Source organism: Streptomyces sp. MP131-18 (genome assembly GCF_001984575.1).
Lineage (GTDB): Bacteria > Actinomycetota > Actinomycetes > Streptomycetales > Streptomycetaceae > Streptomyces > Streptomyces johnsoniae.
Genome location: NZ_LZNS01000001.1, coordinates 1148608 through 1258580 on the forward strand (window position 1 = coordinate 1148608; position 109973 = coordinate 1258580).

A 109973-nucleotide genomic window follows, 5' to 3' on the forward strand; every position below is an offset into this window, starting at 1 on the left:
CTACGCCTCGATGGGCGCCTCGCGGGCGGCGGCCTCGCTCGGCATCGCCGTGGCCCTCGGCGAGTGCACCGAGGAGGCGGCGCTCGCCGCGCTGCGCGGCGAGGACGCGGCCGCCGTGTGGTCCTCCCGCGCCTCGGCGAGCGCGGGCGCGGAGCTGACGGGCTGCCACGTGCTGGTGCTCGGCACCAGCCGGTCGGCGGCCGGGCCGCTGCGCGCGGTGCACGGCACGATGCGCGACGCCATCGACCTGGAGAGCCTGTCGGGCCTCTTCGCGCAGGTCGACGCGGAGGGCGGGGAAGTCGTCCAGGTCTTCGCCAAGGCCGAGGCCGACCCCTCGGGCCTGGTGCGCGGCGCCCGGCACACCATGCTCACCGACTCCGACGTGCCGGCGACCCGGCATGCTCGGGCGGCCGTCGGCGGCCTGCTCGCGGGCCTGGCCGGGACCACGGCGCTGTACGTGTCGGGCGGCGCGGAGCACCAGGGGCCGCCGGGCGGCGGCAGCGTCACCGTCGTCTACCGCGTGCCGGCCGACCGCGCGCCGGCCGCCTCGTGAACGGCCCGCGGCTGGTGCTGATCCACGGCGCCGCGGCCACCCCCGCGATCCACCGCGCGCTGCTGCCGCACCTCGCCGGTCTTGACGCGGTCTCGGTGGCGCGGCCCTGCTCCGGCGACCTGGAGACGGAGCTGTCCGCGCTCGCCGGGGTGTGCGCCGGGGCGGTGGTGGCGGGGGTGAGCGGCGGGGCGACGCTCGGACTCGCGCTCGCCGCACGCGGGGTGCCGCTGCGGGCCGCCGTGCTGCACGAGCCGGCGGCGGGGTCGCTGGCGCCGGGGCTGCTGGCGCACGTCGCCGAGGGGCTGCGCACGGGCGGTGTGCCCGGGTTCGGCCGCGCGCTGTACGGACCGGCCTGGAGCCCTGCCGAGGCCCCGGACGAACCGGGCGTCGTGGAGCGGGAGTTCGCCATGTTCCGCGGCTTCGAGCCGGCCCCGCCCGCGTTCGGCTGCGGACCGGTGCTGCTGACGGTCGGCGAGCACTCGCCGGCCGCCCGGCACGCCTCGGTCGCCGCACTCGCCGCGCACTGCGGGCTGCCGTACACGACCGTGCCGGGCGGCCGGCACGCGGTGCATCTGGAACGGCCCGCGGAATTCGCCGCGCTGATCCGTCGCCGGGCCGCTGCTGCCGCCGCTGCTGCTGCTGCTGAAAACTTTTCATAGGGCGGAAGCACACCAGGCCCGCCCAGGTCACCGAACCACTGCCGCCCCCGCGCGGATCACGCCGGTGACGGAGTATTGACCCACGCCAGGCCCGTCATTACTTTCTTCCGGAACCATCCCGAAAATTATCGGCCATCCCTTCCTCCGGGCGGAGAATGACCTTGACGAGCCGTCGTTCCTTCCTCAGTCTGCTCCCCCTGACCGTCGCCGCCACCGCGGTGCCCACCGCCGCCCATGCCACACCCGCCGTCACCGCCGCACCGGCCACAGGTGGCCGGGGGGCACGCGGCACCTTCGTGTCCACGTCCTGGCGGCCCGGCAGCCTCGCGCTCGTCGCGAACGGCAAAGCCGCGCCCGTCCTGGTGAGTTCGCAGGACCACCCCGGCGTGCTCCGCGTCGCCGACGACCTCGCGGCCGACATTGCACGCGTCACCGGCGTCGCGCCCGACCTCATGCGCGACGAGGTCACCGGCCGCCACGACGAGGTCGTCATCGTCGGCACCATCGGCCGGAGTCCCCTCGTCGACGGCCTGATCGAGGCCGGCAAGCTCGACGTCGACGGCATAGCCGGCCGCTGGGAGACCACCAGGCAGCAGGTCGTCGCCCACCCGCTGCCCGGCGTGCGCCGCGCGTTCGTCATCGCGGGCAGCGACCAGCGCGGCACCATCTTCGGCGCGTACGAGGCGTCCCGTCAGATGGGTGTCTCCCCCTGGTACTGGTGGGACGACGTGCCCGCCCCCACCCACACGGAGCTCTACGCCCTGCCGGGCCGCCACACCCAGGGCACCCCGGCCGTGAAGTACCGCGGCTTCTTCATCAACGACGAGAACCCGGCACTCGGCACCTGGGCCCCCGCGTTCTTCGGCCCGGGGCACGCGCCCGGCTTCCCCAACGGCTTCAACAGCGCCTTCTTCGCAAAGGTCTTCGAGGTCATGCTGCGCCTGAAGGCCAACTACCTGTGGCCCGCCGTCTGGGGCCGCGCCTTCGCCGAGGACGACCCGGAGAACCACGCGACCGCCACCGCGTACGGCATCGTGATGGGCACCTCGCACGAGGCCCCGATGATGCGCGGCATCGAGGAGTGGAACCGGCACGCCGTCCCGGCCGTGCGCGACGAGGACGGGAACGTCGTCACCCCGGGCACCGACCCCTACGGCGGCACCGGCGAGTGGAGCTTCCGCCGCAACGGCGAGGCGATCAAGCAGTACTGGGCCGACGGCGTCCGCCGCATGGTCGAGCAGGACTTCGAGGGCGTGGTCACCCTCGGCATGCGCGGCAACGGCGACGTCAGCCTGCCCGACGGCGACGGCATCGATCTGATGCAGTCCATCCTGGAGAGCCAGCGCGCCATCCTCGCCGAGGTCACCGGCACGGACGACCTCACCGCCATCCCGCAGGTACAGACCCTCTACAAGGAGGTGCAGCGCTACTGGGACCAGGGTTTGCGGCCCCCGGACGACGTCACCGTCATCTTCTGCGACGACAACTGGGGAAACATGCGCAAGGTCCCCGAGCGGCGCCTCGCCGAACGCGCCGGCGGCTACGGCCTGTACTACCACTTCGACTACGTCGGCGGCGGGCGCAACTACAAGTGGGTCGACACCGTCAACCTGGCCTCCACCTGGGAGCAGCTGCACCTGTCCTACCGCTCGGGCATCGACCGCCTGTGGGTCGTCAACGTGGGCGACCTGAAGGCCGAGGAGATGCCGCTCCAGTTCTTCCTCGACTACGCCTGGGACCCCGAACGCTGGACCATCGACCGGCTCGCCGAGTGGGAACGGCAGTACGCGGAGCAGAGCTTCGGCCCGCGGCACGCCGAGGCCATCGCCGAGGTGCTGCACACCTACGGCGTGCTCCAGGCCCGCCGCAAGCCGGAACTGCTCAACCGCCGCATCACCCTCGACCCGGCCAAGGACCCGGCCACCGACTCCTCCGCCGTGGTGTACGACGACCGGGCCACGCCGTTCAGCATCGAGCACTACCGCGAACTCGACCGCGTCACCGAGGCGTGGGAGCGCCTCGACGCCGAGGCGCAGCGCATCGGGGACGAGCTGGACGCGGCCCACCAGGACGCCTACTACCAGCTGGTGCAGTACCAGGTGGAGGCCACCGCCAACCTTTACGCGCTGCGGCACGCGGAGTTCACCTCGCTGCACTACGCCGCGCAGGGCCGCGCCGCGGCCAACCAGCTGGCCGACGCCACCGACGCCAGGTTCGCCGACGACCAGGCGATGTCGGACTACTACAACAACACGCTGGCCGACGGGAAGTGGGCCGGCTTCCAGACGCAGCCCAAGATCGGCTACGGCGACGTCGAACGGTACGGGCCCGACGCGCCGTGGCAGCAGCCGCAGACGCCGGACCACGTGGCGCTGCCCGACGAGGTGTTCCCCCCGGTGCGCCGCGTCGAGCTGCCCGAGGGCCCGGAGATGGGAGTCGCGATCGACGGCTCCGCCCTGTGGTGGCCCGCGGCGGACACCCCCGCGCGGCTGCCGTCGTTCAGCCCGTTCCAGAGCCAGCCCGCGCAGTACATCGAGGTGTTCAACCGCGGGGCGGCACCGTTCGCGTACCGCATCGAACCGGCGGAGCCCTGGGTGACCGTCACCGAGAGCTCCGGCACCGTCGAAACGCAGGTGCGCGCCGAGGTCGCCGTGGACTTCGCCGCCGCCCCGCACGGCACCACCACGGTGCCGATCACGGTGACGGGACCGGACGGCGTACGCGTCGAGGTGCTCGCCGTGGTCGAGAACCCCGACGTGCCGCGGCGGCGCCTGGCCGGCTTCATCGAGGCGAACGGCTACGTGTCGATCGAGGCCGCGCACCACTCCCGGGCGGTGAACACCTCGGGCGTGCGCTGGCAGCGCATCCCGGACATCGGCCGCACGGGCGACGGCATGACACCGTTCCCCGTCACCGCGTCCCGCCGGACCCCGGGGGGCCGGGGGCCGCGCCTGGAGTACGAACTGACGCTGTTCACCACCGGCGAGGTGCGGGTGTACGCCTACCTCTCGCCGCGGAACAACGTGCTGCCCACCGACGGGCTCTCCTACGCCGTGTCGTTCGACGAGGCCGAGCCGCAGACCGTGAACGTCACCGAGGTGACCGGCGCGGACGACACCGCGATGAACAAGCAGTGGGAACGCAACACGTCCGACAACGTCAACCTGACGGTCACCACCCACACGGTCGCAGAACCTGGCCGCCACGTGCTGAAGTTCTGGATGGTCGACCCGACGGTCGTGCTCCAGAAAATCGTGGTGGACACCGGCGGCCTCAACCCCAGCTACCTCGGCCCCCCGGAAAGCACCCGCGCACGCGACTGACCCCGGCCCGGCCCCTGGCCCGCCACGGCGGGCCAGGGGCCTCATGGCTCTTACCGCTTCACGCGCTCCACGAACACCGACCAGGCACCGGCGGGCACCGCCACGACCGGGCCGGGATTCTTGCTGTCGCGGACGGGCACGACGCCGGGGAAGCCGTCCGCGACCTCGACGCACTCGCCCCCGTTGTTACCGCTGTAGCTGCTCCCGCGCCACACTCCGTGCGGCATTGGGTCCGCGCTGGTCATGAATACCGCTCGTTCGAACCAGATCGGTGCACTTGACCTTCCCGAGATTGCCCGGAACTGGTCGAAGACCCGGTGGGAGCGCTACCTCGGCGTGAAAAAGAGGCTGCTCTGGTCCGAGGAGACGCGTTGCTGTACACGGACGTCAACGAACACAACACGCCCCACTCGGGGCGCCGCGTTCATCGACCCGGGCTGCCTCGTCGTGCAGCTCGTTGCGGCCGGGCACACAGCCCCGAGGGCGCCGAGGCGTGGACCGCCCGCTGCCGCGGCCTGGCGGGACGCGGGCCCCGAAGGCCGTCGACGCCTTCGCCGCCGCCTACGTGCGGATGTACTGGACGTTCGCCTTCCGCCGGCCCGAGGAGCGGTGGCTCAAGGCCATGGCGGAAGCGGCCGAGTCGTGGGCCAACCACCGGGGGCTCGTGGTGGTCTGAACGGTCCGCGGTCGAGCCCCGGCCACTCGCGCGGGAGGGTAAGCGGTCGGTGTGCGGGTCAGCTCAGGTGTCGGCGGAAGAAGGCGGCCGCTTCGCCGGCCACCCGGGCGCGGACGGGCTCGCCGGCCGGTTCGGCCTCGAAGAAGTCCTCGTGGCGCACATCGGAGCCGACGGATCGGCCGACTGCGGTGGGGATGTGCGCCAGATACGGGCGGGTGTCGTCGTCGAACGGAGTGATCGTGTCCGCCCCGCCCCACCGGATTTCCACCGGGACCCGGACGGCTTTCAGGCTCTGCGGTGTCAGGAGAGAGCCCACGGCAGGGGCCACCTGGAAGACGGCCCTTATCCGGGAGTCGGACACGTCCGCTCCCGCACCGCCGATAGCGGCCCGCAGCTCGTCCGCCGGTACCTTCTCACCCAGCGCCCCGAGCAGATCGGGGAACTCCGGCAGCGCGGGCAAGGACGCCTGCCCCGCCAGCACTGCCGCCATGACCTGCGGCGCGACCCGCGCCCCGGCCAGCGCCGCGACGGTGTAGCCGCCGAGGGAGAAGCCCGCCGCCCCCACCGGCCCCAAGGGCCGCTCACCAGCCAGCACGTCGAGGACGAACGAGACGTCCCTGGCCCGCTCCCATACGAAGGCGAAGCCCTCCGGCTCGTAGCCGTCGACGAAATTGTTGCCGTGGTGGTCCAGGGCGACCACCCGCAGACCGGCTTCCGCCAGCGGGCGGGCCAGCCAGCCCATGGCGCTTCCGGAGCCGCCCGTGCCGTGGGAGACGACGACCAGCGGAGCGGGTGCGGCCGGCGGACGCTGTGGTTCCCACAGATACAGCCGAACGGGACGCGGACGGGCCGGATCACGGAATTCGTGGCGGGATGCGTCGTGCAGGAGACGTGTCCGCGGCTGTGTCCGCGGTGAGGGTGCCATGGCCGCATCCTACGAAGAAGGCCGCCGCCGTATAAGCGCCGGATATGGGCATGATGGCGTTATGGGACGGATGACCGAGCGCCGCCGCGTGGTGCGGATCAGGGACGGCGTGCTCAGCGAGCGGGCCGACACGCTGGTCGGCGAGGAGCCGCTGGAGATCCGCGTCGCCGGCCGGCAGGTCGCGGTCACGATGCGGACGCCGGGAGACGACTTCGCACTGGCCGCGGGCTTCCTGGTCAGCGAGGGCGTGTTCGCGTGCGCGCAGGAGCTGGCCCGCATCGCCTACTGCGCGGGCGCGACCGAGGACGGCACCAACACATACAACGTGGTCGACGTGCGGCCCGCCGAGGGCATCGAGCTGTCAGGTCTCGCACTCGACCGCCTGGCACGCAATGTCTACACCACCTCCTCCTGCGGGCTGTGCGGAAAGGCCAGCCTGGACGCCGTGCGCACCACGGCCCGCTGGCCGCTGCCGCTGACCGGCGGCCCGCGTCTGACACCGGAGGTGCTGAGCGCCCTGCCGGAGCGGCTGCGCGCCGCGCAGCGCGTGTTCCGCAGCACCGGCGGACTGCACGCGGCAGGGCTGTTCACGGCGGACGGCGGCCTGATCGACGTGCGGGAGGACGTGGGGCGGCACAACGCGGTGGACAAGGTCGTCGGCCGCGCCCTGACCCGCGGCGCGCTGCCGCTCACCGACACGGTGCTGATGGTGTCGGGGCGCGCGTCGTTCGAGCTGGTGCAGAAGGCGGTGATGGCGGGCATCCCCGTGCTGGCCGCGGTGTCGGCGCCCTCCTCGCTCGCGGTGGACCTCGCGGCGGAGTCCGGGGTGACGCTCGTCGGCTTCCTGCGCGGCACCTCGATGAACGTCTACGCCGGGGCGGAACGGCTGGCGCTGTCCGTCTCCTCCGGGCCCTCCGGGTCATCCGACCAGCGTTTGGCCAGGTAGGCGCAGACGATCAGCTGCATCTGGTGAAACATCATCAGGGGCAGCACCGCGAGCGCGGCCTGCCCCTGGAATATCACGCTCGCCATGGGCAGCCCCGCGGCCAGCGACTTCTGCGAGCCCGCCAGCACCACGACGATCCGGTCCTCGCGCGGCAGGCGCAGGCGCCGCGCCACCCACGCGGTCAGCAGCAGCAGCGCCGCGAGCAGCAGGACCTCGACGCCGAACAGCGCCAGCAGCCGCCGCCAGCTCGCCTCCTGCCACACACCGGCGTTCATGCCCTGGCTGAACGCCGCGTAGACCACCACCAGGATCGAGCCGCGGTCCACCAGCGACAGGACGCGGCGGTGCCGCCGGACGAAGCCGCCGATCCACCGGCGCAGCAGCTGGCCAAGGAGGAACGGCAGCAGCAGCTGCCCGCAGATCGCCAGCAGCGAGTCCGCGGAGAATCCGCCGCTGCTGCCGATCAGCACGGCGGCGAGCAGCGGCGTCAGGAGCACGCCGAGCACGCTGGAGAACGAACCGGCGGCGATGGCCGCGGGCACGTTCCCGCGGGCGAGTGAGGTCATCGCGATCGAGGACTGCACGGTGGAGGGCACCAGGCACAGGAACAGCAGCCCGTCGTACAGCTCGTCGGTGATCAGCCACGGCACGAGGCCGCGGGCGGCCAGGCCGAGCAGCGGAAAGACCGCGAACGTGGCGGCGAGCACCGCCAGGTGCAGCCGCCACCGGCGCAGCCCGTCCAGCGCCTCGCGCGTGGACAGCCGGGCGCCGTAGAGGAAGAACAGCAGGCCGATGAAGCCCGTGGCCGCGCCGTCCACGGCCCCCGCCGCCGGGCCCGAGGCCGGCAGCAGGGCGGCGAGCCCCACCGTGCCGAGCAGCAGCACGATGTAGGGGTCGAGGAAACGGGTCAGTCTGCGCACGACGGACATTGTCTCCCGGCTCCCCGTGCGTGCGGGGCGGGGGCCGATCATGGACGATGGGAAGCGGAAGATGTCGGATCGAATCGACCAAGGACTGATGTGCCCGTGAGCAGCGTCCCCCATGTGACCCTCAACAACGGCGTGAAGATGCCGCAGCTCGGCTTCGGCGTCTGGCAGGTGCCGGACGCCGACGCCGAGGTCGCGGTCGGCCAGGCCCTCGACGCCGGGTACCGCAGTATCGACACCGCCGCCGCGTACCAGAACGAGGAGGGCACGGGCCGCGCGCTCGCCGCCTCGGGGCTGCCCCGCGAGGAGTTGTTCGTCACCACCAAGCTGTGGAACAGCGCCAAGGAGACCTGGACCAGGGACGCGGTGCTGCGCGAGTTCGACGCCTCGCTCGCCCGGCTCGGCCTGGACTACCTGGACCTGTACCTCGTCCACTGGCCGCGGCCGATGCGCGACGACTACCTGACGATCCTGCGCACGTTCGACGAGATTCACCGCACCGGCCGGGCGCGCGCCATCGGCGTCTCCAACTTCAAGCCGCCGCACCTGCGCCGCGTCGTCGAGGAGACCGGGGTGGTGCCTTCCGTCAACCAGATCGAGCTGCACCCCTACCTTCAGCAGGCCGAGACCGCGACGCTCGACGCCGAGCTGGGCACCGTCACCGAGGCGTGGTCGCCGCTCGGCTCGGGCAAGGGTCTGCTCGACGACCCGGCGCTGACGGCGATCGCGGACAAGCACGGCCGCACTCCCGCCCAGGTGGTGCTGCGCTGGCACCTCACGACCGGCCACGTCGCCATTCCCAAGTCCGTGACACCCTCGCGGATCAGGGAGAATCTCGACGTGTTCGGCTTCGATCTCGACGCCGATGACATGGCGGCTGTCGACGCCCTGGACGCCGGGGTCAGGACCGGCCCCGATCCCGACACCTTCGACTGGAACTGACCCGGGCGGCTCCCGGGCGCCCCGACGTCAGCGTTTCGTTCTTTTTCCGCGCTTCCCACAGCCCCGTCCGCGGGCGTCGAATGGGAGCGTGACCAACGCAAGGACGCACCGCACGCTCGCCGCGCTCGCCGCGCTCGGCGGAATCCTGGCGGCGGTGGCCGGACTCGCCGCGGGCGAGCTGGCCGCCGCCGCGGTGCGGCCGGAGGCCGCGCCGGTCGCCGCCGTCGGGGAGGCCGCCATCGCCCTGGCCCCCGTGCCGGTCACCACCTGGGCGATCGACACCTTCGGCACGAACGACAAGCCGGTGCTCGAAGCCGGCATCGTCGTGGTGCTCGTGCTGTTCGCCGCGGGCCTCGGCCTGCTGGCGCGGTGGCACCGCGCCGCGGGGCCGGCCGGCGCGGCGGCGTTCGGCGCCGTGGGCGCCCTGGCCGCGGTGACGGGCCCTGGCGCCCGGCCGTCCGACGCCTGGCCCTCGGTCGTCGCCGCCGTGGCCGCGGCCGGGGTGCTCGCCCTGCTGGCCGGGCGGCTGCGGGCGGCGCCCGCGCCGCGGAACGACGGCGCGGCTGCCGCGGAGCCGGCGGCGCCCGCCGACCGGCGCCGCTTCCTGACGGCCGCCGCCGCGACCGCCGCCGCCTCGGCGGGCGCCGGGCTGCTCGGCCGCACGCTGCACTCCGCCGATTCGGCCGCCGCCGCTGCCTCCCGGAGCGCGCTGGCCCTGCCCGCGGCCGACGCAGCCGCGCCGCCCGTACCGCCCGGCGCGCGGCTGAACGTTCCCGGCCTGGCCCCGTTCATCACCCCGAACGACCGCTTCTACCGCATCGACACCGCGCTGCGCGTCCCGCGCGTGGACGCGGAGCGGTGGCGGCTGCGGATTCACGGGGCGGGCGTGCCGCGCCCGGTGACGTGGACGCTGGCCGACCTGTTCGCGCGGGAGATCGTCGAACGCGACATCACCCTCGCCTGCGTGTCCAACCCGGTGGGCGGCACCTTCGTCGGCAACGCCCGCTGGCTGGGCGTCCGGCTCGACGGGGTGCTGCGCGACGCGGGCGTCCGGCCGCCGTCCCGGGGCGGCCCGGCCGACCAGTTGGTGGCGCACTCCGTGGACGGGATGACGCTCGGCAGTCCGCTGGAGACGGTGATGGACGGCAGGGACGCGCTGCTCGCCTTCGGCATGAACGGCGAACCGCTGCCGTTCGCACACGGTTTCCCGGTGCGGATGGTGGTGCCGGGCCTCTACGGCTACGTGTCGGCCTGCAAGTGGCTGACGGAGCTGGAGCTGACCACGTTCGACGCGTTCCCCGCGTACTGGACGGACCGCGGCTGGGCCGAACGGGGGCCGGTGAAGACGCAGTCCCGCATCGACACCCCGCGCGGCTCGGCGCCGCCGCGCGCTGGCCTGGTGCCGGTGGCGGGCGTGGCCTGGGCGCAGCACACCGGCATCGACCGCGTGGAGGTCCGGGTGGACGAGGGGCCGTGGCAGGAGGCGGAGCTGGCCGAGGAGGACACGGCCGACACCTGGCGCCAGTGGCGCTTCGACTGGCGGGCCGAGCCGGGCGAGTACCGCCTCCAGGTCAGGGCCACGGACCGCGGCGGGCGGACGCAGCCGGCCGAGGAGTCGGGGACCGCGCCCGACGGCGCGACGGGCCGGCACACCGTGACCGTCCGGGTGGTCGACGCGTGAGGGCGCGCGGGATCAGCTGGCACCGTGTGCCGGGGCGAGATCCTCGATGCGGCGGGCGAGCCGCACGTCCAGCTCGGTGACCTTGCCGCCCACGCTGTGGGTGTGCACCGCGACGCCGAGCCGGTTGTAGGTGAGCGCCAGATCGGCGTGGTGGTCCAGCTCCTCCTGCACGGTCGCGATGTGCACGAGCAGCGCGACGGCGGGCAGGTGGCCGGCCAGGCCGTAGCTGCGCACCAGCCGGTCGTCCTCCAGGGTCCAGCCGGGCAGCCCGGCGAGCGCCTGCTCGATCTCCTGCCCGGTCAACGGCCGCGGTGCCATGGCGTGCTCCCTCCGTACGGCGAGGTACACCAGCCTAGGTCCCGCGCGCCGCCGCGGCACGTGGACCTTCGGACGCCGGCTCCGCGTATCTCGGTCCGTACCGTGATGTGCCGCCCCGCCGCCTTGGACACCATGGGTGCCGGAGGTGCTGGCATGACCTTTCGGATCACCAAGGAGTTTCACTTCTCGGCCAGTCACCGGCTCGACGGGCTGCCCGAGGGGCACCCGTGCGGCCGGCTGCACGGCCACAACTACGTGGTGGAGCTGGAGCTCGCCGCGGCGGCGGACGGGCTGGACGAGGTCGGCTTCGTGCGGGACTACGGCGAGCTGAAGGACTTCAGCCGGTGGCTGGACCACGAGGTGGACCACCGCCACCTCAACGACCTGCTGGCCGACCGCAATCCGTCGGCCGAGAACCTCTCGCGCTGGCTGTACGAACGCTGGCTGCCGCGCTATCCCGAGCTGAGCTCCGTCCGGGTCTCCGAGACGGCGAAGACGTGGGCGGAGTACCGCCCGTGACGGCCGCACCCACGGCAGGCCGCGAAGGGGGTGGTGCCGCAATGGGTCCGAAGCTCATCGTCAACGAGATCTTCGGCCCGACCTGACCGTGCAGGGAGAAGGCCCTTCGATGGGCCGGCGCTGCGCGTTCCTCCGGCTGGGCGGCTGCAACCTGGCCTGCCGCTGGTGCGACACCCCCTACACGTGGGACTGGACCGGCATCGGCGACTCCGGGGTGGCGTACGACCCGCGCACGGAGCTGCGTGCGATGGCCTGGGAGGAGGTCCTGCGGCGCCTGCGCGCGTACGCGGTGCCGATGATCGTGATCTCCGGCGGGGAGCCGCTCAGCCAGCAGAAGCGGCTGGTGCCGCTGCTGCGCGCGCTCGCCGGGAGCGGGCACCGCATCGAGATCGAGACCAACGGAACCGTCACGCCGCGGCCGGAGCTGGTTGAGCTGGTGCGGTTCAACGTCTCGCCCAAGCTGGCCCATTCGGGCGACCCGGAGTCGCGACGGCTCAAACCGGAAGCGCTCGCCGCGCTCGCCGCGGCGCCCGGCACCGCGTTCAAGTTCGTCTGCCGGACCCCCGGGGATCTGGACGAGGTGGCCGCCGTCGTCGAACGCTTCGGCACCACCCCGGTGTGGATCATGCCCGAGGGACGGAACCGCGAGGAGCTGGACCGCAATCTCGGCACGCTGGGCGACGAGGTGATCGCCCGCGGCTGGAACCTGACGACCCGACTGCACATCGCGGTATGGGGCAACCGGAGGGGCATCTGATGACCACGAGTGCCTACGAGAACCGGCCGGAAACCCACGACCCGCTGGAGGACGTGGCACGTCGGCTTCTCGTCGAGATCGGCGAGGACCCGGACCGGGACGGGCTGAAGGAGACCCCGGCGCGGTTCGCCCGCTGGTGGCGGGAGTTCAGTGGGTACGACGCGGGCGAGGCGGACACCCGTTTCCCGTTACGCACCAGCGGACAGATCGTGATGGTCTCCGACATTCACGTCTGGTCGCTGTGCGAGCACCACCTGCTGCCGTTCTCCTGCGTCCTGACCATCGCCTACAAGCCGCACGGCGACGTGCTCGGCCTGTCGAAGTTCGCGCGCATCGCCCACCGCCACGCGCACCGGCTCCAGGTGCAGGAGCGCCTGATCCAGGACGTCGCCGAGGACGTCTCCGCCGCGACCGGCTCCCCGGACGTCGCGGTGATCGGGCAGGGCGAGCACCTGTGCATGAGCATGCGGGGCATCCGCACCCCGGCCCTGATGACGACCTCGGTGTTCACCGGGATCTTCGAGGAGTACGGGCCGGCCCGCGACGAGCTGGTCGCCACCGCCTTCCCCCGCCGATGAGGCCCGGCCGAGAAAGGAGCATGCCGTGAACATCGCTCTCGTCCTGCTGACCTACAACCCCGACGAGCCCGCCGGCGTGGAACGTGCCGTCGCCTCGCTCGCCGACGGCCTGCGCGAGCTGGGTCACCGCGCGGTGATCATCGCCGCGGGTCCGGCCGGCGAGGACGACGACGAGAACCTGCTGCGGCTGCCCACGCTGAACCTGCCGCGGCCGGTCCAGTTCGACGAGGAGCAGCGGCTGCTGACCGAGCACGAGCCGCTCCGGCGGGAGATCCTGACCCTGCTCGATCAGCACCGGATCGACGTGGTCTGCTGGAGCGACGCCGTGGTGGGCCTGGGCTTCCTGAGCCCGGCACCGGCCGAGGTGCGGACGGCGCTGATGGTCCACTTCCTGCGCGTCGACGAGCCCATGCGGGAGAGCCTGGCCCACGGCCCCGACGCCGTACTCGCCGTCAGTCCGTTCATGATCGAGGAGGCAGCCAGGGCCGGGCTCGACTCCAGCGGCTGGCACGCGTTGCCCAACGCCCTGCTGGGCGTCGGCGAGCCGCCGCCGCCCGAGGAACGCGAACGGCTCCGGCGCACAGGACCGGTGCGGGTCGTGGCTCGTGCCGATCCGTCCAAGGGCGTCGCCGAACTGCTGCGGGCCCACCCGGACGGATGGGGGCGCCCCGTGCAGGTCGTGCTGGCGGCGGCCGGGTTCGAGCTGTGGCCGGGCATGCAGGACGACGTGTTCGAGGAATGCCGGGCCCTCGCCGGGAACCGGCCGGACATCGAGATCCTGCCCCCGCTCGCCTGGGACGAGGTGCAGCCGTTCCTCGCGGGCGCCGCCGTCACCCTGGTCCCGTCGACCAGCCCGGAGACGTTCGGCAATGTCCCCGCCGAGTCCCTGTCGGTGGGCACGCCCGTCGTCGGCTACGGCTTCGGGCACCTGCCCGCGCTCGCCGGCCCGGCCGGGCGGCTGGTCGGCCTGGACGTGGTGAGCGGCTTCGGCCACTTGCCCGCGCTCACCGGCCGGGCGCTCGACATGGTCGACTTCGCGGAGGGGCCCAAGCGGCTGTGGGAGGCCACCGCGGACCTGCTCGCGGACCGTGAGGCGTATCACGCCGCGGCGCGGCAGGCGCCCCACCAGGTCGCCGAGCACACGCCGGCCGCCGTGGCGGCGGCCTTCCTGCGCGCCACGCTGGGCACGGCGTGAACGGTGGGCCGCGGATCTGCGTCGTGATCCCCACCTACGAGCGTGCCGCGCTGCTGCGCGGCACGCTCGACGCGCTGGCCGGGCAGCGGCTGCCGACGGCCGAGTTCGAGGTCGTGGTCTCGGACGACGGCTCCCACGACGACACCCGGGAGGTGGTGGCGGGCTTCGCCGACCGGCTTTCGATCCGGTACCGCTTCCAGGAGGACCTGGGGTTCCGGGCCGCCGCCGCCCGCAACGCGGGCGCGCGGCTGGCGTCCGCGCCGGTCCTGGCCTTCGTCGATGCGGGCATCCTGCCGGGCCCGGACTTCCTCGCCGCCCACCTCGCCGCCCACCTCGCCGTGCCGGAGGGGGCTGCCCAGGACCCGCCGCGGGCGGTGATCGGTTACACCTTCGGGTACCGGCCCGGTAGCCCGACCCCGGGGCTCGGCGACGCCGTCCGGGTCATGACCCCGGAGGAGCTGGTCGGCCACTACGGCGACGCGCCGGACTTCCGGGACGCCCGGCATCTGGCGTTCGCCCGCTTCGGGTTCGACCTGGGGCGCAGTGCCGTGCCGTGGCAGTGGTTCTGGTCGATGAACTGCTCGGTGCGCGCCGACGACTTCCTGGCACTCGGCGGCTTCGACGAGAGCTTCCGCAGCTGGGGCGGTGAGGACCTGGAGCTGGGGTTCCGGCTGTTCCGGCACGGGGTGCGCCCGGTGGTCAGCAGGGACGCCTGGGCCGTGGACGTGCCGCATCCGAGGGCCGCCTCGGCGGACCTGGCGAGCAACCACGCCAACTTCCTGGCCTTCCTGCACAAGCACCCGGAGCCGGTGGTCGAGCTGCTGTGGGCGTGGTTCGCGCGCGAGCGGCCCGGCTTCGAGGTCCGGCACGACTGGAACACCGAGGACGAGTACCTGCTCCTGCTCGACGCGGCCGCCGCGGCCGGGTCTGTCGACGTCACGCGGGAGTTGGCCCCACTGCGGGACGTCGCCCCCGGCACGCGGATCGCCGTCCTCGGCTGCGGGGCGTCGATTCCCCCCTGGCTGCCGCGGGCGGAGCTGTTCGACTTCGACCGGCATGCGGTGAACGCCGCCGCGCGGTCCGGGCGTTCGGTCCGCCACGCGATCGGCCTGCGCACGACGCTGCCGGACGACTCGTTCGACATCGTCCTCGTCACCTCGCGGCTGAAGGACCTGTGGAGCCGCTGGCGGCCGCAGTTGCTCGCGGAGGCCCGCCGGATCGGCGGGGACCTCCGCGGGCCACTGTCCGGATGACGTCGGGGGTGTCAGCCGGGGCGGACGGCGTGGACGAGGAAGGTCCTGACGTCCTCCGGGATCAGCGGTGACGGCCGGGCGTCGACCACGAAGCCGTGTCCGCGCAGCAGGTCACCGATCGCGTCGAGCCGGCCGTCCAGGTCCTGCACCTCAAGGACCAGCCGGCCGATGAGCGGCCAGTGCTCGGTGTCGACTCCGCGCAGCACGTCCAGCTCCGCGCCTTCGACGTCGATCTTCAGCAGATCGACCCGCTCGCCGGGGACCAGGTAGGACGAGAGCCGCGCCACCTGGACGGGTACGGAGTAGCCCCGGTAGTGCGCCCTGATGTACTCCTCCGGGGCCTCCCGGGCGAGCACGGCGATCTGCAGCTCCTTCTCCTCCGGGTACCGCGTCGAATTGCCGGGCGCCTGCGGGTAGTAGACGAAGGGCACCTCGTCCTCGGTGCCCGAGCCGAGGGCGCACTCCTCGATCGTGATGCCGGTCAGCCCGTGCGCCTCGATGTTGCGCCGCAGCGACGCCAGCGCTTCCGGCATCGGCTCGAAGGCGCGGACGCGGGCGGTGGGGCAACCGCGTTTGAGGAAGTACGTGAAGAGGCCGATGTTCGCCCCCACGTCGATGACGTACGCCCCGGGGGGCAGCCGGATGCCGCTGTAGCAGCCGAGCTTGAATATCTCCTCGTACTGCCAGTGGGCTTCGGCCTCGTGGGGGGCCCAGAAGTCCAGACCCGTGTCGAGTGTGATGTTCCGTATACCAGTCACATGCGTACCTTTTGCTGATCGCACGCCTTCGGGCGTGCTCGGTCAGGGAACGGCGAACCGGGTCACGCCGTCCAGGTAGGTCGTCGGGTCCGGCAGTCCGGCTTCCTCGAACGCCTCCCGCCGCTCGTAGCAGGTCCCGCAGATGCCGCAGTGCTGGTCGCCGCCCTTGTAGCACGACCAGCTGCGCCCCAGCGGCGCTCCGAGCCCGGCCCCGTGGGCGGCTATCGCGGCCTTGGTCCAGGTCAGGAACGGCGCCTCGACCCTGGGCGTGGGGAAACCCTCGTTGGCCACGGCGACCAGCTCCTGAAGGGCCGTCAGGAAAGGCGGGCGGCAGTCCGGGTAGACGGCGCGGTCGCCGGCGTGCATGCCGAGCGCCACCACGCCGGCCCGGCAGGCGACACCGACCGACACGGCGATGTTGGCGAGTACCGCATTCCGGTTCGGCACGACCGTCGCCTTCATCGCCTCCTCCGCGTAGTGGCCTTCGGGGACCGCGACGCTCTCGTCGGTGAGCGCCGATCCGGCGAGCAGCGAACCGAAGCCGCTGAAGTCGACAAGCCGGTGGGCGGCGCCGTAGTGGGCCGCGATGTCACGGGCGGCGTCGATCTCCCGGCGGTGCCGCTGCCCGTAGTCCACGGTCACGGCCACGAGGCGGAACCGCAGCGCCGCGTAGTGCGCCATCAGGGCGGTGGAGTCCATGCCTCCGGAGAGGACCACGACGGCGGTGAACGGGTCCGGGCTGCTGGTGTCTTGCTCCATCAGGGAACCTCCCAGGATCGGTCCGGCCTGTCCGTTCAGTGTGGTGCCGGACCGGCGCGCGCACATCACGGCCCGAGGCCGAAGGATTGAGGGCTTCCGGCCGAAGCACGGCCCCGCGCCCCGGTGACCGCGGGCCTCGGTGCCGCCGGGTGCCGGCGGGCGGCCAGGGCCCCGTCGGTGAGGAGGGTCCACAGGCCGGGGTTGCAGAACACCAGGGGGAAGTCGCCGCGTCCGTCGATACGAAGCTTGCGGTAGGCGCTGGAAAGGTGCAGTTCGACGGTGCGCCGGGTGATCTGACGCATCGTCGCGATCCGCTTGTTCGTCAGACCGCGCATCGCGTCGACGAGGATCTGCCGTTCGCGCCGGGTCAGCGCCAGGATGCCGCGCAACGAGACGTGCTGAGGCGCGCGTTCGTCCGCCGCGAGCAGCTGCTGCCCGAGCTGGCCGCTCAGCGCGCGGGCCTCGCACCGGTCGGCCAGCCGCACCGCTCGGGTCAGGACGGCGAGCGCCTCGTCCGGCCGGTCGAGCCGGATCAGCAGGCAGCCAAGATCGCCGAGCGCGTGGGCCAGGTCATAGGTGTCCTGCGTGTTCTCCAGCAGCGACACCGCCTCGTTCAGCAGGTGTTCGCCCGCCGTGCCGCCCTCCACCCGGCCCAGCACGCGCAGGGCCCGGCCGCGTTCCCCGGCCGACCCGGTGCTGCCGGCGAACCGCACCTGCTGGCGGGCCAGTTGCCTGGCCTCCTCGGTCCGGCCCACCTGGTCGAGCAGCGCGACCCCGTGCATGCGCCACGAGACGGTCCCCGTCGCCCGCAGGCCGGCGTCCCTGCCGCGCTCCAGCAGCTCCGCCATGTCCCGTCCGGCGCCCACGAGATCGCTTCCGGCGGCCCGCAACCTGGCCCTGGCCAGCAGGAGATCCTGATAGTGCCAGCCGGGCGGCAGCTCTCCCAGATATCCGTGCCGCCGCAGCAGCGCCTCGGCCTCGGCGCCCTCGTCCAGGCTGAGGAGCACACCGGCCAGGAGACCCACCGTGCACACCAGCACGGGGTCGCTCGCGGCCGCCCCGTATCCGGCGGTTCGTTCCAGAGCGGCGGCGAGCCGCCCGCGGGCGGTCGGCACCTCCCCCGCGGCCAGCGCGATCCGTGCCTCGACCAGCAGCAGCATCGCGCGGGATGCGCTCGGCCAGCCCTGCGCGAAGCCGTCGAGCCGGCGCACGTGGGCGGCGGCCTCGTCGTGGTGGCCCGACTCCCCGAGCACGGTCAGGGCCGAGGGCAACGCCAGGGGATGCAGGCCCAGTTCGTCGAGGCTTCGGCCCAGCGCCCAGCGCGCCCGCCGCACGGCGGCGCGCGGATCGTCGTCGACGAGGAAGCGGCAGAACGCGCCGATGGCCGTCGCCGCCGCGTGCGTTCGCGGCACGCCGTCGCGGCCGGCCGACGGCGGCCGGCCCGGCAGATCCTCGATGATCTTCGCGGTGTCCGCGGGCGGCGACTCGTAGAAGTGCGTCAGACAGCGGTGGAGGTGGGGCCAGCCGTGCAGCGGGGTCCCGTCGACCAGCGCCGCCACCTGGTCAGGCACCCGCTGCGCGGCCTCGGGCAGGCCCGCGCCGTCCAGGGCCCGGCCGATATGGCCGAGCAGACGGGCCCGGGTGACGTGGTCGGTGGCGCGGGCCAGCATGTCCACCGCCGCGCCGAGACCGGCGGCCGGGTCGGCCCGGACCCGCGCCGCTGCCAGCTCCAGCATGGCGACGCGGTGCTCCTCACCGGCAGCGGTCCTGACGGCGAGTTCGAGATAGCGCAACGCGGTGGCGTCCTCGGCGGAACGGGCGGCCCGCAGCAGTGCGCCCACCGGCCAGGCGCCGCCGGGCGGCACCGTCGAGGCGATGAGGTGGTCGGCGATCCACTCCGCCGGGGCGCCCCGCTCGTGCAGGTAGGCGGCGATGGTGAGGTGTGCCGCGTTGCGCGCCATGAGCGTCATGGCGCCGAGCAGCGACTGCGCCAGCAGGGGGTGCCGCAGCCGCAGGGAGTCCTCGTCCGCCACGAGCCGCATCCGCACCAGGAGATCAAGGGCGTTGAGGGTCCTGCTCAGCCCGATTCCGCTCAGATGCGCGACGAGGGAGGTGTCCGCGCCGCCGCGGCCGGCGGCGACGGCGATGGCCTCCGCGACGCGCCCGGCGTCCGCGTCGATCCGGGCGACGCGCCCCCTCACCAGCTCCGCCACCTCGGGCAGCACCGCGCTCTCGGGCACTACCGGCCCCCGGGCGGCGCGAAGGCCGTCCCGGACCCAGCCGGCCAGTTCGCAGATCAGCAACGGGTTGCCTGCGGTCAGCCGATGGCAGGCGCCGACCAGTCCCGCCGTGGGGACGCGCGGCAGCAGTGCACGCATCAGCAGGGCCGTCTCCCGCTCGGAGAGCCCGTCCAGCGCCAGCTGCCGCGCGTCCAGTAATAACTCGGCCAGCTCCGGCGGGGCCTCGGCGGGCTCGCCCGGCCGCACCGACACGACCACGACCACGGGGAGGTGGGCACACGTCTCCAGCACCAGCTGAAGCGCTGCCAGCGCCCCGGGGCCGGCCCGGCAGACGTCGTCCACCGTCAGGACCAGCGGTGCCCGCGCCGCCAGCACGGTGACCGCGCTCAGCACAGTCGGCCACAGCGCCGGTCCCCGGCCCGGGCCGGGGACGGCCGAGCAGAAGTCCTCGGCCCCGAGCCGTTCCTGGACGCTGCGAAGCCGCGTCTGTGGCTCGCTGCCCGCCGGGAGGGCGTCGGCCAGCGCCAGGACCAGCTCCTCGACCAGCGCGCCTGGGACGTGCCGGTCCCGCCGCCGGCCGACGAGTCCTACCGTGGTGCTCCCCTCGGCGCGCGCGGCACGGGCGAACGCGCCGAGCAGCGCGGTGCGCCCCGCGCCCGGCTCCCCGGTGACCACGCACCGGACCAGCCCCTTTTCCGGACAGTCCCGCCGGGCGCGGCCCAGCGCGCGCAGCTGCGCCTCCCGGCCCACGAACGCGGGGGGCCGCGGGCGGGCCCGGCCCGTCACGAGGGTGCTCCCGGCCGGGCGACGAGGACGGTTCCCTGGTCGCCGATCGCGTGCGGGCGGCGTTCGAAGTGTCCGCGCACCGCCGGCCGCAGAGCGCTCCGCATATCCGCCGCTCGCGGATGCCCTTCGTACCAGAAGTCGACCAGCACCGTGCACGCCGCGTCGATCCGCTCCTCCAGGGAAATCTCCGGAAAATGCAGTGCGGACTCGGTCCGCTGGAGCGCGAAGCGGCGAAATCCTTCCTCCGCGAGAATCTCGGCGGCAGTGACGAGAAGGAAACCATGGTGATCGTACGGCTCGCCCGCGATGGGCGCGCAGACCTCGTTGAGGATATTGATCAGCTCATTGTCCGGGGCTCCGCCGATCAGCAGGATTCTGGCTCCGGGATCGGAAAGGTCACACACGCGCGCCATCTCGCGAACGGACCTTTGCAGATCGTCCACAAAGGGCAGGACCCAGGTGGAGAACACCACGTCGAAGGACGCGTCGGGGAACGGCAGTGATTCCGCGCGACCGGGGAACGCCTCGATGACACCGGCCCCTTCCGCCTCCGTGGCGAGGTGGAGCGTGGCGACCCGGTCGCGGTGCGGCTCGACGGTGGTGCAGCGGCCCGACTCGGCCGCGACGGCCCGGGTGAGCTCCCCCGTCCCGCCGCCGACGTCCAATATTCGCCGTCCACCGGCGGTGGCGGCACGGACCAGGTCGATCTCCTCGCCGCGCCCGAGCCGCTGCACGAAGTTCAGCCATCCGTCGCGGCCGAGGCGGCGCGGGCCCCGGTACTCGGCGGGCATACGGTCCAGCGGGCCGCACAACGGGTGCGTGCGGATGGCGTTTTCGTCGAGATGCGGCATCACTGCACTCCCGGAGTTTTGCGTGTTCACGGTATTCCCCTCGGATGGGCTGCGGACGTGGCCGCCCCGGCACGAAGTATGCGGCCAGGGGGCTTGTCGCCGTTTCGGCGAGGCTATGCGCGTCCGCGAACTGGCAGGGTTTCGGAAGGATGCCCGAGGCGCGGACCTCTTCGTCTCGCGCAGGCACAGGCCCTACGTGGATGGAATGACCGAACGGGTAAGCTCCCGTTAACCTTTGGCGACATCGTCCCCATCGGGATAACGTTTTACCTCCGGCCGCACCGTACCACCCAGTTGGCATATTCGGGAGGGGAGATACCCGCTGCCCTGGGGTTCGGCAAGGCTCCGATCCAGCCATTCAATCGCGCACGCCGACCGGCACAGAAAGAGACCGGAATCCGTCTGATCCAGACCGGAATCCGTCTGATCCACGAAGCTCCGAACGACACTGCCTAGCGGGGCCGGGAAGGCGCGTGGGCCGGTTGCGCGGGGGTGGGGCGGAGCATTGCCTCCCGCTGCCAGCGCAGCAGTTCGCGGTGCACCGCCTCCGCGCCCACGAGGCCGGGGGCCGGGGCGGACAGAGCCAGCGGGGACATCAGGAAGGCGCGGCTCTGCTCCCCGCCGAGGCCGCCGTGGCAGCCGATCTGGTCCTCGAAGGCGTGCACGTCGCCGGTGTCCTGATCCACCGAGGAGTTGACCATGATGTCGGCGGCGTGCGCGAAGCCCGCGGTGCGGCGCACGGCCGCGGCGGCCCGCGGTCCGAAGGGCGCCAGCGGGTCGTGGCCGACGATCTCGCCGGTGGTGAGCCGGTGTTCGGCGCCGCCCGCGCCGAGGACGACGGGCCCGTGCCGTTCGTCGTGGACGAGCAGGAAGCCGATGCCCGGGTGTTCGGCGAGCGTGCGCAGCAGCGCGGGGCAGCGGCGTTCGATGGTCCGGCGCCCGGCCCGTCCCGGCACGTCGGGCAGGGAGATCAGGCCGAGGTTGCCGGAGGCGAGGACGACGGGCGCGCGCCCGCGCTCCTGCCGGTCGTCCTCCGCGGGCCGCGGCCGGGCGGGCCGTTCCGGCCGGTGGAGCGCGACGCGGGCGGCGCCGCGGGCCTCGGCGCCGGTCTCCTGGCGGCGCGGCGGCCTGGGCACGGGCCGCCCGCAGCCGATCCTGACCAGCTCCTCCAGCGTGTGCCCGTAGGCGGCCTCGAAGGTCTCGCCGTGGCTCTGCCCGTGGTCGGACAGCAGCACCAGGTGGTAGGGGCGGGGCGCGTGCTCGACGGCGCGGAGGATCGTGGCGACGCAGCGGTCGAGGCGCGCGAGCACCGGCCGGGTGTCGCGGCTGTCGGGACCCGAGTGGTGGGCGACCTCGTCGTAGGCGACGAGGTCGGCGTAGACGGAGGTGCGGCCGTTGAGGACGTCGCCTATGACGGCGGCGGTGACCACGTCGCGCTGGACGACGGTGGCGAAGGCGCGGATGAACGGGTAGAGGCCGCCGCGGCTGACCCGCGGCCCGCTGCCGGTGAGCCGGGCGCGCAGGGCCTGCGCGATCTCGCGGACCAGCTCGGCGAGGAAGGAGGCGGCGGTGCGCGCGGCGTGGGCGGGGTCGGAGAAGTACGCGAAGTACCCGGCGCGCGAGCGCTGCCCGCGACCGCGCCGCGCGGCGACGGACAGCACCAGCGCGGCCTGGCCCGCGCCGCCGGTGAACAGGTTCCCGCGGCTCGCGCCGTCCTGCGCGAGCAGGCCGGCGCTGCCGGTGCGTTCGACGGCGCGGCGCTGGAGTTCCGCGGCGCTTGAGGGGCGGTTGCTGACGATGACCTCGCCGGTGTCCTTCTCGTACCAGCGGAACGCGGGCACATCCTCGTTGCTGCCGTGGAGGATGGCCAGCTGGGCGGCGCCGGTCTGGCTCGACCAGTCGGTGTGCCAGGGCGTCAGCCGGTGGGTGGTGCCGAGGAGGGCGGCGAGGGCCGGCATCTGGGGCCGTTCGCCCTCGAGCGCGTCGCACAGCCGCCGGTGGCCGATGCCGTCGAGCTGGAGGAACACGATGCCGGGGGTATCGGTGTGCCGGGCCGTGCCCGAGCGGGCGGCCCGGCGGCCGGCCATCCGGCGCAGGCGGCGGGCCTGCGCGTCCGGGTCGCGGACGGCGAGGAAGGTGCTGGTGGCGGAGGCGGCGACGGACATCACGGCCGCCACGACGACGGCAGTCGACGGCCCGGCGGTGCCGCGGCCGTCGGGGATGGCGCTGAGCGCGAGCCACAGCAGGGAGCCGTTGAGCAGGAAGACCAGCAGGCCGAGGGCCAGGGCGGGCACCAGCAGCATCGCGCGGACCAGCCAGGGCCAGACCAGCGCGTTGAGCAGGCCGAAGCAGCCGGCGCCGAGGGCGGCGGTGATGCCGATGCGGGTGAAGCTGTCGCCGTCGGCGGACTGGAGGTGGAAGCCGGGCAGCACCAGCGCGAGCAGCACCATGGTGAGGGTGCTCACCGCCCACACGGCGAGCACGCGCAGCAGGGCCGCACCCGCGTTCCGCCAGGTTGTCACCGGTACCGACCTGCCCTTCTTCCGGTCTGCCATTTTCCACGTCGGCCGCCTGGCATCCTGGGAGGACGGGGAACGGGCCGGGGGGCGGGAGCGGAAGGAGTTCCACGTGCCGGTGGACATCACCTGGTGGGGGCACGCCACCGCGACGGTACTCGACTCCGGGACCTCGGTGCTGACCGATCCGCTGTTCACCCGGAGGTGCGCCCACCTGCGCCGGCGGCGCGGGACGCTGCCCCCGGTGGCCGCCAGGCGCGCGGACGTGGTCCTCGTCTCGCACCTGCACGCCGACCACCTGCACCTGCGTTCCCTCGCGCGCCTCGCCGCGGGCACGCCGCTGCTGCTGCCGCGCGGCGCGCTGCGGGCGGTGCCGGGGCTGCGGCGGCTCGCGGCCCGCCTTGAGGTGTGCGAGGTCACGCCTGGCGACCGGGTGCCGGTGGGCGGTCTCACGGTGCGGGCGGTGCCGGCCGCGCACGACGGGCGGCGGCTGCCGTTCGGGCCGCGGCGGGTGTCGGCGCTCGGCTACGTGGTGGAGGGGGAGGCGCGGACGTACTACGCGGGGGACACGGATCTGTTCGAGGCGATGGCGCGGGAGGCGGGGCCCGTGGACATGGTGCTGCTGCCGGTCGGCGGCTGGGGGCCGCGGCTGGGGAACGGGCATCTGAACGCGGAGCGGGCGGCGGAGGCGCTGACCCGGCTGCGCCCGCGCGGCGCGGTGCCGGTGCACTACGGCACGTACTGGCCGTTCGGGATGGCGGGGGTGCGCCCGCACGAGTTCCACTCCCCCGGTGACGAGTTCGTGCGGCACGCGGCCCGGCTGGCCCCGGCGGTGCGGGTGCACCGGCTGCGGCACGGCGAGAGCGTGCGGCTGGCGGTGGCCGGATGACGACGGCGGGCGCGGAGTGCGCGCTCGCCGCCTCACGGGCGGTGTCCCCGGATACGACGCAGCAGGCGATCGGCTACCCGTCGCTGTTCCTGCTGGTGCTGCTGGGGGCGCTGGTGCCGGTGGTGCCGACGGGCGCGGTGGTCAGCTCGGCGGCGGCGGTCGCGTTCCACCACAGCAACGCGGCGGCGTTCTCGCTCGGGGTGTTCGCGGTGGCCGCCGCGGCGGCGTTCCTCGGCGACGCGATCCTGTACGCGCTGGGCGGGCGCGGGGTGCGGTCGCGGAACGGGTCGCGCTGGCTGGACCGGATACGCGAGCAGGTGGCGCCCGAGCCGCTGGCGCGGGCGCAGGAGCGGCTGGCGCGGCGGGGCGCGACGGTGCTGCTGGTGTCGCGGCTCGTCCCGGCCGGCCGCATACCCGTGATGCTGGCCTGCCTCCTGGCGCGCATGCCCCTGCACCGCTACCTGCGCGGCAATCTGCCCGCGGTGCTCGGCTGGGCGGCGACCTACCAGCTGCTGGGGATGCTGGGCGGCGCGCTGTTCCCGCATCCGTGGCAGGGCGTGGTCGCCGCGGTGACGCTCACGCTGCTGATCGCGGCGGCGCCGGTGGTCCTGCGCCGTCTGCGGCAGGCCCTCGGCCGGCCGGCGGCGGGCCGGCCGCGCCCGGCGCGTGGGCTTCGCGGGCGCGGATGATCTCGGGCAGCCGGGCCGCGATGACGTCGATCATGGTCCGCAGCGGCGCGGTGAGCTCCCGGCCGATGTCCGTGAGGGCGTAGCTGACCCGCACCGGCACGACGGGCTCGACCCGGCGGGTGATCAGCCCGTCCTCGGTCAGGACCCGCAGGTTCTGCGAGAGCATCTTCTCGCTGATGCCGCCGATGCGGTCGCGCAGCTGGTAGAAGCGCAGCGGCTCCTCCCGCAGCGCGACGAGAACGAGCACTCCCCAGCGGCTGGTCACGTGGTCGAGGACCGTGCGCGTCGGGCAGTCGCGCACGAACACGTCGTCGGCACCGTCGGCCTGCGGTCCTACGTTCATGACGTGACCTTACCAAAAGGTATGCCCTTACCAGGGGTTAGCCGCATGTCCTAGGGTGAGCCTATGAGCGAGATCACGGTGGAGGTCTGGTCGGACCTCGTCTGCCCCTGGTGCTATATCGGCAAGCGACGCCTGGAGCGGGCGCTCGCCGACTTCGACGGCCGGGACGAGGTGCGGGTGGTGTGGCGCAGCTACCAGCTGGACCCGGAGGCGCCCGCCACGGCGGACCTGACGCTGCCCGCCCACCTGACCGAGCGACAGGGCCTGCCCCCCGAGCAGGTCGCGGAGATGCTGGGGCGGGTCACCGGGATAGCCGAGGGCGACGGGCTCGCCTACCGGCTGGCGGAGGCCAGACCGGCGAACACCTTCGACGCGCACCGTCTCGTCCACCACGCCGCGGGCCTCGGCCTCGGTGCCGCGGTGCAGGAACGGCTGCTGGCCGCCTACGCGCAGGAGGGCATTGCGCTCGCCGGACACGAGACCCTGGCGCGGCTGGCCGCGGAGGCCGGCTGCGACGAGGCGGCGGCGCGGCGCGCGCTGGCGAACGGGGACCACGCCGACGCCGTGCGCGAGGACATCGCGACCGCCCGGCAGCTCGGCATCACCGGCGTCCCCGCCTTCGTCCTCGACCGCGCCTTCCTGGTCTCGGGCGCACAGCCGGCGGAGGCGTTCGGCCGGGTCCTGCGCGAGCTGCACACGCGCGGCGCGGCGTAGGCCGACAGGACTCCCGGGCTCAGGGCCCTTCCGGTGGACAGGGCGCGTCCAGCAGCCGCGAGCCGCCGACCGGGAGGTCCCACAGGTCGGCCGCCGGGCGGCCGGCGGCCTGCCAGGCGGCGCGCACCCGGGCCAGCGGCTCGGTCGGCGGCTCGGCGGAGAGCAGGAACGTCGCCCAGTGCATCGGCGCCATCCGCGCCGCCCCCAGGTCCCCGCAGGCGCGCACCGCCTCCTCCGGGTCGGTGTGCACGGGGCGCTGGAGCCACGGCGGGTCGTAGGCGCCGATGGGCAGCAGCGCCAGGTCGATGCCGGGACAGCGGGCGCCGATCTCGGTGAACCAGTGCCCGTAGCCGGTGTCCCCCGCGAAGTACAGCCGCCGCCCGGCGGCGTCGGTCAGCACCCAACCGCCCCACAGCGAACGGCAGGTGTCGGTCAGCGTGCGCTTGGACCAGTGGTGTGCGGGCACGAAGTCGAAGCGCACGGGACCGCCGGGGGCGGGCAGTTCGGCCGCCTCCCACCAGTCGAGTTCGGTGACGCGGCGGAACCCGCGGCGCCGGCACCAGGCGCCGAGCCCGGCGGGCACGAACAGCGGGGTGCGGCGCGGCAGGCGTTTCAGGGTGGGCGCGTCGAGGTGGTCGTAGTGGTTGTGCGAGATGACGACGGCGTCGACGGGCGGCAGGTCCTCCCAGGCGACGCCGACCGGGGTGATGCGGGCGGGGGTGGCCAGAATCCGGCGCGACCACACCGGGTCGGTGAGCACGGTCAGGCCGCCGACGCCGACGACCCAGCTCGCGTGGCCCGCCCAGGTCAGGGACAGCTCCCCCGGGCCGGGCCGCGGCAGCGGCGCCGGGGCGAACGGGAGGCCCGCAGTGTCGGCCGGCGCGGCGGCGCCCGGCCGCAGCGACCCGCTGCGCGAAGCGCGGATCAGCGTGACCAGGCCGGGCAGCGGCGTGGTGAGGCGGTCGGCGAAGCTCCGGGGCCACGACCTGCGTTCGAACAGCGGACGCGGCGCGGCGGGCGGCGCGGTCGCGGGGCGCCCGGCGCCGTCCGTGCGTTCCCTCCGCTCCGTCATCGCGGCTCCCTTCCACCGCCCCCGGCGCTCACCCCCGGGCTCCCCTCGCTTCCCTCGCTTCCCTCGCTCTCCCAGCCGAGCACGCGCCGCGCGGTCGCACCTCCGTGCGGTACGCACGATTGGGCCGATGCGGTGACACGCCCGCATACCGGAACGGTGTTGCCCGGAATACGAGACACAGGGCAGGGTGTGCGGCATGCCGGAGTCCGTGTACGTCCATGGTCACCACGAGTCGGTGCTGCGTTCCCACCGCTGGCGCACCGCGGAGAACTCCGCGGCCCACCTGCTGCCGCGGCTGCGCCCCGGCCTCTCCCTCCTCGACATCGGCTGCGGCCCCGGAACGCTGACGGCCGACCTGGCCGAGCGGGTCGCGCCCGGCCACGTCACCGCCGTCGACCACGAGCCGTCGATCCTGCCCGCGGCGCGGGCGGAGGCGGCGGGCCGCGGGCTGACGGGGATCACCTTCGCGACGGCGGACGCACACGCCCTGGACTTCGAGGACGACTCCTTCGACGTGGTGCACGCCCACCAGGTGCTCCAGCACCTGACCGATCCGGTGGGCGCGCTGCGGGAGATGCGCCGCGTGTGCCGCCCCGACGGGGTGGTGGCGGTGCGGGACGCCGACTACGCGGCGATGACCTGGTATCCGCAGGTACCGGGCCTCGCGGAGTGGCTGGCACTGTACCGGCGGCTCGCCCTGTCCGGGGGCGGGGAGCCGGACGCCGGCCGGCGCCTCGCATCCTGGGCCGGCCGGGCGGGCTTCTCCGAGGTCACCGCGACGGCCTCGGTGTGGTGTTTCGCCACCCCTTCGGACCGCACCTGGTGGTCGGACAGCTGGGCCGAGCGCACCACTTCCTCCACCTACGCACGGCAGGCACTGGCCGCCGGGCACGCCACCCCGGCCGACCTCGACCGGCTGGCAGCGGCATGGCGCGCGTGGGGGGAACGCCCCGACGCCTGGTTCGCCGTACTGCACGGCGAGGCACTGTGCCGCGGCTAGGCACCGACATCGCCGCTCGCCGGATGCCGAATGTCTCTCACGACGTGGCGCTGCCCCACAGGTACATGCCGAGCGCCGCCAGCAGCAGCGCCGCGCCGGCGAAGGCGGCGCGCAGCGTGTTCCAACGGGTCCACCGCGGCGCGTAGTCGGCCCAGGCACGGGCGGCGCGGTGCGTGTCCTCGGGCGAACCGACCGCGGCCAGGGCGTCGTTCATCGGCACGTTGACGGCCGCGGTGGGCAGGAACGCGCCGAGCACGTACACGACCGCGGCGGCGAGGAAGGCGAGACCGGCGGCGCGGTGGTCGAGCAGGAGCAGCAGCGCCCCGGTGAGCGCGGCGGCGATCGGCGCGCCCACGAACGCGCCCAGGAACGCGGGGTTGAGGATCTTGGCGTTGATGCTCTGCATCGCGCGGACCGCCTCCCCGGGGCCGACCGCGTTCAGACCGGGCATGACCGACACCGAGAAGGCGAAGAACACACCGGTGACGGCGGCCGCCGCGACGAGGGTCACGGCCGCGGCGAAAACTGCAAGGATCGTCATGCACCCCAGTCAAGCCGCGGCCGCGCCGCGCGGCCAATCGCCGCGCTCCGGGCGGCAGGCGCCTACGGGACGACGACGATCTTCCGGCCGAGCCCGGCCGCGAAGCGGTCGAGGGCCTGCGGGTAGTCGTCCAGCGGCAGCCGGTCGCTGATGAACACCTGCGGGTCGAGTACGCCCCCGGCGAACAGGTCGGCGGCGCGCTCGTAGCTGTGCAGCACGGCCATGGAGCCCGTGATGGTGATTTCCTGGTTGTAGATCTTGTAGGGCTCGATGGTGGCGCGCGCCGCGTAGTCGGCCACGCCGAACTGGAGGAACGTGCCGGCCTTCGCGACCCGGCCCAGGCCGTCCTGGATGGCCGCCGCGTTCCCCGTCGCGTCGATGACGAACTCCCAGCCCTCGGGCCGGTCGAACTCCTCCGGGCTACCGGCCGCCCGCGAGCAGCCGAGCGACTGCGCGGTGGCCAGCCGCTCGGGGTTGATGTCGACGATGTCCACGCCGCTGGCCCCGGTGCGCTTGGCCAGCTCCAGCATCATCAGGCCCATGGTGCCCGAGCCGTAGATGAGGACGCGGGCGCCCAGCGTCGAACGGATCACGTCGTAGCCGCGGATCGCGCAGGACAGCGGCTCGATGAGCGCCGCGTCCTGCGGGTCGACGTGCTCGGGCAGCTTCACGCAGTTCGCCTCGGGCGCCACCGCGAACTCGGCCGCGCCGCCCGCGACCGACACCCCGATCGCAGCCCACCGATCGCACATGTTGGCGTGGCCGGAGCGGCAGTAGCGGCATTCGTGGCAGTACAGGGAGGGGTCCACGGCCACGCGGTCGCCCGCGGCCAGCGTGGTGACGTCCCGCCCGGTGGCGACCACCTCGCCGGCGAACTCGTGTCCCGGTACCACCGGTAGCTGGGGGGCGAATTCCCCCTCTCTTATGTGCAGATCGGTCCCGCACAGACCGCAGGCCGCCACCTTGACGACTACCTCGCGCGGCCCGGGGGACGGGTCGGGAACGGTCGTGACGGTGACCGATCCGACGGATTCGATAAGGGCGGCTTTCACTTCACGGCTCCTAGCGACAGACCCTGGACCAGCTTGTCCTGGGCGGCGAACCCCGCGGCGAGCACCGGCAGGGAGATGGCGATCGAGGCGGCGGACAGCTGGGCGATGAACAGGCCCTGACTGGTGATGAAGCTGGTCAGGAACACCGGCGCGGTCTCGGCCCTGATCCCGGTCAGCACTCGCGCGAACAGAAGTTCGTTCCAGCTGAAGATGAAACAGATCAACGCGGTCGCGGCGATGCCGGGCAGCACAATGGGCGCCACGACGCGGCCCAGCACCACGGGCAGCCGCGCGCCGTCCAGTTGGGCGGCCTCGATGACGGAGGACGGCACCTCGGCGAGGAAGGACTGGAGCATCCACACCGCGATCGGCAGGTTCATCGAGGTGTAGAGCAGAACGAGCAGCCACACGTGATCGAGGAAGCCGATGTTCCGCGCGAAGAGGTAGACGGGCAGCAGTCCGGCCACGACCGGGAGCATCTTGGTGGACAGGAAGAAGAACAGCACGTCGCGCCAGCCCCGCACCGGCCGGATCGTCAGCGCGTAGGCGGCGGGCAGCGCGAGCAGCAGGACCAGCGCGGTGGAGGCCAGGGAGGCGGTCGCCGAGTTGATCAGCGGCGGCCAGGGGCCCTCCCAGATGGACGTACCGAAGAAGTCGCGGTAGTTGTCGAGCGTGAGCGGCGCGGTGAACGCGGGCGGGTTGCTCGCCGCGTCGGGCTCCGAGTGCAGCGACGTCAGCACCATCCAGGCCACGGGCAGGAAGAACGCCAGCCCGGCGACCCACGCGGTCAGCGTCAGCGCGGCCCCCTTCCACCGCCCCGCGCCGGGCACGGCGGCCCGCGGCCCCGCGGTCCGCCGTGCGGTGCCGGTCTTGGCGCTCCTCAGGTCGGCGGTCGTCATGACCGGCTCCCCTCCTCCCGGAACAGCGAGGACACCACGCGCAGCGCGAAGGTGGCGATGAGCAGCGAGCCGATGACGACCAGCACGCCGGCCGCGGAGGCCACCCCGTAGTCCTGTGCCTGGTAGAACTCCTGGTAGACGACATAGGGCAGGTTGGCGGTGTCGAGACCGCCCGCGGTGATGGTGTACACCGCGTCGAAGTGCTGGACGATGTAGATGGAGCCCAGCAGTCCGCCGAGTTCGAGATAGCGGCGCAGGTGCGGCAGCGTGAGGTGGGTGAAGATCTGCCAGTTGCCCGCCCCGTCGAGGCGGGCCGCCTCCATCAGTTCGGACGAACGGCTCTGGAGGCCCGCCAGGATGATCAGCATCATGAACGGCGTCCACTGCCAGATCAGCGCCATCTCGACGGCGACCAGCGGCATGTCGGATATCCAGTCCGGCTGTGGAGCGGTGAAGCCGAACAGGTCGCCGAAACGCGCCAGCAGTCCGTTGAACAGGCCGTACTCCGGGTTGAACAGGACGTGCTTCCACAGCAGCGCGGCGGCGACCGGCACCAGCAGGAACGGGGTGATGGTCATGGTGCGGACCAGGCCGCGCCCGCGGAAACGCCGGTCGAGGAGCAGCGCGAGTCCGAGCCCGAGCACCAGGCTGACCAGGACCACGGTGGCGGTCAGCACGGCGGTGGTGAGGACGGCCTGGCGCAGGTCGGCGTCGCGCAGCACGGCCTCGTAGTTGCCGAAGCCGGTGAAGGCGCGGTCGTCCGGGTAGAGGGCGTTCCAGTCCCACAGCGAGATCACCAGGGTGGCGGCGAACGGCAGCTGCGTGACGACGACGAGGAAGATCAGTGCGGGCAGCAGCGGGGCCCTGGTCGCCCAGGCCTTGGCCCGCCCCGGATTCTTCGGTGGCACGGCGGCGGCCCTGGGCGCGGCGGGTGGCGCGGGTGGGCGGGGGGTCGTGGTGTTCATCGGTTCCTGTGCTCCTCCGCGATCTCCTCGGCCATGTCCTGGGAGGCTTCCAGGGCGTCCTGGACGCTCTGCCGCCCGGCGATGGCCGCGCTGATCTCCTGGGACACGCGGGTGCCGAGATCGGCGAACTCGGGGATGGTGACGAACTGCACGCCCGGCGCGGGCCGTTCCTGCACGCCCGGGTCGAGCGGGTCGGCCTCGCTGATGGCGTCCCGCGTCACCTCCCAGAAGGCACCGGCCGCTTGCTGGTATTCGGGGTAGTCGTAGGTGGAGGCCCGCTTGCCGGCCGGGACGTTCTCCCAGCCCAGGGTCTCGCCGACCAGCTGCTCGTACTCGGTGCCCGACGCCCAGGAGATGAACTCCCAGGCGGCGTCCGGGCTGGCGGAGGCGCCCTGCACGCCCCACGCCCAGGTGTAGAGCCAGCCGGAGCTGTCGGTCTCCTCGACGGGCGCCGGCACGTAGCCGATGCTGCCGCGGACCGGCGAGTCGGCCGCCTCCAGGGAGCCCGCGCCCGCGGTGGCGTCGTACCACATGGCGGTGTTGCCCTGGACCATGTTGTTGAGGCACTCGGCGTAGCCGGACTGGGCGGCGCCCGCCTCGCCGTGCTCGCGCACGAGGTTCACGTAGAACTCGGTGGCCTCGACGAACTCCGGCTCGGTGAGGGCGGCTTCCCAGTCGGCGGTGAACCAGGTGCCGCCGAAGGTGTTGACGACCGTGGTCAGCGGGGCGATCACCTCGCCCCAACCGGGCAGGCCCCGCAGGCAGATGCCCTTCATGTCCTCCTCGGCCCCGTCGACCTCCGCGGCCAGCGCGGCGACTTCCTCCCACGTGGGACGGTCCGGCATGGTCAGCCCGTGCTCCTCGAAGACGTCCGTGCGGTACATCAGGAACGAGGACTCGCCGTAGAACGGCTGCGCGTAGACGTGCCCGTCCTCGCCGGTCAGGGAGCGCTGGATGGGCGGCAGGATGTCGGCCGCGTCGTAGTCCGGATCGGAGGAGAGGTATTCGTCCAGCGGCTGGAGCCAGCCGTTGGCGGAGTAGATCGGCGTCTCGTAATTGCTGATGGTGGCCACGTCGTACTGGCCCGACTGGTTGGCGAAGTCCTGGCCGATCTTGTCCCTGACCTCGTTCTCCGGAAGCACCGTGAAGTTGACCTCGATGCCGGTCTCCTCCGTGAAGTGCTCCGCGGTCAGCTCCTGGAGCTGGGTCATCTGCGGGTTGTTGACCATGAGGACGTTGATGCTGTCGTCGCCTGAGGAGCCGTGGCCTCCGGCTCCGGCACAGGCGGCGAGCAGGGTGCCGGCCGCCGCGCTGGCGACGAGGGCACGCATGGTGCGTCGGCTCTGGCTGCGCATGGTCGAGGCTCCTGGTTTCCGGGCGTGCGAGGCCGCACTGCCCGTGCGGGGGTGTCGGGGAACGGGGGGCGGGGGCCGGTCAGACGCGGATGACCTGCGGCCCCTGGAGGGAGTAGCGGTGTGCCTCCGCGGTGCTGAGACTGGTGCTGGCGACGATCACGTCGAGGTCGGGAACGTCCGCGAAGCGGCAGAAGCTCGACGCGCCGAACTTGGTGTGGATGCCGGTGAACACCCGGCGCCTGGACGCCTGCACCGCCTGACGCTTCACCTCGGCGACGGCCGGGTCGGGGGTGGTCAGGCCGTGCTCGCGCGAGATGCCGTTGGCGCCGATGAAGGCCAGGTCGATCACGAAGCCGGAGAGCATCTTCGCCGTCCAGTGATCCACCGTCGCCATCGTCGCGCCGCGGACCCGGCCGCCGAGCAGCAGCACCGTCCAGTTGTCGGTCGGCGCCAGCGTCGTGGCCACGGTCAGCGAGGCGGTCACCACGGTCAGGGGGCGGTCCCTGGGCAGCGATTCGGCGATGAGCTGCGGGGTGAAGCCCTCGTCGATGAAGATGGTCTCGGCCTCGCCGACCAGTTCGGCGGCGGCGGCCGCGATGCGCCGCTTCTCCGGAACGTTCCGGGTGGCGCGCAGTTCGAGGGTCGTCTCGAAGCCGGCGCTCTCCACGGGGTAGGCCCCGCCGTGGGTCCGCCGCAGTAAACCGTGTGCTTCCAGTACGCGCAGATCGCGGCGCACGGTCTCCTTGGCGACACCCAGGTCGCGGGCGAGCCGGGTGACCTCGACGGCGCCCGAGCGCCGGGCTGCTCCGACGATGGCGCGCTGGCGCTCCTCCGCCGTCATGGCGTGCCTCCTCACAACGGTTCCGGTTCTCTGCTCTTTCTGCCCGGTTGGGCCCGTGGGCAGAGTTCTATCGCGCCAAACCCTCGCTGCACAGGGATACTCCGGGAACGATCACGCCCGGTTATGACCGTTCGACAGGTCGCCGACCGGGCAGATGACCGTTGGAGCGGTCCGAACGGGCAAGATCGGTGCCCGTTCGCTGCCCGTTTACCGGTCGCGTGTCCGAGCGGTCGGCCGCGGACACGCAGCGGCCCGCAGCGGGCACCGGTCAGGCCGGGCGCATCCGGAACTCGTAGCGCTCCGGCAGCGGGTCACCGGTCAGCTCGGCCCACGTGTCGCTCAGGCACTCGTCGCCCTCCCGCAGATCGGCGACCTCGAACCCGGCGTCGAAGACCGCCCTGGCCGCGGCCGTCTCGCCCTGCGCGAGCAGGATGCGGGCGTGGAGCAGCCGGCAGCGGCCCGTCTCCCTGATCCCGGCCGGCAGCCGGTCGAAGACCCGCCGCGCGTCGGCCGTCCGGCCGCCCGCGAGCAGCAGCGGCACGGCCTCCCGGCCGAGCGCGGCCAGGGCGGGCAGCGGCACGCCCGCGGTGTCGAGCGCCAGCTCGGCCGCCGCCAGGGCGTGCCCCGCGGCCTGCTCGGCGTGGCCCGCGGCGGCGCGGGCCACGGCCAGGCAGCGCAGCACCCACGGAGTGGGGGCCGCGGCGAGCGCACGCTGCCAGCTGCGCTCCGCCTGCGCGCGGTCCCCGGCGTGCCACTGGGCCACGCCCAGGTGGTAGTCGGTCAGCGGGCCGCCCGGCGCGCACTCAAGGCGTTCCCGCCAGGCCGCGGAGACCGGCCCGGGCCCTGGCGGCTGCGCGGGGCCCGGCCGTTCCTCCGGCAGCCGCCCGGTGTCGAGCAGGTGCAGCCACGGCCGCTGCTCCTCCCCCAGCGCGGCCGGGTCGAACGGGGTGCCGGGCAGCTCGTACCCGCCGCGCGCGACTTCCAGGGCGCCCCAGCCGGTCGCCGTGTGCAGCATCTCCTTCGGGTCGAGGTCGGCGCAGGGCAGCCAGGCGGCGTAGGCCGCGTCCACCCGCGCCTGCGGCAGGGCGTCCGCCAGCCGCTCCGCGACGTGCGCGCGGGCCGCCGCCCAGTCCGTGCCGTGCACGAGCGCCGGGTCGCCGCTCAGCGGCCCGTACGCCTCCAGCCAGCTGACCTCGGCCCCGGCGGGCAGCGGCACGTGCTCCAGCTGGGTGCGGGCGAGGCCCGCCTGGATCTCGGCGTAGCCGGGCGTGCCCTCCTCGGTGAGCCAGCGCTGCCAGCGCCTGCCGCCAGGACCCGCGCCCCACACGAACAGCTTCCGCCCGCTCAGCCGCGCGGTCGAGGTCTGCACCAGGCCCGTGCCGTGCCCGTCCAGCGCGGCGATCCACTTCCTCGCCTCCCCCGGCACCTCGTAGAAGTAGTCCGCCGGGTAGTCGCCGTGCAGCGGGTAGCTGCGGTCCGCCCCGTCCCATTCGGGCACCGGTATGCGGCGCAGCGTCCTGGCGTAGCCGAAGTGCCACGCCTCGTCGGCCGGGGCCAGCACGCGGGTTCCGTGGTCCTCGGGGACGGCGATGTTGGACCACCAGTACACGGGAACGGGCGCCTCGTGCGGATTGCGGATGCGCACGCCGACGAAGAGGTGGTCCGAGCCGTCCGGCAGCCACAGATCGACCTGGAACGGCGTGTCCCGCAGCCGTTCCCACTCCCACAGCCGCAGCATCCGGCCGCCGCCGGGCGCGGGCACCACGGCGGCGTGCACCGGGGCACAGGACAGGGTGGTGTGGCCGGTGGCGCCGATGTTCCACTCGATGCCGCCGGAGAACCAGGCGCCGTTGAGCGCGAAGTCCGCGGGCTGGAGCACCGGGTTGGTGTACAGCAGGTCCCGGCCGGACGGCTTGTGGTACAGGGAGTGGACCCGGCCGCCGAAGCCGGGCAGCACGGTGGCGCACAGCCGGTCGTTCTCGATGACGACGGTGTCCAGCTCGGCGCGGGCCCTGCGGCGCCCGTAGCCGTCGAGGAGCCGGGTGGGCAGCACGGTGGTCAGCGGGGCGTACCCGACCTGTCGGGCCATGTCCTGCGGCAGCGTGGCGCGCTGCCGTTCGTCGATGCGGTGGGCCTCGTCCCTGGGCAGCAGGGGCGGCAGCGGATTCTCCGGGCCCACGGGCGCGACGGGCAGGGTCAGTGTGCTGCGTCGGATGGTCGTCGCGGTGCGTGCCATGGTCCCTCCCGTGGCCGGTGGCGTGATGACCATGGAACACGGCGTCGCCCCGGTGAACAACAGGGCAACGCCCGCACCGGCGCCGAGGGTTCAGCGGACGCGGGGCCTCACCTGCGGCGCGCGAAGTAGACGCCGCACAGGGCGCCGATGACTCCTGGGGCGAGCAGCGCGAGCCACAGCGGCATCGTCACCTCGGGAATCAGCAGCCTGACCCTGGTCTGGCGGGTGTTCTCGAAGATGAAGATCAAGGTGAGCAGGGCGACCGCGGCGACGGTGATCCGTCCTGGCGTCCAGAATTCGCTGCCGCGCCTGCTTCTGGTGCTTGAGGTCATGCTTCCAGGATGCGAGCGGCCGCCGCTTTCCGCCCGGCGAGCCGCTCACCGCGGCCGGGCACCGCGGCCGGGCACCGCGGCCGGGCACCGCGGCCGGGCACGGAGAACCCCCCGGTGGCCCGGGGGGTCCGCGCCGTGCGTCCGTCCGGGACGGGACGGTGCTCAGGCGTAGACCTGGGAGACGAAGTCGGCGAGCTGGTCGTCGGTGAGGACCTGCGCGAGGTCGGCCTCGCTGATCATGCCGACCAGGCGCTTGTCGCCGTCGATCACCGGCAGGCGGCGGATCTGGTGGGAGCCCATCTCCGACAGCACCTCGCCGACGTCCGCCTCGCTGCCGATCCAGCGGGGGGTGCCCTGGCACAGCTCGCTCGCCGTGACCTGGGCCGGATCGTGGCCCGCGGCGACGCACTTCACCACGATGTCGCGGTCGGTGATGATGCCGCACAGCCGCTCGTTGGTGTCGCTGACGGGCAGCGCGCCCACGTCCAGCTCGCGCATCAGCTGCGCGGCGCGGTCCAGCGTCTCCGTCTCCGGAATCCACTGGGCACCCGGGTTCATGATGTCCGCGGCGGTGGTCATGACGTTCCTCCTCGGGTCGGTCGGTCTGAACGTCCTCACGCCATCGTCTCCCGGGACGCCGAGGTCCGCCATCCGAGTGAGCGACCGGCGGCCCCGGCCCTCAGCCGGCGGCGGGAAAGCGTTCCAGATACAGCGCCAGCTCGGCTTCGAGCGCCGTGCGGATGGTCTCCGCGCGGCGGAAGCCGTGGCCTTCCCCCGCGAACGTCAGGTAGGTGTGCGGCACGTCGCGGCCCTCGACGGCGGCGAGCAGCGCCTCCGCCTGGGCCGGCGGGCAGATCGGGTCGTCCAGGCCCTGGAGCAGCAGGAACGGCGTGGTGATGCGGTGCGCGTGGTGCACGGGCGAACGCTCCCGGTAGCGTTCGGCCGACTCGTCGGGCGGGCCGATCAGCGAGTCCAGGTAGCGGGACTCGAAGTCGTGGGTCAGCCCTGGGCCCCAGGCGGCGACGTCGAGCACCGGGTAGCTGATGGCCGCGCACGCGTACAGGCCGGCGGTCGCGGGCAGCGCGATGGAGGCGGCGGCGGTCCAGCCCCCGGCACTGCCGCCGCGGATCGCGAGCCCGGCCGGGTCCGCGGCGCCCTCGGCGACCAGGCTCCGCGCCACGGCGGCGCAGTCCTCGACGTCCACGACGCCCCACTGCCCGCGCAGCCGGTTGCGGTAGGCGCGGCCGTAGCCGGTGGAGCCGCCGTAGTCGACCACGGCGACGCCGATGCCGCGGGAGGTGAAGTAGGAGATCTCCAGGTCGAGGATGCCGGCGGAACGGGACGTCGGGCCGCCGTGCACCCAGATGACGAACGGCGGCCGGGTGCCGTCAGGACCGGCGGCGTCGGGACTGTGCGGCGGGTGGACCCGGGCGTGGACCTCGCGGCCGCCGGGACCGGTGAAGACCCGCTCCCGCGGCTGCGCGTGGTGGGCGGGGCCGACGGGGTCGCCGTGCCCCGCGGCGACGGTGCGGCAGTGCCCGGTGGCGGTGTCGAGGCAGACCAGCTCGTATCCGCGGTCGGGCCCCGCGGCGATGCCGGTGACCCGGGTGCCCCGGACGGCGAGCGACGCCTGCCACTCGGTCCAGGGACCCTGCGCGTCGGCGATGCCGCCGGTGGCCGGGTCGAGCACGGCGAGCACGGCGGTGCCGCGGCCGTGGACGACGGCGATCGTGCCGTCGCCGAGCGGGGCGAACCAGCGGCTGCCGACGCGCCACAGGGCGTCGGCGAACTCCTCCTCGCGGGGGCACAGGTTTTCCGCGCGGCCGGTGTCCGGGTCGACTCGGTGCACGTTCCACCAGCCGGTGCGGTCGGTGGCCGCGAGCAGCGTGCCGTCCCGGTCCCACTCGGCCTGCGCGACCGACTCCTCGGGACCCCCGATCAGGGTCCGCACCCCGCTGAAGGCGGGCCGCGGTCCTGGACCGACATCGGCGATCTTCAGCTCGGTGCCGTCCCAGGGCATGCGCGGGTGGTCCCAGGCCAGCCACACCGCCCGGGTGCCGTCGGGGGACAGGCGCGGCCCGGTCACGAAGCGGTGCCGCGGGCCGTCCAGCTCGCGCAGCGCGGCGGGCTCGGCCGCGGCCGAGCCGTCCAGCGGCACCGCGACCGGCAGCCGCCGCACGGCGTCCGGGTCGTCGGCGTCCAGCTCCTCGAGCACGCACCAGACCTCTCCGAACGCGGCGTGGATCACCGGATCGCACCAGCGCAGGCCGCCGGTGCCGTCCCCGGGCGGCGTCAGCGGGCGCGGGGGCGTCCCGGCGTCCGGCTCGACGGCGTACAGGCGCTGATCGGCGAAGTGCGCGAAGACGACCAGCGGCCCCTCCGCGCCGCGGTCCAGGCCCGCCCAGGGCTGGCCGCCGTACTCCATGACGCGGCTGCGGACGTTCCACGGCTGCGGCAGCACCGACTCCGCCGCGGCGGCGCCCGGCCGCAGGCGCATCAGCGCCCGGCGGCCGCCCTCGGCCGGGCGGGGCTCGGTCCACCACAGCTCCTCGCCGACCGAGCCGGCGTACTCCGGCCGGCCGTCGTGCGCGGCCACCAGGTCCGCGCCGATCGGGGAGGGCCACCTGCCGTACGGAACCTGGTCGGTCACCTGTCCTCCTGAAGGGTCAGAGCGCGCGCAGCGCCCGGTCGAGCACGCGGGTACCGAAGTGCAGGGCGTCCACCGGCACCCGTTCGTCGACGCCGTGGAACATGGCCTGGTAGTCGAAGCCCTGCGGCAGCCGCAGGGGCATGAAGCCGTAGCCGGTGACGCCGAGCCGCGAGAACTGCTTGGCGTCGGTGCCGCCCGACATGCAGTAGGGGATGACGTGCGCGCCGGGGTCGAAGTGACGGAGCGCCTCACGCATGACGGCGAACGCCGGGCCGTCCACGGGGGCCTGGAGCGGGATCTCGTGGTGCAGGTACTCCCAGTCGACGTCCGCGCCGGTCAGCCGGTCCAGGGTCGCGGTGAACTCCTCCTCGCCGCCGGGCAGGACGCGCCCGTCGACGTGGGCCCCGGCGCGGCCCGGGATGACGTTCACCTTGTAACCGCCGTCCAGCATGGTCGGATTGGCGCTGTTGCGGACGGTCGGCGCGATCAGCGCCGCGGCGGGGCCGAGGCGCGCGAGCAGGTCGTCCACCCCGGCGGCGAGCGCGGCGGGGTCCTCGGTGTCCAGATCGGGCAGCGGCCGGCCGTAGAGGGCTGCCAGCTCGGTCAGGGCGGCCCTGACCACGGGCGTGAGGCGCACCGGCCAGGTGTGCTCGCCGATGCGGGTGACGGCGGCGGCCAGGCGGGTGACGGCGTTCTCGTGGTTGATCTTGGAGCCGTGACCTGCGCGGCCGCGCGCGGCGAGGGTCAGCCAGGCGGTGCCGCGTTCCCCGGCGGCCACCGGGTAGAGGCGGCGGCCGTCGCCGGGGTGGAAGGTGAACGCGCCGGACTCGCCGATGGCCTCCGTGCAGCCCTCGAACAGCTCGGGCCGGTGCGCGACGAGGAAACCGGATCCGTACTGCGCCGTGTCCTCCTCGTCGGCGGTGAACGCGAGCACGATGTCGCGCCGGGGCCGCACCCCGGCGCGCGCCCAGGCGCGGACGACCGCCAGGACCATCGCGTCGGAGTCCTTCATGTCGACTGCGCCGCGGCCCCACACGACACCGTCGCGGATCTCGCCGGAGAACGGGTGCACCTGCCACTCCGCCGGGTCGGCCGGAACGACGTCCAGGTGGCCGTGCACGAGCAGCGCGGGCGCGCCGGGGTCGCTGCCCGGCACGCGCGCCACCACGTTGGTGCGGCCCGGGGCCTTTTCCAGCAGCTGCGGGTCGAGGCCGGCCTCGGACAGGCGGGCCGCGACGTACTCGGCGGCCGCCCGTTCAGTGCCCTCGCCGCCGCCCCGGTTGGTGGTGTCCATGCGGATCAGGTCCGAGGTGAAGCGGACCGCCTCCTCGCACGCCACCGCGTCGATATGCGGCGGGGCTTGTGGGCCCGCCCCGCCGTGCTCCGCCGTCGTCTGCTCAGCCATACCATTCCTCCACCGCTGCCGATACCAGCGTCGTCACCGCCTTGAAGCAGCGGATTCCCTCATACATCGTCGGGGCGGTGTACGCCACCCGGCGCGGCCCGGTCTGCGTCACGCCGGGCACGATCGCGGCCGCGCCGGCCAGATGCTCCGCGTCGAACTCGATCTCGACGGTGCGCTCCCGCGGAGCGGCGGGCGGCCGGCGGACGGCGAGGGCCACGGCCTTCGCCGCGCCGGCCCTGATGTCGGCCGCGGTGCGCGCGGGGGTGCGGCAGACGGCGGCGTAGCGGGAGACGTAGTCCTTCACGGCGACGGCGGGCGCGTCCGGGGCGTAGCCGCGGGCGTCGGCGCAGGTGCGGTCGTCGCCGGTGACCAGGACCACGGGGGTGCCGTACTCCGCGGCGACCAGCGAGTTGAGCAGACCCTCGCCGGCCCGGACGCCGTCGACGAACACCCCGGTCAGGGAGTTGCCCAGGTAGGTATGGGCCAGCACACCCTCGTCGCCCGCGCCGGTGTGGTAGCCGACGAAGGCGATGCCGTCGACGTCGCCGCGCTGGACACCCTCCACCATGCTCAGGTCCTTGTGCCGCCCGGTCAGCAGCTGCGCACGGTCGTCGAGCTGTTCGAGCAGGAGGTTGCGCATCGTCATGTGCGCCTCGTTGACGAGGACTTCGGTCGCGCCGCCGTCGAAGAATCCGGCGATGGCCGCGTTCACGTCGGAGGTGAGCATGGGGCGGCAGCGCTGCCATTCGGGCGTGCCGGGCAGACAGTCGGCGGGCCAGGTGACGCCGGTGGCCCCTTCCATGTCGGCCGAAACGAGAATCCTGGTCATGGGCCGCCACGTTACCCGCGGCGGCCGATGACCAGCCAGATCGACGGCAGGGCAAGGGGCGCGCCGTCGGCGCCGCATTCCGTGGTGGCCAGCGGCAGCGCCCCGCTGGCCAGCACGGACAGGCCGGCCGCGGCGAAGAGGGCCGGCAGCTCGTCCGCCGCCAGGGCGCCGGGGCTGATGCCGTGCTCGAAGACCGCGGCGAGGGCGGGCGGCGGTCCTTCCGGCCGCCGCATCAGCCCGGCCAGCTCGGCCTTCGCGGCCTCGGAGGGCTCGACCACGAAGCCGCGGCCCCGCGCGCCGAGCAGCGTGGCCAGTCCCGCGGCCAGGGCGGCCTGCTCCGCGGGCGGCGCCTGGTGCAGAACGCCCCGCAGGTAGACGTGGCAGTCGCCCAGCTCCTCGTGCAGCACGGCCGCCGCGGCCGGATCGGCGGCGTCCACCTGCCGGAAGACGGGCCCGGCGGGCCCGGCCGCGCGGCGGGCCCGCGCGACGGCTTCCTCCGACAGGTCGACGCCGAGCACGGGGCCGGCGTGGTGGCGGGCGAGGTAGGCGGTCTGCGTGCCGTTGCCGCAGCCGACGTCGACCAGGGGCAGCGGCTCGGCGAAATGGGGTGCGAAGTGCGGCAGGTGGTCCGCGGCGACCCGGCCGGGCGCCGCATCCCAGAAGACGGTCTCCCTGCCTTCCGGCGCGGCGCGCCAGAAGCCGTCCCAGGCATCGACGGATCGCGCGGTTCCGCTCATCGCTTCCTCCTGTCGGCCGTGCTGCCGGCCGTGCTCGGATCGGTGCCGGGCGGGCCCAGGCTCTGCTCGAACCACACGGTCTTGCCCGGTCCGCTGCGGTGGCTGCCCCAGGCGCGGGCCAGCCGGCTCACGACGGCGAGGCCGCGGCCCGCGTCGTCCCCCGGCCCGGCCTCGCGCAGGGCGGGCAGCGCCGGTGAACCGTCGGTGACCTCGCACAGCAGCGCGTCGGCGCGCACCAGGCGCAGCCCGATGCCGCCGGGCCCCGCGTGCCTGACGGCGTTGGCGACGATTTCGCCGACGAGCAGCTCCGCGGTGTCGGCCACGGCGTCCAGCCGCCAGCGGCGCAGCTGTGCGCGGACCAGGCGGCGGGCGTGCGGCACCTGGGCGGGCAGCGCCGCCAGCCGCCAGGTGGCGACGTCCTCGGGCGGGATACCGGCGAGGCGGGCCATGAGCAGCGCCACGTCGTCCTTGCGGTCCTCGGGCGCGGTGGCGGCGGCCAGGGCCCGGATGATGGTGTCGCAGGCGTCGTCCATGGCGGCCGCGGGGTGGGCGGCGGACTCGCACAGGGCGGCGAGGCCGGTGCCGATGTCCTGGCCGCGGACCTCGACGAGGCCGTCGGTGCACATCACGAGCCGGTCGCCGGGGCTGACGGGCACCTCGACGGTGGTGAACGGGACCCGGCCGACGCCGATCGGCGCGCCGGTGGGCAGGTCGAGCAGGCGGCTGGACCCGTCGGCCGCGCGGACCAGCACGGGCGGGATGTGCCCGGCGTTGGCGACGCGCAGGACGGAGCGCACCGGGTCGTAGACGGCGTACAGGCAGGTGGCGAGGTAGTGGTCGCCGAGCCGCTGGGCCAGGTCGTCCAGGCCGCGCAGCAGTTGGGCGGGCTCGGTGCCGAGCGCGGCCATGGTCTGCACGGCGGTCCGCAGCTGCCCCATCATGGCGGCCGAGTTCAGTCCGTGGCCCATGACGTCGCCGACGACGAGGGCGGTGCGGCAGCCGGGCAGCCTGATGGTGTCGAACCAGTCGCCGCCGACGCGGCCGAGCCGGGTGCCCGGCAGGTAGCGGGTGGCGGTGTCGCAGCCGGCCATGCGCGGCTGGACGCGCGGCAGCATGCTGTCCTGGAGGGTCTCGGCGACGTTCTCCTGGAGGGTGTACATGCGGGCGTTGTCGAGCACGAGCCCGGCGCGCGCCGCAAGCTCCGCGCCGGTTACGCGGTCCATGTCGTTGAACTCGGGGCGTTCGGCGTGGCGCAGCAGGATCATGAAGCCGAGCACGACCTGACGGGCCTTCAGCGGCACGACCAGCATGGAACGGTGGGTGATCAGCGGGCTGATGTCCCGCTTCTCGAACTGGGCGGCGATCGCGTGGCCCATCTCCTCGGAGACGCGCGGCACGAGCACGGGCTCGCCCGTCGACATGCACCGGAAGAACGGGGTGTGCTCGGGGAACGGCATCGACTCGCCGACCGGGATCACGTCGTCCCACCGGCCAGGCTCGTCCGTGTGCTCGACGGCGACGCGGTGCCACATGGTCCTGGCGTCGGGCGGCCCGTCGGGGAAGCCTTCGCCCGCGACGACCTGCTCGCGCAGGTAGGTACCGGCGACGTCGGTGAACCGCGGCACCACGGCCGCGCTGACCTCGCGGATGGTGCGGGTGAGGTCGAGGGAGGAACCGATGCGGCCGCTGACCTCGTTCAGGAACTCCAGGCGTTCGCGGACCGCCGCGTACTCCAGGTCCTGGGCCGGGCCGTCCGCCGGGCCGTCCGCCCCCCGGGCTGTGCCCGGCAGCACCCGGCGGCGCGGCTCGCGCCGGGGCACGCCCCAGTCGGGGGTGACGGGCAGGCGGGTGTGACGGCTGATCTCCAGGACGGGGTAGCCGAGTTCGAGTATGCGGGCCGCGATGCGGCCGGCGTCCCGCGTGCCCATGCCGGGCAGGATGTGCGGCAGCTCCTTGGCCAGCCGGTCCGCCTCGGGGAAGTCCGTGTGCGGGGCGAAGGCGGGAATCAGCCGCTCGCCGCTGCCGAGGCGGGTCGCCTCGACGTGTCCCCCGTCGGCGGCGAGCACCAGGACCCGCGCGGCGCCCGGGCCGTGGAGCGGGTAGACCCACCACAGGACGTCGCGGGCGGCGGAGCTCTCGTCCGGCTCCCTGGTCCAGAAGCGGCCCGCGGTGGGCTGGACCAGCTCGGTGGTCTCCGTACCGAAGATGATCTCGACGCGCGACTCCGGGTCCACCGGGCCATTCGCGGCGTCCATGGCGCGCCACGGCCCGCCGGGCCCGCCGGGTCCGCGGCCCAGGTCCGGCGGGACGTCGCGGTCGACGATGCCCGACACGGGCATGATCTCCGCGGCCGGCCGGCCCACCGCCTCCTCCCGGTCGGCACCGAACAGCCGGCGGGCGCCGCGGCTCCAGTGCGAGACCCGGCCCGCCCCGTCGACGACGACCACCGCGAGCGGGATACGGCCGGGCACCGGGGCGGGCTGGCGGGGGCTCTCCTGCTGCGGGCGTTCCGGGTCGGCGGGCACCGTCTCTCCTTCCGGGCGGGGAGCGTTCCCACGGTACGCCGCGGGCGGGCCGCGGCGGGAGGAGATGGCCAAGGTGGTCGTGCGCCCGCGCGTTCAGCCGGTGGCCGGCACGGGCGCGCCTGCCGTGCGCGCCGCGAGCGCGCGGAGCGCGCCGGCCCCTTCGCTGCCCTCCGGCGCGCTGTATACGTACATCTGTGCAGTAGGGCCACCGTCGGTGAGGGGCAGGTGCAGCGTCTCGTAGTCCAGCGGGAACCCGCCGACGGCGGGGTGGTGGAACCGCTTGGTGCCGCGTCCGCAGACCAGCACGTCCCCGGTCTCCCACAGCCGGCGGAACGCGGAGCTGCCGGCGGACAGTTCGGCGATGAGCGCGGTCAGCTCCGCGTCGTCGGGGTGCCGCCCGGCGGCGTGCCTGAGCACGGCGACCATCTCCCGCGACCGTTCGTCCCAGTCGGGAAAGAAGTCGCGGGCGGCCGGGTCGAGGAACGTGTACCTGCCGTGGTTGCGCCAGCGCACGTCCCGCTCCGCGACGCGCCCGAACAGCTCGGAGCCCAGCGCGTTCCACGCGACGACGGTCATCCGGTGGTCCATGACGACGGCGGGCAGCCCCGCCATCCCGTCCAGCATCCGCTGGAGCGGGGCGCCGACCCCATCCCCCGGGCCGCCAGGCGGGGCGGTGCCGCGGGCGCGCGCGCCGGCGAGCGTGGCCAGGTGCTCGCGCTCGGTGGCGTCGAGGCCGAGGGCGCGCGCCAGCGCGCCGAGCACCTCGGCCGAGGGCGCGGTGGCGCGGCCCTGTTCGAGCCGCACGTAGTAGTCGACGCTGATCCCGGCGAGCTGCGCCAGCTCCTCCCGGCGCAGCCCGCGCACCCTGCGGCGGCGCCCGCCCGCGATGCCGATGCTCTCCGGCGCCACCCGGGCGCGGCGCGCCCGCAGGAAGGCGCCCAGCTGGTGGCCGTTGTCCTCCATGCGACCCAGTATGCGCCGCCCCCTGCCTGGTCCTGCCGGTACCAGGATCGCGCTTCCTTCGGAAGCGGCGGGTGCTGGCCCGCCCGCGGCGGGTGTGACACAACGGATCACATGAGCGACAACGAGCCGAAGAACGTGCTGATCGTCAGCGTGCACCCGGAGCCGCGTTCGCTGAACGCCTCGCTGACGGCGTTCGCCGCCGAGGAGCTGCATGCGGCCGGGCACCGGGTGAGGCAGTCGGATCTGTACGCGATGAAGTGGAAGGCGGGCGTGGACGCGGACGACTTCCCCGACCACTCCCCCGCGGACCGGCTGGAGGTGATGGCCGTATCCGGGCGTGCGACGGCGGAGGGGCGGCTGTCCCGGGACATCGCGGCGGAGCAGGAGAAGCTGCGGTGGGCCGACGCGGTGATCCTCCAGTTCCCGATGTGGTGGTTCTCGGTGCCGGCGGTCATGAAGGGGTGGATCGACCGGGTGTTCACGTACAACTTCGGCTACGGCGGCAAGGACATGCCCCGTTACGGCGACGGCACCCTGGCAGGGCGGCGGGCGATGCTGTCCATGACGATCGGCGCCAGGGAGCAGGCGTTCTCACGGCGCGGCATCCACGGGCCGTTGAACGACGTGCTGTTCCCGCTGCACCACGGGCTGCTGCACTACACGGGGATGGAGGTGCTCCAGCCCTTCGTGGTCTGGCACGCGATCGGCCTCGGCGAGGAGGCGTACGAGGCGGCACAGCGGGAGTACCGGGAGCGGCTGCGGACGCTGTTCACGGCGGAGCCTCTTCCGTTCCGCGCGCTGCGGGACGGCGACTACACCCGCTCCCTCGAACTGCGTCCCGGACTTGAGGCGCCGGGGACCGACGGCCTCGCGCTGCATCTGCGCCGGGACGGCTGAGCGGACCCTACTTCTCCATCTCGGCAGCGAGGTTGGCCAGGATCTGCGCGTAGATGCCGCTGAGGGCACGCGGCGCGAAGATCCGTTCGAACACGCCGCCGACGCCGCCGACGCCCTGCCAGGCCGTGTGGATGGTGACACGGGAGCCGCCGCTCTCCGCGCCCACCGTCCACGTGGTCACCAGGGTGGAGTTGCGGTCGGACTCCACCAGCTTGCGGTCCTCGGGCTCGGTGACTTCGAGCAGGCACTCGCGCACGCGCTTGGCGGTGGCGTGGAGCCTGAAGAAGACCACGGTGCCCTCGCCGTCGCCGCCCTCCCTGACCTCGAAGTCGGTGAACTGCTCGGGGAGCAGCTTGGGGTGTACCTCCTGATAGTCGGCGATGGCGTCGAACACATCGTCCGGTTCCGCCTTGATGTCCCGCCGCGCGACGACCTCGACCAGCGCCATGCGAACCCTCTCCTGCTGTCGTTGGGGCCTGGCGGCCCAGTGTGTCAGTGCCGCGGGGCGGCGCCGCGCGGCGGCTACCCCTTCGCGCCCAGCGAGAAGAGGAAGACCAGGAAGCCGGCGAAGAGGTGACCGACGAGGCCGTAGATCAGCATGCGGACCCACAGACCGCGCGGAATCCGGTCCCTGACCCTGCGCTGGGGAGTGCCGCTGCCCTCCGGCATGAGGTGGTGCTCCTTCACGTCTCGTTGTGTGGTGTGCGTATGGCCGATCGGGGCGCCGGCACTGCCTGCCTACGCGAGCACCGCCCCGCTCCGTACCGCCTTGCGATGGCGCGCGGTCAGGCGGGAGCCGGACTCGCGGCGGGCGGCGCGGCGCAGGAGGGGGATCGCGAGGAGGAACCCGATGACTGCCCAGGCGGTCAGCACCAGGGCGACCATGGGCAGCTCCCAGGAGCCGGCCGCCTCGGCGGCCCGTGCGGAGTCCGGCAGCAGCGCCGAACGCAGGCCCTGGGCCATCCACTTGAGCGGGAAAACGGCGGCCGCCTGCTGGACCAGCACGGGCAGCGAGGTGATCGGGAAGACCGCTCCCGAGGTGAACAGCAGCCCCATCGTGGGCAGCATGATCAACGCCAGCGCCTCACGCGGGTTGGGCAGCACGGCGCCCAGGGCCGCGCCCAGCGGCACGACGGCGAGCAGCCCGAGCGTGGTGACCCACAGCAGCGTCAGCCAGTCGCCAGGACCGCCCGGCAGCGGTCCGTCCACCAGCAGCGCCGTGGCCGCCACGAGCAGGCCCAGGCTGCCGACCGCCATGACGACCACCAGCAGGCATTTGGCGATGAGATAGGCCGGTATCCCGCCGGGCGTGGCGCGCAGCCGCAGCAGTGCGCCCTCCTCCCGTTCGGTCACGAGCATCTGCGGGAGGCTGATCAGCCCGATCTGGAACAGCAGATAGGCGGCGAAGCCCGCGAGCACCAGGTGGGCCATCGGGGTATCGGTGCCGGGCACCTCGCCGCTGACGTAGGCGGCGATCAGCAGCGCGACGACCACATTGGTGAGCTGGCCGGACATCTCCTTGGGGTTGCGGAGGAGGTGGCGTAGCTCGATGCCGCCGCGGAGCAGGCCGGCCCGCCAGTACGGGCGGGTGGGGCGGCGCGGCTCCGCCGTCCCACCCGGTGCGTCGTTCATGCCCGCCACGTCCGCCGTGTCCACCGCGTCCACCTTGTCCGTCATCTGTGCCCTCCTCCTTGTCCGTCATCTGTGCCCTCCTCCTTGTCCGTCATCTGTGCCCTCCTCGTACGGCCGGCGCCGCCTGGTCCGTGCCGTCGTCCGCCCGGTGCACCATGTGCAGGTAGGTGTCCTCCAGCGTCGGGCGGCGGACCTCCAGGTCGGCGATCGGTCCTTCCGCGTCCCGGTGGAGCTGCCAGACCAGCCGTGAGGGGTCCTTCGTGCGTTCGCGGTGGGCCGTACCGTCGCCGGCCGTCCAGCGGACCTCGGTCTGTGCGGCGGCCCGCCGAGCGAGGTCCGACGGGGTGCCGCAGACCCGTATCCGGCCGCCGACCAGCATGGCGATCCGGTCGGCGAGCCGCTCGGCCTCCACCAGGTCGTGCGTGGTGAGCAGGACGGTGACGCCTTCCTCGCGGGCCAGCCGTTCGACCAGGACGTGGAACTCGCGCCGGGCCTCCGGGTCGAAGCCTGTGGTCGGCTCGTCCAGGAAGAGGAGCTCGGGGCGGCCGACGATGCCGAGCGCGACGTCCAGCCGTCGGCGCTGGCCGCCGGACAGCCGGTCCACCTGCCGGCCCGCCTGGTCGGTGAGGCCGACCAGGGCCAGCAGCTCGGCCGGGTCGCGCGGGTCGGGGTAGTACGTCGCGAAATGCGTCAGCAGCTCGGCGACCCGCCAGCGGCGGTGGTCGCGCCAGGACTGGAGGACCAGCCCGATGCGCCCGCGCCAGGCGTCGCCGCCCCGCTCCGGGTCCGTGCCGAGGACGCGGACCTCCCCGGCGGAGCGCTGCCGGAAGCCCTCCAGGATCTCGACGGTGGTGGTCTTCCCCGCGCCGTTGGGCCCGAGCAGCGCGAAGACCTCGCCGCGGTGAACGTCCAGGTCGATGCCGCGGAGGACGACGAGGTCGCCGTACGCCATGGTCACGTTCCGCGCCCGGATGACGGGACGGGCGGTCGGGGTGGGCCCCGGCGCCCTCACGGTCCTGCCTCCGCATGGTCCTGCCGCCGTTCCGCCACCCCGGTCAGGACCGCCGTGGACCCGGCGCCCTCGACGATCGCCCGGAGCGCCGCCACATGCCCCTCGAAGGCGGTGCGGCCGCGGTCCGTGAGCCGTACCTTCGTACGCCGCTTGCGGCCGCCGCCCTCCTTGTGGATCTCCAGGTACCCGGCCTCTTCCAGGGTGTGCAGTTGCTTGGAGAGCGCGGAGTCGCTGAGCGAGAGGCTGTCGCGGATGAACGCGAAGTCCGCCCATTCGGTAGTGGCGAGCAGCGCGACCACGGACAGCCGGGTGGCGGGGTGGATCAGCTCGTCGAAGCCGGTGGGGGTGCTCATCGGGCCACCTGTTCGCCATGGCCGCGCAGCGATTGGGCCGCCCAACGGCTCGCCGGCCCGATGAACAGCAGGAACACGGCCGCCGAGACGGTGGCCTGGACGAGACCGGCGAGCACCGGCTCCAGCGACTCGGCCAGCCGGCCGGACAGCCACGCCGTCGCGCCGGTCATCACCACCCCGGCGACGAGCGTGACGGACATCCGCCGGTTGTAGCGGGAGTGGTGCAGTTGCATCGGGCTCCTGCTGGCGTAGCGCACCGTGAGCACGCTCAGCAGCGCGACGTACGCGGCGAGGGCCAGCAGGACGACCCACCGGGGCGGGCCCAGGCCAAGGCCGGCCAGGAAGACCCACATGAGCGCGGCTGCGGCGTATGCCACGCCGGGCGCGCCGGACGCGCGCCGCTCGACCTCGTCGTACACCCGCTCCTGCGGCACCCGGATGCGCTGGAGATCGTTCCATGCCTGTTCGGCATTCACCGGTGTGCTCACGGCCGTCGCCTTCCATGACGATTCAGGACAGTTCATGTGCGGTTCGGGAAAGTTCGGGGCGGTTCGGAGAGGTTCGAGAGGGGCCGGAACGGCGTACGGCCGTGCCGGACGAGCCCACTTGACTTTCCCACCAGGAAAGCTACCTCCGACTTTCCCGAACGGCAAGTCGAGGGAGGCGATCCGGGTTGACAGCCACGATTCGAACGTGTGTCCTATTTGGGTACGACGGCAGCGAGGAGGGTCCCGATGCGCTGGAACAACCTGAGTGACGACACCCCGGCCACAGCGCCCGCGCTGTTCGGCACCGACGTCGTGACGCGGACGTTCGACACCCCCGAGTTCCACGGCATCACCTTCCACGAGGTGCGCGCCCGCTCGATCGTCAACCGCGTGCCCGGCACCTCCCGCATGCCGTTCACCTGGACGGTGAACCCCTACCGCGGCTGCACCCACGCCTGCGTCTACTGCTTCGCCCGCAAGACCCACAGCTACCTCGACCTCGACACGGGCACCGGATTCGACTCGCAGATCGTCGTCAAGGTGAACGCCCCCGACCTGCTGCGCCGCGAGCTGGGCGCGCGGCGCTGGCGCGGCGAGCACATCGCCATGGGGACGAACGTCGATTGTTTTCAGAGAGCGGAGGGACGGTATCGGCTCATGCCCGGCATCATCGCGGCCCTGCGCGACTACGCGAACCCGTTCTCCATCCTCACCAAGGGCACGCTGATCCTGCGCGACCTCGACCTGCTGCGGCAGGCCGCGGACGTCACGGACGTCGGGATCTCCGTCTCCGTCGGCTTCGTCGACACCGCCCTGTGGCGCACGGTCGAGCCGGGCACCCCCGCGCCGGAGCGGCGCCTGGACGTCGTGCGCGCCTTCGCCGAGCACGGCATCTCCTGCGGCGTGCTGATGGCCCCGGTCATCCCCTACCTGTCCGACGCGCCCGCGCAGCTGCGCGAAACCGTCCGCGCCATCGCGGCGGCCGGTGCGACGTCCGTCACGCCGCTCGCCCTGCACCTGCGGCCCGGTGCGCGCGAGTGGTTCATGCGCTGGCTGGGCGAGCACCACCCGCACCTCGTCCGCCGCTACCAGGTGCTCTACGCCGACGGTGCCTATGCCCCCACCTGGTACCAGCGCCGCATCACCGGCCAGGTCCACGAGCTGGCGGCCGAGTACGGCATGGGCCCCGCCAGGCCCGGCGCGCACCGCAGCCCCCGGGACAGCGGGCGCCGGGATGCCCCCGCCGCGGAGACCGCGCCGGAGCCCGAGCCCACGCAGCTCACCCTGCTGTGACCGCGGCGCCGGGCAGCGGCGTTCAGGGCTTGCGGCCGACCGCGCCGAACTGGGCGACGGCCCGGTCCGGTTCGCCCGCCGGCCGCCAGTGCGTGCACGGCACGAGACCCGGCGGCAGCAGCTCGACGCGGTGGAGCAGCCGGGACACCTCCGAGCGGCTGCGCGCGGTGATCGGCGGGCTGGCGTGCGCGTTCCAGAAGCCCATGGCCGCCGCGTTGGCCTCGCCGCCCAGTTCGAGCGTCGGGTGGGTCAGCACCAGATAGCTGCCCGGTGGCACCGCTTCGAGCAGCCGGTCCACGACGCGCACCGCCTCGTTCGTGTCCAGCACGAAGTTGAGCACCCCCAGCAGCATGACGGCCACCGGCCGGCCGAGGTCGAGCGTCTTGGCGGCGCCGCTCAGCACGGCCTCCGGCTCGCGGACGTCGGCCTCGACATAGTCGGTGGCGCCTTCGGGCCCGCCGACGAGCAGAGCCCTGGCGTGGGCCAGCACCAGCGGATCGTTGTCGACATACACCACGCGCGCGTCCGGTGCGGCGCCCTGCGCGACCTCATGCGTGTTCTGCGCGGTCGGCAGGCCCGTTCCAATGTCGAGGAACTGCCGGACCCCGGCCCCCTCGGCCAGGAACCGCACGGCGCGCACCAGGAACTCCCGGTCCGCGCGGGCCACCTGGGGGATCTGCGGGTACATGCCGCGGACCTGGTCGCCCACCTGGCGGTCGACCAGGTAGTGCTCCCGCCCGCCGAGCCAGTAGTCCCAGACCCTGGCGGTATGTGCGACCTCCGCGTTCACGCTCATCCGCAGGATGATGGCACGCCACCGGACCCGGACGGCAGTCAGGCACGGCCGCCCCGCCCCGCCGGGGGAGCCGCGCAGTTCCAGTGCGGATACCCGACGAGTCGCCCACAGCACGGTGGTGCCGCGCATCGTGAACGTCTCCGACTGCGGTAGCGGGCCGCTGAGGTCCGGGCTCGGGCCGGTCCGAGATCTGGCACGATCCGATCGTGAGTCAATCTCTGGTGAATTTGCGCAAGCTCACGCTCAATGACTGGCAAGCGGTGCACTCCTGGGCCAGCCTTGAGGAGGCTTGTCGCTACCAGCCTCGGGGGCCGAACAGCGAAGACCAGACGCGCGCGTTCGTGCAAACTGCCGCAGAGGCCTGGTCCCGTGCTCGTCAGCAGAGATTCGTCTGCATTGCCCGCTCCGAGAACAACCCCGTCGGTATGGATGAGCTTCACATTCGCAGCCATCGCCATCGCCAGGGGGAGATCACCTGTATCGTGCACCCGAGGGCCTGGGGGCGTGGCGTGGGCACAGCGATCGGGCGAGAGCTTCTGTCGCGAGGGTTCAGGGAATTGGGACTCCACCGGATCTACGCGACCTGCGATCCTCGCAATCTCCCTTCGGCTCGGGTGCTGGGCAAACCTGGCATGACGTACGAGGGGCGGCATCGGCACACCGCCTTGATCCGAGACGGCTGGCGGGACTCCGAGATGTTCAGCGTTCTCGAAGCGGAGCGGCGCCCGAGCCCCGGCGCCAGAATGTGACCTTGCTGCTGGAGGCCGGTTCGTCAGGGGCGAACTCCACTGCCGGATGCGACGGTTCGTACTCGGGCTGCTTTCGGACCTGCCCCGCAGGAACTGCTGGACCACCGCCGATTGGGCCGGTGAGCCGACTCCGGACGGGACGCAATACCTGTTGAACCGGACCAGTTACCGCCCACCTGGAGAGCGACCTCGCCACCTGCTCCACGTTCGTGGCAGCGTGGTTCGCTGATCCCGCGGAGCTTTTCCCGCTGCTCGTCAGCGAAGCGCGTTCAGCTCGTCGAGGGCGCGATGGCCGCGCTTGACCACCCCTGGAACGACATCGTGGCGCCCGTGGCGGATGGGGATCTCGAGCATGTGGAGGATCTGTGCCGCTGCGAGCACCGCCGTCCCCTCCCAGCCGACCAGGTCGAGGATTCTCGTCCACAGCCGCCTTCGGACACCGTCCAGCAGCGGATCATCCTGGGAGGTGTACCACACGAGGGTGGTGAGATCAGTCGCCCGCGTGCCGCTACCTGCGTTCCCGATATCCACGACCGCCACCACCGCTCCGTCACGGACCAGGACGTTGCTGGGGGTTGAGAGGTCGGCATGGACCATGTCAGGTGCCTCTCGTGGTGGTGGGACGTCGGCACACACGAGACGCAGGCGCTCGACCAAGGCCGACACCACGGAGGAATGCCCCGAGAGCCTGGCCACGGACTGGCGGAGAAGCGACTGCTCGGGCGTCTCGTTGAAATCCAGCCCGGCGACGGCCGATTCCTGACCGGTGGCGACCCGCCAGGCGTATGACCAGTGGTCGTAGGGCTCGGAGGCTTGGCCAGCCTGGAGTTCGATGATGTCCATCAGCTGCTCAATGAGGGACGGGGTCAGCTCTGGCGCGGGGGCCGCGTCAACGAAGTCCATCAGATGCCATACATGAGTGGCTGTGGCCCCCACTCCGAGCCAGGCCGGGGTGGGATAGCCGCGCCTGCGCATGTGCTCGACCACTCTCTGGGCTCGCAGCGTCTCGTCCAGGTGGCCGGGGTGTGCCCGGGGCACTGCTTTGAGCACTGCGTTTGCCCCTCCGGCCAACTGGGCTCGCACGGCACCCCCGTTGACGCCTCCGGGTAGGCGACTGAGAAGAGTGACCTCTGCCCCGACCACGCTGGCCACGTCGTCCAGGACCTCGGCCGGCAGCTCTTCGGGATGGGTGCCGTGGTTCATGCTGTCCTCACAAATCCGGTGTGCCTCAACACACTGGCGCCGTTGGCGGGCCGCCCCGACCTGCTGTCCACCTGGCTGGGACAGCATCTCCCCGTCGCCGAAGTGCTCCCGTTCGGCGCCATAACCGACAGCCCGTGCTACGAGTCCGGTCATGTCGTCTGCGAATGGTAAGGCTCGATCGACCATCCCGGCCAAAGCGTGGCCCGCCGATGCCTCCGCTACGACTTGATTCCGGTGACTGCGACTGGCCGGTGCTCGGCGAACGATCGGTCCGCAGCTGCGGCGACCCGCGTCGCATCGAGAGCGCCGCGTCCTGGGCTCCGATTCGGCCCGCCCTTGCAAACGAGGCGGACGAACGCATCGACCTCGGCCATATATGCCGTTCCGAAGCAATCTGAAAACGCCGGCCAAGGTTCGGTCGGACGACCGCCGGCCCGGGACCGACCGAGCGCAGTGGCGCGCGCTGGGTCCACCCTGCACAAGTATCCGACCAGCCCAACGACCGGTGGATGGTCCCCTCGCCAGCAGTATCGCCTACTCGCGCTGGCCTGCGGTGATTGGGCGGGTCGGGTGCGGGGCCGTACGCCGGCCGGATGGCCGGCCCCCACAAGTCCGCGGAACGGGAACGGCCCGTAGCCTGCCCAGGCGCGGCGGAACCGGTGTTGCCAGCTAGGCCCTGTCCGGCCGATCTTGCCGGGCCCGCGACGCCAGCTACGGCACCTCGCTGCGTTACCGAATCGCGCGAATACGGACAGGTATGAGCTGCGATCCGGCGCCTTGCGATGCACCGCATCTGACGCCGCGGGCTTATCCGACAAGATCGACAGGACAGGACCTAGGCGATGCCAGGCCCGTTCAACGTCTTGACGCCCTGTGCCGCACCCGGCGCCGCTGGGCATCGAGCGGGCGGACGGGGGCAACCGTAGGGAAAAGCTGCCGCCTGCGGAGAACGGAGATCCCATGCCGGAGGGACTGCCCATCAGCTCGGCCACCGACGAGTTCGAGCGGCTGCTCGGGAAGGAGTCGCCGGGCGCGGCGCTGACCCTGGCGTCGGTCCTCGACGCGTTCGAACGGTTCGCCCGCCTGGATTTCGACGTCCCCCACGTGCCGGACGCCGACGGCTGCCTCGTGACACACGGGGTGTCGGAGGGACTTGAGGGGCCGACGTTCTCGGTGCGCGTGGCGCGGCGTTTCGAAGTGCCGCGGGCCGGCGGGCAGCACGACAGCCACGTGCGCGTGTACTGCGAGCTGGTCTACGAGGCGGCCGAGGAGTTCGACGAGCTGGGCGGCAGAACGGAGTGGTGGTTCCGCGGCGCGAGCCCGGACAGCTTCGCCGCCTGGTGGGCCGCCACGACGGCCCCCCTCCTCACGGCCGGCCTCGGCGACGCCTCCCCCAGCTCCGTCGAGATAGGCACCGACGACGGGTAGGGGTCACGTCAGCCGAGGTTCACCCGCTGGGCGACCAGCGTCCGCATCAGCGCCGCGGCGGAAACGGCCGCGTCGGCGCAGCAGTTGTTGAACAGCACGTGCACGGCGTCCGCCCGTTCGGCCAGCCGCCCGATGCGCGGCAGCCACGGCAGCAGTTCCTCGCGCACGTAGCGGTGCCGGAAGCGGTCCTCCTTGCTGCCGGTCCCCCACGCGGCGCTCCGCCCGTGGAACCGCACCACCGACAGCCGGGGGCACGTCACCTCCGCCACGGGCGGCAGCGAGGACGGCAGCCCCTGCGCGGTATCCACGGCCACCAGCGCCATGCCGTGCTCCCGCAGCAGCGCGAGCGTGTCCGCCCGTTGCCGCGCCCTCAGCCAGTCCGCGTGCCGGAACTCGGCGGTGAGCGGCACGTCGCCCGCCAGCTCGCGCGCCCGCGCGAGCCGCGCCCGCGCGCCGCGCCCCGGCGCGAACCACGGCGGGAACTGGAGCAGCACGCTGCCGAGACGCCCGGCGCGGCGCAGCGGCTCGATCCCGTCCAGGAACGCCGCCCACGTGTCGCGCACGGCCGCGGGCCCCAGGTCGTTGCCGCGCACCGGCCGCCCCGCGGGCCCCGGCGGGCGCAGCGCGAGCGGCAGGGTCCCGGCCCGGGTCGGGTGGCCGGTCAGCAGCGAGTACGCCTTGACGTCGAACACGAAGCCGTCGGGCGTCCGTTGGGCCCACTGCCGGCTGCGCTGCGCGGGCGGCGGAGCATAGTAGGTGGCATCGACCTCCACGACCGGGAAGCGCGCCGCGTAGTACCGCAGCCGCCCCTCGGGGCCGCGGTGGCCCGGCGGGTACCAGCCGCCCGCCACCAGCGCCCGGTCCGTCCACGAGCAGGTGCCGATGAGAATGTCGCCCATGGCCCACGGGTGCCCCGTCCGGAAGGGTCAAACGGCGCACCCGCGCCGGGAGTCAGCCGCGGCGCGGCCCCGTGCTCTCGCGGAGGATCAATCGCGGCGCGGCCACCGGGTGCGGCGCGACGGGCTCGCCCTGCTGGAGGAGGCCGTGCAGCAGGGCGAAGCAGGCCCGGCCCAGACCCGCGAAGTCGAGGCGGACGGTGGTCAGACTCGGGGTGAGGAACGCGGCGTGCGGGGCGTCGTCGAACCCGGCGACGCTCACCTCCCCCGGCACGTCCCGGCCCGCCTCGGCGAACGCCCGCAGCAGACCGAGGGCGAGGGCGTCGTTCCCGCACAGCACGGCCGTCACCGCCGGGTCGCGGGCCAGCTCCCGGCCCGCGGCGTAGCCCTCGGCCGGGCCCCACCCGCCCGCCACCGGCTCCGGTACCGGCGCCCCCGCCGCGGTGAGCGCGGCCCGCCACCCGGCGGCGCGCTGAGCCCCGCCGCCGGTGCGGGTGGTGGAGGGGATGGCGACGTAGTGCACGGTGCGGTGGCCGAGGCGGAGCAGGTGACGGGTCACCTCGCGGGCGGCCTCCCGGTCGTCCGTCCACACCCAGGGGCTGCCCGCCGGGGGCGGCTCCGCGGGCGTTTCGACGGCGGCCACGAGCGGCATCCCGGCGGGCGCCAGCTCCAACGCCCGCACGCCCGGCCGGTCGTAGGCGATGACGATGACGCCGCCCCCGGTCCCGGCCGCGCGCGCGAGCGCCTCGCGCACCACGGGCTCCCGGTCCGAGTCCAGCACGCTGATCCCGACCATGTAGGAGGCGGCGCGGGCCGCCTCCTCGATCCCCTGGAGCGCGGCGGCGTAGCCGTGGTGCACGGTGTTGGGAGTCAGGACGGTGACCGACTCCGACCGCCCGCGCGCCAGCGCGTGTGCCGTGGCACTGCGCCGGAACCCCAGGTCGGCGATGGCGGCTTCGACGCGGGCCCGCGTCGAAGCCCGGACGCTGGGATGCCCGTTGATGACCCGGGACACGGTCTGGTGCGAGACGCCGGCGGCGCTCGCGACATCACGAATGCTGGCGGCCCGCCGACCGCCGGCGCCCCCGGCGTGGCCGCTCATGGACATACCCAGATTGTGACCGGTCACATCAACTCCCGTCAAGCGACGCCCCCCCGGGGGGGGCGGACCGCCGGGCGGAACGCCGGGGGCGCCTCACCGGGCCAGGGATTCGAAGTATCCCTTCTGCGCGGGGTAGTAGTCCTCGAAGCCGGGCCGCGGCCCGCCGGTGCGCGCGGCGGAGAGCATGTCCAGGTAGTACTCCCAGCCCGGGCCGGTCGCGCCGAGGTGATCCGCGGAGGGGAGGTGGTGGACGAGCCGGAGCTCCGTGGTCCCGCCGGTCTCGTCCAGCAGCAGTTCCAGCGGCCAGGACCCGGCCTCGTCCTCCATCGAGACGGCGAGCCGGCGCGGCGGTTCGCAGGCTTCGATCCGGAGCCGGCACCAGGGCGCCGACTCCTCGAACGTCAACTGAACCTCCACGGTGCGGCCGGGGGCCGCGTCGCCGCGCCACGGGCCGAACCAGCGGGCGGTGCGTTCCGGCTCGGTGACGCTCGCCCAGACGTCCACGGCCGGGGCGCGGTAGGTGCGGGTGAGGATCAGGTCGAATCCCGTCGGCGTGGGTACGAGCAGTCCGGTGGGCTCTGGAGTCATCCCGTGTCCTTTCCGGGGTGGTGCGCGGTGCACGGGGCGCTGGCCGGCGCCTCCCGGCCCCGGTCCCGTCGCGCCCGGTGGACCTCGGTCTCCAGCGCGGCCAGGCGCTGTGACCACTGGGGCCGCCGCTCCTCGAACCGGGCGAGCCACGTGGCGAGGTGATCCAGCCGGGAGGGAACGAGCGAGTAGCGCCGGTGGCGTCCCGCCTGCTCGTCACGGACCAGGCCGCTCTCACGCAGCACGCGCAGGTGGCGGCTCACCGCGGGGCGGCTGATGCTGAAGCGGGCAGCGATCTCGCCCGCCGTCAGCGGGGTGTGGCGCAGCATGACCAAGATCTCCCGGCGCACCGGATCGGCGATGGCGCCGGCCACCTCGCTCAGTTCGTCCACGCACAAAAGCGTAACCTATAGGTTACGCGTTGAGCCACGCCCCCGTTGACGGCCTTCCGGACCCAGGGTGGTTGCCGATCGGCACTGCTCGGGCCAGGAGCGGCTCACCGTGCAGGGGACGATGCTGCGGGCGGGCGCCCCTCCTCGTCCTCACCTGAGCAACCGATCCCCTCGGCGAAATGCCGGAATTCCCCGGCCGGGAACTTGATCGGAGGCGAACGGCAACTGTCGGGTCGCGCCCGGGGTGCCCTCCGTAGCGTTGCCGGTGAACGAGGGAGGAACCGATGCTGGACCGGTTGAACGAGGCACTGGAGCGAATCGAGGACGACCCCGCCAACCCGGTGGATGTGGCGGAGATGGCGCGGATAGCGCTCACTTCCGAGCACCATCTGCGGCGGATGTTCTCCGCACTGGCCGGAATGCCGCTCTCGGAGTACGTGCGGCGCCGCAGGCTCACCCTGGCGGGGACGGAGGTGCTGGAGGGCAAGGACACCCTGCTCGACATCGCCGCCCGCTACGGCTACGGGTCGGCCGAGGCGTTCACCCGGGCGTTCTGTGCCGTGCACGGCATCAGCCCCGGGCAGGCACGCCGCACCAGGGCCGCGCTCACCTCCCAGTCCCGGCTGTCCTTCCACCTCACCATCGAAGGGAGAAGCACCGTGCGCTACCGCATCGTCGACAAGGACGCCTTCCGTCTGGTCGGACTCAGGAAACGCGTCCCAGTCGTCCACGAGGGTCTCAACCCCGCCCTGGTCGAGTTCTTCGAGAGCATCGACGACGCCACCCACGAACTGCTGGAGGAGCTGTCCGACCAGGAGCCCTACGGTGGACTGTCGGCCACCGTCGTCCTCGGACCCGGCGGGGGCGAGGGCAGCGACATGGATTACTACCTGGCCGCGGCCACCACCGCCGAGGCCCCCGAGGGGATGGAGACCTTGGAAGTGCCCGCCTCCACCTGGGCGGTCTTCCCCTATGAGCGGGTGCGCTTCCCCGAGGGTCTTCAGAGCCTTTGGCGCGAGGTCTATTCCGCCTGGTTCCCTTCCCACCCCGCCTATCACACCGCCGAGGCGCTTTCGCTGGTGCGGGCGGAATACGACGAGCAGGACGAGAACATCTCCTCGGGGGAACTGTGGCTGCCGGTGGCCAAAGCCGCTGAGTGACCGTTGCCCCCTGAGCGCACCCGTGAGGGGCGGCCCGCCCTCGACCCGAGCGCCCGACGACGGCCGGTCGGAACGCGGAGGTCAGGTGGGGATCGGGGCGGGGGCCGGGGTGGGCGGGCCGGTGGGGGTGAGGCCGTGGGAGAGGACGATTTCGTCGAGGGCGGCCAGGGCCTGGCGGATGAGCGGGTGGCTGCGGCTGCCGCCGCGCACGCAGGTGAGGACGCGGCGGCACAGCGGGATGTCCGCGGCGACGGGCACGCGGACGACGGAGTGGGCGAGGGGGATGCCGGTGAGCCGCGGATAGAGGGACAGGCCGAGACCGTGGCCGACGAGGGCGGAGATGGCGGACCACTCCGTCGCCCGGTGCGCGATGCGGGGGGTGAACCCGGTCTGCGCGCAGAAGATCATGCAGCGCCGGTAGTGGTCACAGCTGTCGGGCATCGGCAGCACCCAGTCCTCGGTGGCGGTCTCGGCGAGGTGCACCCGGTCGCGCGTCGCGAACGGGTGCGCGGCGGGCACGAGGAGGTCGAACGGCTCCTCCAGCAGGGACTCCTGGTCGAAACGGGAGTCCCCGGGGTGCGGGAAGCCCTCGGGCGGCGCGAGGACGGCGATGTCGGCGTCGGTGGACATCAGCATGTCGAAGCCGGCGGCCGCCTCGCACTCGGTGACCTCGACGGTGAGGGCGGGGCGGCGTTCGCGCAGGAGGGCGGTGGCCGGGACGATCAGGCCGATGAGCGCGCTGGGGTAGCCGCACATGCGAAGCAGCCCTGCTTCGCCCGCGCGGTGCGCCTCCAGCGCGGTCTCGGCCTCCTGCCAGCGGGCCAGGAGCGCATCGCCGTGCTCGATGACGAGGTGGGCGGCGGTGGTGAGGCGGATGCGGCGGCCCTGCGGCTCGACGAGCTGCACCTTCAGCTCCTTGGCCAGCTCGCGCAGTTGGTGCGAGACGGCGGAGGGGGTGAGGTGCAGGGCGGCGGCCGCTGCGGTCACCGTGCCGTGCTGGTGCACGGCACGCAGGACTTGGAGGCGGCGCAGATCAATCATGCAATCATTTTGCACATCACTACCCAGAAACATGAAATGGACGCGAACGGTCGCCCGGTTGGACACTCGACGCATGACCACCACGACACGGACGGAAACGCACCCGCGAACGCGAGCACGCACCGACAGGAAGGAACTGTCCCGCCACGCGACCGGCGACGGAACGGTCGTCTGGAGCCGCTGCTCCTGCGGGCGGCTGCGGATGGTCTTCACTCCCACGGACCCCCGCGGCACCGCGCTGACCGCGGGCGGCGCGACCCCGGGCTGCCCCGACTGCCCGTGACTGCCCGCATCCCCTACGCTGGGCCGGAGTCGGTCCCGGCGGCAGGGGTGGTGAGGGTGCTCGGCGACCCGGTGCTCGGGGCGTTCAGGAAGGCGTGTCACGAGGCCGCGAGGCGCACGCCGGGGGTGACGTTCTACGAACTGACGGAGGCCGCCGCACGCGTCGCCTTCCACTCCGCCGCGATGAGCGACCGCAGACTGCGGCACCGCATCCTGTGCCGTTCGCGCGGCGGCCTCGTCGCCTTTGCCGCGCCGCCGCCCTTCCCCGGCTCGGCAGCGCTGGACTTCCGCGAACCGCCGCTGTGGGCCGAGGTGTTCGCGTGGTACGGGCTGCGGGTGCTGCGGGCCGGGGTGCTGACGGCCCCGCCGTCGTCGGCCGGCGCGGAGGTGCTGGACGCCTCCGACCGCCAGGCGCTGCTCAGATGGCGGCCGAGGACGCTGGGCGAGCTGGTGTTCACCTCGTGGAACGTGCCAGGTCCGCCAGGAGGCCCGGCAGGTCGGCCAGCCCGCTGATGCGGCGCAGCGCCGCGACGGCCGCCGCGGCCGCGGCGGCGGACGCACCGGCCCGGTCGAGCCAGATGCCGTGCAGACCGGCCGCGTCGGCGGCGGCCGCGTCGATGTCGGGGCGGTCGCCGATGTAGGCCACGGCCCGCGGCGGCAGGTCCATGGCATCGCAGACGGCGAGGAACGCCTCCGGCGCGGGCTTGGCGTGGCCGACCTGGTCGGAGCAGAGCAGCACCTCGAACCGGTCGCGAATGCCCATCGCCCGCAGCTTCAGGTCCTGGTGAGCGGTGTCGGAGTTGGACAGCAGGCCGTGCCGGTAGCCGGGGGTGAGGGAGGCGAGCGCGGGCAGCACGTCGGGGAAGAGCCCGTCGGCGGGCCGCCAGTGGGCGCGGTAGCGCCGGAACCAGGCATCCGCCTCGGCGTCGGAGAGCCGCTCGCCGAGGAACGCGCGGGCCCGGTCGCGGCGCTGGCCCGCGAAGTCGGTCTCCCCCGCGAGGAAGCGGGCGTAGTGCACCTCCATGACCTCACGCCACCGGCGCACGGCGGCGTCCGGGCCGGGGAACCGGGACAGCAGCCCCTCGGCCTCGAAGTGCCGCAGGGCGGCGGCCCGGTCGGTGCCGGTGTAGTCGAAGAGGGTGTCGTCGATGTCCCAGACCACGGCGCGGATGCCCATGCGGGGACCGTAGCATCGGCGGCGTGCGCTTTCTGACCTGGAACGTGTGGTGGCGCTTCGGCTCGTGGGAGCGGCGCAAGGAGGCGATCCTCGCCGTGCTGCGGGCCGAGCGGCCGGACGTCTGCGGCCTCCAGGAGGTGTGGGACGCCGAGGGAACGAACCTGGCCGGCTGGCTGGCCGGGGAGTTGGGGATGCACTGGGCGTGGGGGCCGGGTGAGGTGTTCCCGCACTGGCCGGACCGGCCGGGCGGCGTGCGCGCGGGCGTGGGCAACGCGGTGCTCAGCCGCTGGCCGGTGATCCGCTCGGAGACACGGCGCCTGCCGGTCGCGGGCGGGCCCGACGAGGTGCGGGTGGCGCTGTTCGCGCTGGTCGACGCGCCGGGGGCGCGCGTGCCGTTCTTCACGACGCATCTGCACTCGGCGCCCGGGGGTTCCGCGGTGCGGTGCGCGCAGGCGCGGGCGCTGGCCGGGTTCGTCGCGGAACGGTCCGGGGAGGGCTCGTTCCCTCCGGTGGTGACGGGAGATTTCAACGCCGCGCCGGACTCGGCGGAGTTGCGGTGCTTCCACGATGCGTCGGCGGCGGGCGCGGAGCCGGGCGCGGAGTTGGCGGACGTCTGGCGGGCCGCGCCCGCAGGCGCGGCGTGGGCCACATGGGACCCGGCGAATCCGCTGGTCGCCGGCCCGGCGAAGGTCCGGGCCAGGATCGACTACATCCACACGGGGCCGCCGGACCGCGGGGGCGGCGGCGCGGTGCTGTCCGCACGGCGGGCCGGGGACGCGCCGGTGGCCGGGGTGTGGCCGTCCGATCATGCGGCGGTGATCGCCGAGTTGGCCGCGCCCGCCGCGCCCGCCGCGCCGGACTGACGGCGGGCGCGCGGGGGGCCAGGGACAGGAACCGGAGCAGGAACCGGTCAGAGCGCGGCGGTCCAGGGGCCGTCGGGGCGGTCGCGGCGCTGCTCGACAACGGCGCGCGCGGCCTCGGCGGTCTCCTCGTCCGGCAACCGGTGGTAGCCGTCCCGGGTGATGAGCGTGACGACCGGGTAGAGCCCGCGGGTCGGGTCGGGTCCGCCGGTGGCGGTGTCCTCCTCGGCCGCGTCGTACAGGGCCTGGACGACGGCGAGGGTCAGTTCGTGGGCGTCGAGCCCCGGCCGGTACAGCTTCTTGAGCGCGCCGCGTGCGAAGGGGGAGCCGGAGCCGGTGGCGGCGAAGTCCCGTTCCTCGCTGTGGGCGCCGGCGGGCTCGAACGAGAAGATGCGCCCGCGTCCGGCGGCGAGGTCGTAGCCGACGAAGAGGGGGATGACCGCGAGCCCCTGCATGGCCATGCCGAGGTTGCCGCGGACCATGGCCGTGAGCCGGTTGGCCTTGCCGACGAGGGAGAGCGGGACGCCCTCGACCTTCTCGTAGTGCTCCAGCTCCAGTTGGAAGAGGCGGACCATCTCCACCGCGAGGCCGACGGTGCCGGAGATGCCCACGGCGGAGTACTCGTCGGTGGGGAAAACCTTCTCGGCCTCGCGGTGGGCGATGAGATTGCCCTGGGTGATGCGGCGGTCCCCGGCGAGCAGCACGCCGTCGGCGTAGGTGGCCGCGACGATGGTCGTGCCGTGCGGTATTTCAGCCGCGGCACCCGCGGCGCCGGGCAGCGGGCCGGGCGCGGGCAGGGCGTCGGGCGCGTGGCGGGTGAGGAAGTCGAGGAACGACGGCGGTCCCGGCGTGAGGAATCCGGCGGGCAGGCCGCCCCAGTCGGAGACATCGGCAGACATGGCTCTCCCCTTCCTGCTGCTGACTCGGGCCCATCGTAGGGGCAACACCGGCCCTGCGACCGGCAGATGCGTCGGGTAGCGACCTTCCCACCGAGCCCCGCGGGCACACCCGCGGGCCGCGGCGGGGCCGCCGCCTCAGCGCGGCAGCCGGAAGTCGACGACGTGGAGCGGGGAGGGCGTGGTCCCGGTGGAGCGTTCCTGGTAGAGGAACGACAGGATGCCGTCCTGGGCCACGCGGGTGTGGTCGACGACGACCTCGCCGAACGCGTTCAGGCTGCCGGTGCCGTCGTACAGCAGCGTCCAGTCGCGCCAGCCGCTCGCCGCCGAGGCGGCGGCGATGCGGCCGTAGGGCATCACCGCGTAGGCGTTGTCGTGGGCGTCGAGGACCAGTTGGGAACGCTGGCTGGAGTTCATCGGCACCGGCACCTCCGTCTTGTGCCACGCGCCTGAGGCGTCGCGCCGCACGTGGAAGGGGCGCGCGTTCGCGATGCGGCCGCTCACGTAGTCCGCGACGCACTGCCCGAAGCGGCCGGGCACGTAGGAGATCAGCGCGTGCGGGAGTCCGCGGGAGTCGACGCCCTGGGACTCCTGGTTCATCAGCGCGTGGTCGGGTCCGAGCGGATCGGCGATCAGCCCGGGCGAGTTGACCCCGGCGGTGGCCGAGCCGGTGGTCGCCACGCGGGTGCCCGCCGCGTTGGTCCAGGTGCGTCCGTCGTCCGTGCTGCGGACGTAGACGGTGTCGTGGTTGGTGAGGTTGGCGCCACAGGTCACCGCGCCGCTCCGCTCGCGCCAGGTGCCGAAGACGTGGAGGGTGCCGTCTGGCCCGTAGTCCAGTCCGTGCAGGTAGAGGTTGCGGGACGGGCTTGAGCCGCGGGCGGTGGTGTAGGTGCCGGTGGCGCTGCTCCAGGTGCCCAGTTCGCGCCAGCGGCTGCCGTCGTACTCGGCCAGGGCGGCCTGGCCGTTGCCCGAGACGCCGGTGCGGTAGCTGAGCAGCAGGCGCCCGCCCGGGGTCGGCAGGAACTGCGGGTAGGTGAACGCCGAGGTCAGCGCGACGCCGTCGAGGCTGGATAGCACCGGGCCGAAGGCGGCGGGCGTCCAGTCGTGCGCCGTCGGCGCACTGATGAGGCCCGCGACGGACTTGACGTAGCGGTAGCCGCTGCTGTGCGCGTCCATGACCAGGTGCAGGCGGCCGTCCGTGGGCGAGACGCCGGCGGAGATGACGTTGTGCGAGTTGTCGGAGCTGAGCCTGTGGCCGACCCGCACGGTTTCCCAGTCGGCCGAGCCCACCGCCCGGCGGCCGACCACCGCGTTCCGGTCGGCGGTGTACCAGACCGCGTACTGGTGGCCGGCGTGGGTGAGCAGGCCGTTCTTCTGGAAGGCGTTGTTGTTGACGAGGCCGTCGTAGGAGACGAAGTAGATGGCGGCCGGGTCGAGCCGCGTGCCGCCCAGGGGCGTGACGGACGGCGCCGCGGCCGCTGCCGCGGACGGCGCGTGGCCGACCGCCGTCAGGGCACCGAGGGCGGCGGTGCCGAGGGCTCCGCGGACGAAGGTTCTGCGATCGGGTGCGGGAGGCATGGCGGCTCCTCGGTCGGCCGGCCGCCTGCGGCGGCGGCATGAAAGGTTTCATCCCAGTCCCGCCACGGAAAGTAGGAGCTTGTCGCGAGCCGGTCAAGAAGCCCGGCGGCGCCGTCTCAGTCCGGCCGGACGATGCGCAGGAACGGCGGCACGGCGACGGCACCGATGACGGCGAACGCGGCGAACGCCAGGCGCGCACCGCCGAGTTCGGCGAGCAGCCCGGCGAGCGCCGCGCCGAGCGGCAGCGCGCCCCAGCCGAAGAGCCGGCTGACCGCGTTGTACCGGCCCAGCATGCCGTCGGGAACGATGCGCTGCGCGATGGTGCGCGCGTTCACCGACCAGAGCGTTCCGCCCATGCCGCCCGCGAACGCGGCCGCCGCGACCACCCCGGGCCGCGCGGTGAGCGCCGGGGCCGCCATCATGGCGACGGTGCCGAGCAGATCGGCGAACATCACACGGCGGCGGCCCAGCCACCGGTTGAGCCGGGACACGGTGAGCGCGCCGGTCAGCCCGCCCACGCCAAGCGCGCCGAGCACCAGTCCGTACTGCCGCGCGTCCAGGCCCATGCCCTGCGTCGCGTACAGCGGCAGGAGCGCGAGCCAGGCACCCCAACTCGCGCAGAGCGCGGTGAGGATGAGCGCCATCGTGCGCAGCAGGCGGTGCCGCCACAGATAACGGAGTCCCTCCGCGATGTCGTGGCGCAGGGACGACCGGGCGGACGCGGCGCCCGGCCCCGGCCCCGGCCCCGGCCCCGGGCCTGCGTCGGCCACTCCGCCGCCCGCGGCGAAGCGGCCGGTGAGCAGCACGAGGGTGAGGGCGCCGACGAGGTAGGCCGCCCACGTGGCGCCGAGCGCCACGCCGGTGCCCAGGGCGAGGAGCAGCCCGCCGACGAACGGTCCGCAGAACTCCCCGCACACGGTTTCCGCGCCCGCCAGCCAGGCGTTGGCGCGTTCGCGTCCCGCGGGCGGCACCGCGGCCGGCACCAGGGAGGCGGCGGCGGTCATGGCGACGACCTCGGCGACGCCGAGCACCGCGCCCGCGCCGTAGAGCACCGGCAGGCCGGGCTCGCCCGCGGCGAAGGCGGCGAGCAGCCCGCCGAGCGCGAGCAGCCGCACGGCGCCCGCCGCCCACAGCAGCAGCCGCCGGTCGACGCGGTCCACGAGGGCACCGACCGGCAGCGCGGCGAGCAGCCACGGCAGCGTGAGGGTGAGCGAGACGGCGGTGATCTGTGCGGGCGAGGACGTGACGCGGGTCGCCAGCAGCGGCAGCGCCATCTTGGCCACGCCGTCGGCGAGATTGGTCAGCGCGGTGAACACGACGAGCACCGCGGTGTTGCGCCCGGCGCGCGGCGGCGCCCAGGGCCGTGCGGCGGCGGTTTCCACGGAGGCCACGGAGGCCACGGAGGCCACGGAGGTCGGCACGACTCCCCCTTAACCGTCTAAACGTTTTGCCGGTGCAGACCGGCTCAGCTTAACCAGTCATCGCGTTAGCCGGTAGGGTGCGGGCATGCTCGGCCCGCCGCCCTCCGCCGTTCTGCTCCAGGACTTCACGAACACCCTGGACATCCACCTCGGCACCGACGCCGTGCCGACACCGGCCGCGCTGGCCGCCTGGCTGGCCGGTCGCGGCCTGCTGCCGTCCGGGGCCCGCATCACGGCCGCGCAGCACGCCGCGTACCTGACGGCGCGGGCCGGGCTGCGGGAACTGCTGGGGCTGCGGACCGCGGGAGACGCGGACCCGGAGGTGACGGCGGCGGCGCAGCGGGTCCTCGACGGGCTGCCGCTGCTGGTCCGCCTGGCCGGACGGCCCGTGCTCACCCCCGCGCCCGGCCTGCGCCCGCTCGCCGTACTGGCCGCAGCCTGGGGCGAGTTGGTGACCACGGGGGACGCCGCCCGCCTGAAGCGCTGCGCGGAGACGACGTGCGGCGAGGTGTTCTGGGACGTGTCGAAGAACCGCAGCCGCCGCTGGTGCTCGATGAGCGTGTGCGGCAACCGGGCCAAGGCCCGCCGCCACGCGACGCGTCGCACCCCCGGCGGGCGGGAGCCCGCCTGAGGATCGCCTGCGGGCTCCCCCGCCCCGGGCGAACTACGCTGCGCAGCATGCGGATCGAAATACGTGAGATGACGCCCGGGGACACCGAAGGGGTGGCACGCGCCCGAATCCAGGGCTGGCGGCACGCCTACCGAGGGCTGGTCCCGCAGGACTATCTCGACGGCATGCGGCCGGAGTTGTTCGCCGCCATGCTCAGGGCCGCGGCGCCGGGCGAACCGGCGGACCGCGTGCACCTGGTGGCGGACGCCAGGGGCACGGGGGTGATCGGCTGGGCGCACCCCGGCGCGTACCGGCCCGACGAGCACGTCGACAAACGACCCGGCCGACCGCAGGAGGAGGCCGAGGAGGGGAGTTGCGGCGAGCTGTACGCGCTGTACTTAGTGCCCGAGTTCATCGGCACCGGCGTGGGCCGGGCGTTGCTGGACAGTTCGCTGCGGTGGCTCGCGGGGCGGGGACACCGTCGGCTGCGGCTGTGGGTGCTGCGGGACAACGTGATGGGGCGCCGCTTCTATGACCGCGTCGGGCTCGTCGCGGACGGCGCGGTGCGGACGGATGTGATCGCCGGGATGCCGGTGAACGAGGTGCGGTACGCCGCGGCGCTGGACGGCGAGGGCCGCGTCCTGGCCCGGCGCGGTGCGGCCCTGGGTGACCCGGCGTGACGGGGGAGGTGTGACGGGGCGCACACCACCGGGGGCCGCCGCGGGGGTGGCGACCCGGTTACCCACAAGTTAGCCTGCTCATCAGAGCGTTGATCCGCTCAGACGGTTTGGTGACGCAGCCGTCAAGGACGCCGTCGGTCCGGCGTCCGTCGCACGCCGCGCACGGCGGGCCCCGGGACGGGGACCGCCGCGCCCCCTGCCGACGCCGCCATTTCCCCTGAAGTCCGTGCCGGAACAGCGGCCACGGGACCGCTGACACGGGGCACGCGGTTATGCCCGCGCATCGGTGTGACGCATGCAGTACGTTCGCTCCATGGCCCAGCCAGTGAAGACCGCACGTCCGCATGCCTCGTCCCAGCGCCTCAAAGTGCGCCGCCAGCTCGCCACGGCGGCGATGGAGCTGTTCGCGACCAAGGGGTACGAGGCCACCACGGTGGACGAGATCGCCGCCACCGCGGGCGTCGCGCGGCGCACCTTCTTCCGGCACTTCAGGTCCAAGGAGGAGGCCATTTTCCCGGACCACGACGACACCCTGGAGCGCGCGGAGGCGGTGCTGGAGGCCGCGCCCGCCCGGGAGAACCCCATCGACACGGTGTGCCGCGGCATCAAGGAGGTCATGAAGATGTACGCCTCCTCCCCCGCCGTATCGGTGCAGCGCTACCGGCTGACCCGCGAGGTGCCCGCACTGCGCGAGCGGGAGATCGCCTCCGTCGCCCGTTACGAGCGGCTGTTCACGCGCTATCTGCTGGCCCAGTTCGACGAGAGTTCCCATCAGGGCGACGAGCCGCTGCTCGCGGAGGTCGCCGCCGCCGCGGTGGTCACCGCGCACAACCACGTACTGCGGCGCTGGCTGCGCCGGGACGGTGAGGGCGACGTGGAGGCGGAGCTGGACCACGCGTTCGCCATCGTGCGCCGCACGTTCGGCGCGTTGCCCGCCATCAACCGCGCGGCACCGGCGGGCATGGCGCCGGCCGCGGTCGTGTCCGCCCGCGACGAGGTGCTGGTGACCGTGGCCAGGACGGACGCGCCACTGAGCGAGGTCATGCGGACCATCGAGCAGGCCCTGCACGACCGGTCCTGAACGCCCCTGCCCCGCCGGCCCGCCACCCCCGCACGCTCGAACGAGCACGCGGGGGTTACTCATGAGCGAATTCACTGGCACCCAGTGTCTTGATACCTGGCACGGCGTGCCATAACGTGGAGGAGTCCGGGCGGCGTCCCCCCGCACCTTCGCGGGCGCCCGGAGCACCGCGTCACCGCACCACCGCGCCGAACGCGTGCCCGTGCGACCGCCGGACCGACGGCCCAGCAGCCCCCGTCCCCGCCTTGCGTTCGAAAGGCATGCCGTGAAGCACATCCTGGACGCCATCGCCGCACTGGAGGACTCCGACAGCACCCCGGAGGACTTCGCCGCCCTGCCGCTGCCCGACGCCTACCGCGCCGTGACCGTCCACGCGGACGAGACCGGCATGTTCGAAGGGCTGCCGAGCCACGAGAAGGACCCGCGCCGCTCCCTGCACCTGGACGAAGTCCCGGTGCCCGAACTCGGCCCGGGCGAGGCGCTGATCGCCGTCATGGCCAGCTCCGTCAACTACAACTCCGTGTGGACCGCGCTGTTCGAACCGGTCCCCACGTTCGCCTTCCTCGAACGCTACGGACGGCTCTCGCCGCTCGCCAGGCGGCACGATCTGCCGTACCACGTCATCGGCTCCGACCTGGCCGGGGTGGTCCTGCGCACCGGCCCCGGCGTCAACTCCTGGCGCCCCGGCGCCGAAGTCGTCGCCCACTGCCTGTCCGTCGAGCTGGAAGCACCCGACGGGCACGGCGACACGATGCTCGACCCCGAGCAGCGCATCTGGGGTTTCGAGACCAACTTCGGCGGCCTGGCCGAGCTTTCCCTGGTCAAGGCCAACCAGCTCATGCCCAAACCCGCCCACCTGTCGTGGGAGGAGGCCGCCGCCCCCGGCCTGGTCAACTCCACCGCCTACCGCCAGCTGGTCTCCCGTAACGGTGCCGGGCTCAAACAGGGCGACAACGTGCTGATCTGGGGCGCCGGCGGCGGCCTCGGCTCCTACGCCACCCAGCTCGCGCTGGCCGGCGGCGCCAGCCCCGTCTGCGTCGTCTCCAGCCCCGCCAAGGCCGAGATCTGCCGCCGCATGGGCGCCGAGGCCGTCATCGACCGCAACGCCGAGGACTACCGTTTCTGGCGGGACGAGCACACCCAGGACGCGGCGGAATGGCGCCGGTTCGGCGCCCGCATCCGCGAACTCACCGGCGGCGAGGATGTCGACATCGTCTTCGAGCACCCGGGCCGCGAGACGTTCGGCGCCAGCGTCTACGTCACCCGCCGCGGCGGGACGATCGTCACCTGCGCCTCCACCTCCGGCTACCAGCACGTCTACGACAACCGCTACCTCTGGATGAGCCTGAAGCGCATCGTCGGCTCCCACTTCGCCAACTACCGCGAGGCATGGGAGGCCAACCGCCTCGTCGCCAAGGGCCGCATCCACCCCACCCTGTCCAGGACCTACCCCCTCGCCCTGACCGGCCAGGCCGCCCACGACGTGCTCACCAACCGGCACCACGGCAAGGTCGGCATCCTCGCGCTCGCCCCGGCCGAGGGCCTGGGCGTGCGCAACCGCGAGCTGCGCGAACGGCACCTCGCCGCGATCAGCCTCTTCCGTGACCGCACCGACGGGGGTGCGTGACATGCCCGCGCGGCGCGACCGGCCCTGGCTGATGCGGACCTACGCGGGCCACTCCACCGCCGAGGCGTCCAACGCCCTGTACCGGCGCAACCTCGCCAAGGGCCAGACCGGCCTGTCCGTCGCCTTCGACCTGCCGACGCAGACCGGCTACGACCCCGACCACGGCCTCGCCCGCGGCGAGGTCGGCCGCGTCGGCGTTCCGGTGGCCCATCTCGGGGACGTGCGGCGGCTGTTCCACGGCATCCCGCTGGAGCGCACCAACACCTCCATGACCATCAACGCCACCGCGATGTGGCTGCTCGCGCTCTACCGCACCGCGGCCGGCGAACAGGGCGCGGACCCCGCGGTCCTGGCCGGCACCACGCAGAACGACATCGTCAAGGAGTACCTCTCCCGCGGCACCCACGTCTTCCCGCCCGGACCCTCGCTCCGGCTGACCACGGACACCATCGCGCACACCGTGCGCCACATGCCGAAGTGGAACCCGGTCAACATTTCCAGCTATCACCTCCAGGAGGCCGGGGCGACCCCGGTCCAGGAGATCGCCTTCGCGCTGTCCACCGCCATCACCGTCCTGGACGCGGTGCGCGACTCGGGACAGATCCCGCCCGACCGGTTCGGCACGGTCGTCGGCCGCATCTCCTTCTTCGTCAACGCGGGCGTCCGCTTCGTCGAAGAGATGTGCAAGATGCGGGCGTTCACCACCCTCTGGGACCGCATCGCCCGCGAGCGCTACGGCATCACCGATCCCCGCGCGCGCCGGTTCCGCTACGGCGTGCAGGTCAACTCCCTCGGCCTGACCGAGGCGCAGCCGGAGAACAACGTGCAGCGGATCGTGCTGGAGATGCTGGGCGTCACCCTCTCCAGGGACGCCCGGGCCCGCGCCGTTCAACTGCCCGCCTGGAACGAGGCGCTCGGCCTGCCGCGGCCCTGGGACCAGCAGTGGTCGCTGCGCATGCAGCAGGTGCTCGCCGAGGAGAGCGACCTGCTGGAGTACCCCGACCTCTTCGACGGCAGCCACGTCGTCACGCGGCGCACGGCCGAACTCGCCGAGGACGCCTGGCGGGAGATCGGCCGCATCCAGGACATGGGCGGCACGCTCGCCGCCGTCTCCTCCGGCTACCTGAAGTCCGAGCTGGTGGCCTCGCACGCCAGGCGGCGCGCCCGCATCGAGTCGGGCGAGGAACGCGTCGTCGGCGTCAACTGCTACCGCACCGGCGAACCGAGCCCGCTCACCGCCGACCTGGCGACCGCCGTCCTGGCCGTGGACCCGGCCCGGGAGGCCGGGGTCGTCGCGGGGCTCGGTGACTGGCGCGCCCGGCGCGACGGCGCCACGGCCAGGCGCGCGCTCGACGCGCTGCGGCGGACCGCGGAGGGCACGGGCAATCTCATGCCCGCCACGCTCGACTGCGCCCGCGCCGGCGTCACCACCGGCGAGTGGGCCGGGGCGCTGCGCGAGGTGTTCGGCGAGTACCGTGCCCCGACCGGCGTCGCGGGGGCGCCCGCCGCGCCGGACGCGGACGGCCGCCTGGCCCGGGTCCGCGGCGCCGCCGCCGCAACGGCCGGGGAGCTGTCCGCCGGGCGGCTGCGGCTGCTGGTCGGCAAGCCGGGCCTGGACGGCCACAGCAACGGCGCGGAGCAGATCGCCGTCCGGGCCAGGGACGCCGGATTCGAGGTGATCTACCAGGGCATCCGGCTCACCCCCGCCGAGATCGCCGCCACCGCGGCGGCCGAGGACGTGCACTGCGTGGGCCTGTCCCTGCTCTCCGGCGCGCACTCCGCCCTGGTGCCCGAGGTCCTGGCGCGGCTGCGGGCGGCGGGCGCGGACGGCGTCCCGGTCGTCGTCGGCGGCATCATCCCGGCCGCGGACGCGGCGGCGCTGCGTGCCGCGGGGGTGGCCGCCGTGTTCACGGCCAAGGACTTCGGCATCACGGAGATCATCGGCCGTATCGTCGACGAGATCCGCGCGGCCCACGGGCTGCTCCCCGTCCTGGAGGTCCCCTCATGACCACCGCAAGGTTCCGCCCCCGGCGCTCCTGCCTCGCCGTCCCCGGCAGCAACCCGCGCTTCCTCGAAAAGGCCCAGGGCCTGCCGGTCGACCAGGTGTTCCTCGACCTGGAGGACGCCTGCGCCCCGCTGGCGAAGGAGAGCGCCAGGCAGGCGGTCGTCGAGGCGCTGAACGAGGGCGACTGGGGCGGGAAGACGCGGGTCGTGCGCGTCAACGACTGGACGACGCACTGGACGTACCGCGACGTCATCACCGTTGTCGAGGGTGCGGGGGCCGGACTGGACTGCCTGATGCTGCCCAAGGTGCAGGACGCGCAGCAGGTGCTGGCCCTCGACCTGCTGCTCACGCAGATCGAGAAGACGATGGGGCTTGAGGTGGGCCGCATCGGCATCGAGGCGCAGATCGAGGACGCCCGCGGTCTGGTGAACGTCGACGCCATCGCGGCCGCGTCGCCGCGGCTGGAGACGATCGTCTTCGGACCGGCCGACTTCATGGCGTCGATCGCGATGAAGACGCTGGTCGTCGGCCGGCAGCCGCCCGGCTACCCGGCCGACGCCTACCACTACGTGCTCATGCGCATCCTGATGGCCGCCCGTGCCCACGGTCTCCAGGCCGTCGACGGCCCCTACCTCCAGATCCGCGACACCGACGGTTTCCGCGAGGTCGCCGGCCGTTCCGCCGCGCTCGGCTTCGACGGCAAGTGGGTGCTGCACCCCGGCCAGATCGAGGCCGCCAACGACATCTACTCGCCCGGCCAGGAGGACTACGACCGCGCGGAGCTGATCCTGGACGCCTACGCGCACGTCACCTCGCGGGAGGGCGGCGCAAGGGGCGCCGCCATGCTCGGCGACGAGATGATCGACGAGGCCAGCCGCAAGATGGCCCTGGTGATCGCGGGCAAGGGCCGCGCCGCCGGGATGCGGCGCACGACGTCGTACGAGCCGCCCACCGACTGACGGAGGAGCCATGCAGTTCGGCCGCACCTTTGAGGAGTTCACCGTCGGCGACGTCTACCGGCACTGGCCGGGGAAGACCGTCACCGAGTCCGACGACCACCTGTTCTGCCTGCTGACCATGAACCACCACCCGCTGCACCTGGACGCCCACTACGCGGAGCGGACGGCCGAGTTCGGGCGGAACGTCGTCGTCGGCACGTACGTGTACGCGCTGCTGCTCGGCATGTCCGTGCCGGACGTCTCGGGCAAGGCCGTCGCCAACCTGGAGACGGAGTCGCTGCGGCACCTCGCGCCGACGTTCCACGGCGACACCGTGTACGGCGAGACCGCCGTGCTCGCCACCACCCCCTCGCGCTCCCGGCCGGACCGCGGTGTGGTGACCGTGGAGACCAGGGGGCACAAGCAGGACGGCACGCTCGTGTGCACCTTCCGCCGCAAGGTGCTGGTGCCCGTCGCCGCCCGCGTGGCGGAGCGCGGCGGCGAGCAGCCCGGACGGCCCGAGCCCCGCGGGGAGGTCTGAGATGCTCGCCGCGACGGAAGGGCTCACCGACGTCCAGCGGGAGATCCTGCGCACCGTGCGCCGCTTCGTCGACAAGGAGATCCTGCCGGTCGCCTCGGATCTCGAACACCGCGACGAGTACCCGGGCGACATCGTCGCCGGGCTGCGCGATCTCGGCCTGTTCGGCCTGACCGTCCCCGAGGAGTACGGCGGGCTCGGCGAGTCACTGCTCACCTACGCGCTGTGCGTGGCGGAGCTGTCGCGCGGCTGGATGAGCGTGTCCGGCATCGTGAACACGCACTTCATCGTGACCCATCTGCTCCAGCGGTACGGCACGCCCGAGCAGCGGGCGCACTTCCTGCCGCGGATGGCGACCGGCGAGGTGCGCGGCGCGTTCTCGATGTCGGAGCCCGGCCTCGGCTCCGATGTGTCGGCGATCACCTCGCGGGGGGTGCCGGACGGCGCGGACGGCTACCTGCTGACCGGGCAGAAGATGTGGCTGACGAACGGCGGCACGGCGACGCTGGTGGCGGTGCTGTGCCGCACTGACGGGGCGGGGGACGCGGACGGGCCGCCGCACCGGTCGATGACGACGTTCCTGGTCGAGAAGGAGCCGGGGTTCGGGCAGATCGCCCCCGGCCTCACCATCCCCGGCAAAATTGAGAAAATGGGATATAAGGGCGTCGACACCACCGAGATGATCATGGACGGGCTGCAAGTTCCGGCCAACCGGGTCCTCGGCGGCACCCCCGGCCGCGGTTTTTACCAAATGATGGACGGGGTCGAGGTCGGCCGCGTCAACGTCGCCGCCCGCGGCTGCGGCGTCGCGCTGCGTGCCTTCGAACTCGCCATCGCCTACGCACAGCAGCGGCACACGTTCGGCAAACCCATTGCACAGCACCAGGCGATCCAGTTCCGGCTGGCGGAGATGGCCACGAAAATAGAAGCCGCCCACGCCCTCATGGTGCGTGCGGCACGCGCCAAGGACGCCGGGCGCCGGGGCGACCTGGAGGCCGGAATGGCCAAGTATCTCGCCGCGGAACACTGCAGGGAAGTCGTCGAGCACAGTTTTCGCATTCACGGCGGTTACGGCTTTTCCAAGGAGTACGAGATCGAACGGCTCTACCGGGAGGCGCCCATGCTGCTCATCGGCGAGGGAACGGCGGAAATCCAGAAAATGATCATTGCCCGCAGGCTGCTCGACGCCTACCGGCAGACGGGCTGAACACCCCCTGCCGGCGCCGCCGCAGGCCCGCCCGGCACGGGGTTTCCGGCCTCGAACGGCCCGCTGGCTTGCCGAGTTGCCGCTCGAAACCTATAGCATCGGCGTAGTCGCATCGCATCGCACAGATGTGACTTCCCACGCTACGAAGGTCTCCCATGCCTTACCGCTCATCTCCCCTATCCGGCGGCCGGGTACGTCTGGCCCGCGGCGCCTCCCCCTGGCTGGTGCCGACGGTGGCCACCGCCGCCGTCAGCCTGGTGAAGGCCCGCCGCTCCGGCCGCTGGGCCGCGGCGGCCGTCCCCGCCACCGCGCTGGCCGCGAGCATGCTGTGGTTCTTCCGCGACCCCGAGCGGGAGATCGGCCAGGGCCGGGTGATCTCCCCGGCCGACGGCGTGGTGCAGAGCATCACGCCGTGGCACGACGGCCGCACCCGGGTGGCCATTTTCATGAGCCCGCTCAACGTGCACGTGAACCGCGCCCCGGTGGCCGGTACCGTCGCCTCCGTCGAGCACGTCCCGGGCAACTACGTGCCGGCCTTCGACAAGGAGAGCGAGAACAACGAGCGCGTCGTGTGGCGGTTCTCCGGCGAGCTGGGCGACATCGAGATGGTGCAGATCGCCGGCGCGGTGGCGCGGCGCATCATCCCCTACGTCCCGCAGGGCTGCAAGGTCGAGCAGGGCGACCGCATCGGCCTGATCCGGTTCGGTTCGCGCGTGGACGTCTACCTTCCGGAGGGCATCGAGCCGGCCGTCGAGGTCGGCGAGCGCACGAGCGCGGGAGTGACTCGCCTTGACCGTGATTGACCGCAAGTCACGACGCGCCTGGGCGGACGTCACCGAAGAAGAGGACGGTGACGACGACGGCATGCCGCTGTCGATGCGGCTGTCGATAGCGGACACGCTCACCCTGCTGAACGCCACCTGCGGCTTCCTCGCCGTCTACTTCACCACCACCGGCATCCTCATCCCGCACCTCACGAACAGCGGCGACGCGGGCGTGGTCCGCAACAACGCGGCCACCGCCGTGCTGCTGATGCTGCTGGCCTCCGTCTTCGACCTCTTCGACGGCCTGGTCGCGAGGAAGCTGCGGGCCTCCCCCATGGGCGCCGAGCTGGACAACCTCTCGGACCTGATCAGCTTCGGCCTCGCCCCCGCCTACTTCGTGCTCGTCTGGGGCATGGTCGTGGGCGACGTGCACGAGCCGCTGTCGGCCCTGGCCGCCATCGTCGTGCTGCTCGCCGTCGTGCTGCGCCTGGCCAGGTTCTCGTGCGTGACCATGCCGCACGGCGTGTTCCAGGGCATGCCCAGCCCGTTCGGCGCGCTCACCGTCGTCTCCATCGTGCTGCTTGAGCTGCCGTTCACGCCGACCCTCCTGGCCATCGTCGGGGTGGCCTGGCTGATGGTGAGCCGCGTGGAGTACCCCAAGCCGCGCGGGCCGCTGGCCGCCGCCATGCTCTCCTGGATCGTGCTGAGCATGACCCTGCTGACCGCGTGGGCCTTCGACGCCCCCGGCGGCCTGCTCATGCTCCAGACCGCCTGCTCGCTGCAACTGGTGCTCGGCGCGGTGATCCCGCTGTTCGCCATGGTGCGCCGGGTCTACGCCTTCCGCGACAACCGCCGCGAGGCCCGCGCCGGCGCCGAGCCGTAGGAGTTCCCGAGGCCGCCGCCCGGCCCCTCGCGGGCCGGTGTCGGTGGTCCGTAGCACAATGGCCCGCATGGAGCTGACCAAGAAGGGCCACGCCTGCATCCGGCTCACCACCGGGGGCCGCACCCTCGTCATCGATCCTGGTGCGTTCAGCGAGGCGGACGCCGCCGCGGGCGCGGACGCCCTGCTCGTCACCCACGAGCACCCGGACCACTACGACGAGGGGCGGCTGCGGGCCGCCCTTGAGGCCGACCCGGCCGTCGGCCTGTGGACGCTCGCGAGCGTCGCCGAGCGCCTGTCGGCGGCCTTCCCCGGCCGCGTGCACACGGTCGGCGACGGCGACACCTTCCGGGCGGCCGGCTTCGAGGTCGAGGTACACGGACAGTTGCACGCCGTGATCCACCCCGACCTGCCGCGCGTCACCAACGTCGGGTTCCTCGTGGACGGCGAGGTCTTCCACCCCGGGGACGCGCTGACCGTGCCGGAGCGCCCCGTACGCACGCTGATGCTGCCGCTCCACGCCCCGTGGAACAAGTTCTCCGAGGTCCTCGACTACGTGCGCGAGGTCGGGGCCGCGCGGGCCTACGCCGTGCACGACGGGCTGCTCTCCGACGCCGGCCTGACCGTCTACGGCCGCAACCTCGGCCCCCAGGGCCCGGGCACCGGCCCCACCGCGTACGCCCGGCTCGCTCCCGGCGAGTCCGTCACCGTCTGAAGAGAGCCCTCATGCGCATCGCCACGTGGAACGTCAACTCGATCACCGTTCGCATCGACCGGCTGCTGGCCTGGCTGGAGTCGAGCGGCACGGACGTGCTGTGTGTCCAGGAGCTGAAGTGCGACGCCGAGTCGTTCCCCGCGGACCGCCTGCGCGAGGCGGGGTACGAGGCGGTCGTGCACGCCGACGGCAGGTGGAACGGGGTGGCCGTGCTCTCCCGCGTCGGCCTGGCCGACCCGGTCACCGGGCTGACGGCAGGCCCGGAGTTCGACGGCCGCGCCGAGCCCAGGGCCGTCGCCGCCACCTGCGGGGGCGTGCGGGTGTGGTCGGTCTACGTGCCCAACGGCCGCGAGGTCGGCCATCCGCACTTCGCCTACAAGCTGCGGTGGCTCGACGCGCTCCGCGCCACGGTCACCGAGGACGCCGCGGGCGACCGGCCGTTCGCCGTGCTCGGCGACTTCAATGTCGCGCCCGCCGACGAGGATTTGTACGACGTCGCGGCGTTCGAGGGCTCCACGCACGTCACGGACGTCGAGCGGGCGGCGCTCAGCGCACTGCGCGACACCGGCCTGTCCGACGTCGTGCCGCGGCCGTTGAAGTACGACAAGCCCTTCACCTACTGGGACTACCGCCAGCTCTGCTTCCCCAAGAACCGGGGCATGCGGATCGATCTCGTCTATGGCAACCGGGCGTTCGCCGCCTCCGTGAAGGACGCGTACGTCGACCGCGAGGAGCGCAAGGGCAAGGGCGCCTCCGACCACGCGCCGGTCGTCGTCGACCTCGACCCGCGGTGAAGTCGCGCGATCTTCGGGTAGCGTGCCCTGTGGTGCGCCGGGCGCCCGGGATGCGACCCTTGAGCGCATGAACATCCCTTTCCTGGACAACTGGCGCAAGAGGCCCGTCGCGGAGGCGACCGGTCCCTGGTCCGATCCCGAAGGGGTGGCCCAGCTGTTGTCCGAGTGCGAACTGCTGCGCGCCAGAGCCGAGCGCGCCGGCGTCGTCCTCGGCGACACCCCGCTGTCACTCGAGGCGCTCGACCAGCTCCTCCCCCGCTGGCGGGACGACCCGGAGGAACTGCCGTGGCTCGCCAACGACGTCGGCCTCTACCTGGGCACCGTGATCGTCCGCACCGTGCCCGGTGCGCGCTGGGGTCCTGGCCCGGACGGCCAACCCATCGTCGTCATGGCCTCCGGGCGCCAGGTGGACGTGGTCACCACGGGCCAGGAGTGGGCGGACACCGGCGCACCCGAGCTGTCCCAGGTCTACGCGGAGGTCGCCGAATCCTGACGCGCGTCACCGCGGCGGCGGCGCCCGTCAGGTGCCGAAGGTGATGGCGTACTCCAGGCGCCAGCGATCGCCCAGCACCACCGTGTCCGAGGTCTCCACGGGGCGGTCGCCCACGTCGTAGTGCGTGCGCTCCACCGCCGTGACGCACTGGCCCGGGGCGCAGCCGAGCGCCTCGGCCTCCGGGCTCGTGGCCGGCCGCGAGCCCACGACCTCGCGGGCCTGCGCGACCTGGATGCCGATGGCCGCGAAGCGCCCCCGCACGCCGCGGCGCGCATAGGGCCCGCGCTCGGGGAACATCACGTCGGTGCCCTCGGTGAGGCTCAACGGCTCCCAGCTGGTGGCCAGTTGCAGCGGCCGGCGGTCGGCCAGGTACTCGTACTGGGTACACATGACACGCTCGCCCTGGCGGACGCGCAGCCGCTCGGCGATCCCGGGCGGCGCCACCGTACGCGTCGAGGTCGCCTCCCACACCAGATCGGGCTGGCCGTTCACGGCGGTGGCGCCCGGCACGCTGATCCGGGCCGCGAGCGGCGTGTCCACCGCGTCGGTGGTGCGCACCAGCGCGCCGATCGGAGCCCGGTCGCTCACGAACACCCCGCGGCCGAACTGGCCGATCGCATACCCCGCGGTCTTCAGCACCCGCACCGCCCGGTCCACCGTCTGGTCGCTCGCCCGGTAGGCACGCTTCAGCTCGGCTCTGGACGGAATCCGCGCCCCGACCGCGAGCCCTCCCTCGTCGATCTGCCGCCGCAGATCGTCGGCGATGCGCTGGTACATCGGCCGCGTGTCGCCCATCCCCGTCTCCCTTCCGCGGGCCGTGTCGCCCTGCGTACCCCAGGGGCCAGGCTACGTCACGCCGCGTCAGAGATCCTTACTGGTGGTGAGCTTCGGCTGGGCCGTGGTGGCCGCGCGGGTCACGTCCTTGACGAGTTCGACCACGTCGGGGCCGTACGCCTGCGAGTTGACGACTTTCAGCAGCAGGCAGAAGTTGCCGCCCGAGCCGTGCTTCCTGGCCAGTTTCGTGTGGTGCTTGGCGAGATAGCGGGTCGCCGCCTGGTTGGTGACCGACCGCTGGCCGCAGGCCAGGAACACCGGCCTGCCTTGCTGCCCGGCGGTGAGGCGGGCGAGCAGCACGTGCTCGACCGAGCCGTTCTCCAGCCGGTAGCGCTCGGTCCCGATGAGGAACGCGCCGCGGTCAGGACCCGGTTCGGTATCCGTGTTGACGGCGACGCCCGGCAGCAGACTGTGCAGGTGCGCGGCCATCCGGCGGTTCCGCCTCGTTCCGAAAACTCACTTCAGAACTCACCCTGACCCTGACTGCCTGACCAGCACAAACACCACGGCCCCCGGAGAGACCGGGGGCCTTCTTCATGCCTCAGAGGGGGTGAATATGCTGATTGATCTTGAGAGACGGTGGATGTGGCGGCCCGACAAGGCGTGCGCCAGTGAGGCGCTGAACACCTTCTTCCCGACTGGGCCTACAGGGCCCGACAACCCCCCCTCCAAGCCGGCTATCGCAGCTGCGGAGCGAGCCAAGGAACTCTGCGCCCGCTGCCCAGTCATGCTGGAGTGCCGCCGGGACACCCTGGGTGAGCCCTACGGGGTCTGGGGTGGCCGGGCGGAGTGGGAGCGCAGGGCACGGCGGAGGCAGGTAGCCGCCTCTGTCGCCACATGGCCCGTTGACCGCCGTCTGGCGTGGGGGCGACTGTGTCACCAGCTCTACGCCGCCAGCGGACGCTGGACGCGCGTTCAGGAGCGCACCGGGCTACTGATATGGGTGGCTCAGAAACTGGCTGCCGAGCACAAGCGCAGCCTGCCCCGCAAACTCCCTCCAGCGCCCCCCGAGGGGGCGATTACCCGAGTGCTGGACTGGCCGGAGAACCCGGGCACGAAACACGCCTGGGTGTGGCAGGGCGGCCGAATGAAGGACGCCCACATCCGGGGCGTCACTCCGGATGAGACCTACTACTACGCCTCTGTCGCCTCGGGCCGAGGGCACTCCCACGCCTGGGTGCGTCGGGAGCATGTGCGCATCTACGCCAAGTACATTGACCCTCCGCTAAAGGAGAAGCTGGACCGTGCCGAATACGACCGCATCCGTCCCCGCCGGCGGCGCAGGGCCGCGTGAGATCAAGCATCTGAGCTACAGCTCTATGAGCACCTGGCAGAAGTGTGGTAAGGCATACCAGCTCGGCAGAGTCCGAGGCATCCGGGGAACTCCAGCGTGGTGGAACATCGGCGGGAACGCCGTGCATTCCGTCCTGGAGGTGTGGGACCACCTCTTCCGCGAACACGGGGCCCCCAATTGGGGTGACGAGGCACTGCGGAGCGCGTTTTCCGGCGCCCTGGAGTCCGAGATTGACTGGGCGGCGCAGGTTGAGCCCGACCAATCCAAGTGGCGCGTCAAGCGCATGTCTTCCGAGGGTTACGACTGGTGGCAGACCAACGGCCCGGTCATGTGCCGTTCGTACATCGACTGGCGTCTCCGCTCTCCGAGCTGGGAGATATGGACGACGCCGGACGGCGAGCCGGCCATTGAGCTGGATGTGTCCGGCTATCTGCCCGGATGCGATCTGGAGATCAAGGCGTTCGTTGACCGCGTCTTCGAGGACACCGTCAACCGGGTTCTCTGGATCGTGGATTTCAAGAGCGGTTCATCTATGGGGACTGACCTCCAGTTCGGCACCTATCGAGCCCTGATTGCGCAGAAGTTCAAGGCCGTGGCTGATCTCGGGGCCACGTTCCGGACCCGGGACAACAGGAGTCGCCGGAACGGCAAGGCTCCGGGTCTCTACATACACAACCAGAACCTCACCAAGTGGACGCCGGAGTACGCCGGAGGGCTTTTCGGGCAGATGTCCACCGCCGTGAAGGGCGGCGTGTTCATTGCGAACACCAGCGATGACGGCTGGTGCACCAACGTCTGCGACCTCAGGGGCCACTGCTATGCAGCCGGCGGAGAGCTGGCCGCGGGTAGCGACCCGGACCACCCGGAGCACGCAGGCTAATGCCCTCGCAACGTGAGGCCGTGGCGATGTTCCAGCGCCAGCTAGGCGCAGTCATCCTCGCCCCCTCGAAACCGAAAAAGACCACCACCCAGGCCCCGCAGAAGCGGGGCCTTTCTCGTTCCACGAATAGGAGCAGCATGAGCACCCCGCAGGACACCACTTACTCCGTTGAGCGAGCCGACTCTCCCGACGACGGAGACGCCTGGACCGGGGACGACTCCCCGTCGTACCCGGAACTGCCGAGCAATCCGCACAACCACGTGTTCACCTGGAGCCCGAAGCTCAGCGACGGTTCCATGCTGGTGATCCGCAGCAACTCTGCGGCCGGACTGCTCGCCGCCACTCAGGCCGTTGCTGGCGTGGCGGCCGAACTCCAGCGGACCTGGGACGGCGCCAAGGCGACTAGTCAGGGATTCCAGCAGGCGATGCAGCAGCAGTACCAGAACAGTGGCTTCAACGGCGGCCAGCAGCCGAACCAGCCCTACCAGGGGCAGCCTCCGTGGCAGCAGGCGGGAGCCCCGCAGGGTGGGGCCATGGTCCCCCCTGGCTGGATGAAGCTGAACGTCCCCTTCCCGCAGAAGGGCGCGTTCGACGCGATCGTGGCGCAGTACAACATCCGCAAGGGCGACCCCAACAACGGCGGTCAGGTGTCCTTTCAGAAGGCCGTGAAGTCCTGGTACTGCGCGCCTGAGGTGGCGCAGGCGTTTGCCCAGTTCACCCCCACGCCTGCGTAACGGATGCGCACGCTCTCACGGAGCGTGACTCGGGGAGGGGAGTCCAGTGCTCCCCTCCCCGCGCCGTTCCAGACGTGGGCCCAGCGATACATCAGATTTCACCGGGCCTCCCTGTCCCTCCTGTTCGGCGTCTCGGGCTCCTTCAAAACGATGATCGCCCTGAATGCGCTGGTCAATATGCGCCTGCCGACGCTGGCATTCAGTACCGATTCCGACGAAGACACTGTGGCCGCCCGGCTGGCAGCCCTTTCCACGGGTGAGCCGTACACGGTCACCCGCTCATGGCGCCAGCGTGAGCCGCTGCGTCTTCAGGAGGCCATCGCTCCCTTCGACTTCATCCGCTGGGACTTCGCTCCCCAGCTGGACCTGAATCACATATGGAACTCCCTCTACGCCCACTACGAGACGGAGGGGCGTTACCCGGATCAGGTTCTCGTGGACATCCTCTCCGACGTGTGGCACTCGGAGGGCGAGGGCGAATGGGGCATGCAGAAAGCCGTTCTGCGGCAGCTCAAGGCCCTTGCCAGGGAAACCGGCTGTCACGTCCTAGTGGTCACTCACGCGACCGCAGACAGGGCCAAGAGCCCCTGCCCCAAGAAAGGCGACATCCAGGGGAAATTGGATGCCCTTCCGGAGGTCATCATCTCCTGTGGCGTGGACTGGCAGAACCAATTGCAGGTCACCGCCGTGAAGAACCGGCACGGGAAGAGCGACCCGCAGGCGGACAGCCATTTCCGTATGGCCATTGAGCCCGACAGGGCTTTCGTCGGGGACTACGTGGCCCCGCAGTACCCGGCGTATGCCGGGGCCTACTACGACAACGAGGAAGAGGGGGAAGAGTGAAGTACCGAGTCAAGATCTACTGCTTCGGCATGGTCGCCGAGAACCCGAAGGAGTTCGACACCGAAGAGGCGGCCGAACAGTACGCCGCCGAGATGCAGAGAATTCCCGGCTTCATCCCGATCGTCGAAGAGGTCGAGTCATGACCGGAGAGAGCTGGGTCAGGCTGATCCCTTGGGTCATTGCCAGCGGCGGCCTGTGGGCCGCCCTCCTGTGGAGTTGGCTGCGATGAGTGACCCGATAGGCCAGAACCCCACGGGGAGACCCCGAAAGAGCAGCGCCGGTACCCGGCGGAAGAAGGCCAAGAGAGAGGCGAAGAGGGATGAGGGGAACTGAGCACTACCGCGAGGCGGAACGAGCCCTTCGGCGCGCTAACGAGTCTGGCGATGTCGAATGGGCGATGGTGAATGCCCAGATGGCGCAGGTGCACGCGACGTTGGCCCTGGCTGCTGCCACGGCGCTTGCGCCCGTGGCGGGCGTTCAGGACACGCGAGAGCTGGAGTCATCCACCTATGAGGCGTGGCAAGAGGTCGCGGAATGAGCCCCGACGAGCCCATTCCGTTCGAGCTGACGCCGCTGGCGGATGAATTCCTCTTCACCGATGGGGAGATGACGCAGGTCGCGGATCTGGTCAGCTCGCTCCGCGACTTCGTCGGCCTGTTCATCACCACCGCGGAGGAATGATGCTCTGCGGTGGTGTCTTTGAGCACAAGTGGGGGCCATGGACATATGAGCCCCGCAAGGGTGGCTACTACCGGGCCTGTGAGCTGTGCGGGGAGATTGAGCATCGATGAGGATTCTCCTGACGGGGTCAAGAGATTGGCCCCGTCCGCAGACCGTTTCTATGGCCCTCTGGAGCCTCTACGAAGAGGCCGGAGGGCCTTTGCTTGTGGTCCACGGCGCATGCCCCACAGGGGCCGACTCTGCGGCGTCTGAGTGGTGCAGGGCTACGCGCTGCGGCATGGAGGAGAAGCACCCGGCCGACTGGACCCGGCACGGGAAGAAGGCCGGGCCAGCCCGCAATCAACTGATGGTGGACAAGGGCGCAGACGTCTGCTTGGCGTTCATCAAGGACAACAGCAAGGGCGCATCTCACTGCGCCGAGAGAGCCATGGGCGCCGGAATAGACACACGGATATGGAGGATGTGACGTGTTCGGAAACGACGAAGAGGAATTCGAGGCGTGGCTAGACCTGGCCCAGGAGGCTGACTGCGTGGCCGAAGAGGTGGATCACGGTGTGGCCGTGCTGGAGAACCTGACGCCAGTCGTCCAGATGGCAACCAAGCTCGGACTGGACAAGGGCGTCGTCTTCCAGCGCATCATCGCTAGAACGGATGACTGCTGCCTCCCGGACACCACCGGCATTCTCCCTGCGCTGTGGAAGGAGCTGTCATGAGCGCCCGAGACAGGCTGGCAGTCATGATGACCACGAGCCCTGCGCCTGATGGCGAGTGGTCCAATGCGGAGATCGATGCTGCAATCGACGCTTTCGCCCACGAGCTGGCGGAGGAGGTCAGGGCGGACACGAGGCACATCCGCTACGGGAGCGCGACGGACTATGCCAACCGGCATGCCGACCTAATTGACCCGGAGGTGAAGCCGTGAAGTTTATCAACCGCCTTATTGGGCGGTTCGGTGTGATAGTCGTCCCTGTCCCGCCGAGCGCCAAGTCTCTCCGAGAGCACGCCAATGTAGGCGAAACCTTCCACCCTGCGCGGGGCGGGAAGTGCGTCAGGTGGATGCGTACCGTGGCCGACCTAATCGACCCAGAGGTGCGCAATGGGTGAACTCAGCCCGGGAGACCGGGTGACCATAGTCACCACTGAGAAGTGGTGCGCACTGGAAATGTACGGCATCACCGGGACCGTGCTTGACGGCCCGGACCGATGGGACTCCTACGGCGTGATGCTGGACGAGGAGTTTGATTCGGAGCGGCTGCCCCTCGCCTTCAGTAGAGGCGAGCTGGACAAGATGGAAACGGTGGAGGTGGGCTGATGGCGGCGCTATTCAGCAAGGAGAACGTCAAGGTCGGTGACACGCTGCTCTTGCGTGATGGCCCCAAACTCGATGAGGTCACCGTCGTCAAGGTCGGTCGCACGCTGGTTCATGTGCGGAAGTACGGCCGACCGATGCCGTTTCGAATGAGCGATGGGGGACTCAATGAGCGCATGTTCGGTTATGGAATGTGGCTCACCACTCCGGAAATCGAGGCCGAGAGGGAGCGTGCTGCCGCTCTGGAGGACCGCCTGAAGGAGTTCGGTATAGCCCTCCGTTTCGGCTACAGCAAGCCCTCCACGGCCAAACTGGAGGCTCTGTTGAAGGTGATGGAGTCCGAGGATGGCTGACATTCACCGCCTGCCCCTGCTGGGGCATGACCTCGAACTCCCAGCGCCGGAGCGCGAGAGAGTCAAGGTCTACAAGGATGGTCCGTACTGGACCTCAGAGCACCGATGCCCGGGGCGACCTCGCTCCGCACCCAAGTATGGGTATCCGCAGGCCAGCTGGCGCGAGGCGTTTGACCTCGCGCTGACTCATGTCAAGAGGTGCTTGTGGTGAGCAACCAAGTTCTTCTGATCGGCGGCCCGAAAGACGGCGAATGGGTGACCACGAGAGAGCGTGTCTTTGAGGTGGCACACGTCGAAGAGGGCGCGCATGCGGACGTCTTTGCCCCGGTTAAGCGAGTTGTGTATCAGGTGGAATCCATCGCGTTGTTCGGCAGGCGCCTCATGGTGGCCCTGCCGCTGCAAACACTTTCCACCGAGCGCGAGGAGGCTGTCATCAGGGCCGTGTTCCAGCGGGACGTGGCGCAGGAGATCCTACGGGAGGGCAAGTGACCGATGACGAACTGCCCACGGTCATCCACAGGACCCGTGAGGAGCTGCTTCAGCAGCGTGAGGAGCTGATAGCCCGGACCGGGATGACTGAAGAGGTGCTGTTTCGCAGGGCAGAGGATTTCATCCTCTACCCCGAGCATTACCTCATTTACGAGACCGTCCAGGGTATCGATTACCTCTTGGGGGAAGGGTGAGCACCAAGAGCGACGCGAAGGAGAAGAAATGCATTTGCTGATCTACGTATTCACGGAGCCGAGGGCGAGCGCCGAGGAGGCCCTAGAGCCCTTCCGCCAACACGAGAACAATGACGGCAACTGGGTCGGAGAGTGGGACTGGTGGGCTGAGGGTGGCCGGTGGCACGGCCATCTTGACGGCCGCAACAAGGCAGCCGCATCCGAGGTGCGAGGCATGGAGACCTTCCCCGCTTCGCCCTTCGGGTTCCTGACCCTCCAGGGGGAATGGGTGGCCCGGGAATTCTGGGACGACAACGGCTCCCAGAAGACCGCGGACTACGAGGCCAGGTACTCGCAGTACCTGGCCTCAGTGCCTGACGAGACCGTTGTCACGGTGGTGGACATCCACTCATGACCAAGAGCAAGGCGAAGGGCACCAAGGCGGAGACTGAGGTCGTGAAGTATCTCCGGCAGTGGTGGCCGGCGGCGGAACGCCGAGCCCTCTCAGGGGCCAAGGACAAGGGTGACGTGGCCGGGATTCCCGGCGTGGTCGTGGAGGTCAAGGCAGCTCAGCGTCAGCTCATTGGGCCGTGGCAGCGGGAGACCTTCGCGGAGAAGAAACACGCCCTCGCCAGCGCGTGCTTGCTGGTCGTCAAGCGCCCTCGGAAGCCTGTTGCACAATGGGATGCCTACATGCCTGCCGATCAGATCAACGCTGCGCTCCGCTGGGCTGGCGATGCGCAGGAACTCTTCAATGAGGGGGCGCTGTGGGTGCGTATGGACCTCTTCGGAGCCGCAGTCCTACTCAAGGCACAGGGGTACTAATCCCCCTCGAACCCGTCCTGGCGCACTACGGCGTTGAGCTGCGGGGCTCGCGCTGGGGCGAGCAGCAAGCCTGCTGCCCCATTCATGGAGAGAGACGCCCTTCCTTCCGAGTCAACCTGGAGCGGGGCGTCTTCTTCTGTCACTCCTGCGGAGCGGGGGGCTCCGCAGTCCACCTGATCATGGCAATGGAGAGCTGCACACGTGAAGACGCTCTCACTAGAGCAGAGACTCTTTCTCGGGACCTCGGTTTCGAGATACCAAGCCGCACTGGCGGCAGATATCGGCGCCCAGGCGTACCTGGCGCTGAGGGGGATAGACCAGTCGGCCGCAAATATGTTCCGCCTGGGCGTCGTTAGCGACCCGATGACCGGCCATGAGGCGTTCCGCGGCAGGCTGGCCCTGCCGTACCTGACCCCCTCGGGTCCGGTTGCCCTGCGTTTCCGCTGCATCCAGAACCACGTCTGCAAAGAGACAGTCTGGTTCACTGACAGCAAGGGGAAGCCGGTCTACTGCCCGAAGTACACCGGCCCCGAGGGCGACGAAGGGCATCTCTTCAACGTGGCCGCCCTCAAGGCTGATTCGGAGTTTCTGGTCATCTGTGAAGGCGAGATAGACGCTATCGCCTGGACGATGGCAGGAGTCCCAGCCGTTGCCCTTTCGGGCGTGAAAGCGTGGAAGGACCACTTCAAGCTCACGCTGGACGACTTCCGGATCATCTATGTGGCCGCCGACCGGGACGACGCCGGCCGGGGCTTGAAGTCCCTACTCATCAAAGAAGTTGGGGCACGCCCCATCCGGTACCCGAAAGGACAGGACGCCAATGACCTCTGGAGATCCGGAGGGGCAGAAGCCCTCCGAGCCCTCATTCCAGGGTGACCTGGAGGCCCTGCGGGAACTCCAGCGCCTTCTGGACGAGGCGTACGAGCACTACTTTGCCAACAGTGACGGCTACTGCAAAAGCAGTGAGGGCTACATCGGCCTCGACCTCAACAACTACTTCGAGCGTCGAGACGGCGAGCCCCTTCGAATCAAGGGCGTGGAGGTCTACTCCTACGTCCTCGGGCCGTCCCGGCGGCATACTTTCCCCACTATCGCCGCCGCGCTGGATACCGTCCGACGATGGCACGCCGAGGAAATGTCCTGCGACTATTCCGAGGAGGACTGGTGACTGAGCCCTCATCCCCGGCTGAGGAACTGCGTAAGGCGGCCGACAGGGTGATGCAACCGCCCTTCGGGCTGGCCATCGGTCGAACGCTCCGCTGGCCGTTGCATGACCTGTTCGAGTTCGCAGCGGAGATGTACTCCGGATGGAAAGGCCCGTACGTGTCGGTGGAGCTGAGCCACTTCCTGGCTCTCGCCCGAGCCATCAACGGGACCAAGGAGGACTGATGGAGGTCACACCCACCTCATTGAGAGTGGAATCCGACTATCTAGCCGAAATGATGGGCGAGGAGACCGTGAGCGACACCGAACCGAACACCCACATCGTCACCGAGAGAGCCGCCAGTATGGCCGTCAGAGGGGCGCTGAGCGCCCTTATAGAGGACGGCAGAGGGAGAGGTTACCTCGACCTCCAGCAGTGGCTCACGGCCGAGCTGGACCACGTCTACCGGCAGGCCGGGCGGTGAGCCTGCCCGTTGACAGGCCGCTCACTGAGCGCAGAATCCAGATCCTGCGTCACCTGGCCAACGGGCTGACGACGGACGAGATCGCTGCCGAGATCCATATAGGCAGGAACTCCGTACTGACTCATCTCCAGTACACCTATCGCCAGCTCGGGGCCCGCAACGGGGCCCATGCCGTGGCGATAGCCATGGTCCGGGGGTTTGTAGAGCCGCACGAGGTGCCCCTACCGGCGCCGCGGGCGCCGCTGAGGAGAGCGAAGTGAACGCGGGAGAGCCGCACGATTATCTGTCCACCGGCTGTCTCCACGGCCGTCACGACTACTGCCAGAACAGGGAGGGGCAGGCGGGATCGAAGACACCTGCCACCTGTAAGTTCTGCGAGGCCAAGTGCACCTGCCCCTGCCATCAGGGGGGAGCAGCGCCTGAGAACACACGACCTGTCGACCTGATGGAACTTCTGCCGCCCCCTCCCGGGGAGGAGGACTCATGAACTGGCCTTTGTGTCTGACTGGCATGGCCCTCGGAGGACTTTCCGGGGGCCTCACTTATGGCTACACGCAGGACACCGCCATGGCCGCCATCGTCGGCGTGGTCGTGTGGCTGCTCTGCTGGCTCGGTGGCTGGCTGACCGTGGTGATCCTGGAGGATCTGTGATCTGGAGATGGTCCAGGAAGAAGAGGCGGGCTCACAAGAGCCCGCCTCTGGCCGTTGTACTGGCCGAGCGGGATGAGCTGGCGCGGCAGGTCAGAGAACTGGAGGAGCAGCTGCGCGCCGTGTCGGCGGGCCATGAGTCCGCCTGGCGTCATATCGAGTGGCTGCGCCGGCGGCTGGCCGAAACCGAGAACCGGAACAGGCACTTCGTCCCCGCTCCGATGGATCGCCCCACTACCACAGTTTCGCCTCCGCTGAAGCCAACCTTTGCGGCAAAGGCCCCGAACCCGCCCAAGACGAAGGCAGTTGTCATTCCGCTGCATCAGATGACCAGGAGAGTGTGATACGTGACCGAACCCAAGCTGAGCATGAAGGTCGGCCCCAAGGCCGTGACCTTCGTCGTCTCTGATGAGCATGAGCAGACGTCGATCCCCGTTGAACGGGATGCGCCACAGGAGGTGATCGTCCAGCGGCTCCAGCGCGTGCTGGCCCGCATGAACGCAGCACCCCTGTGGCCGTCCGAAGAGGATCTGGCGCACGCGATGGGCCTCAAGCCATCGCCCAGGCCGAGCAGCAAGGCGTCCACCCGGTCCGGGTGGGCAGCAGTCGTGGGCGACACCAAGCCCGAGCTGCCCTCGCGGCTGCGAGGCGACTACGAAGAGATCCCCCCGGAGGAAAGTGCGTGAGCCTGACTGTCACCTCTGCGAGGGAGGGCTACGACCGGTGGTCGGTGCGGCGACAGGTTGACCTGAGGGGCGCGCCCCTCGTGGAGGTGCTGACCGCCAAGGGGACCCCGACTCCACACCGCCACCGCTTCCGGCCCAACTATGCCGTGATCCACTACTGGTGGGTGACGGGGAGCGCGACCGCCACCACGGCCGACATCGCGGTGAACGGGCCAACGGTACTCAAGTCCGGACGGCACGGGACTGTTCGCTCAGTCTCGTGGTGCATGCACGACGCCCCTCCGTGGCTGGGGCCGGTGGTGTTCACCCATGCCCCCGAAGAATGGAAAGAGTGTCTGTGACGGATCTGGAGCGGACGAAGGAGTTCCTGGAGTCCCTGGGCGTAAGGGGCTTCAAGGAGGTCACGCACGAGGACAGCATTGCTCTGGTCCTCCGGCCGGGAATGCACAAGGTTGTCGGCTGGAGTGAAGCCCTCCTGGTCTGGCGTTTTCACCCGGACGGGACGTTCAAGGAGATCGGGGTTTGGGAATGAGCGACGGGGAGATGGGGGCAGTTCTGCCCGGAAACGGATGTGCACCATGACCGAAGAACAGAAGCCCCCGCCGCCGAAGCAGCCGGAGCCCCCGAAGGACCCGAAGCCTGACGGCTATGGCTGCGCACTGTGCGGTACAACCTCTGGCCGCTGCCAGAGCCTCAACAACCACGGCTACATCAACTAACAGTGCCAAATGACAGAAGCCCCCCGCCTTTCGGCGGGGGGCTTTTCTGCGTTTCAGGAGTCGTTGCGCTCGTCCAGAGCCTGCTGGACCGCCTTGCGGATTCGCTCCGTCAGCACACCATTGGTGTTCTTGTGTATCTCGTTGATGGTCTGGTCCTGTCGGGTCAGGTGGTTGACCACGAAGACGGCCGCCAGGACCGGGGTCACCAGCCCAACATACTCAGCCGTCTCGGCGCCCTTGACGGTCAGAGCCACAAAGCCGCCGACCACCAGCGCGAAAACTCCCAGCTGCACGATCTTGTCGGCCATATTCACTCCCTAGTTCCAGGTGGCCTCAGGCGGTCCAGGAGGGCCGCCGTATCCCGGTCCAGCACACCTGAGACCGGAAGTCTGAAAAGCCTCTGAATGCCCGCTAGGCGCGTCGAGAACGCGTCGTCGGGGATTCCCGTGGGCTCCATGTCCAGAGCCCTCTGAGCGGTCCTCACAGCCTCGTATTCAGCCTCTGTGAGAGGCGCGAGGATCTGTTCCCGGGGCATCCAGTCGGGCATGGGTCAGTCCACTGACCGGGCGATGGCGGCATTCGCCCAGAACATCGCCTCTTCCAGCTTGATGATGGCGAGGGCCTTTTCGCGGCCGTCCGGACAGAGTTCGTTGATGCGATCCGCCGCCTGACGGATTGCCTGCCGGGCAGAAGTGTGCTCGTCTCGCTTCTCCTGACGGCTGGCCGCATGGAAGGCGAATCGGTGCTCGATATCCAGGGGGTCCATTGCTTCTCCTCAGGTGATGGCATCCGTCACTGTGCGCAGACGGATATAGATGTATCCGCCCCAGCCGCCGCAGTTGGCCGGCGGAACGGACTGACGGAACTCGTACTGGTCATCATCCACCACAACTTGAGTGGTGGTGTTGGTCCGCAGATCCTGGAGGGCGATGACGTCGCCCCGCTGAATGATCTGCTCAAGCGCCTCCAGGCGCGGGAGGGTTCTCCCCTCCCAGCCCACTATCTGGCCATGACGGTCCTGTTCGTGGTCAAAGGCCAGGAGCGGAAGCATGAATACGCGCTGGCGGATCTCCCCCGGCAGAGCCTTGAACTGCCAGCCGGTGACGACCGGCCCGGCAGTGGCGTCCGTGGCGTCACGGTTGATGGTCAGCTTCAGCTGAAGCCACTCCGCGACCGTAACCGGAGAGCGGAGAAGTACATTCTCGATGGACGCGTTCCCGCTCACCGTGATGACGTTGTTCTCGCCCCCAGTGGGGTCAATTACGGCAGCAGTAATACTGCCGTTGAGGGGGCGATCATTGCGCACCGTCAGGAATTTGAAGATCTTCTCAACAAGGGTGTTGTAGCGGACCCTGCCCGTGAAGAACGTGCCAGTGGGCTCCAGCTCGGTCGCGTGCTCCACGCAGGAGCCTGAGCCCCGGACGGAGAAAACGGCCCGGTCCGAGTTCCCCAGCAGAGTGACGCCGTCCACCTCCCCGGCAACATGGGCCTGGAGGTCCGTGGCGTATGCGTGGCGCAGGGATGCGCCAGGCCCCTGACTCTCCATGGGCTGGCCCAGGTCCACGCGGTACAGGCCGCTCTGCCCATTGATGGCGTTCTCCGCGCCGATGAAGAAGAAGCGGTCATAGCCGACCATGCTGCGCACCGGCGTCTCCACCAGCAGGGGCCCGTAGACGATGTCTCCGGAGTCGGTCAGCTCACCGACCCTGAAACCACGGCTCGTGCCGATGCCGACGTAGGTTCCCAGGTAGGCGGACATGTGCAGTACGACCTCCCCATGGGGGAGGGATGCAGCCTGAATACCTCCGGAGAGGACGGGGACACTGCCGTCCGTCTCCAGTGTGAATTTGTAGATGGCGCTCTTGCTGCCGGAGTACCCGGCTACGTAGATGGCGTTCGTGCCCTCGGTGACGGCGGTCCACTGCCACCCGGCCGCCGGGTGGGTGTACACCGGCTCGGGCAGCGTAGGTGGTGTTCCGCCGGCCAGCTCGTACACGGACCGCCCGATGCCAGCCATGAGACGGCCCATTGCCCAGCCGACCACCACGTGAGGGTCCCCGGTGTTCCATGCGAGCGTCCCGGCCCCTGAGCCGGTGCCCTGGTAGATGCCCACCTCATCGGCCGCGTAGTAGTCCTGGCCATCCGTCGTGAGAGACAGGATGGTCTCCGTGCCACCCCACGTGACTGCGGTGTGGGTGGTGCCATCCGAGGACGTGAGCACCGTGTCAGCGGCGCTCCAGTACCTGTCTGTGCCGTCGTTGTAGCCCAGGACATGATGCGGCATGGTGGTCGCCGCAGTGACATCCAGCTCGGTCCTGCGCAGCAGGCTGAGTCTGCCGTTCACCCAGGGGTTCAGGCCCACAGAGCTGCCGTACTGGATGGCCCACTGATTGGAGACGTCCGGGTCCTGATAAAGCAGGCCCTCCCCTCCAATGAACGTGGCCTGCGACCGGAGCCACCAGTCCGCCAAAGATTGCTCTCCGGGGATCTCCTGGTTGTCGAACTGCTCCTTGCGGATCTGCGCCAGCTCGCGCGTGAGCGGGCGATCCGGATTGATGGCCAGCATGAACGGCATGCCGCCTATGGCTATGTCGTAAGAGGCGTCAACCGGCGTGTAGGTCTCGCTCGCGCCACCAGAGCGGCCACTGAGCGGCGCCGGTATCCGCGCCGGGAGCCTGGACATCAGCCCACCCAGCTCAGGGAGCAGAGGATGTTCGTCCCGATGCCAATAGTGCTGTTCGGCATGGCGGTGCGCAGCACCATCTGTCCGGACTCGTCCACCCGGGCTTCGCCGGAGGTGATCCCGTTGGACCATGAGGCGGAAGTCTGAGCCGGCGGCCTCCAGCCGCTGGGCAACGTGCACATCAACGTGTCATCGATGTTGCCCGTCGAGCTCGCCGAGCGGCTGACGCTGTTGGTCATCAGCACCGTGACGTAGTAAACGCCGCAAGTGCGCCTACCGGTGTATGCGTTGGTGCTGAAGCCGCTGGCGGCGCTGGGTGCGCCCATGGTCTCGACTTGGGCGACGAACCGATCATCAGTGGCCAGAAGATTCGCGTCGGAGCGATAGAGGGTGGTGTCGGCCCCGGCTGCGCCGGAGCCCCACAGCATGCGGCCGTCCGCAGAGAGAATGAACCTGCTACTGGTGTCCTCACCTACTCGCGTCGCGAGGGCGTCAGATTCGACCGCCGGGCGAGTGACCCGCAGCCGGGACGTGGTACCCAGCAGGGCTTCGCCCAGGCGATAGAGCACCGTATCGGCGGTCGCCGTGCCGTCGCCCCACGCCAGGATTCCATCGGCACTGAACTGGAGCCTGGCCGCCTCGTCACCCGTGACGCGCACCTGGAGGGCCAGCTCCCCTGTGGCTGCCTCGAAGGCGGCAGCATCAGCGAAGTCGGTCCCGCCAATGAATACCGGAGCCCCGCTGAAAATGGGCGCCGCGTCGAACGTGGGGTTTCCCTGGAGGGTGCCCGAGAGGTCAGCCCCGTTGAGCTGGGCCGCGTTGATGGCCGGAGAGGTGAGCGTCTTGTTGCTGAGGGTCTGGGTGTCCGAAGTACCCACCACGGAGCCGGAGATCCCGTGGACGCCTGCGGAGGCGTCTTCGTGGGCCCGGAAGTCCTGGAGATCCACGGCGTTGACCACGTGCTTGACGACGGCTCCAGCGCTGTGCGCCTGGGCCGACGTGCCGCCAAAGGCGCGGGTCACCGTCCAAGTGGTCCCGGCCGCAGCCGTGACCGCAACCAGCTCCTCCGCGTCCGTCTCGTAGTCCAACGCGACGATGAACGGGAACTGCGCCGGGTAGCCGGCGGCGGAGGCCACCACGATGGTGGTGTCCCCGCTGCCCGCGTTGCCCGCCAGCTCGGTAGTGACGGCGGTGTTGGAGTAGTAGTAGTCAGGCACCGCTCACCCCTGGAACGTCTGGTAGGTGGCCAGATCCTCGAGCTGCTTGCGGCGCTCCTTTGCAAGCGCCGTCTCGAATAGACCCTGGTAGTAGGCGGCAGTGCGCAAGGCGCTCTGTTCACCCACAATGCGTCCGCGCTCGGCGGACTCCACGGCCCTCTGCTGGAGCCGTCCGGCCTCATATGCGGGCGTCAGGCGGGCGCAAGCGCCCCACTTCACGGCCTCTTCCGCCGTGGCGGGGAACCCGGTGTCAGTGAAGTCCTGACCTCCGAGCACGAGTGGGCTCGGAGGCTTGTTGTAGACGATGCGATAACGGCGGCCGGGAACATTCCCGTCCAGGAGCTGAGCGCTCTTGCCGCTCGGAAAATAGCCGGGGTCCGCGTTGCCGTTATAACGCACATTGGGCTTCGGGGTCCACATGCGGGAAGGGCCGATGGTCTCCCCGACCACATACCAAATGCCCTCGGCGTCAGCAGGCAGTTCGTACTCCCAGATTGCCGCAGAGCACACAATCTCGGTGGTCTCCAGGACGTTGAGATCCGGATACATGAACGTGATGGTCTCGTTGATTGCGAACTTCACGTCGCTCCGGGGGAACGCCGGAGCGGTTGTCAGCAGAGATCCCGCGGCGTGAGCCGCCGGAGTGGTGCCGGCGTAGCCGCGGCCGTTCACGCCGCCCATGACGGTCACAGTCCCTGTGGACGCGTCGTAGGAACGCGCGAGAATCAGTTCGTCGTCGATCTCCACGACGCCACGGCCGACCTGGCGCACGTCGCCGGCGTCCACGGTGAACGCGATGTCGGTCTCGGAGATGGGAGCCGTCACCTCCGAGACCTGTTCCTGAGTGAGGGCGTAGCCCATGAGCTGGCGGCGTACCGCCTGCACGAGCTGATCCAGGGTGGACATCAGGCCGCCATGATGGTGGCCGTCACGGTGCCGGCGCCGCTGGCGTCCCCCAGGTCCGCGCGCCAGTACCGACACGCCATGCCGGTGGCGCTCACTGTCACCGTGCTCGCGGCCGGAAGGGAAACGGTGGCAGTCGTGGATACCCACGTGGTGCCATCGTGACTCGCCTGGATAAGGATGGTCCCCCCCAGCTCTGAGGCGCTGGTGGCGATCACAGTGCATGTCGTCACAGCAGCGCCTGCGTCCAGGGCGGCGCCCGTAGCCGCGGACGTCACGGCGTCCAGGGATGTGACGGCTGTCGCCTCAGCCGGGGCCACGGCCACCGTCCCCGAGACGCCCACGGTTCCGGCGATGGTCGCCGTGCCATCGATGCTCACAAGCCACGGGTCAGTCCCCGCGGTTCCTTGGTTGGCGGTCGTCGCCCCCCCGCCGCTGCCGCTGGTCACCATCAGCTCTCCCGCCTCGGTGACACGCGCCCGGTGCGTCTGCTCCGGGTCCTCAATCCCTACGTATTGGCCGGGCATTACGCCTCCATCGGTGCGGCCTGGGCGAAGTCGCGGCCATAGGCCGCGCCCGCCTTGTCGGATAGACGCACGGCCTTGTCCACCACGGGCCGGTTCGTGGATTCGGGTTGTATGCCCTGCCTGACGGCATCCCGGTAGGCAGCTAGGTCTGCGTCCCACCTCTTCTGTCTGGTGCCGTCCAGACCCTTGCTAGGGCTTGCGAGATAGGTCTTCACGGCCTTCGCCTGGAGGCACTGGCCGTAGCTGGCATGGTCTTGGGTCTTGCATCCGGAGGTGCACGTCATGGCAGCAGCTCCACGTCTGTGATTTCGAAATGGGGGAGCTGGGCGGCGGTTGCCACCGACCCAGTGGACAGGTGCCAGTACCGCCCCCGGTACGTCGTGTTGTCCGCCGTGACCGCGTACGGGCCCACGTCCGTGCGCCGGAGAATGACCTGAGTGGGGGTCACATCCGTCTCGAAGGTCATGTAGGTGTCCGCCACGGGGGCATCCGTGGTCACCGTCCCGAGCTGTGTTCCGGTGGTAGAGCCCTTGACATGGCTGTAGAGCTGCATATCCCCGCCGGCGCGCATCACCACGTGATAGCCGCCGGGCGAGGAGAAGTCCCCGTCGTCGTCATTGGCGTTAGAGAACTGGTACACGTCATCGGTCTGGCGACAGAACGCGATGCCGCTGTGCAGGGTGGACGTCGGCAGCACCGGCCACTTCATCCGCCAGGAGATCCGGTAACCGGAATCGGCCGGGGCCCGGTGGCCCCCCATGAGGAGGCTCTGATTGGGTCCCACATTGACGTACAGGCCCCCTGCGCCGTCGAACTTGGGCGCGTAGACCGGATCATACCGGGCCACTCCCAGAGTGCCCGGAGGGGCGATCTCAGCCACGCTGGGGGCGCTCGTGAGCGCCAGTGTCTGGTTGAGGTAAATCCACTGCGCGGCCATCATGCCGCGTACGCCGAGGGAATTCAGGCGCTGATAGTCCACCGTGCGGTGAACCTCCCAGCAGATGACCGGCTTGCCGCGGGCCACGACAGCGGCCATGCGCGCGTCGGTCATCGCCACGGGAACGCCCCACATGTCTATGTTCGCGTCTACCGCGTCCATCTGGGCGTCCGTGGTGGCGGCATCCACATACCCCCACGTCCTGAATCCGTTACTGCGGGCCCAGGCGAATGAGTTGCTGAGGTAGTACCCCTTCCAGACGATCGACCGGGCCGAGTCCGGATAGTGGGTCGTGATCAGATCCTGGACGAGCGGAACGCTCGCATTGCTCTTTGGCTCCAGAAAAATCACGACCTTGCCCCAGAAGCGGTCGAGCACTTCCCGCAGGGTGGGAATCGGCTGGGGGGTCCAGCCGGGGCCCAGCAGCCCGGAGCCCACCGTCACCTGAACGGTTTCCCGGAGCTGCGCGTAGGTGTAGCTGGCTACCGGGCCGGTGGCATTTGTGGTGCGATCCAGGGTGGCATCATGCATGCAGACGGGGACGCCGTCCGCCGTGGTCTGCACGGAGACCTCAATGGCCCTGGCGCCAGCGGCGGTCACGCCACTGTAAGCGGCCATGGTGTGCTCGGGGAACTCGCCCCCGCTGCCGCGGTGAGCAATCCAGAACTCGGAGTCGGCAAGAAAAGCGTCCAGGCTCGCCGGCTGGCGGGCAAAGCGGCTGTCGGCCCAGGAGCGCAGACCATGGGCATCGGCAAGGACCTCGTGGCCCGTGATGTCCTGGTCCAACTCAACCAGGACCGCATTCAGCGCCTGGTCCCAGTTGGGCTGCCCGCGCGAGGGAACCTGCATTTCAGTCTCCGTAGGGGCCTGTCCCGTAGCCACCGCCGCCATAGGAATCTATGGGGGTGGCGAATTGGTCCTCGGCGGCAACGCCGGCCGCGATAAGCGCGGCCTTCGTGGCGTCATCCACCTCGTAGGTATGGCCGCCCATCCACCAGCGATAGGCGTCCCGGATCTCATCCTGAGTGGGGAAGCGGACCTCCCGGAAAACACCGGGAGGTCCCTCCAGGACCGTCACGCCCCGGGTCAAGCTGACCCGGTAGAAAAGGCGGTCCGTCCATGTGACGGGCCCCTCTTCCACGGTGGGGGGCGTGTAGGACCACATCTCAGTCAGGGGCAACGGACGAGGTGGTCTCGACCCGAATCAGGCACTGATCGCGGTACCGGCCCCACCCGGCCACGCCGTACCAACCCAACGGCCTGAATCGACCCAGCTTATCCACGATCGGCCCGGCCACAGGGTGGAATTCCTCTCCCACGGCCTCCATGAGGGCCTGGCGGCCCACGTAGTAGGTGCGGAAACGGCGCACGGTGTTGTCGCCCGTACCGGCATCCACGGCGTTGTAGCAACGCGGGGATTCGATGTAGTAGGCGCCTTCGTAGGTGCCGATTTCGTTGGCCCAGATGTTGCCGACCGCGGAGTAGTTGTGCGGGTCTCGCCACGCCGCGGCGCCGGTCTCTTCTTTCAGGTCGTGGGCGACCTGAGGGTGAATGAAGCACCCGAAGAGAGAACCAAACTTGGGCGGAGCCAGGTTGGTACGGAGCTGCGTAGTGGTGAAACGTGCCAGGCCGGACGTGAAAATGTCCGTGGCCGTCATTGTGGTGGCGGCCGTGGTGGCGGTTGCGTTGGTGACGTAGGTCAGATCGCCGGCCAGGCGCTGGAGGAGATTCGGGCCCCCGCGCAGGGTGGTCTGCACGATGGTGTCGATGCTGCTTCGGGCGTTATAGCCCAGGATGTTCGTGACCGCCGGGTCAATGTCGGTGAGGCTGAACATCCGCAGCTTGCGAGTCAGCAGAACCGGATTGCCGTACTCGGTGAGCGTGATGGTCTTGATGGTCGGGTTGCCGAGGGCAACCGCGTCCGGGTCCACGGTCTCCGTGAGCGGGGCGGTCTGTTCCGCCAGATCCTGGAAGATCTCCAGGTTGACCGTGTCGCCGGGGTTGGTCAGAGAAGTCGGGCGCTTGTCGGCCAGAACCCGGAAAACGGGCTCCGCACGAAGCTCGAACTCGAAAGCCTTGTCCCATGCCGCCTGTACGGCATTGGACATAGCAGTTGTGTCGGTATACGCGTTCGCCATGGTCTCCACCCCCGATAAGGGGAGTCGAAGGGATCGAGGAGATCAGGACCAGGTGGTTACCAGTCGTGCTGGTTACCCTGAGAGCGCATGTATTCGGCGTACTCCTGAGGAGTCTTGATGGCGGCAATCCTTGCCGCCGTCTCCGCGTCAGATCCCGCCGGAGGGGCGGCGCCTGCGCCGGCCTCGGAAAACGCCTGCATGGCCTGCTGGTCCTGCGCCGGGACGGTCGTGGCCGGGGGTCCCGCGGGTGCCTGTTCCTGCTGCTCCTGGCCGCCCTCAGGGGCGGTGGTCGGCAGCTTCGCCAGGGCACTTCCGTAGTTCTTCAGCCAGTCGTCCAGCTTTTCGGGCTCGCCCGTGAACAGCACTGCCGCTCCCGGCTCATAGCCCTTTGCCCTGAGCGTGTCCGCCACGACATTCTGGCGCTTCTCCGCCTTCAGGCTTTCGTTCTCAGCCTGGATCTCCTTGAGCTGTCCTGAGACCTTCTCCATGTAGTCGCGGAACCACTTGGGCCCCTGACTCTGGTCAGGCTCACCAGCTCCGGAGTTCGCGTCGAACTCGTCATATCCGTAAGGCGTGCTCATTGGCTTGTCTCCCGTCGATCCCTTCGCGGCCTACGCGCCTCCCGGGGGAGAGGTCTGTGCTCCGCTACCGGACTCTATTTCGAGCGGGGCCGGTCGATCCGCTCAAATGGAAGAGTAAGACCACTATGCGGATACCTCAACCTAAGTTTAGGTTTGCTGGAATCCAGCGCCAAGGCCAGCACGAGCGGAACCAGCTCGGCCACTGAATGCAGCACGTTCCTGAGAGCGCAGGCGGCGACTACGGTTCGCCGACGCAGAGCCCGAGACGAACTCGGCCTGGGCCGCCTGCTGCTGGTCCCAGTCCACGAGGCCCCAGCGCTGGGCAATGCCGCGCATAGCGTCATAGCCCTCGCTGATACGACCCCAGCCCTCCTCTGCCCGGTCGGCCGTAATCCCCATCGTGGCGTAGCCCTCGAACTCGTCTCGGTACGCCTGAAACCCACGACGGATAGCCGCAGCTCCGAACTGGGCGGCTGCGGCCTGCTTCTCCAGCAGGGGGGTGGCCCTGCTGCGGTCCAGGAAATACGCCGTCAGGTAGCTCTCATCCACGCCGTACATCTGCTGGAGGGCCCGCTTGTACTCCGGGTTCGCCTGCGTGGTCGCCTGGACGGCCATATCCACGCGCTCCTTGATTTCGGTGGGGCTCACGTCCCCGGAGATCCAGTGCGTGAAATCGGCGGGGTTGTCGTAGAAACCCTTCGGAAGCCCCGCGTCCTGGAGGATCTGCCGGTATGAGGACTCGGCAGCCAGGTACTCCGCCGGGTTCAGCACCGGCATACCGGCCTTCTGGCGGGCCTCGTTCCCCGCGAACCGCTGCTTATATTCCTTGGTGTCCTGGAGGAGGATGGCAATGGTGTCGGCCGAGTATCCGTTCTTCGTGTACTCGTAGATTTTCCCCGCCAGGGAGCCCAGGCCATAAGAGCTGAAAAGGGCGCTCAGGGCGCTGTAAGCGTCCCTCGCGGCACCTGTGAGGAGTTTCCCGTACTCGCCACTCAGCTCGTACACACGGGACTGTGCAGCCTGTTCACGGGCCTGTGTGTCCGCCAGCCCCTTCTGGGCCGCCTCCAGCTTTCGCTGGAACTCCTCCTGCCGCTTGCCAACAGTGTTCTTGACCTTGTCCTGGTAGTAGTTGACCTTTGAGTTCCACCGGCCAGCCCACTGGGACTGCTCCTCGTGAATCTTCTTCTGACGGGCAATCTCTTTGGTATTGGTCGCCGGGGGGTTATAGCTGATGGTGTCCCGGAACTCAGGCGGAATGTACTGCCTGGAGGGCAGCCCATCCGCCGGGCCCCAGCCGGTGGGCGTGGTCATCTATGCCTCCTCAGTAGGCCATCTCAGTAGGCCATGCCGAAGTCGCGGAGCACCTGATGGGCTACACCCATCATGGAGTCCTGAGCGTTCTTGGTCTTGCGCCATTTCGGGTCATTGCGCAAGGAGTTCTCGAACTCCCACATGGGCGTAGGCTGGCCGTCATCCCGCCCGCGCATGGCTTTGCTGATGTGGGAATTGCTGATGGCGTCCAGGTCCGTTTCCGGTAGCTCCAGAATGCGGGAGACCGCCTCAATGAAAGGCGCGGCCAGATCCTGAACACTCATCCCCGCCTTGATCTGAGCGCCATACGCGGCGTACCGGCCGGCGCTCTGGCGCCGGATGTACGTCTCGTGCTCGGCTATGGTGCTCTTGCCGGACGCGATCTTCCGCGTGGCGTTCTCGTACCAGCTGAGGCTGTATTTCATCCCCATCTGATATGCCAGGTCGTGAAGGTCATCCCAGACGGCAGCCGCATCTCCCCACGCCTGACCGTGTTTGAACGTGATCTTCGAGCCAAACCAGTTCTGCAACCGCGCGTCATCCCACCCCAGCGCCAGCTTGTTGTAGACCGCATCCCACAACGCGCTGGAGGAGATTCCCTTGACGCCCACTCGGGCGGCGAGAGCCTTCATCGACGCATAGGCATTGTCGCGATTCTGCTTCCAAGTAGCAGGGTCGGTGTACCGCAAGGTCACGTACTCGCGAAGCGTGCTGGACTGCGAGCGCCACCACTTAGTGTTGCGTAGCGCCGCCTGGAATCTGTCAGGAGACCATGAGCCGGCCGTGGCCTTGTCAAAAAGCCTCTTCAATTCCTTGTTGCTGTTGATCAGCCGAAGGTTGAGCCCGAATGACTCAGCCTGTTCTGAGACAGTCATCCGTGGTGTCTCCGGGGCAGAGTAGGTAGTGGCCTGAGCTGAGGTCTGCGCAGACCCGGCATTGATTCCAGAGGCTATGCGGAGGACTGAGTCCACATAGCCCTTGATGGATGGTCCGCCGCTCTGTGAGCGGGTGGACATGTGCAGGTTGGGGTTGCCTGAATACCAGGCGGAGGCGGCGCCACGGGCGCCGTACTTGTTCCAGTAGGACCGCAGCTTCCCGCGGGCAACCGCCTCCTGAGCCTGCGGGTTGTTCAAGAACTGCTGAGCGCTCAGACTGCGGCCGTAGTACTGCTTCGTCCACGGCCCGATATTCGGTGCCAACACCTGATACTTGCCGTAGGCCCGGCCGTATCTGGTCTGCGGGCCTACGGCGTTGTAGCGGTTACCGCTCTCCTGCTGGGCAATTGCCGCGAAGAACTGCTCGAAGGTTATGGCCATTACGCCTGCCTGGCGATAAGGCCCATGTCGGCCAGAACCTGTTGACCCACAGCCATAGCGTTATCCTGCGCCGTCTGCGTCCTTCCCCAGCGGGGGTCATCCCGCAGAGTCTGCTGAAAATCCGCCAGCGTCATCGGAGTGGGCCCTCCGCTAGAGCCCATTCGGTTGATGGCGTCACGAATCTGCGGGGTGTACAGGTCTACGTCCGTGTCGGGTAGCTCCAGCTCCTCCGCCATCATCTGAATGTACGGAGAGGCGAGATCCCTGACAGATTCGCCGGCCTCAATCTGCCGGGAGAATCCGGGATATGTACCCGCCGCCTGCTGCCGCAGAGTGGTCTGCACCTCCTCCATGGTCGAGACGCCGCGGATGATGTACTGGGCGTAGTTTTTGACCTGCTGCTCAGAGACCTTGATGCCAAGCTCGTAGGCGAGGCCCGTGATTTCCTTGGCAGCCGTTCCGGCCATCCCGCCCAAGGTGTGCTTGTCGGTGAAGTCGATGTACTTCCCGAGGAAATTATTGATCTGGGCTTCGTTCCAGCCGAAATGAACCACGTTGCGCGCCAGCTCGGAGAGCTGCTTGTTGGTGAGGATGGCGCCCGCCTGCACGGCTGCCGCCCTCAGCGCCTCGCGCTGCGCCTCCATGGACGCCCGGTACGAAGCGGGGTCCGAGGCCGCGAGGACCTGCGCCTCCCGGCTGGTTTTGCTCGACTCTCGCCACCACTTGGTGTTCTTCAGGCTCGCCTGAAAACGCCCCGCCGTCCACTGCCCGGTGGTCGCCTCCTTCAGTAGCCCTTTGAGTTCGGGCTGCGAGTCAAAAAAGGCGTAGGACATGCCATAGCGCTCGGCCAGTTCCGTGGCCTCCAGGATGGGTGCAGGGACGCTGTCCGCCCCTCCCCCGGACACAGAGCCCGCGCCACCTCCGGCGACGCCCTGGACGCGCCTGCCGGCCATGAAACGGTCAGAGTAATAGCTATCCCCGAGGGACGAGATCTTGACATTGTCCCCCGTGCGCGGGGCGTGAATGAATTTGCCCCCGCCTATGTAAATGCCGACGTGATCCGGACCGACTTTTTTGCGGTCGGTGTCGAAAAACACCAGGTCGCCCGCGGTCAGCTTGTTAAGCGGCACTGAGCTGCCGACGTTGATCTGCTGGTAGGTGACCCGAGGGAGCTGAATTCCGTGAGCAGCGAATGCCTGCTGCACGAGTCCCGAGCAGTCCACACCGGAGGTGAGGTTGTTCCCGCCCCAGCGATACGGCGTGCCCAGCGCCGTGCGTGCTGTCTGGATGATCGCATCCGCAGATATGGCCATCATGCCCCCAGTTGCGGGGCACCGAAGACTGCGTTCTCCAGCGCATTCGCATAGGTCGTGGCGGCCTGGACGTCCGCGTACTCTTGCGTGCCCTTGACGCGCTCCTCCGCCAGATACTGCCTGCCAGCAGCGTCAACGCCGCCAGACGTCGTGGAATCCGAGCCGATGATTTCCCCAGTGATGGGGTCATGCTCGGTCGTGGTGGTCCTGGTGACCGGAGCACTCTGCTCGGCCGCCTGAAGCGCTGAGGCCCAAGCGGTGAGCTCGCCAGCGCCAGGGTCGCGGCCCATCAGCTGTTGGAACGTGGCCACCGCGACAGCTTTGGCCGTCGCCGGATCGGTCAGATTCACGGCCGTGTCAGTGGTGGTCTTGAACTTGGGGCCGATGTACCGGCGCTCACCGGTGACCATGTTCACCTCGAAATCTGGATTCGAGGGGTCCTTGCGCCACCCGGTCTCCGCAGTGCCGCTCTGGCGGACGTAGCCAGAAAGGATGTCCCAGGGGGTCACCTTCCGGTCGCGAGCGCCGTAGAACGCCGCCTGACCCACCAGTTGCTCCCACAGGCGGGCTCCCTCCATTTCCCCGCTATCGGGCGCCAGGAGGCCGCTCAACTTGCCCTGAGCGATGAAATCCCTACGCGTCCGCGCCTCCCACTCATAGAACTCCATGATGGCTTCTTCGCCCGTGATCCATCGTTCACGCATCCCCCCGCCGCGAATATCAACGTTGCGAGGGTCGGAAGGTGAAAGCGGAGTCCGCTCTCTACCCATGTAAACGTCGCCCGGGTATGCGGAGTCGGTCTCCTCTGGCTGCTCCTGGAAGGAGCGGAAAGCGTCAACAATTGCCTGCTGCTCGGGACTCAGAACACCTACACTGCCCCCGCCGCCAGATCCTCGTAGGGCCATCAGGCCGCCGCCCCTTCCTGTTCCAGCAAAATCATCTCGTCTTCGACGTCGATCCCGAGATCCCTTGACAGGTACCGGGAATGAAGATCGCCGAAATTGGTGTCGCTCTCCACGAGCTGCCCCACGAAGGCCGACCACGCACGGCGCAGCTGCGTATTCCCCTGCGCTCCGAGAGTGGAGAACTCGCGGGTCGCCAGCGTCTCCTGGAGAACCCTACGGCCGGCCAGATAAGTCTGGAGGGTTCTCAAGTCGCTGCGGTCCGGGTCTCGCTCCAGCATCTCCGAAGAAACGCGCTCAAGCGCCGGGATCAGCCGCTCATACTTCCGGGAGTCGAAGCTGAACCAGTCCTGGCTGAACTGCTCGTTATAGAACGGATTCTGCGCGCCGTCCGGAAGGACGGGCTCAGCAAGCATCGCGACCATAGCCGTGCGCGTAGCAGCAAGGTCTTCCGCTCCGGGCTCGTCCAGCGAAACCAGATTGCGGTTGACCAGCTCGGCGTTGATGCCGTTCATGAATGCCGTGTACTGGGCCCAGCCCAGCCGCCGCCGATTCTCGTCCATCGCCTCCCGGGCAGTGAGACGCCTACGCTGAGACTCCGCGTCTCCGGGCTCCAACGGCGTGTTGAGCTGATAGGAGTACGCCTCGGGGCTGAAAGGGCCCTGCCCCTCCGGGCCAATGATGAGACTGCCCAGCTCGGGGTTCTCGGCCAGGATGTCCGCATACTGCTGGCTCAGCTCCACGCCTGCGCGCGTAGCGGGTACGCCCGCCTCGTGCTTGCTCATCGACTGGGCGAAGATGAAATACTCCTCGCCAAACCTGTTCAGGAACTCCAAGTCAGCCGTCTCGGGGTTCTGGCGCTGGAGATTGCGGAACTGCTGACGGTAGAACTCGTAGGCGTCCCTGCGCTGCGTAGCCATGGGCTGGATAAACGAGCTGGCAGCAGAGAACATCCAGTAGTTGCGCGTCTGGTCGGCTATCTCCTGGGCGCTCGGCATCGGCTTGTTCATCTGCTCGTGCTCGAAGATAGCCCGCTGCGTGATCTGCATTTTGATCTGCTGGTAGCGGTAGTCCGAGGTGTCGAATGCCGTCAGGAAGTTCCGCACCGTGGACGGCGCAGCCGACTGTGCCGTCCGCATGAGCGGATTGCTCGCGGTGTTCGGACCGAATGGCAGGATGCCCAGATGCCGGGCCAGCTCGGCCTGGCTGGGCTTGTCCTTCACGAACTCGTTGACGGGGATCTGCACAATGGGGCCCACGCCTGGGTTATACCAGGGGTCTCCCTGTGTGACCTGGTTGATTGAGTTCTGGCTCAAGCGGAAGTTGCCACTACTGCGCTCAACCCCCAGGGCCAGCCCGATATCGGAGTTGGCCAGCCACTCGGGCATACGGCCGACAATCCACCTATCCCCCTTCGGGGCGAGCTTACGTTCACCCGTCACGGGGTCAACGAAGGTCCCATCAGGGAAAATGTCATTCCCATCCGACGTCTGAAGGTGCCCCGTGTAGGCCGGCGCGTTGTAGAATTTCGCGGCGTAGCCCAGGATCTCGGGCTTGTCGCCGATGATCCGCGCCCAGCGTTGGAAGGACTCCGCGGTGGCGGAGAAGAACGGCGAAATGAAACGCAGCGCGGCTGCCGCGTCCGTCTGATGAGAGATGTCAAAGGTCATGCGCCGCATGTCCCGGTGGGCGATCCGGCGCGCTGTCTCCGCTACTCGCTCCACCTCCTCCACGGTGGAAGGCCGCGCACCCTGCCGGGTGCGCTGGGAGACGATCTGGCGCAAATGGCCTTCATAGAGCTGATTGAAGAGGGGGTGGCGGCTCATCGTCTTGGCCGGGATGTTGACAGCCATGTCGTACCAGCGCTGCATGATGCGGTTCATCGCCTGATACCCCTGCACGCCAGCCTGCCCGAGCTGGCCCATATGGACATCAGGTCGCGCCAGCGCCTCCATTGAATCCCGCAAGAACTCAGGACTCACGCCCTCCGGAGTCAGCGCCTGCTGGCGGATCTCCGGCAGGGGAAGGTATTCGTCCACCTCGAAACGCCCGCGGGCAACAATGTCCTCCGGAGTGGTTACGTTCCCGACGCCCAACCGGCGCCAGTAGCTCTGCCCCTCCGGGGTGTTCTTCAGCCAGCGGACCACGTCCGCGTCTGGCGTCCCGGCAACCAGCATGCGCTGCATCTGATCCCCGGCGATCTGCGCATTGATTGCATGGGCCCATGCATCTGCGTGCATCACCTCATCATCGACGGCAGAGATTGGCCGAGCGCCGTTATCAAAACTGCGGACAAGGTTCGCATGAATGAGCTGGCGGTTGGTTTTGAACAGCTTGTCGTACGCCTGGCCGGGGCTGATGCGCTGCATCCAGTATTCCCCGCGCTGACTGCCCGCCAGGGCGGCCGGGTACTGAACACCGTCCACAGTGACTGTCTGGCCGCCCTGGAAGCGCTTCTGCTGCCTGGCCGCCAGGTCGTCTGCGTCCCGTAGGGCCAGGTCGCGCAGATCCTCCAGCTGCCGCACGCGCCCGCGCAAGTCAATCAACGGCTGCATGTCTGCCGCCGGAATGCCAGCCTGACGGGCCTGGTCGGCTGCGTCCATCTGCGCCCGGAGTCGGGCGGCGGTCCTGGTGAGCCCGGCTCGTATACGCGGGTCCGCGTTCGCCGGGAGGGCCTGGAGTTTTTGCTCCGCCCTGTAATGCTTGTCGGTCGCGCGGATGTGCGCCCTATCCAGTGCGCGCTGTCGGCGGCTGAGGTTGATTGCTAGGCGGTGCTCCTGCGGACGCAGGAGGCCCAATTCCTCATCGGCGTACTGCACCTCGGCCCGACGCATGCGCTCGGAGGCGACATCCAGTCCCCGCGTGCTGCGGTGAACGGCGTTGGTGAATGTGTTCTTCGCGCCGTATCCGATACGCATAGCCATGGATGCCGTGCCAAGCGCGGCCCATTGACTGGCGATGTCGTCGCCGAGTGTCCTTGGTATGTAGCCGAGCCTGAGTAGCGTAGCGAACTTCCAGTATTGGTTCAGGCTTTCGCCTGCGGCAGCAGTCCAGTCCCTGGCGCCGCCGGCGCTTTCCCTGAGCGCGCGGAATCGGGATGCGTTACGCCTGACCACGCGGTCGAACTGCTCCAAGTCGTCCAAAATGTAGTTGTTGACGAGTCGGGAGACAGTGTGTGGGCGGGGGTCTATGAGGACCCCGTTGCCGTCTTCGAATACGTCTACGCGGATGGGCTGCTGGCCGGGGCGGTCCATCCGCGCTGTGCTGTACTGGCGCAGGTTGTCCACCACCGCACCACGCCGGGCGCGGGTTGCCTCCCACAGCTCCTCGCCGGCCTGCTGAGTGAGGCCGTGTTTCTCCGCAATGCGGGCCATTGCTGCCCGCTGGAGTTCATCCAGGAACTGGCGTCGTTCGCCTTCGGTGGTGGTCTTCAGATATCGGTTCAGGAGGTTCTGACGCTGACCGCCGGTCAGGCCGGGGATACGCGCCAGCTGGCCGCGCAGCTCGGCTACGTTATCCGTGCTGAAAGCGGCGCCATTGTCCAGCTCCAGGTACCCGTTTGGTTTGACGTTCTTGAGCATCCGGACCATGGTCACCGGCAGCGAGAATGCGTCACCGATGCCCCACAGCCGCGTCTTGACCAGACCGGTATCCACGGGGAGATCCGTCCCCGCTGGGGCGACCACAGGCGTGATCCTGCGGCGGAACTCGCGTCCGGCCTGAGTGTTCGCCGCGGCACCCCGGGCGGGCCCCGTGCTGTATTGCCTCTGAGCCTCTGTGCGGGCCCTGGCAGCCCTGTACTGCCCGCGCGAGAGGTGCAGACGGTCTATCTCGTCTGCGTGCTCCAGAATGGCGTTGTAGCGCGTCACCAGCGCATCATCTGCGTTGATAGCCGTATTGAGGCGGTCCACCTCCTGACGCACCACGGCCTGACTGTTCGCCGGCATGCGCGGTGACCAGTTCGCCAAGTTGTTCTCAAGGATGGACACACGGGAGCGATAGCCGTCCAGGCGCTGACGCGCCAAGGCGTTGGTCTGCATCAGCCGCTCCTGCGCGGCCACATCTCCCAGACCCACGCGGATGAAATCCCGCACCTCATCCGAGCTGGTCAGGATGCTGTTGACGGCCCCCAGGCGCGGGCCCATGCTGCTGCGCAGCGCCATGTCCGTGTTATTGACCAGCGCCGGGTTGTCCCGGTTGGCCGTCAGGAAGTCGACCAACTGATTCATGCGGGAGTTGTTGACCAGGTCGTCAATCTGCCCCGGGGACCAACCGCCTCCGGGACGGACCTTCACACTCCTCGCCGCGCGTGCGGCAGACACTCCCTTGCCAGCAATGACCAGGGGGTCGGCAAACCAGCGGACGGCGAAATCTGTGGTACCGCTGAAGTAGCGGTAACCCAACGACTGCTGACGCAGCTGCGCAATGAATGCGTTGCCGCCCATCGGGTCGACGGGCATGCCCATCTCGGCAAGTGCCTGCTGCTGCTCCTCTGGGGAGAGGCCCCCCCAGCCCTCCATACGCTCAATCCCTGGCGGCGCATAGCGGATCAGCGGAGAATCAACCGCCTGCTGGGCGTTACCCGTATCACCAAAGAGGTGCGGCGCCGCTAGTCCTATGGGGCTCATGGTGGACGCCATGCCCCAAAGTTGCCCCAACGCTCCCCGCTCTGCCCAGGGGAGCTGGAACGCCTGGCCGGGGGAAATGAACTCCGATGCCCGCCAGGTCCGTGCCCACTCGGACGGCGAGAGGATTTGGCCGGGGCGCTGGATCATCAGCACGCCGGTGCTGATCGGCTGGGATATCGCGTTGTCGTAAACCCACTCGTACCCCTGAAAGAACCGCTCCGATGAGCGCGTGAATGCGTCTGCATACGGCGCGTTTCGGGACTCATCTACCTCCCCATCAGGAGAGAACTCCTGATGAAAGAACGGGTTGATGAACCGGTCCACCACGTTGAGGCCGCGGGTGGTGGCCTCAAGACCCCCGGCAAAAGCGTCGCCAGCCTCGCCGGCGGCATTGCCAAGGGCGTCCAGGGTGTCAGTGAGCCAGTTTCCCATCAGATCAGCCCCGGCTGAGGGTAGACGTCAATCTCCTCAGGCGTGCGGAGCGTGCTGTAGGCCAGGCTGTACCCCGCCTGATCCGCCGGAGGTCCATTCAGCGCGAAGTCGTACGCCAGAGCGGGGGCGTCAGGGAACGCCTGGAAGTAGTTTCCTATCTCAGCAAACCAGGTCTCCATGTCACCTTCCAGGGGGTACGCGGCTTTTCAGGTAGCGCA

At 70.8% G+C, this 109973-nt stretch carries 123 protein-coding genes and 3 pseudogenes (2 of these 126 only partly in view); 63 read left to right on the forward strand and 63 right to left on the reverse strand.

Annotated elements, in window-relative coordinates; translation table 11 throughout:
* The 3 genes from STBA_RS04815 to STBA_RS04825 all read left to right on the forward strand — a co-directional run.
* On the forward strand, window positions 1-553 hold the 3' portion of the coding sequence (locus STBA_RS04815) for a ring-opening amidohydrolase (RefSeq protein WP_077058035.1). The gene continues 518 nt to the left of window position 1, outside the view; only the last 553 of its 1071 coding nucleotides appear in the window; its start codon lies off the left edge, out of view; its stop codon occupies window positions 551-553.
* Window positions 550-1212 carry an alpha/beta fold hydrolase gene (locus STBA_RS04820; protein WP_077058036.1) on the forward strand — a complete coding sequence of 221 codons (663 nt, stop codon included), beginning with the start codon at window positions 550-552 and terminating at the stop codon, window positions 1210-1212. The genes STBA_RS04815 and STBA_RS04820 overlap by 4 nt, the downstream gene beginning before the upstream one ends.
* A 161-nt stretch (window positions 1213-1373) precedes the next feature.
* A complete protein-coding gene (locus STBA_RS04825) occupies window positions 1374-4535 on the forward strand; it encodes a glycosyl hydrolase 115 family protein (protein ID WP_253194530.1) in 3162 nt (1053 codons plus the stop codon).
* 50 nt (window positions 4536-4585) lie between these two features.
* On the opposite strand, the gene STBA_RS04830 is transcribed toward STBA_RS04825, so the two are convergent.
* Window positions 4586-4780: a DUF397 domain-containing protein gene (locus STBA_RS04830; protein WP_077058038.1), complete on the reverse strand. Its 195-nt coding sequence runs from the start codon at window positions 4778-4780 to the stop codon at window positions 4586-4588.
* Window positions 4781-5028: 248 nt separating this feature from the next.
* Between STBA_RS04830 and STBA_RS04835 the strand changes: the two genes are divergently transcribed.
* Window positions 5029-5211: a hypothetical protein gene (locus tag STBA_RS04835; protein WP_077058039.1), complete on the forward strand. Its 183-nt coding sequence runs from the start codon at window positions 5029-5031 to the stop codon at window positions 5209-5211.
* Window positions 5212-5269: 58 nt separating this feature from the next.
* On the opposite strand, the gene STBA_RS04840 is transcribed toward STBA_RS04835, so the two are convergent.
* Window positions 5270-6136, reverse strand: coding sequence for an alpha/beta fold hydrolase (locus STBA_RS04840; protein ID WP_079251720.1), 867 nt, complete (start codon window positions 6134-6136; stop codon window positions 5270-5272).
* Window positions 6137-6197: 61 nt separating this feature from the next.
* Between STBA_RS04840 and fdhD the strand changes: the two genes are divergently transcribed.
* The gene (fdhD, locus tag STBA_RS04845) at window positions 6198-7082 is read left to right on the forward strand and encodes a formate dehydrogenase accessory sulfurtransferase FdhD (RefSeq protein WP_077058040.1); all 885 of its coding nucleotides are present in this window, start codon (window positions 6198-6200) and stop codon (window positions 7080-7082) included.
* Here fdhD and STBA_RS04850 read toward each other — a convergent pair.
* The gene (locus STBA_RS04850; RefSeq protein WP_077058041.1) at window positions 7004-8011 is read right to left on the reverse strand and encodes a bile acid:sodium symporter family protein; all 1008 of its coding nucleotides are present in this window, start codon (window positions 8009-8011) and stop codon (window positions 7004-7006) included. The genes fdhD and STBA_RS04850 overlap by 79 nt on opposite strands.
* 96 nt (window positions 8012-8107) lie before the next feature.
* On the opposite strand from STBA_RS04850, the gene STBA_RS04855 reads away from it, so the two are divergent.
* Both STBA_RS04855 and STBA_RS04860 read left to right on the forward strand, forming a co-directional pair.
* Window positions 8108-8950: an aldo/keto reductase gene (locus STBA_RS04855; protein WP_077058042.1), complete on the forward strand. Its 843-nt coding sequence runs from the start codon at window positions 8108-8110 to the stop codon at window positions 8948-8950.
* An 88-nt stretch (window positions 8951-9038) separates the two neighbouring features.
* Window positions 9039-10631 (forward strand): molybdopterin-dependent oxidoreductase, encoded by a 1593-nt coding sequence (locus STBA_RS04860; protein WP_077058043.1) that lies wholly within the window; start codon window positions 9039-9041, stop codon window positions 10629-10631.
* Window positions 10632-10643: 12 nt separating this feature from the next.
* Here the strand turns inward: STBA_RS04860 and STBA_RS04865 are convergent, their stop codons facing one another.
* Window positions 10644-10949, reverse strand: coding sequence for a 4a-hydroxytetrahydrobiopterin dehydratase (locus STBA_RS04865; protein ID WP_077058044.1), 306 nt, complete (start codon window positions 10947-10949; stop codon window positions 10644-10646).
* A gap of 153 nt (window positions 10950-11102) precedes the next feature.
* On the opposite strand from STBA_RS04865, the gene STBA_RS04870 reads away from it, so the two are divergent.
* The 5 genes from STBA_RS04870 to STBA_RS04890 all read left to right on the forward strand — a co-directional run bounded on the left by STBA_RS04870 (window position 11103) and on the right by STBA_RS04890 (window position 15251).
* The gene (locus tag STBA_RS04870) at window positions 11103-11468 is read left to right on the forward strand and encodes a 6-carboxytetrahydropterin synthase (protein WP_077058045.1); all 366 of its coding nucleotides are present in this window, start codon (window positions 11103-11105) and stop codon (window positions 11466-11468) included.
* A 109-nt stretch (window positions 11469-11577) separates the two neighbouring features.
* The gene (locus tag STBA_RS04875; RefSeq protein ID WP_253194532.1) at window positions 11578-12225 is read left to right on the forward strand and encodes a 7-carboxy-7-deazaguanine synthase QueE; all 648 of its coding nucleotides are present in this window, start codon (window positions 11578-11580) and stop codon (window positions 12223-12225) included.
* Window positions 12225-12803 carry a GTP cyclohydrolase I FolE gene (gene folE / locus STBA_RS04880; protein ID WP_077058047.1) on the forward strand — a complete coding sequence of 193 codons (579 nt, stop codon included), beginning with the start codon at window positions 12225-12227 and terminating at the stop codon, window positions 12801-12803. Before STBA_RS04875 ends, folE begins: the two co-directional genes overlap by 1 nt.
* Window positions 12804-12828: 25 nt before the next feature.
* A complete protein-coding gene (locus tag STBA_RS04885; RefSeq protein WP_077058048.1) occupies window positions 12829-13998 on the forward strand; it encodes a glycosyltransferase family 4 protein in 1170 nt (389 codons plus the stop codon).
* The gene (locus STBA_RS04890) at window positions 13995-15251 is read left to right on the forward strand and encodes a glycosyltransferase (protein WP_077058049.1); all 1257 of its coding nucleotides are present in this window, start codon (window positions 13995-13997) and stop codon (window positions 15249-15251) included. Before STBA_RS04885 ends, STBA_RS04890 begins: the two co-directional genes overlap by 4 nt.
* Before the next feature lie 11 nt (window positions 15252-15262).
* Here the strand turns inward: STBA_RS04890 and STBA_RS04895 are convergent, their stop codons facing one another.
* The 5 genes from STBA_RS04895 to STBA_RS04915 all read right to left on the reverse strand — a co-directional run bounded on the left by STBA_RS04895 (window position 15263) and on the right by STBA_RS04915 (window position 23200).
* On the reverse strand, window positions 15263-16009 hold the full coding sequence (locus STBA_RS04895; protein WP_077058050.1) for an FkbM family methyltransferase: 747 nt from the start codon (window positions 16007-16009) through the stop codon (window positions 15263-15265).
* A 42-nt stretch (window positions 16010-16051) separates the two neighbouring features.
* Window positions 16052-16768, reverse strand: coding sequence for a 7-cyano-7-deazaguanine synthase QueC (queC, locus tag STBA_RS04900; RefSeq protein WP_077063111.1), 717 nt, complete (start codon window positions 16766-16768; stop codon window positions 16052-16054).
* A 65-nt stretch (window positions 16769-16833) separates the two neighbouring features.
* Entirely contained in the window at window positions 16834-19794 is a 2961-nt protein-coding gene (locus tag STBA_RS04905) for an AAA family ATPase (protein WP_077058051.1), read from the reverse strand.
* Window positions 19791-20645: a class I SAM-dependent methyltransferase gene (locus STBA_RS04910; protein WP_077058052.1), complete on the reverse strand. Its 855-nt coding sequence runs from the start codon at window positions 20643-20645 to the stop codon at window positions 19791-19793. Before STBA_RS04910 ends, STBA_RS04905 begins: the two co-directional genes overlap by 4 nt.
* A 452-nt stretch (window positions 20646-21097) precedes the next feature.
* The gene (locus tag STBA_RS04915; protein WP_077058053.1) at window positions 21098-23200 is read right to left on the reverse strand and encodes a phage holin family protein; all 2103 of its coding nucleotides are present in this window, start codon (window positions 23198-23200) and stop codon (window positions 21098-21100) included.
* Window positions 23201-23273: 73 nt separating this feature from the next.
* On the opposite strand from STBA_RS04915, the gene STBA_RS04920 reads away from it, so the two are divergent.
* A complete protein-coding gene (locus STBA_RS04920; protein ID WP_077058054.1) occupies window positions 23274-24050 on the forward strand; it encodes an MBL fold metallo-hydrolase in 777 nt (258 codons plus the stop codon).
* Entirely contained in the window at window positions 24047-24739 is a 693-nt protein-coding gene (locus STBA_RS04925; RefSeq protein WP_077058055.1) for a VTT domain-containing protein, read from the forward strand. Before STBA_RS04920 ends, STBA_RS04925 begins: the two co-directional genes overlap by 4 nt.
* On the opposite strand, the gene STBA_RS04930 is transcribed toward STBA_RS04925, so the two are convergent.
* Entirely contained in the window at window positions 24627-25082 is a 456-nt protein-coding gene (locus STBA_RS04930; protein ID WP_077058056.1) for a helix-turn-helix domain-containing protein, read from the reverse strand. The two genes, STBA_RS04925 and STBA_RS04930, sit on opposite strands and share 113 nt — an antisense overlap.
* Before the next feature lie 63 nt (window positions 25083-25145).
* Here STBA_RS04930 and STBA_RS04935 point away from each other — a divergent pair, with 63 nt between their 5' ends.
* Window positions 25146-25796 carry a DsbA family oxidoreductase gene (locus STBA_RS04935; protein WP_077058057.1) on the forward strand — a complete coding sequence of 217 codons (651 nt, stop codon included), beginning with the start codon at window positions 25146-25148 and terminating at the stop codon, window positions 25794-25796.
* Window positions 25797-25815: 19 nt separating this feature from the next.
* On the opposite strand, the gene STBA_RS04940 is transcribed toward STBA_RS04935, so the two are convergent.
* A complete protein-coding gene (locus tag STBA_RS04940) occupies window positions 25816-26868 on the reverse strand; it encodes an MBL fold metallo-hydrolase (RefSeq protein WP_077058058.1) in 1053 nt (350 codons plus the stop codon).
* Window positions 26869-27064: 196 nt separating this feature from the next.
* Here STBA_RS04940 and STBA_RS04945 point away from each other — a divergent pair, with 196 nt between their 5' ends.
* Window positions 27065-27868, forward strand: coding sequence for a methyltransferase domain-containing protein (locus tag STBA_RS04945; RefSeq protein WP_077058059.1), 804 nt, complete (start codon window positions 27065-27067; stop codon window positions 27866-27868).
* A 37-nt stretch (window positions 27869-27905) separates the two neighbouring features.
* Here STBA_RS04945 and STBA_RS04950 read toward each other — a convergent pair whose 3' ends face one another.
* From STBA_RS04950 to STBA_RS05020, 15 genes are all read right to left on the reverse strand, one after another.
* Complete coding sequence (locus STBA_RS04950; protein WP_077058060.1) at window positions 27906-28409, reverse strand: anthrone oxygenase family protein; 504 nt, start codon at window positions 28407-28409, stop codon at window positions 27906-27908.
* Window positions 28410-28471: 62 nt separating this feature from the next.
* Window positions 28472-29461, reverse strand: coding sequence for a zinc-dependent alcohol dehydrogenase family protein (locus STBA_RS04955; RefSeq protein ID WP_077058061.1), 990 nt, complete (start codon window positions 29459-29461; stop codon window positions 28472-28474).
* Entirely contained in the window at window positions 29458-30360 is a 903-nt protein-coding gene (locus tag STBA_RS04960; RefSeq protein WP_079251723.1) for a carbohydrate ABC transporter permease, read from the reverse strand. Before STBA_RS04960 ends, STBA_RS04955 begins: the two co-directional genes overlap by 4 nt.
* Window positions 30357-31325, reverse strand: a complete 969-nt coding sequence (locus STBA_RS04965; RefSeq protein ID WP_077058062.1) for a sugar ABC transporter permease — start codon at window positions 31323-31325, stop codon at window positions 30357-30359. The genes STBA_RS04960 and STBA_RS04965 overlap by 4 nt, the downstream gene beginning before the upstream one ends.
* Window positions 31322-32680, reverse strand: coding sequence for a sugar ABC transporter substrate-binding protein (locus tag STBA_RS04970; RefSeq protein ID WP_077058063.1), 1359 nt, complete (start codon window positions 32678-32680; stop codon window positions 31322-31324). Before STBA_RS04970 ends, STBA_RS04965 begins: the two co-directional genes overlap by 4 nt.
* A gap of 79 nt (window positions 32681-32759) precedes the next feature.
* Window positions 32760-33521 (reverse strand): DeoR/GlpR family DNA-binding transcription regulator, encoded by a 762-nt coding sequence (locus STBA_RS04975; RefSeq protein WP_077058064.1) that lies wholly within the window; start codon window positions 33519-33521, stop codon window positions 32760-32762.
* Between the two features lie 268 nt (window positions 33522-33789).
* A complete protein-coding gene (locus tag STBA_RS04980) occupies window positions 33790-35757 on the reverse strand; it encodes a DUF5107 domain-containing protein (RefSeq protein ID WP_077058065.1) in 1968 nt (655 codons plus the stop codon).
* Window positions 35758-35864: 107 nt separating this feature from the next.
* Entirely contained in the window at window positions 35865-36089 is a 225-nt protein-coding gene (locus tag STBA_RS04985; protein WP_077058066.1) for a DUF1049 domain-containing protein, read from the reverse strand.
* Between the two features lie 162 nt (window positions 36090-36251).
* Window positions 36252-36668 carry a CBS domain-containing protein gene (locus STBA_RS04990; protein ID WP_077058067.1) on the reverse strand — a complete coding sequence of 139 codons (417 nt, stop codon included), beginning with the start codon at window positions 36666-36668 and terminating at the stop codon, window positions 36252-36254.
* Window positions 36669-36768: 100 nt separating this feature from the next.
* On the reverse strand, window positions 36769-38739 hold the full coding sequence (locus tag STBA_RS04995) for a prolyl oligopeptidase family serine peptidase (protein WP_077058068.1): 1971 nt from the start codon (window positions 38737-38739) through the stop codon (window positions 36769-36771).
* Between the two features lie 16 nt (window positions 38740-38755).
* The gene (locus STBA_RS05000; RefSeq protein ID WP_077058069.1) at window positions 38756-40144 is read right to left on the reverse strand and encodes a M20/M25/M40 family metallo-hydrolase; all 1389 of its coding nucleotides are present in this window, start codon (window positions 40142-40144) and stop codon (window positions 38756-38758) included.
* Entirely contained in the window at window positions 40137-40973 is an 837-nt protein-coding gene (locus tag STBA_RS05005; RefSeq protein ID WP_077058070.1) for a M55 family metallopeptidase, read from the reverse strand. Before STBA_RS05005 ends, STBA_RS05000 begins: the two co-directional genes overlap by 8 nt.
* An 11-nt stretch (window positions 40974-40984) precedes the next feature.
* The gene (locus tag STBA_RS05010; protein WP_077058071.1) at window positions 40985-41710 is read right to left on the reverse strand and encodes a class I SAM-dependent methyltransferase; all 726 of its coding nucleotides are present in this window, start codon (window positions 41708-41710) and stop codon (window positions 40985-40987) included.
* On the reverse strand, window positions 41707-44235 hold the full coding sequence (locus STBA_RS05015; RefSeq protein WP_077058072.1) for a SpoIIE family protein phosphatase: 2529 nt from the start codon (window positions 44233-44235) through the stop codon (window positions 41707-41709). Before STBA_RS05015 ends, STBA_RS05010 begins: the two co-directional genes overlap by 4 nt.
* Window positions 44236-44328: 93 nt before the next feature.
* Window positions 44329-45198 (reverse strand): helix-turn-helix transcriptional regulator, encoded by an 870-nt coding sequence (locus STBA_RS05020; RefSeq protein ID WP_077058073.1) that lies wholly within the window; start codon window positions 45196-45198, stop codon window positions 44329-44331.
* 111 nt (window positions 45199-45309) lie between these two features.
* On the opposite strand from STBA_RS05020, the gene STBA_RS05025 reads away from it, so the two are divergent.
* Window positions 45310-46095, forward strand: coding sequence for an NAD(P)H-dependent oxidoreductase (locus STBA_RS05025; RefSeq protein ID WP_077058074.1), 786 nt, complete (start codon window positions 45310-45312; stop codon window positions 46093-46095).
* Window positions 46096-46102: 7 nt separating this feature from the next.
* Here STBA_RS05025 and STBA_RS05030 read toward each other — a convergent pair whose 3' ends face one another.
* The 6 genes from STBA_RS05030 to STBA_RS05055 form a co-directional block, all read right to left on the reverse strand.
* Window positions 46103-46543 (reverse strand): SRPBCC family protein, encoded by a 441-nt coding sequence (locus tag STBA_RS05030; RefSeq protein ID WP_077058075.1) that lies wholly within the window; start codon window positions 46541-46543, stop codon window positions 46103-46105.
* A gap of 74 nt (window positions 46544-46617) precedes the next feature.
* The gene (locus tag STBA_RS05035; RefSeq protein ID WP_311616810.1) at window positions 46618-46782 is read right to left on the reverse strand and encodes a DUF6126 family protein; all 165 of its coding nucleotides are present in this window, start codon (window positions 46780-46782) and stop codon (window positions 46618-46620) included.
* A 51-nt stretch (window positions 46783-46833) separates the two neighbouring features.
* On the reverse strand, window positions 46834-47727 hold the full coding sequence (locus STBA_RS05040; RefSeq protein WP_077063113.1) for an ABC transporter permease: 894 nt from the start codon (window positions 47725-47727) through the stop codon (window positions 46834-46836).
* Between the two features lie 91 nt (window positions 47728-47818).
* Window positions 47819-48679, reverse strand: a complete 861-nt coding sequence (locus STBA_RS05045) for an ABC transporter ATP-binding protein (RefSeq protein ID WP_077058077.1) — start codon at window positions 48677-48679, stop codon at window positions 47819-47821.
* 56 nt (window positions 48680-48735) lie between these two features.
* Entirely contained in the window at window positions 48736-49092 is a 357-nt protein-coding gene (locus tag STBA_RS05050) for a transcriptional regulator (protein WP_077058078.1), read from the reverse strand.
* Entirely contained in the window at window positions 49089-49580 is a 492-nt protein-coding gene (locus STBA_RS05055) for a hypothetical protein (protein ID WP_253194534.1), read from the reverse strand. The genes STBA_RS05050 and STBA_RS05055 overlap by 4 nt, the downstream gene beginning before the upstream one ends.
* Before the next feature lie 246 nt (window positions 49581-49826).
* Here STBA_RS05055 and STBA_RS05060 point away from each other — a divergent pair, with 246 nt between their 5' ends.
* Window positions 49827-50873 carry an Rv2578c family radical SAM protein gene (locus STBA_RS05060; RefSeq protein ID WP_077058079.1) on the forward strand — a complete coding sequence of 349 codons (1047 nt, stop codon included), beginning with the start codon at window positions 49827-49829 and terminating at the stop codon, window positions 50871-50873.
* A gap of 22 nt (window positions 50874-50895) precedes the next feature.
* On the opposite strand, the gene STBA_RS05065 is transcribed toward STBA_RS05060, so the two are convergent.
* The gene (locus tag STBA_RS05065; RefSeq protein WP_077063115.1) at window positions 50896-51669 is read right to left on the reverse strand and encodes an SAM-dependent methyltransferase; all 774 of its coding nucleotides are present in this window, start codon (window positions 51667-51669) and stop codon (window positions 50896-50898) included.
* A 206-nt stretch (window positions 51670-51875) separates the two neighbouring features.
* On the opposite strand from STBA_RS05065, the gene STBA_RS05070 reads away from it, so the two are divergent.
* Both STBA_RS05070 and STBA_RS38630 read left to right on the forward strand, forming a co-directional pair.
* Window positions 51876-52418 (forward strand): GNAT family protein, encoded by a 543-nt coding sequence (locus STBA_RS05070; RefSeq protein ID WP_079251725.1) that lies wholly within the window; start codon window positions 51876-51878, stop codon window positions 52416-52418.
* Window positions 52419-52464: 46 nt separating this feature from the next.
* Window positions 52465-52578, forward strand: a pseudogene (locus STBA_RS38630) (IS701 family transposase); the annotation flags it as partial.
* 95 nt (window positions 52579-52673) lie between these two features.
* Here the strand turns inward: STBA_RS38630 and STBA_RS05080 are convergent.
* On the reverse strand, window positions 52674-53621 hold the full coding sequence (locus STBA_RS05080; protein ID WP_077058080.1) for a phosphotransferase: 948 nt from the start codon (window positions 53619-53621) through the stop codon (window positions 52674-52676).
* A gap of 960 nt (window positions 53622-54581) precedes the next feature.
* Between STBA_RS05080 and STBA_RS37040 the strand changes: the two genes are divergently transcribed.
* A complete protein-coding gene (locus tag STBA_RS37040) occupies window positions 54582-55049 on the forward strand; it encodes a hypothetical protein (RefSeq protein ID WP_077058081.1) in 468 nt (155 codons plus the stop codon).
* Window positions 55050-55057: 8 nt separating this feature from the next.
* Here STBA_RS37040 and STBA_RS05090 read toward each other — a convergent pair whose 3' ends face one another.
* The 4 genes from STBA_RS05090 to STBA_RS05105 form a co-directional block, all read right to left on the reverse strand.
* A complete protein-coding gene (locus tag STBA_RS05090) occupies window positions 55058-55948 on the reverse strand; it encodes a DUF72 domain-containing protein (protein WP_077058082.1) in 891 nt (296 codons plus the stop codon).
* Between the two features lie 52 nt (window positions 55949-56000).
* Window positions 56001-57053: a LacI family DNA-binding transcriptional regulator gene (locus STBA_RS05095; RefSeq protein WP_077058083.1), complete on the reverse strand. Its 1053-nt coding sequence runs from the start codon at window positions 57051-57053 to the stop codon at window positions 56001-56003.
* An 87-nt stretch (window positions 57054-57140) separates the two neighbouring features.
* A complete protein-coding gene (locus STBA_RS05100; protein ID WP_077058084.1) occupies window positions 57141-57635 on the reverse strand; it encodes an SRPBCC family protein in 495 nt (164 codons plus the stop codon).
* On the reverse strand, window positions 57632-58024 hold the full coding sequence (locus STBA_RS05105; RefSeq protein ID WP_077058085.1) for a metalloregulator ArsR/SmtB family transcription factor: 393 nt from the start codon (window positions 58022-58024) through the stop codon (window positions 57632-57634). The genes STBA_RS05100 and STBA_RS05105 overlap by 4 nt, the downstream gene beginning before the upstream one ends.
* 284 nt (window positions 58025-58308) lie before the next feature.
* On the opposite strand from STBA_RS05105, the gene STBA_RS05110 reads away from it, so the two are divergent.
* On the forward strand, window positions 58309-59184 hold the full coding sequence (locus STBA_RS05110) for a helix-turn-helix domain-containing protein (protein WP_077058086.1): 876 nt from the start codon (window positions 58309-58311) through the stop codon (window positions 59182-59184).
* Window positions 59185-59265: 81 nt separating this feature from the next.
* On the opposite strand, the gene STBA_RS05115 is transcribed toward STBA_RS05110, so the two are convergent.
* The gene (locus STBA_RS05115; protein ID WP_077058087.1) at window positions 59266-60225 is read right to left on the reverse strand and encodes a LysR family transcriptional regulator; all 960 of its coding nucleotides are present in this window, start codon (window positions 60223-60225) and stop codon (window positions 59266-59268) included.
* Between the two features lie 73 nt (window positions 60226-60298).
* Here STBA_RS05115 and STBA_RS05120 point away from each other — a divergent pair, with 73 nt between their 5' ends.
* Both STBA_RS05120 and STBA_RS05125 read left to right on the forward strand, forming a co-directional pair.
* Window positions 60299-60508 carry a hypothetical protein gene (locus STBA_RS05120; protein WP_077058088.1) on the forward strand — a complete coding sequence of 70 codons (210 nt, stop codon included), beginning with the start codon at window positions 60299-60301 and terminating at the stop codon, window positions 60506-60508.
* Complete coding sequence (locus STBA_RS05125; RefSeq protein ID WP_143659425.1) at window positions 60505-61020, forward strand: hypothetical protein; 516 nt, start codon at window positions 60505-60507, stop codon at window positions 61018-61020. The genes STBA_RS05120 and STBA_RS05125 overlap by 4 nt, the downstream gene beginning before the upstream one ends.
* Here STBA_RS05125 and STBA_RS05130 read toward each other — a convergent pair.
* Window positions 60962-61684, reverse strand: coding sequence for an HAD family hydrolase (locus tag STBA_RS05130; protein ID WP_077058090.1), 723 nt, complete (start codon window positions 61682-61684; stop codon window positions 60962-60964). The genes STBA_RS05125 and STBA_RS05130 overlap by 59 nt on opposite strands.
* Before the next feature lie 23 nt (window positions 61685-61707).
* Here STBA_RS05130 and STBA_RS05135 point away from each other — a divergent pair, with 23 nt between their 5' ends.
* A complete protein-coding gene (locus STBA_RS05135; RefSeq protein ID WP_077058091.1) occupies window positions 61708-62547 on the forward strand; it encodes an endonuclease/exonuclease/phosphatase family protein in 840 nt (279 codons plus the stop codon).
* A 47-nt stretch (window positions 62548-62594) separates the two neighbouring features.
* Here STBA_RS05135 and prcB read toward each other — a convergent pair whose 3' ends face one another.
* The 3 genes from prcB to STBA_RS05150 all read right to left on the reverse strand — a co-directional run bounded on the left by prcB (window position 62595) and on the right by STBA_RS05150 (window position 66409).
* The gene (gene prcB / locus STBA_RS05140) at window positions 62595-63443 is read right to left on the reverse strand and encodes a proteasome subunit beta (protein WP_077058092.1); all 849 of its coding nucleotides are present in this window, start codon (window positions 63441-63443) and stop codon (window positions 62595-62597) included.
* A gap of 135 nt (window positions 63444-63578) precedes the next feature.
* Entirely contained in the window at window positions 63579-65018 is a 1440-nt protein-coding gene (locus STBA_RS05145) for a BNR repeat-containing protein (RefSeq protein WP_077058093.1), read from the reverse strand.
* Between the two features lie 116 nt (window positions 65019-65134).
* Entirely contained in the window at window positions 65135-66409 is a 1275-nt protein-coding gene (locus STBA_RS05150) for an MFS transporter (RefSeq protein ID WP_216356016.1), read from the reverse strand.
* A gap of 115 nt (window positions 66410-66524) precedes the next feature.
* Between STBA_RS05150 and STBA_RS05155 the strand changes: the two genes are divergently transcribed.
* From STBA_RS05155 to STBA_RS05215, 13 genes are all read left to right on the forward strand, one after another.
* Window positions 66525-67070 (forward strand): CGNR zinc finger domain-containing protein, encoded by a 546-nt coding sequence (locus tag STBA_RS05155; protein ID WP_077058094.1) that lies wholly within the window; start codon window positions 66525-66527, stop codon window positions 67068-67070.
* Between the two features lie 47 nt (window positions 67071-67117).
* Window positions 67118-67729: a GNAT family N-acetyltransferase gene (locus STBA_RS05160; RefSeq protein ID WP_077058095.1), complete on the forward strand. Its 612-nt coding sequence runs from the start codon at window positions 67118-67120 to the stop codon at window positions 67727-67729.
* A gap of 295 nt (window positions 67730-68024) precedes the next feature.
* A complete protein-coding gene (locus STBA_RS05165; RefSeq protein WP_077058096.1) occupies window positions 68025-68810 on the forward strand; it encodes a TetR family transcriptional regulator in 786 nt (261 codons plus the stop codon).
* Window positions 68811-69075: 265 nt separating this feature from the next.
* Window positions 69076-70437 carry a crotonyl-CoA carboxylase/reductase gene (ccrA, locus tag STBA_RS05170; RefSeq protein ID WP_107484976.1) on the forward strand — a complete coding sequence of 454 codons (1362 nt, stop codon included), beginning with the start codon at window positions 69076-69078 and terminating at the stop codon, window positions 70435-70437.
* 1 nt (window position 70438) lies between these two features.
* On the forward strand, window positions 70439-72445 hold the full coding sequence (locus STBA_RS05175; protein WP_077058097.1) for a methylmalonyl-CoA mutase family protein: 2007 nt from the start codon (window positions 70439-70441) through the stop codon (window positions 72443-72445).
* Window positions 72442-73401, forward strand: coding sequence for a CoA ester lyase (locus STBA_RS05180; protein ID WP_077058098.1), 960 nt, complete (start codon window positions 72442-72444; stop codon window positions 73399-73401). The genes STBA_RS05175 and STBA_RS05180 overlap by 4 nt, the downstream gene beginning before the upstream one ends.
* Window positions 73402-73411: 10 nt before the next feature.
* Window positions 73412-73921 (forward strand): MaoC family dehydratase, encoded by a 510-nt coding sequence (locus STBA_RS05185; protein ID WP_077058099.1) that lies wholly within the window; start codon window positions 73412-73414, stop codon window positions 73919-73921.
* A 1-nt stretch (window position 73922) separates the two neighbouring features.
* The gene (locus STBA_RS05190; protein ID WP_077058100.1) at window positions 73923-75125 is read left to right on the forward strand and encodes an acyl-CoA dehydrogenase family protein; all 1203 of its coding nucleotides are present in this window, start codon (window positions 73923-73925) and stop codon (window positions 75123-75125) included.
* A gap of 155 nt (window positions 75126-75280) precedes the next feature.
* Complete coding sequence (locus STBA_RS05195; RefSeq protein ID WP_077058101.1) at window positions 75281-75928, forward strand: phosphatidylserine decarboxylase; 648 nt, start codon at window positions 75281-75283, stop codon at window positions 75926-75928.
* Entirely contained in the window at window positions 75915-76772 is an 858-nt protein-coding gene (gene pssA / locus STBA_RS05200; RefSeq protein WP_171987641.1) for a CDP-diacylglycerol--serine O-phosphatidyltransferase, read from the forward strand. The genes STBA_RS05195 and pssA overlap by 14 nt, the downstream gene beginning before the upstream one ends.
* Before the next feature lie 67 nt (window positions 76773-76839).
* On the forward strand, window positions 76840-77484 hold the full coding sequence (locus tag STBA_RS05205; RefSeq protein WP_077058103.1) for an MBL fold metallo-hydrolase: 645 nt from the start codon (window positions 76840-76842) through the stop codon (window positions 77482-77484).
* Between the two features lie 11 nt (window positions 77485-77495).
* Window positions 77496-78278 (forward strand): exodeoxyribonuclease III, encoded by a 783-nt coding sequence (locus STBA_RS05210; protein WP_077058104.1) that lies wholly within the window; start codon window positions 77496-77498, stop codon window positions 78276-78278.
* 67 nt (window positions 78279-78345) lie between these two features.
* Complete coding sequence (locus tag STBA_RS05215; RefSeq protein ID WP_077058105.1) at window positions 78346-78771, forward strand: DUF6278 family protein; 426 nt, start codon at window positions 78346-78348, stop codon at window positions 78769-78771.
* A gap of 27 nt (window positions 78772-78798) precedes the next feature.
* Here the strand turns inward: STBA_RS05215 and STBA_RS05220 are convergent, their stop codons facing one another.
* Window positions 78799-79566: a GntR family transcriptional regulator gene (locus STBA_RS05220; RefSeq protein WP_077058106.1), complete on the reverse strand. Its 768-nt coding sequence runs from the start codon at window positions 79564-79566 to the stop codon at window positions 78799-78801.
* 66 nt (window positions 79567-79632) lie between these two features.
* Window positions 79633-80043: pseudogene (locus STBA_RS05225) on the reverse strand (hypothetical protein); the annotation flags it as partial.
* A gap of 145 nt (window positions 80044-80188) precedes the next feature.
* Here STBA_RS05225 and STBA_RS39225 point away from each other — a divergent pair.
* From STBA_RS39225 to STBA_RS05340, 25 genes and pseudogenes are all read left to right on the forward strand, one after another.
* The gene (locus STBA_RS39225; protein ID WP_290443981.1) at window positions 80189-80899 is read left to right on the forward strand and encodes a WhiB family transcriptional regulator; all 711 of its coding nucleotides are present in this window, start codon (window positions 80189-80191) and stop codon (window positions 80897-80899) included.
* Window positions 80850-81779 (forward strand): PD-(D/E)XK nuclease family protein, encoded by a 930-nt coding sequence (locus tag STBA_RS05235; RefSeq protein ID WP_077058108.1) that lies wholly within the window; start codon window positions 80850-80852, stop codon window positions 81777-81779. Before STBA_RS39225 ends, STBA_RS05235 begins: the two co-directional genes overlap by 50 nt.
* Window positions 81780-81916: 137 nt before the next feature.
* Window positions 81917-82513 carry a hypothetical protein gene (locus STBA_RS05240; protein WP_143659426.1) on the forward strand — a complete coding sequence of 199 codons (597 nt, stop codon included), beginning with the start codon at window positions 81917-81919 and terminating at the stop codon, window positions 82511-82513.
* 3 nt (window positions 82514-82516) lie between these two features.
* Window positions 82517-83356, forward strand: coding sequence for an AAA family ATPase (locus STBA_RS05245; RefSeq protein ID WP_077058110.1), 840 nt, complete (start codon window positions 82517-82519; stop codon window positions 83354-83356).
* Window positions 83353-83499, forward strand: coding sequence for a hypothetical protein (locus STBA_RS37560; RefSeq protein WP_171987643.1), 147 nt, complete (start codon window positions 83353-83355; stop codon window positions 83497-83499). Before STBA_RS05245 ends, STBA_RS37560 begins: the two co-directional genes overlap by 4 nt.
* A 391-nt stretch (window positions 83500-83890) precedes the next feature.
* Window positions 83891-84037 (forward strand): hypothetical protein, encoded by a 147-nt coding sequence (locus STBA_RS37570; RefSeq protein ID WP_171987644.1) that lies wholly within the window; start codon window positions 83891-83893, stop codon window positions 84035-84037.
* A 106-nt stretch (window positions 84038-84143) separates the two neighbouring features.
* The gene (locus STBA_RS39230) at window positions 84144-84503 is read left to right on the forward strand and encodes an SLOG family protein (protein WP_077058112.1); all 360 of its coding nucleotides are present in this window, start codon (window positions 84144-84146) and stop codon (window positions 84501-84503) included.
* A 1-nt stretch (window position 84504) separates the two neighbouring features.
* Window positions 84505-84750, forward strand: coding sequence for a hypothetical protein (locus STBA_RS05260; RefSeq protein ID WP_077058113.1), 246 nt, complete (start codon window positions 84505-84507; stop codon window positions 84748-84750).
* Window positions 84747-84959, forward strand: coding sequence for a hypothetical protein (locus STBA_RS05265; RefSeq protein ID WP_077058114.1), 213 nt, complete (start codon window positions 84747-84749; stop codon window positions 84957-84959). The genes STBA_RS05260 and STBA_RS05265 overlap by 4 nt, the downstream gene beginning before the upstream one ends.
* Before the next feature lie 174 nt (window positions 84960-85133).
* Entirely contained in the window at window positions 85134-85349 is a 216-nt protein-coding gene (locus tag STBA_RS05270) for a hypothetical protein (RefSeq protein WP_143659427.1), read from the forward strand.
* Complete coding sequence (locus tag STBA_RS05275) at window positions 85349-85699, forward strand: hypothetical protein (protein WP_077058116.1); 351 nt, start codon at window positions 85349-85351, stop codon at window positions 85697-85699. Before STBA_RS05270 ends, STBA_RS05275 begins: the two co-directional genes overlap by 1 nt.
* A 207-nt stretch (window positions 85700-85906) precedes the next feature.
* Entirely contained in the window at window positions 85907-86188 is a 282-nt protein-coding gene (locus STBA_RS05280) for a hypothetical protein (RefSeq protein WP_143659428.1), read from the forward strand.
* Entirely contained in the window at window positions 86185-86382 is a 198-nt protein-coding gene (locus tag STBA_RS05285) for a hypothetical protein (RefSeq protein ID WP_079251727.1), read from the forward strand. Before STBA_RS05280 ends, STBA_RS05285 begins: the two co-directional genes overlap by 4 nt.
* Window positions 86383-86596: 214 nt before the next feature.
* Window positions 86597-86776, forward strand: coding sequence for a hypothetical protein (locus STBA_RS38250; protein ID WP_143659429.1), 180 nt, complete (start codon window positions 86597-86599; stop codon window positions 86774-86776).
* Window positions 86773-87186, forward strand: coding sequence for a hypothetical protein (locus STBA_RS05295; RefSeq protein ID WP_077058119.1), 414 nt, complete (start codon window positions 86773-86775; stop codon window positions 87184-87186). The genes STBA_RS38250 and STBA_RS05295 overlap by 4 nt, the downstream gene beginning before the upstream one ends.
* Window positions 87129-87350 (forward strand): annotated as a pseudogene (locus tag STBA_RS39425) (CHC2 zinc finger domain-containing protein); the annotation flags it as partial. The gene STBA_RS05295 and the pseudogene STBA_RS39425, both read left to right, overlap by 58 nt.
* A gap of 37 nt (window positions 87351-87387) precedes the next feature.
* Window positions 87388-88062, forward strand: coding sequence for a toprim domain-containing protein (locus tag STBA_RS05305; protein ID WP_253194538.1), 675 nt, complete (start codon window positions 87388-87390; stop codon window positions 88060-88062).
* A complete protein-coding gene (locus STBA_RS05310) occupies window positions 88007-88354 on the forward strand; it encodes a hypothetical protein (protein WP_077058122.1) in 348 nt (115 codons plus the stop codon). Before STBA_RS05305 ends, STBA_RS05310 begins: the two co-directional genes overlap by 56 nt.
* Entirely contained in the window at window positions 88351-88575 is a 225-nt protein-coding gene (locus STBA_RS05315; protein ID WP_077058123.1) for a hypothetical protein, read from the forward strand. Before STBA_RS05310 ends, STBA_RS05315 begins: the two co-directional genes overlap by 4 nt.
* Complete coding sequence (locus STBA_RS37580) at window positions 88575-88814, forward strand: hypothetical protein (protein ID WP_077058124.1); 240 nt, start codon at window positions 88575-88577, stop codon at window positions 88812-88814. Before STBA_RS05315 ends, STBA_RS37580 begins: the two co-directional genes overlap by 1 nt.
* Entirely contained in the window at window positions 88811-89074 is a 264-nt protein-coding gene (locus STBA_RS39430) for a helix-turn-helix transcriptional regulator (RefSeq protein WP_077058125.1), read from the forward strand. The genes STBA_RS37580 and STBA_RS39430 overlap by 4 nt, the downstream gene beginning before the upstream one ends.
* Before the next feature lie 223 nt (window positions 89075-89297).
* Window positions 89298-89465, forward strand: a complete 168-nt coding sequence (locus tag STBA_RS37590; RefSeq protein ID WP_171987647.1) for a hypothetical protein — start codon at window positions 89298-89300, stop codon at window positions 89463-89465.
* A gap of 344 nt (window positions 89466-89809) precedes the next feature.
* Window positions 89810-90148 carry a hypothetical protein gene (locus STBA_RS05330; RefSeq protein WP_077058126.1) on the forward strand — a complete coding sequence of 113 codons (339 nt, stop codon included), beginning with the start codon at window positions 89810-89812 and terminating at the stop codon, window positions 90146-90148.
* Window positions 90145-90489, forward strand: coding sequence for a hypothetical protein (locus STBA_RS37595; RefSeq protein WP_077058127.1), 345 nt, complete (start codon window positions 90145-90147; stop codon window positions 90487-90489). The genes STBA_RS05330 and STBA_RS37595 overlap by 4 nt, the downstream gene beginning before the upstream one ends.
* Window positions 90486-90680 carry a hypothetical protein gene (locus STBA_RS05340; protein WP_077058128.1) on the forward strand — a complete coding sequence of 65 codons (195 nt, stop codon included), beginning with the start codon at window positions 90486-90488 and terminating at the stop codon, window positions 90678-90680. The genes STBA_RS37595 and STBA_RS05340 overlap by 4 nt, the downstream gene beginning before the upstream one ends.
* Before the next feature lie 240 nt (window positions 90681-90920).
* Here the strand turns inward: STBA_RS05340 and STBA_RS05345 are convergent, their stop codons facing one another.
* The 18 genes from STBA_RS05345 to STBA_RS05435 all read right to left on the reverse strand — a co-directional run.
* Complete coding sequence (locus tag STBA_RS05345) at window positions 90921-91175, reverse strand: hypothetical protein (RefSeq protein WP_077058129.1); 255 nt, start codon at window positions 91173-91175, stop codon at window positions 90921-90923.
* A gap of 2 nt (window positions 91176-91177) precedes the next feature.
* Window positions 91178-91414: a peptidoglycan-binding domain-containing protein gene (locus STBA_RS05350; RefSeq protein ID WP_077058130.1), complete on the reverse strand. Its 237-nt coding sequence runs from the start codon at window positions 91412-91414 to the stop codon at window positions 91178-91180.
* Window positions 91415-91417: 3 nt separating this feature from the next.
* Complete coding sequence (locus tag STBA_RS05355; RefSeq protein ID WP_077058131.1) at window positions 91418-91633, reverse strand: hypothetical protein; 216 nt, start codon at window positions 91631-91633, stop codon at window positions 91418-91420.
* A 9-nt stretch (window positions 91634-91642) separates the two neighbouring features.
* Window positions 91643-93550, reverse strand: coding sequence for a hypothetical protein (locus STBA_RS05360; protein ID WP_077058132.1), 1908 nt, complete (start codon window positions 93548-93550; stop codon window positions 91643-91645).
* Entirely contained in the window at window positions 93550-94767 is a 1218-nt protein-coding gene (locus STBA_RS05365) for a hypothetical protein (protein WP_077058133.1), read from the reverse strand. Before STBA_RS05365 ends, STBA_RS05360 begins: the two co-directional genes overlap by 1 nt.
* Window positions 94768-94770: 3 nt before the next feature.
* On the reverse strand, window positions 94771-95673 hold the full coding sequence (locus STBA_RS05370; RefSeq protein WP_077058134.1) for a hypothetical protein: 903 nt from the start codon (window positions 95671-95673) through the stop codon (window positions 94771-94773).
* Window positions 95673-96197, reverse strand: a complete 525-nt coding sequence (locus STBA_RS05375) for a hypothetical protein (RefSeq protein ID WP_077058135.1) — start codon at window positions 96195-96197, stop codon at window positions 95673-95675. The genes STBA_RS05370 and STBA_RS05375 overlap by 1 nt, the downstream gene beginning before the upstream one ends.
* A 280-nt stretch (window positions 96198-96477) precedes the next feature.
* Window positions 96478-97983: a glycerophosphodiester phosphodiesterase gene (locus tag STBA_RS05385; RefSeq protein WP_077058137.1), complete on the reverse strand. Its 1506-nt coding sequence runs from the start codon at window positions 97981-97983 to the stop codon at window positions 96478-96480.
* A gap of 1 nt (window position 97984) precedes the next feature.
* Entirely contained in the window at window positions 97985-98275 is a 291-nt protein-coding gene (locus STBA_RS37600) for a hypothetical protein (RefSeq protein WP_216355911.1), read from the reverse strand.
* A 25-nt stretch (window positions 98276-98300) separates the two neighbouring features.
* Entirely contained in the window at window positions 98301-99272 is a 972-nt protein-coding gene (locus STBA_RS05395; protein WP_079251730.1) for a N4-gp56 family major capsid protein, read from the reverse strand.
* Between the two features lie 56 nt (window positions 99273-99328).
* Entirely contained in the window at window positions 99329-99853 is a 525-nt protein-coding gene (locus tag STBA_RS05400; RefSeq protein WP_077058140.1) for a hypothetical protein, read from the reverse strand.
* 147 nt (window positions 99854-100000) lie between these two features.
* Window positions 100001-101164: a hypothetical protein gene (locus STBA_RS05405; protein WP_077058141.1), complete on the reverse strand. Its 1164-nt coding sequence runs from the start codon at window positions 101162-101164 to the stop codon at window positions 100001-100003.
* 23 nt (window positions 101165-101187) lie between these two features.
* On the reverse strand, window positions 101188-102480 hold the full coding sequence (locus tag STBA_RS05410) for a hypothetical protein (protein ID WP_077058142.1): 1293 nt from the start codon (window positions 102478-102480) through the stop codon (window positions 101188-101190).
* The gene (locus STBA_RS05415) at window positions 102480-103796 is read right to left on the reverse strand and encodes a C40 family peptidase (RefSeq protein ID WP_077058143.1); all 1317 of its coding nucleotides are present in this window, start codon (window positions 103794-103796) and stop codon (window positions 102480-102482) included. The genes STBA_RS05410 and STBA_RS05415 overlap by 1 nt, the downstream gene beginning before the upstream one ends.
* Window positions 103793-104461 (reverse strand): hypothetical protein, encoded by a 669-nt coding sequence (locus STBA_RS05420; RefSeq protein WP_077058144.1) that lies wholly within the window; start codon window positions 104459-104461, stop codon window positions 103793-103795. The genes STBA_RS05415 and STBA_RS05420 overlap by 4 nt, the downstream gene beginning before the upstream one ends.
* 236 nt (window positions 104462-104697) lie before the next feature.
* Entirely contained in the window at window positions 104698-109755 is a 5058-nt protein-coding gene (locus STBA_RS05425) for a hypothetical protein (protein WP_077058145.1), read from the reverse strand.
* On the reverse strand, window positions 109755-109934 hold the full coding sequence (locus STBA_RS05430) for a hypothetical protein (protein WP_077058146.1): 180 nt from the start codon (window positions 109932-109934) through the stop codon (window positions 109755-109757). Before STBA_RS05430 ends, STBA_RS05425 begins: the two co-directional genes overlap by 1 nt.
* A gap of 1 nt (window position 109935) precedes the next feature.
* Window positions 109936-109973, reverse strand: partial view of a hypothetical protein gene (locus STBA_RS05435; RefSeq protein ID WP_143659431.1) — the 3' end only. It continues 250 nt past the right edge of the window; the window shows 38 of its 288 coding nt (coding positions 251-288); the start codon falls outside the window, past its right edge; the stop codon is at window positions 109936-109938.

Coding starts and splice junctions, on each gene's coding strand:
- STBA_RS04830 (WP_077058038.1), bottom strand. CDS start 4,780: ATGACCAGCGCGGACCCAATGCCGCACGGAGTGTGGCGCGGGAGCAGC.
- STBA_RS04840 (WP_079251720.1), bottom strand. CDS start 6,136: ATGGCACCCTCACCGCGGACACAGCCGCGGACACGTCTCCTGCACGAC.
- fdhD (WP_077058040.1), top strand. CDS start 6,198: ATGGGACGGATGACCGAGCGCCGCCGCGTGGTGCGGATCAGGGACGGC.
- STBA_RS04850 (WP_077058041.1), bottom strand. CDS start 8,011: ATGTCCGTCGTGCGCAGACTGACCCGTTTCCTCGACCCCTACATCGTG.
- STBA_RS04865 (WP_077058044.1), bottom strand. CDS start 10,949: ATGGCACCGCGGCCGTTGACCGGGCAGGAGATCGAGCAGGCGCTCGCC.
- STBA_RS04870 (WP_077058045.1), top strand. CDS start 11,103: ATGACCTTTCGGATCACCAAGGAGTTTCACTTCTCGGCCAGTCACCGG.
- STBA_RS04875 (WP_253194532.1), top strand. CDS start 11,578: ATGGGCCGGCGCTGCGCGTTCCTCCGGCTGGGCGGCTGCAACCTGGCC.
- folE (WP_077058047.1), top strand. CDS start 12,225: ATGACCACGAGTGCCTACGAGAACCGGCCGGAAACCCACGACCCGCTG.
- queC (WP_077063111.1), bottom strand. CDS start 16,768: ATGGAGCAAGACACCAGCAGCCCGGACCCGTTCACCGCCGTCGTGGTC.
- STBA_RS04910 (WP_077058052.1), bottom strand. CDS start 20,645: ATGCCGCATCTCGACGAAAACGCCATCCGCACGCACCCGTTGTGCGGC.
- STBA_RS04915 (WP_077058053.1), bottom strand. CDS start 23,200: ATGGCAGACCGGAAGAAGGGCAGGTCGGTACCGGTGACAACCTGGCGG.
- STBA_RS04925 (WP_077058055.1), top strand. CDS start 24,047: ATGACGACGGCGGGCGCGGAGTGCGCGCTCGCCGCCTCACGGGCGGTG.
- STBA_RS04930 (WP_077058056.1), bottom strand. CDS start 25,082: ATGAACGTAGGACCGCAGGCCGACGGTGCCGACGACGTGTTCGTGCGC.
- STBA_RS04935 (WP_077058057.1), top strand. CDS start 25,146: ATGAGCGAGATCACGGTGGAGGTCTGGTCGGACCTCGTCTGCCCCTGG.
- STBA_RS04940 (WP_077058058.1), bottom strand. CDS start 26,868: ATGACGGAGCGGAGGGAACGCACGGACGGCGCCGGGCGCCCCGCGACC.
- STBA_RS04945 (WP_077058059.1), top strand. CDS start 27,065: ATGCCGGAGTCCGTGTACGTCCATGGTCACCACGAGTCGGTGCTGCGT.
- STBA_RS04950 (WP_077058060.1), bottom strand. CDS start 28,409: ATGACGATCCTTGCAGTTTTCGCCGCGGCCGTGACCCTCGTCGCGGCG.
- STBA_RS04960 (WP_079251723.1), bottom strand. CDS start 30,360: ATGACGACCGCCGACCTGAGGAGCGCCAAGACCGGCACCGCACGGCGG.
- STBA_RS04965 (WP_077058062.1), bottom strand. CDS start 31,325: ATGAACACCACGACCCCCCGCCCACCCGCGCCACCCGCCGCGCCCAGG.
- STBA_RS04970 (WP_077058063.1), bottom strand. CDS start 32,680: ATGCGCAGCCAGAGCCGACGCACCATGCGTGCCCTCGTCGCCAGCGCG.
- STBA_RS04975 (WP_077058064.1), bottom strand. CDS start 33,521: ATGACGGCGGAGGAGCGCCAGCGCGCCATCGTCGGAGCAGCCCGGCGC.
- STBA_RS04980 (WP_077058065.1), bottom strand. CDS start 35,757: ATGGCACGCACCGCGACGACCATCCGACGCAGCACACTGACCCTGCCC.
- STBA_RS04985 (WP_077058066.1), bottom strand. CDS start 36,089: ATGACCTCAAGCACCAGAAGCAGGCGCGGCAGCGAATTCTGGACGCCA.
- STBA_RS04990 (WP_077058067.1), bottom strand. CDS start 36,668: ATGACCACCGCCGCGGACATCATGAACCCGGGTGCCCAGTGGATTCCG.
- STBA_RS05000 (WP_077058069.1), bottom strand. CDS start 40,144: ATGGCTGAGCAGACGACGGCGGAGCACGGCGGGGCGGGCCCACAAGCC.
- STBA_RS05005 (WP_077058070.1), bottom strand. CDS start 40,973: ATGACCAGGATTCTCGTTTCGGCCGACATGGAAGGGGCCACCGGCGTC.
- STBA_RS05010 (WP_077058071.1), bottom strand. CDS start 41,710: ATGAGCGGAACCGCGCGATCCGTCGATGCCTGGGACGGCTTCTGGCGC.
- STBA_RS05020 (WP_077058073.1), bottom strand. CDS start 45,198: ATGGAGGACAACGGCCACCAGCTGGGCGCCTTCCTGCGGGCGCGCCGC.
- STBA_RS05025 (WP_077058074.1), top strand. CDS start 45,310: ATGAGCGACAACGAGCCGAAGAACGTGCTGATCGTCAGCGTGCACCCG.
- STBA_RS05030 (WP_077058075.1), bottom strand. CDS start 46,543: ATGGCGCTGGTCGAGGTCGTCGCGCGGCGGGACATCAAGGCGGAACCG.
- STBA_RS05040 (WP_077063113.1), bottom strand. CDS start 47,727: ATGAACGACGCACCGGGTGGGACGGCGGAGCCGCGCCGCCCCACCCGC.
- STBA_RS05045 (WP_077058077.1), bottom strand. CDS start 48,679: ATGGCGTACGGCGACCTCGTCGTCCTCCGCGGCATCGACCTGGACGTT.
- STBA_RS05050 (WP_077058078.1), bottom strand. CDS start 49,092: ATGAGCACCCCCACCGGCTTCGACGAGCTGATCCACCCCGCCACCCGG.
- STBA_RS05060 (WP_077058079.1), top strand. CDS start 49,827: ATGCGCTGGAACAACCTGAGTGACGACACCCCGGCCACAGCGCCCGCG.
- STBA_RS05065 (WP_077063115.1), bottom strand. CDS start 51,669: ATGAGCGTGAACGCGGAGGTCGCACATACCGCCAGGGTCTGGGACTAC.
- STBA_RS05080 (WP_077058080.1), bottom strand. CDS start 53,621: ATGAACCACGGCACCCATCCCGAAGAGCTGCCGGCCGAGGTCCTGGAC.
- STBA_RS37040 (WP_077058081.1), top strand. CDS start 54,582: ATGCCGGAGGGACTGCCCATCAGCTCGGCCACCGACGAGTTCGAGCGG.
- STBA_RS05090 (WP_077058082.1), bottom strand. CDS start 55,948: ATGGGCGACATTCTCATCGGCACCTGCTCGTGGACGGACCGGGCGCTG.
- STBA_RS05095 (WP_077058083.1), bottom strand. CDS start 57,053: ATGTCCATGAGCGGCCACGCCGGGGGCGCCGGCGGTCGGCGGGCCGCC.
- STBA_RS05100 (WP_077058084.1), bottom strand. CDS start 57,635: ATGACTCCAGAGCCCACCGGACTGCTCGTACCCACGCCGACGGGATTC.
- STBA_RS05110 (WP_077058086.1), top strand. CDS start 58,309: ATGCTGGACCGGTTGAACGAGGCACTGGAGCGAATCGAGGACGACCCC.
- STBA_RS05115 (WP_077058087.1), bottom strand. CDS start 60,225: ATGATTGATCTGCGCCGCCTCCAAGTCCTGCGTGCCGTGCACCAGCAC.
- STBA_RS05120 (WP_077058088.1), top strand. CDS start 60,299: ATGACCACCACGACACGGACGGAAACGCACCCGCGAACGCGAGCACGC.
- STBA_RS05130 (WP_077058090.1), bottom strand. CDS start 61,684: ATGGGCATCCGCGCCGTGGTCTGGGACATCGACGACACCCTCTTCGAC.
- prcB (WP_077058092.1), bottom strand. CDS start 63,443: ATGTCTGCCGATGTCTCCGACTGGGGCGGCCTGCCCGCCGGATTCCTC.
- STBA_RS05145 (WP_077058093.1), bottom strand. CDS start 65,018: ATGCCTCCCGCACCCGATCGCAGAACCTTCGTCCGCGGAGCCCTCGGC.
- STBA_RS05155 (WP_077058094.1), top strand. CDS start 66,525: ATGCTCGGCCCGCCGCCCTCCGCCGTTCTGCTCCAGGACTTCACGAAC.
- STBA_RS05160 (WP_077058095.1), top strand. CDS start 67,118: ATGCGGATCGAAATACGTGAGATGACGCCCGGGGACACCGAAGGGGTG.
- STBA_RS05165 (WP_077058096.1), top strand. CDS start 68,025: ATGCAGTACGTTCGCTCCATGGCCCAGCCAGTGAAGACCGCACGTCCG.
- STBA_RS05175 (WP_077058097.1), top strand. CDS start 70,439: ATGCCCGCGCGGCGCGACCGGCCCTGGCTGATGCGGACCTACGCGGGC.
- STBA_RS05180 (WP_077058098.1), top strand. CDS start 72,442: ATGACCACCGCAAGGTTCCGCCCCCGGCGCTCCTGCCTCGCCGTCCCC.
- STBA_RS05185 (WP_077058099.1), top strand. CDS start 73,412: ATGCAGTTCGGCCGCACCTTTGAGGAGTTCACCGTCGGCGACGTCTAC.
- STBA_RS05190 (WP_077058100.1), top strand. CDS start 73,923: ATGCTCGCCGCGACGGAAGGGCTCACCGACGTCCAGCGGGAGATCCTG.
- STBA_RS05195 (WP_077058101.1), top strand. CDS start 75,281: ATGCCTTACCGCTCATCTCCCCTATCCGGCGGCCGGGTACGTCTGGCC.
- STBA_RS05205 (WP_077058103.1), top strand. CDS start 76,840: ATGGAGCTGACCAAGAAGGGCCACGCCTGCATCCGGCTCACCACCGGG.
- STBA_RS05210 (WP_077058104.1), top strand. CDS start 77,496: ATGCGCATCGCCACGTGGAACGTCAACTCGATCACCGTTCGCATCGAC.
- STBA_RS05215 (WP_077058105.1), top strand. CDS start 78,346: ATGAACATCCCTTTCCTGGACAACTGGCGCAAGAGGCCCGTCGCGGAG.
- STBA_RS05220 (WP_077058106.1), bottom strand. CDS start 79,566: ATGGGCGACACGCGGCCGATGTACCAGCGCATCGCCGACGATCTGCGG.
- STBA_RS39225 (WP_290443981.1), top strand. CDS start 80,189: ATGTGGCGGCCCGACAAGGCGTGCGCCAGTGAGGCGCTGAACACCTTC.
- STBA_RS05240 (WP_143659426.1), top strand. CDS start 81,917: ATGAGCACCCCGCAGGACACCACTTACTCCGTTGAGCGAGCCGACTCT.
- STBA_RS05245 (WP_077058110.1), top strand. CDS start 82,517: ATGCGCACGCTCTCACGGAGCGTGACTCGGGGAGGGGAGTCCAGTGCT.
- STBA_RS37570 (WP_171987644.1), top strand. CDS start 83,891: ATGAGCCCCGACGAGCCCATTCCGTTCGAGCTGACGCCGCTGGCGGAT.
- STBA_RS39230 (WP_077058112.1), top strand. CDS start 84,144: ATGAGGATTCTCCTGACGGGGTCAAGAGATTGGCCCCGTCCGCAGACC.
- STBA_RS05265 (WP_077058114.1), top strand. CDS start 84,747: ATGAGCGCCCGAGACAGGCTGGCAGTCATGATGACCACGAGCCCTGCG.
- STBA_RS05270 (WP_143659427.1), top strand. CDS start 85,134: ATGGGTGAACTCAGCCCGGGAGACCGGGTGACCATAGTCACCACTGAG.
- STBA_RS05275 (WP_077058116.1), top strand. CDS start 85,349: ATGGCGGCGCTATTCAGCAAGGAGAACGTCAAGGTCGGTGACACGCTG.
- STBA_RS38250 (WP_143659429.1), top strand. CDS start 86,597: ATGGAGACCTTCCCCGCTTCGCCCTTCGGGTTCCTGACCCTCCAGGGG.
- STBA_RS05295 (WP_077058119.1), top strand. CDS start 86,773: ATGACCAAGAGCAAGGCGAAGGGCACCAAGGCGGAGACTGAGGTCGTG.
- STBA_RS05310 (WP_077058122.1), top strand. CDS start 88,007: ATGACCTCTGGAGATCCGGAGGGGCAGAAGCCCTCCGAGCCCTCATTC.
- STBA_RS37580 (WP_077058124.1), top strand. CDS start 88,575: ATGGAGGTCACACCCACCTCATTGAGAGTGGAATCCGACTATCTAGCC.
- STBA_RS37590 (WP_171987647.1), top strand. CDS start 89,298: ATGAACTGGCCTTTGTGTCTGACTGGCATGGCCCTCGGAGGACTTTCC.
- STBA_RS05345 (WP_077058129.1), bottom strand. CDS start 91,175: ATGGCCGACAAGATCGTGCAGCTGGGAGTTTTCGCGCTGGTGGTCGGC.
- STBA_RS05350 (WP_077058130.1), bottom strand. CDS start 91,414: ATGCCCGACTGGATGCCCCGGGAACAGATCCTCGCGCCTCTCACAGAG.
- STBA_RS05355 (WP_077058131.1), bottom strand. CDS start 91,633: ATGGACCCCCTGGATATCGAGCACCGATTCGCCTTCCATGCGGCCAGC.
- STBA_RS05360 (WP_077058132.1), bottom strand. CDS start 93,550: ATGTCCAGGCTCCCGGCGCGGATACCGGCGCCGCTCAGTGGCCGCTCT.
- STBA_RS05370 (WP_077058134.1), bottom strand. CDS start 95,673: ATGTCCACCCTGGATCAGCTCGTGCAGGCGGTACGCCGCCAGCTCATG.
- STBA_RS05375 (WP_077058135.1), bottom strand. CDS start 96,197: ATGCCCGGCCAATACGTAGGGATTGAGGACCCGGAGCAGACGCACCGG.
- STBA_RS05385 (WP_077058137.1), bottom strand. CDS start 97,983: ATGCAGGTTCCCTCGCGCGGGCAGCCCAACTGGGACCAGGCGCTGAAT.
- STBA_RS05395 (WP_079251730.1), bottom strand. CDS start 99,272: ATGGCGAACGCGTATACCGACACAACTGCTATGTCCAATGCCGTACAG.
- STBA_RS05400 (WP_077058140.1), bottom strand. CDS start 99,853: ATGAGCACGCCTTACGGATATGACGAGTTCGACGCGAACTCCGGAGCT.
- STBA_RS05405 (WP_077058141.1), bottom strand. CDS start 101,164: ATGACCACGCCCACCGGCTGGGGCCCGGCGGATGGGCTGCCCTCCAGG.
- STBA_RS05410 (WP_077058142.1), bottom strand. CDS start 102,480: ATGGCCATAACCTTCGAGCAGTTCTTCGCGGCAATTGCCCAGCAGGAG.
- STBA_RS05415 (WP_077058143.1), bottom strand. CDS start 103,796: ATGATGGCCATATCTGCGGATGCGATCATCCAGACAGCACGCACGGCG.
- STBA_RS05420 (WP_077058144.1), bottom strand. CDS start 104,461: ATGGAGTTCTATGAGTGGGAGGCGCGGACGCGTAGGGATTTCATCGCT.
- STBA_RS05425 (WP_077058145.1), bottom strand. CDS start 109,755: ATGGGAAACTGGCTCACTGACACCCTGGACGCCCTTGGCAATGCCGCC.
- STBA_RS05430 (WP_077058146.1), bottom strand. CDS start 109,934: ATGGAGACCTGGTTTGCTGAGATAGGAAACTACTTCCAGGCGTTCCCT.